Annotated in this window: 75 protein-coding genes, 1 other RNA gene, 2 pseudogenes and 2 riboswitches (1 of these 80 cut by a window edge); of the genes and pseudogenes, 29 read left to right on the forward strand and 49 right to left on the reverse strand. The window is 52.7% G+C overall.

The window, feature by feature from the left end; genetic code table 11:
• A protein-coding gene (gene coq7, locus AC4IE8_RS02420; RefSeq protein WP_068989609.1) for a 2-polyprenyl-3-methyl-6-methoxy-1,4-benzoquinone monooxygenase crosses the window boundary here: on the forward strand, positions 1-197 show its final stretch. 448 nt of this gene lie to the left of the window's left edge; only the last 197 of its 645 coding nucleotides appear in the window; its start codon lies off the left edge, out of view; the stop codon is at positions 195-197.
• A 70-nt stretch (positions 198-267) separates the two neighbouring features.
• Here coq7 and AC4IE8_RS02425 read toward each other — a convergent pair whose 3' ends face one another.
• Together AC4IE8_RS02425 and AC4IE8_RS02430 are read right to left on the reverse strand one after the other, a co-directional pair.
• A complete protein-coding gene (locus AC4IE8_RS02425; protein ID WP_155523021.1) occupies positions 268-423 on the reverse strand; it encodes a hypothetical protein in 156 nt (51 codons plus the stop codon).
• Positions 424-553: 130 nt separating this feature from the next.
• The gene (locus tag AC4IE8_RS02430; RefSeq protein WP_490790228.1) at positions 554-1,027 is read right to left on the reverse strand and encodes an ankyrin repeat domain-containing protein; all 474 of its coding nucleotides are present in this window, start codon (positions 1,025-1,027) and stop codon (positions 554-556) included.
• Positions 1,028-1,299: 272 nt separating this feature from the next.
• Between AC4IE8_RS02430 and apaG the strand changes: the two genes are divergently transcribed.
• Positions 1,300-1,683 (forward strand): Co2+/Mg2+ efflux protein ApaG, encoded by a 384-nt coding sequence (apaG, locus tag AC4IE8_RS02435; RefSeq protein ID WP_068989604.1) that lies wholly within the window; start codon positions 1,300-1,302, stop codon positions 1,681-1,683.
• A 126-nt stretch (positions 1,684-1,809) separates the two neighbouring features.
• Positions 1,810-2,631 carry a symmetrical bis(5'-nucleosyl)-tetraphosphatase gene (locus tag AC4IE8_RS02440; protein WP_490790229.1) on the forward strand — a complete coding sequence of 274 codons (822 nt, stop codon included), beginning with the start codon at positions 1,810-1,812 and terminating at the stop codon, positions 2,629-2,631.
• A gap of 44 nt (positions 2,632-2,675) precedes the next feature.
• Here the strand turns inward: AC4IE8_RS02440 and folA are convergent, their stop codons facing one another.
• Genes folA through lgt form a run of 3 tightly spaced genes read right to left on the reverse strand, consistent with a single transcriptional unit; the run spans position 2,676 to position 4,897 of the window.
• A complete protein-coding gene (gene folA / locus AC4IE8_RS02445) occupies positions 2,676-3,182 on the reverse strand; it encodes a type 3 dihydrofolate reductase (RefSeq protein ID WP_490790230.1) in 507 nt (168 codons plus the stop codon).
• A 22-nt stretch (positions 3,183-3,204) separates the two neighbouring features.
• Complete coding sequence (locus tag AC4IE8_RS02450; RefSeq protein ID WP_490790231.1) at positions 3,205-3,999, reverse strand: thymidylate synthase; 795 nt, start codon at positions 3,997-3,999, stop codon at positions 3,205-3,207.
• 58 nt (positions 4,000-4,057) lie between these two features.
• Entirely contained in the window at positions 4,058-4,897 is an 840-nt protein-coding gene (gene lgt / locus AC4IE8_RS02455) for a prolipoprotein diacylglyceryl transferase (RefSeq protein ID WP_490790232.1), read from the reverse strand.
• 240 nt (positions 4,898-5,137) lie between these two features.
• Here lgt and AC4IE8_RS02460 point away from each other — a divergent pair, with 240 nt between their 5' ends.
• Positions 5,138-5,512, forward strand: a complete 375-nt coding sequence (locus tag AC4IE8_RS02460) for a helix-turn-helix domain-containing protein (protein WP_068989591.1) — start codon at positions 5,138-5,140, stop codon at positions 5,510-5,512.
• 148 nt (positions 5,513-5,660) lie between these two features.
• Here AC4IE8_RS02460 and AC4IE8_RS02465 read toward each other — a convergent pair whose 3' ends face one another.
• The 13 genes from AC4IE8_RS02465 to AC4IE8_RS02525 form a co-directional block, all read right to left on the reverse strand.
• Positions 5,661-6,305, reverse strand: coding sequence for a hypothetical protein (locus tag AC4IE8_RS02465; protein ID WP_068989589.1), 645 nt, complete (start codon positions 6,303-6,305; stop codon positions 5,661-5,663).
• 71 nt (positions 6,306-6,376) lie between these two features.
• Positions 6,377-6,847 (reverse strand): molybdopterin synthase catalytic subunit MoaE, encoded by a 471-nt coding sequence (gene moaE / locus AC4IE8_RS02470; protein WP_068989588.1) that lies wholly within the window; start codon positions 6,845-6,847, stop codon positions 6,377-6,379.
• A 3-nt stretch (positions 6,848-6,850) separates the two neighbouring features.
• Positions 6,851-7,102, reverse strand: a complete 252-nt coding sequence (gene moaD, locus AC4IE8_RS02475; RefSeq protein ID WP_068989585.1) for a molybdopterin converting factor subunit 1 — start codon at positions 7,100-7,102, stop codon at positions 6,851-6,853.
• 165 nt (positions 7,103-7,267) lie between these two features.
• A complete protein-coding gene (locus tag AC4IE8_RS02480; protein WP_490790233.1) occupies positions 7,268-8,506 on the reverse strand; it encodes a molybdopterin molybdotransferase MoeA in 1,239 nt (412 codons plus the stop codon).
• Positions 8,507-8,572: 66 nt separating this feature from the next.
• A complete protein-coding gene (locus AC4IE8_RS02485) occupies positions 8,573-9,505 on the reverse strand; it encodes a carbohydrate kinase family protein (protein ID WP_490790234.1) in 933 nt (310 codons plus the stop codon).
• Positions 9,506-9,669: 164 nt separating this feature from the next.
• Positions 9,670-11,118, reverse strand: coding sequence for an aminomethyl-transferring glycine dehydrogenase subunit GcvPB (gcvPB, locus tag AC4IE8_RS02490; RefSeq protein WP_068989573.1), 1,449 nt, complete (start codon positions 11,116-11,118; stop codon positions 9,670-9,672).
• A gap of 18 nt (positions 11,119-11,136) precedes the next feature.
• Positions 11,137-12,519, reverse strand: coding sequence for an aminomethyl-transferring glycine dehydrogenase subunit GcvPA (gene gcvPA, locus AC4IE8_RS02495; protein WP_068989570.1), 1,383 nt, complete (start codon positions 12,517-12,519; stop codon positions 11,137-11,139).
• Positions 12,520-12,557: 38 nt separating this feature from the next.
• A complete protein-coding gene (gene gcvH, locus AC4IE8_RS02500; RefSeq protein ID WP_490790235.1) occupies positions 12,558-12,950 on the reverse strand; it encodes a glycine cleavage system protein GcvH in 393 nt (130 codons plus the stop codon).
• 32 nt (positions 12,951-12,982) lie between these two features.
• Positions 12,983-14,071: a glycine cleavage system aminomethyltransferase GcvT gene (gene gcvT / locus AC4IE8_RS02505; protein ID WP_490790236.1), complete on the reverse strand. Its 1,089-nt coding sequence runs from the start codon at positions 14,069-14,071 to the stop codon at positions 12,983-12,985.
• Between the two features lie 218 nt (positions 14,072-14,289).
• Positions 14,290-14,407: riboswitch (glycine riboswitch) on the reverse strand.
• 21 nt (positions 14,408-14,428) lie between these two features.
• Positions 14,429-14,518, reverse strand: a riboswitch (glycine riboswitch).
• Positions 14,519-14,609: 91 nt separating this feature from the next.
• Positions 14,610-15,821, reverse strand: coding sequence for a UbiH/UbiF/VisC/COQ6 family ubiquinone biosynthesis hydroxylase (locus AC4IE8_RS02510; RefSeq protein WP_068989562.1), 1,212 nt, complete (start codon positions 15,819-15,821; stop codon positions 14,610-14,612).
• Complete coding sequence (ubiH, locus tag AC4IE8_RS02515) at positions 15,818-17,038, reverse strand: 2-octaprenyl-6-methoxyphenyl hydroxylase (RefSeq protein WP_490790237.1); 1,221 nt, start codon at positions 17,036-17,038, stop codon at positions 15,818-15,820. The genes AC4IE8_RS02510 and ubiH overlap by 4 nt, the downstream gene beginning before the upstream one ends.
• Positions 17,035-18,345, reverse strand: a complete 1,311-nt coding sequence (pepP, locus tag AC4IE8_RS02520) for a Xaa-Pro aminopeptidase (protein ID WP_490790238.1) — start codon at positions 18,343-18,345, stop codon at positions 17,035-17,037. Before pepP ends, ubiH begins: the two co-directional genes overlap by 4 nt.
• Positions 18,332-18,898 (reverse strand): UPF0149 family protein, encoded by a 567-nt coding sequence (locus AC4IE8_RS02525; protein ID WP_068989553.1) that lies wholly within the window; start codon positions 18,896-18,898, stop codon positions 18,332-18,334. Before AC4IE8_RS02525 ends, pepP begins: the two co-directional genes overlap by 14 nt.
• A gap of 594 nt (positions 18,899-19,492) precedes the next feature.
• Here AC4IE8_RS02525 and AC4IE8_RS02530 point away from each other — a divergent pair.
• From AC4IE8_RS02530 to AC4IE8_RS02550, 5 genes are all read left to right on the forward strand, one after another.
• Positions 19,493-19,726, forward strand: a complete 234-nt coding sequence (locus tag AC4IE8_RS02530; protein WP_068991590.1) for a TIGR02449 family protein — start codon at positions 19,493-19,495, stop codon at positions 19,724-19,726.
• Positions 19,723-20,037 carry a cell division protein ZapA gene (locus tag AC4IE8_RS02535; protein WP_068989550.1) on the forward strand — a complete coding sequence of 105 codons (315 nt, stop codon included), beginning with the start codon at positions 19,723-19,725 and terminating at the stop codon, positions 20,035-20,037. The genes AC4IE8_RS02530 and AC4IE8_RS02535 overlap by 4 nt, the downstream gene beginning before the upstream one ends.
• A gap of 289 nt (positions 20,038-20,326) precedes the next feature.
• Positions 20,327-20,511, forward strand: a non-coding RNA gene (ssrS, locus tag AC4IE8_RS02540) — 6S RNA.
• A gap of 204 nt (positions 20,512-20,715) precedes the next feature.
• Entirely contained in the window at positions 20,716-21,396 is a 681-nt protein-coding gene (locus AC4IE8_RS02545) for a 5-formyltetrahydrofolate cyclo-ligase (protein ID WP_490790239.1), read from the forward strand.
• A gap of 770 nt (positions 21,397-22,166) precedes the next feature.
• Positions 22,167-22,625 carry a hypothetical protein gene (locus tag AC4IE8_RS02550; protein WP_083225999.1) on the forward strand — a complete coding sequence of 153 codons (459 nt, stop codon included), beginning with the start codon at positions 22,167-22,169 and terminating at the stop codon, positions 22,623-22,625.
• A gap of 62 nt (positions 22,626-22,687) precedes the next feature.
• Here the strand turns inward: AC4IE8_RS02550 and ilvA are convergent, their stop codons facing one another.
• The gene (gene ilvA, locus AC4IE8_RS02555) at positions 22,688-24,214 is read right to left on the reverse strand and encodes a threonine ammonia-lyase, biosynthetic (protein WP_068989543.1); all 1,527 of its coding nucleotides are present in this window, start codon (positions 24,212-24,214) and stop codon (positions 22,688-22,690) included.
• A 234-nt stretch (positions 24,215-24,448) separates the two neighbouring features.
• On the opposite strand from ilvA, the gene rpiA reads away from it, so the two are divergent.
• On the forward strand, positions 24,449-25,108 hold the full coding sequence (rpiA, locus tag AC4IE8_RS02560; protein WP_068989540.1) for a ribose-5-phosphate isomerase RpiA: 660 nt from the start codon (positions 24,449-24,451) through the stop codon (positions 25,106-25,108).
• 281 nt (positions 25,109-25,389) lie between these two features.
• Here the strand turns inward: rpiA and AC4IE8_RS02565 are convergent, their stop codons facing one another.
• The 4 genes from AC4IE8_RS02565 to AC4IE8_RS02580 form a co-directional block, all read right to left on the reverse strand.
• A complete protein-coding gene (locus AC4IE8_RS02565; protein ID WP_068989537.1) occupies positions 25,390-26,406 on the reverse strand; it encodes a porin in 1,017 nt (338 codons plus the stop codon).
• 497 nt (positions 26,407-26,903) lie between these two features.
• Positions 26,904-27,884, reverse strand: coding sequence for an aminoglycoside phosphotransferase family protein (locus AC4IE8_RS02570; RefSeq protein ID WP_490790240.1), 981 nt, complete (start codon positions 27,882-27,884; stop codon positions 26,904-26,906).
• Positions 27,885-28,491: 607 nt separating this feature from the next.
• Positions 28,492-31,635, reverse strand: coding sequence for an efflux RND transporter permease subunit (locus AC4IE8_RS02575; RefSeq protein WP_490790241.1), 3,144 nt, complete (start codon positions 31,633-31,635; stop codon positions 28,492-28,494).
• On the reverse strand, positions 31,628-32,809 hold the full coding sequence (locus tag AC4IE8_RS02580) for an efflux RND transporter periplasmic adaptor subunit (protein ID WP_490790242.1): 1,182 nt from the start codon (positions 32,807-32,809) through the stop codon (positions 31,628-31,630). The genes AC4IE8_RS02575 and AC4IE8_RS02580 overlap by 8 nt, the downstream gene beginning before the upstream one ends.
• 329 nt (positions 32,810-33,138) lie before the next feature.
• Here AC4IE8_RS02580 and AC4IE8_RS02585 point away from each other — a divergent pair, with 329 nt between their 5' ends.
• The 3 genes from AC4IE8_RS02585 to pdxA are packed head-to-tail and all read left to right on the forward strand — an operon-like array spanning position 33,139 to position 37,738.
• Positions 33,139-35,430, forward strand: a complete 2,292-nt coding sequence (locus tag AC4IE8_RS02585; RefSeq protein WP_083225998.1) for an LPS assembly protein LptD — start codon at positions 33,139-33,141, stop codon at positions 35,428-35,430.
• A 2-nt stretch (positions 35,431-35,432) separates the two neighbouring features.
• Positions 35,433-36,743 carry a peptidylprolyl isomerase gene (locus AC4IE8_RS02590; RefSeq protein ID WP_490790243.1) on the forward strand — a complete coding sequence of 437 codons (1,311 nt, stop codon included), beginning with the start codon at positions 35,433-35,435 and terminating at the stop codon, positions 36,741-36,743.
• Positions 36,740-37,738, forward strand: coding sequence for a 4-hydroxythreonine-4-phosphate dehydrogenase PdxA (gene pdxA / locus AC4IE8_RS02595; RefSeq protein WP_071891775.1), 999 nt, complete (start codon positions 36,740-36,742; stop codon positions 37,736-37,738). The genes AC4IE8_RS02590 and pdxA overlap by 4 nt, the downstream gene beginning before the upstream one ends.
• A 32-nt stretch (positions 37,739-37,770) precedes the next feature.
• Here the strand turns inward: pdxA and pmbA are convergent, their stop codons facing one another.
• From pmbA to rlmH, 7 genes are all read right to left on the reverse strand, one after another.
• A complete protein-coding gene (gene pmbA, locus AC4IE8_RS02600) occupies positions 37,771-39,096 on the reverse strand; it encodes a metalloprotease PmbA (RefSeq protein WP_490790268.1) in 1,326 nt (441 codons plus the stop codon).
• A 5-nt stretch (positions 39,097-39,101) separates the two neighbouring features.
• A complete protein-coding gene (gene tldD, locus AC4IE8_RS02605) occupies positions 39,102-40,544 on the reverse strand; it encodes a metalloprotease TldD (RefSeq protein ID WP_068989519.1) in 1,443 nt (480 codons plus the stop codon).
• A gap of 193 nt (positions 40,545-40,737) precedes the next feature.
• Complete coding sequence (locus tag AC4IE8_RS02610; protein ID WP_490790244.1) at positions 40,738-41,562, reverse strand: carbon-nitrogen hydrolase family protein; 825 nt, start codon at positions 41,560-41,562, stop codon at positions 40,738-40,740.
• A gap of 204 nt (positions 41,563-41,766) precedes the next feature.
• Positions 41,767-45,648, reverse strand: coding sequence for a YhdP family protein (locus AC4IE8_RS02615; RefSeq protein WP_490790245.1), 3,882 nt, complete (start codon positions 45,646-45,648; stop codon positions 41,767-41,769).
• Between the two features lie 21 nt (positions 45,649-45,669).
• The gene (rng, locus tag AC4IE8_RS02620) at positions 45,670-47,124 is read right to left on the reverse strand and encodes a ribonuclease G (RefSeq protein ID WP_068989512.1); all 1,455 of its coding nucleotides are present in this window, start codon (positions 47,122-47,124) and stop codon (positions 45,670-45,672) included.
• 319 nt (positions 47,125-47,443) lie between these two features.
• On the reverse strand, positions 47,444-48,064 hold the full coding sequence (locus tag AC4IE8_RS02625; protein ID WP_068991580.1) for a Maf family protein: 621 nt from the start codon (positions 48,062-48,064) through the stop codon (positions 47,444-47,446).
• Between the two features lie 4 nt (positions 48,065-48,068).
• Complete coding sequence (gene rlmH, locus AC4IE8_RS02630) at positions 48,069-48,542, reverse strand: 23S rRNA (pseudouridine(1915)-N(3))-methyltransferase RlmH (protein WP_068989509.1); 474 nt, start codon at positions 48,540-48,542, stop codon at positions 48,069-48,071.
• 138 nt (positions 48,543-48,680) lie between these two features.
• Between rlmH and rhlB the strand changes: the two genes are divergently transcribed.
• From rhlB to AC4IE8_RS02650, 4 genes are all read left to right on the forward strand, one after another.
• A complete protein-coding gene (gene rhlB / locus AC4IE8_RS02635) occupies positions 48,681-50,030 on the forward strand; it encodes an ATP-dependent RNA helicase RhlB (RefSeq protein ID WP_068991577.1) in 1,350 nt (449 codons plus the stop codon).
• Positions 50,031-50,047: 17 nt separating this feature from the next.
• Positions 50,048-50,410, forward strand: coding sequence for a YkgJ family cysteine cluster protein (locus AC4IE8_RS02640; RefSeq protein WP_068989508.1), 363 nt, complete (start codon positions 50,048-50,050; stop codon positions 50,408-50,410).
• A gap of 166 nt (positions 50,411-50,576) precedes the next feature.
• On the forward strand, positions 50,577-51,428 hold the full coding sequence (locus AC4IE8_RS02645) for an ion transporter (RefSeq protein WP_068989501.1): 852 nt from the start codon (positions 50,577-50,579) through the stop codon (positions 51,426-51,428).
• 719 nt (positions 51,429-52,147) lie between these two features.
• Positions 52,148-53,014: a methylated-DNA--[protein]-cysteine S-methyltransferase gene (locus AC4IE8_RS02650; protein WP_490790246.1), complete on the forward strand. Its 867-nt coding sequence runs from the start codon at positions 52,148-52,150 to the stop codon at positions 53,012-53,014.
• Positions 53,015-53,190: 176 nt separating this feature from the next.
• Here AC4IE8_RS02650 and yrfG read toward each other — a convergent pair whose 3' ends face one another.
• The gene (yrfG, locus tag AC4IE8_RS02655) at positions 53,191-53,859 is read right to left on the reverse strand and encodes a GMP/IMP nucleotidase (RefSeq protein ID WP_068989498.1); all 669 of its coding nucleotides are present in this window, start codon (positions 53,857-53,859) and stop codon (positions 53,191-53,193) included.
• 177 nt (positions 53,860-54,036) lie between these two features.
• On the opposite strand from yrfG, the gene nudE reads away from it, so the two are divergent.
• Positions 54,037-54,855: an ADP compounds hydrolase NudE gene (nudE, locus tag AC4IE8_RS02660; protein WP_490790247.1), complete on the forward strand. Its 819-nt coding sequence runs from the start codon at positions 54,037-54,039 to the stop codon at positions 54,853-54,855.
• Positions 54,852-55,646 (forward strand): 3'(2'),5'-bisphosphate nucleotidase CysQ, encoded by a 795-nt coding sequence (cysQ, locus tag AC4IE8_RS02665; RefSeq protein WP_068989494.1) that lies wholly within the window; start codon positions 54,852-54,854, stop codon positions 55,644-55,646. Before nudE ends, cysQ begins: the two co-directional genes overlap by 4 nt.
• A gap of 73 nt (positions 55,647-55,719) precedes the next feature.
• Here cysQ and AC4IE8_RS02670 read toward each other — a convergent pair whose 3' ends face one another.
• Positions 55,720-56,271, reverse strand: a complete 552-nt coding sequence (locus AC4IE8_RS02670; protein WP_068989491.1) for a hypothetical protein — start codon at positions 56,269-56,271, stop codon at positions 55,720-55,722.
• Between the two features lie 369 nt (positions 56,272-56,640).
• On the opposite strand from AC4IE8_RS02670, the gene AC4IE8_RS02675 reads away from it, so the two are divergent.
• The gene (locus AC4IE8_RS02675; RefSeq protein WP_068989488.1) at positions 56,641-57,675 is read left to right on the forward strand and encodes a thioredoxin family protein; all 1,035 of its coding nucleotides are present in this window, start codon (positions 56,641-56,643) and stop codon (positions 57,673-57,675) included.
• A 321-nt stretch (positions 57,676-57,996) separates the two neighbouring features.
• Entirely contained in the window at positions 57,997-59,154 is a 1,158-nt protein-coding gene (locus AC4IE8_RS02680) for a GGDEF domain-containing protein (RefSeq protein WP_068989485.1), read from the forward strand.
• A 284-nt stretch (positions 59,155-59,438) separates the two neighbouring features.
• On the opposite strand, the pseudogene AC4IE8_RS02685 reads toward AC4IE8_RS02680, so the two are convergent.
• Positions 59,439-59,678: pseudogene (locus AC4IE8_RS02685) on the reverse strand (CDGSH iron-sulfur domain-containing protein); the annotation flags it as partial.
• A gap of 329 nt (positions 59,679-60,007) precedes the next feature.
• Between AC4IE8_RS02685 and bioA the strand changes: the two are divergent.
• On the forward strand, positions 60,008-61,297 hold the full coding sequence (bioA, locus tag AC4IE8_RS02690) for an adenosylmethionine--8-amino-7-oxononanoate transaminase (protein WP_068989480.1): 1,290 nt from the start codon (positions 60,008-60,010) through the stop codon (positions 61,295-61,297).
• 430 nt (positions 61,298-61,727) lie between these two features.
• On the opposite strand, the gene AC4IE8_RS02695 is transcribed toward bioA, so the two are convergent.
• Positions 61,728-62,774 carry an FAD:protein FMN transferase gene (locus tag AC4IE8_RS02695; RefSeq protein ID WP_490790248.1) on the reverse strand — a complete coding sequence of 349 codons (1,047 nt, stop codon included), beginning with the start codon at positions 62,772-62,774 and terminating at the stop codon, positions 61,728-61,730.
• A gap of 301 nt (positions 62,775-63,075) precedes the next feature.
• Here AC4IE8_RS02695 and AC4IE8_RS02700 point away from each other — a divergent pair, with 301 nt between their 5' ends.
• From AC4IE8_RS02700 to AC4IE8_RS02710, 3 genes are all read left to right on the forward strand, one after another.
• Entirely contained in the window at positions 63,076-64,329 is a 1,254-nt protein-coding gene (locus tag AC4IE8_RS02700; protein WP_068989475.1) for a helix-turn-helix domain-containing protein, read from the forward strand.
• A gap of 125 nt (positions 64,330-64,454) precedes the next feature.
• Entirely contained in the window at positions 64,455-65,606 is a 1,152-nt protein-coding gene (locus AC4IE8_RS02705; protein ID WP_068989471.1) for a serine hydrolase domain-containing protein, read from the forward strand.
• Positions 65,607-65,929: 323 nt separating this feature from the next.
• The gene (locus AC4IE8_RS02710; RefSeq protein WP_068989468.1) at positions 65,930-67,753 is read left to right on the forward strand and encodes a hypothetical protein; all 1,824 of its coding nucleotides are present in this window, start codon (positions 65,930-65,932) and stop codon (positions 67,751-67,753) included.
• A gap of 74 nt (positions 67,754-67,827) precedes the next feature.
• Here AC4IE8_RS02710 and AC4IE8_RS02715 read toward each other — a convergent pair whose 3' ends face one another.
• The 3 genes from AC4IE8_RS02715 to AC4IE8_RS02725 all read right to left on the reverse strand — a co-directional run bounded on the left by AC4IE8_RS02715 (position 67,828) and on the right by AC4IE8_RS02725 (position 71,198).
• Positions 67,828-68,868 (reverse strand): anthranilate phosphoribosyltransferase, encoded by a 1,041-nt coding sequence (locus AC4IE8_RS02715; RefSeq protein ID WP_490790249.1) that lies wholly within the window; start codon positions 68,866-68,868, stop codon positions 67,828-67,830.
• A 90-nt stretch (positions 68,869-68,958) separates the two neighbouring features.
• Positions 68,959-70,200 carry a hypothetical protein gene (locus AC4IE8_RS02720; protein WP_490790250.1) on the reverse strand — a complete coding sequence of 414 codons (1,242 nt, stop codon included), beginning with the start codon at positions 70,198-70,200 and terminating at the stop codon, positions 68,959-68,961.
• Positions 70,201-70,277: 77 nt separating this feature from the next.
• Positions 70,278-71,198 (reverse strand): LysR substrate-binding domain-containing protein, encoded by a 921-nt coding sequence (locus tag AC4IE8_RS02725; protein ID WP_068991570.1) that lies wholly within the window; start codon positions 71,196-71,198, stop codon positions 70,278-70,280.
• 158 nt (positions 71,199-71,356) lie between these two features.
• On the opposite strand from AC4IE8_RS02725, the gene AC4IE8_RS02730 reads away from it, so the two are divergent.
• The 3 genes from AC4IE8_RS02730 (at position 71,357) to AC4IE8_RS02740 (ending at position 76,622) form a co-directional block, all read left to right on the forward strand.
• A complete protein-coding gene (locus AC4IE8_RS02730) occupies positions 71,357-72,208 on the forward strand; it encodes a sirohydrochlorin chelatase (RefSeq protein ID WP_490790251.1) in 852 nt (283 codons plus the stop codon).
• Between the two features lie 136 nt (positions 72,209-72,344).
• Positions 72,345-73,244 carry an adenylate/guanylate cyclase domain-containing protein gene (locus AC4IE8_RS02735; protein WP_068989457.1) on the forward strand — a complete coding sequence of 300 codons (900 nt, stop codon included), beginning with the start codon at positions 72,345-72,347 and terminating at the stop codon, positions 73,242-73,244.
• Between the two features lie 15 nt (positions 73,245-73,259).
• Entirely contained in the window at positions 73,260-76,622 is a 3,363-nt protein-coding gene (locus AC4IE8_RS02740; protein ID WP_490790252.1) for a mechanosensitive ion channel domain-containing protein, read from the forward strand.
• Between the two features lie 75 nt (positions 76,623-76,697).
• Here AC4IE8_RS02740 and AC4IE8_RS02745 read toward each other — a convergent pair whose 3' ends face one another.
• The 6 genes from AC4IE8_RS02745 to AC4IE8_RS02770 form a co-directional block, all read right to left on the reverse strand.
• On the reverse strand, positions 76,698-79,505 hold the full coding sequence (locus tag AC4IE8_RS02745; protein WP_490790253.1) for a bifunctional diguanylate cyclase/phosphodiesterase: 2,808 nt from the start codon (positions 79,503-79,505) through the stop codon (positions 76,698-76,700).
• A complete protein-coding gene (locus tag AC4IE8_RS02750) occupies positions 79,505-80,479 on the reverse strand; it encodes an ABC transporter substrate-binding protein (protein ID WP_490790254.1) in 975 nt (324 codons plus the stop codon). Before AC4IE8_RS02750 ends, AC4IE8_RS02745 begins: the two co-directional genes overlap by 1 nt.
• A 616-nt stretch (positions 80,480-81,095) precedes the next feature.
• Positions 81,096-82,052 carry a patatin-like phospholipase RssA gene (gene rssA / locus AC4IE8_RS02755; RefSeq protein WP_490790255.1) on the reverse strand — a complete coding sequence of 319 codons (957 nt, stop codon included), beginning with the start codon at positions 82,050-82,052 and terminating at the stop codon, positions 81,096-81,098.
• Between the two features lie 55 nt (positions 82,053-82,107).
• A complete protein-coding gene (locus AC4IE8_RS02760) occupies positions 82,108-82,803 on the reverse strand; it encodes an HAD family hydrolase (protein WP_068989449.1) in 696 nt (231 codons plus the stop codon).
• Positions 82,804-83,068: 265 nt separating this feature from the next.
• Complete coding sequence (locus AC4IE8_RS02765) at positions 83,069-83,947, reverse strand: general secretion pathway protein GspB (protein ID WP_490790256.1); 879 nt, start codon at positions 83,945-83,947, stop codon at positions 83,069-83,071.
• A gap of 1 nt (position 83,948) precedes the next feature.
• On the reverse strand, positions 83,949-85,823 hold the full coding sequence (locus AC4IE8_RS02770) for an ExeA family protein (protein ID WP_490790257.1): 1,875 nt from the start codon (positions 85,821-85,823) through the stop codon (positions 83,949-83,951).
• Between the two features lie 596 nt (positions 85,824-86,419).
• Between AC4IE8_RS02770 and AC4IE8_RS02775 the strand changes: the two genes are divergently transcribed.
• Positions 86,420-86,620: a hypothetical protein gene (locus AC4IE8_RS02775; protein WP_068989438.1), complete on the forward strand. Its 201-nt coding sequence runs from the start codon at positions 86,420-86,422 to the stop codon at positions 86,618-86,620.
• 199 nt (positions 86,621-86,819) lie between these two features.
• Here the strand turns inward: AC4IE8_RS02775 and AC4IE8_RS02780 are convergent, their stop codons facing one another.
• The 6 genes and pseudogenes from AC4IE8_RS02780 to AC4IE8_RS02805 all read right to left on the reverse strand — a co-directional run bounded on the left by AC4IE8_RS02780 (position 86,820) and on the right by AC4IE8_RS02805 (position 100,906).
• On the reverse strand, positions 86,820-89,237 hold the full coding sequence (locus tag AC4IE8_RS02780) for a putative bifunctional diguanylate cyclase/phosphodiesterase (protein WP_490790258.1): 2,418 nt from the start codon (positions 89,235-89,237) through the stop codon (positions 86,820-86,822).
• 23 nt (positions 89,238-89,260) lie between these two features.
• The gene (locus tag AC4IE8_RS02785) at positions 89,261-92,167 is read right to left on the reverse strand and encodes a CheR family methyltransferase (RefSeq protein ID WP_490790259.1); all 2,907 of its coding nucleotides are present in this window, start codon (positions 92,165-92,167) and stop codon (positions 89,261-89,263) included.
• A 7-nt stretch (positions 92,168-92,174) separates the two neighbouring features.
• Positions 92,175-93,083, reverse strand: coding sequence for a MerR family transcriptional regulator (locus AC4IE8_RS02790; RefSeq protein ID WP_490790260.1), 909 nt, complete (start codon positions 93,081-93,083; stop codon positions 92,175-92,177).
• A gap of 252 nt (positions 93,084-93,335) precedes the next feature.
• The gene (locus AC4IE8_RS02795) at positions 93,336-97,076 is read right to left on the reverse strand and encodes a translocation/assembly module TamB domain-containing protein (protein ID WP_490790261.1); all 3,741 of its coding nucleotides are present in this window, start codon (positions 97,074-97,076) and stop codon (positions 93,336-93,338) included.
• Entirely contained in the window at positions 97,073-98,800 is a 1,728-nt protein-coding gene (locus AC4IE8_RS02800; RefSeq protein ID WP_490790262.1) for an autotransporter assembly complex protein TamA, read from the reverse strand. Before AC4IE8_RS02800 ends, AC4IE8_RS02795 begins: the two co-directional genes overlap by 4 nt.
• 450 nt (positions 98,801-99,250) lie before the next feature.
• Positions 99,251-100,906: pseudogene (locus AC4IE8_RS02805) on the reverse strand (putative bifunctional diguanylate cyclase/phosphodiesterase).
• Between the last annotated feature and the right edge of the window lie 146 nt (positions 100,907-101,052).

A 101,052-nucleotide genomic window follows, 5' to 3' on the forward strand; every position in this document is an offset into this window, starting at 1 on the left:
CCCATCTGGATGAGCATATCAATCGCGTCCCACAACAGGACAAGCGAACCCATGCCGTATTACAGCAGATGAAAACGGATGAAGCCGAACATGCCGCGCTGGCCCTCAAGGCGGGCGGAGCTGAGCTTCCTCAACCGATTAAAACGGCGATGAATCTGACCTCTAAACTGATGACGAAGTCAGTATTTTACCTATAACCCGAACCCCTGGGTTCAGGCGTGAATCAAACCAGGCAAGTTAGCAGACAGATATCCACAGACTTCAGGATTATCCGGCCTCAGCCTGGGATACTTCGCTGTGTACCACCTCATGCCGATCAATAGCCCCAACCTGAACAGCCAACGTCAAACCAAAGCCTATCATGACCAACACCACCACCACGGCAAAGAAGTCTGGTTTATGATGAAGATGTTGCCTTTTCATATCTCTTACAAGTCCAATCAATGACTTATTAACAAGTATTCACGTGCATTACGTTGTTTACTTAGACACGCATCACGTTGTTGCAGCGAAAACATCGCAAAAACTCAGGTTTTGTGAGAAGCACCTCGCACTACTTCTTCTCTTCCTTGCCACCACCCTCTGTCGCGCCCATCTCAGTCAATAGTGTGGAGACCTCCGTATGACGTCCCCGATTTGACAGGGTCAGCGGTGTGTTCCCGGCTTGATCGGCCACATTGACATCAGCACCACGCTGTATCAACAACCGCACTACCTCAAGATGACCAAAGGATGCCGCTTCCATCAGTGGTGTAAGACCGGCGCCATCGGCCAGGTTTGCATCAGCACCGGCAGCCAACAGGGCGCGTACGGTCTGCAGATTGCCATTGAACGCCGCAATATGCAGAACTGAGCGACCGGTTGGGTTTTTCGTGTTGACGTCAACCCCCTGTGACAACAGATCATTGACCCGCTCCACTTCGCCCGAGGTTGCGGCAGCAAGCAGCGCCTGACTCTCAGGTGCAAGCTCGACAGCACTGCCAAGCGGGATAACAAAGCAAAGTAGGAGCAATAGACCAACTCTCATCTAGCCGGATTCCTGTAGTGTTTCCTGATCAGCGTATCGGCAACGGAATTTATTTCTTGATAGAATTCTCAAGCATCTCCTAAGCAAGACAATTTCTAACTCATTGAGCTGTCTGAACCTATTCCGTACGATGTGGCCAAATAGCGTACAGGGTGGATGACCAATAACCCTCCTTCCGCTATTGCACTACCCACTGTGCCCCAGTACCCTTTAATCAATGAGAACTGTTGAAACAGACAGCAGAGCAATATAAACGATCAGGTTTGATAAAGATGGAAAAGGAAACGAAGCACCATATCGAAGTTGAGGTTGAGACTCGATACATCGAGTCCCAATCTCTGCCCAAAGAGCAGCGATATGTCTTTTCCTACACCGTAACCATCCGCAATGACGGAGAATCTTCCGCCCGGCTCATGAATCGTCACTGGATCATTACCGACGCCAACGGCAAAACCCAGGAAGTCCGTGGCGAGGGGGTTGTTGGTGAGCAGCCACAGCTCAATCCGGGAGAGACCTTCCGCTACACCAGTGGCACCGTACTGGACACTCCGGTCGGCAGCATGCAGGGCAGTTACGATATGATCGACGCTCAGGGGAACCATTTTGACGCTCTGATCCCGGCCTTTTCTCTGGCCCGCCCCGGCAGTCTTCACTAATCCAATCGTCAGCGGAAAAAACATAGACTGGATTCATCCAATGTCAGTCAACAGGTAGCTTCACACAGCATTGAGCATCCAACAGACAACCGCCAGAGACTAATCCAGACAGTATCAAGAACAACTATGGCTATCTATGCAATCGGCGATGTACAAGGCTGCTATGATGAACTTCAACAGTTGTTGGAGCTGATACGCTTTGATCCAGCCAAAGACAAACTTTGGTTTGCCGGAGACCTGGTAAACCGGGGACCAAAATCACTTCAGGTGCTGCGTTTCATCCGATCCCTGGGTAACCGGGCCGTCTGCGTATTGGGCAATCACGACCTGCACCTGTTGGCCATTTCCCAGGGTAATCGCACCTATCAGAAACAGGGCAACCTGATGGACATTCTCGAAGCCCCGGACAGTCAGGAACTGATCGATTGGTTACGTCATCGCCCAATCATGGTCCACCACGCCAAGCGGAATGTGAGTATGGTGCACGCCGGCCTGCCACCCCAATGGGATCTCATGACGGCGCTGAGCTGCGCCCGGGAACTGGAAAAGACCCTTCGCGGTTCGGGATTTCACGACTTTTGTCAGCAGATGTATGGCGATAAACCGGATAAATGGCGGGAGAACCTCAGCGGCATAGAGAGATTACGCTTCATCACCAACAGCTTCACCCGGCTTCGCTACTGCACCCGGGATGGCCGATTGTCGTTACGGGACAAAGGCGCACCGGAACAGCATCTGAATGCCTCCATCCCCTGGTATGCGGTACCCGGAAGGAAAAGCCGGCACGACAAGATTCTGTTCGGTCACTGGTCGACACTGGGGTATCGGCAGATCGACAATGTCTGGTCACTGGATAGTGGATGTTTCTGGGGTGGTCAGCTCACCGCATTGAAGCTTAGGAAACGCAAGCCACCGAAACCCTACCAACTGAGGTGCCCAGCCAGATAAACCAGCAATTACGGCTCCATCACCGAGCCACACACAAGCCGAACTCAATTGTCCACTCCGGAAGCACGCCGGATCAGGTTAACAAAAGTGTAGTCATAGGCATTCTTTTCATCCGCGGAATGATCTTGACGGTCCACTTCCTGCCACTCCTGCCAATCGATTTCAGGAAATCGCACATCCCCTTCAACATCGGCGTCTACCAGGGTCAGATAGAGGCGATCCGCTCTGGGCAGCATCGCAGCATAAAAATGGCTGCCACCAACAATCATGATCTCCGGCTCCCCTTCCACGGCCGCCAAAGCCTCCTCTACCGAGTGCACCACCTCAGCGCCAGGGGCTAGATAGGCCTGATTGCGGGTCACCACGATATGTCTTCTGCCGGGCAGCAGTCCAGGCAGGGACTCCCAGGTATGACGCCCCATCAGGATCGGTTTTCCCAGAGTCAGAGACTTGAAGTGCTGCAGATCGGCAGGCAGATGCCAGGGCAGGCGGTTATCGCGACCGATCACACCATTCTTTGCCATTGCGGTGATTAGCGAGATTATCGACACATCGACACCTTATTTATAGGGTTCAAACCGCGACCGGCGCCTTGATATGGGGATCGGGATCGTAATCGGTCAATTCAAAATCCTCGAAGCGAAACCCAAAGATATCCTTCACCACCGGATTGATCGACATGCCGGGCAGTGCTTTCGGTTCCCGGGAGAGCTGCAGCTCCACCTGGTCCAGGTGATTAAGATAGAGATGGGCGTCGCCAAATGTATGTACAAACTCACCCGGCTTGAGGCCGGTAACCTGAGCCACCATCATGGTCAGCAAGGCATATGAGGCGATATTGAACGGCACCCCGAGAAATACATCCGCACTGCGTTGATAGAGCTGACAGGAGAGTCGGCCTTCGGCCACATAGAACTGGAACAGGCAGTGACAGGGAGGCAGAGCCATCGCATCGACCTGGGCCGGATTCCAGGCTGAGACGATCAGACGCCTTGAGTCCGGGTTAGCATGGATCTGTTCCACCAGCTGAGCGATCTGGTCCACATGGCCGCCACCCGGGGTTGGCCATGAGCGCCACTGATAACCATAGACAGGACCTAGATTGCCCTCCTCATCCGCCCACTCATCCCAGATACTGACCCCATTCTCCTTCAGATAGCGGATATTGGTATCGCCTTGCAGAAACCACAGCAACTCATGGATGATCGATCTCAGATGCAGCTTTTTGGTGGTCAGCAGAGGGAATCCCTGTGAGAGATCGAAACGCATCTGATAACCAAATACACTGCGGGTACCCGTGCCGGTTCGATCCTCCTTGGTAACCCCGAAATCCCGCACATGGCGCATAAGATCAAGATACTGTTGCATGCTGTTGCCTATAAATCTGGTTTTGAACCCGGCACCATAATAGGTTATGTAACGGGCATCAAGCAGGCATTGTCTCTCTTCGGTAGGCGAGAAAGAGCAACAACACACCAAACAGAATCATCGGTACACTCAACAGCTGCCCCATGGTGAGCCAGTCAAAAGCCAGGTATCCGATGTGTAGATCGGGCAGGCGAACAAACTCGATGGCGATGCGAAATATCCCGTAACAGATCAGAAACAGTCCGGAAACTGCCATTCTCGGCCTGGCCTTGGCAGAGAAGAGCCACAGGATGGTAAACAGAAGTACACCTTCAAGCAGGAACTCGTAGAGCTGATTGGGATGCACCGGAGGTGATAGGACCGTGTCCGGTGGCAGGCCCAGGCGCGCGCAGAGGTTGTCGGACTCGATACAGGGTACCTGCATACCCCAGGGCAAGGAGGTGATCCCCCCCCAAAGTTCCGCGTTGATGAAGTTGCCCAGACGACCGGCCCCCAGACCAATGGTGACCAGAGGCGCGATAAAGTCGGTTGCCTCAAAAAAGGTTCGGCCCTCTTTGTGAGCAAAATACCACATCGCCAGCAACACACCGATCAAACCACCGTGGAAGGCCATTCCGCCCTCCCAAACCATAAAAATGATCAGCGGATTGGCCAGAAAGCTCTCCAGGTCATAAAACAACAGATAACCGATTCGGCCACCACCGACCACCCCGAGCACAATGTAGAAGACGATATCGTCCACCTGCTTGGCATTCCAGACGATACCGGGCTTACCAACACGGATACGCCCAAGCCACCAACCGCCGAAGAAGCCAATCATATACATCACACCGTACCAATAGATGTCGATTGACCCCAGGGTCATGATTACTGGATCTATGTCGGGGTAAGTCAGCATGGGTGGGCATATTATCACAGGAATCCCATTCTCCAATGTGACATTTTTTTGGATATCTGCGATTTTCTGACACACAGCCCATGTTAGGATACTGTGAACTTAGTCACATTATTCCCATGTACTGGAATTAATTTCACAGGCGTTGTGACGGACAAATTAGGAGTGTCAAGTTTTCGTTCGATGCGCCGCTACCAGATACAAGACGATGCAACAACCTTTAGGCATCCAACGGGAAGGACAATGAGCTACGTACACGCACAGAAATTTGAAACCTATATACCGCGGGAAATGGATACTCTAGGCTCTAGACTACGCAGAAAAAGACGGGAAAGAGGCTGGACGCAAGAGGAACTGGCTCTACGCGCCGGCACCAATCAAGCCGTCATTCAAAAGATTGAAAACGGAAAAAGCCTGCGCCCGAGAAAAATTGATGAAATCGCTCAGGTTTTGGATGTCAATCCAGCCTGGCTGATGTTCGGGGAGAGCACTTCCTCCGTGATGGATGACGAATCCATTGAAGTGGCCAAAGCCTGGCACAATCTGCCGGAACCGATTCGCAGCAGAATCAAACGCAACATCTTCGAGCAGGTTCTGCTTCACTCGAACAAGAAGTAGCTCAGCTTCCTGATCTCCAGCTGGGATGAGTGCGGTACATCCCGGCTTTTTCATTCCCCCCTTTTCAGACAGAAATCAGACTCGGCAGATAACCGGGTAAATTTCCCCTCGCCTGCCGGAATCTGTTGAAACTGACTAATCCGGCGGCTCAAAAACGGTAAGAGAAACCGAAAGAGAAGACCGGGTAGTAGCGGTAATCCTCGATATCATCCTCAAATCGCTGCTCTTCCAATCTAACATCGTTTGGATCAACCAGCTCAGCCAGGGCGCCTGTCGGTACCAGGTCGACGCTACCGGCTCCCTGATAGAGGACCCCCAGATCCACATTGAACCCCCAACCCTGCTGCTTATAGGCACCGGTATCCCAGCCTACACCCAGGTAGGGTGCATAGGACCTGAAACCCACAACCGCATCCAAACCTACCCCAGGATAGACGGTATCGCCGATCGTCAGGTTTTCAGCACCGGCAGAACCGCTGATTTCGTTGTTGTTGCGAAAAACACCGGCGGTGAAGCGAAAAGAGGATTTGGATTTGAACGGGTGCCAATCGGCAACCAGAGAGAGGCTCCGCCACTGCAGATCGAGATCGTATTCAACCCCATCCACCTTGGCATCAAAACCGAAGTCGTATCGATTGAAACCCAGCCGAGCTTTGAACTGTTCAGTCAGGCCATAGCCCGCTTCAATGCCGAAGCCCAATGAACCCAGCCTGGCGCCCACCACGGTATCGTAGGCGAAGGCTGATTGGGGCAGCAAGAGCAATCCAGTCAACAACCATTGGGTTCTGTACATTGAGCTTCTCCAGCTCTTCAATCCTGAATCAAACTGATGCCATTGTTAGGGCCCGGCCACTCTACTCCCGGCTATCGATCATTGGCCTCCTGGGACCATTGACGGATGGCCTCGTCATCACTGTCGCGGGCATCAACCCATCGTTCGCCATTTTCGGTTGCCTCTTTTTTCCAGAATGGCGCCTGCGTCTTCAAATAATCGATGATGAACTCACAAGCCTGAAACGCCTCTTTACGGTGGGCTGAAGCCACAGCAACCAAGACGATGGGGTCGGTTGGCTTTAACTCACCAACCCGGTGCACAACCCGGCAGCCTTGTAGCTGCCAACGTTCAAAGGCAAGTTTCACGATCTGCTCCAGGGCGTTCTCCGTCATACCGGGGTAGTGTTCAAGAAACATCGTGTCGACCCGGTCACCCTCGTTGAGATCTCGCATCAAACCGATAAAAGAGACGACCGCACCAATGGCAGGATCCTCTCCCCGCAACAGGTCCACTTCATGGTTTGGATCGAACGGTTCGGAATCCACCCGGATGGTAACCATGCATCAGCCTCCGGTTACCGGTGGAAACAAGGCAACCTCATCACCCGCCTGCAGAGGCGTCTGTGGATTGGCCATCTCCTGGTTCACCGCCATCATGATCCGTTGGTCCTCCGACAACAGTCTCGACCAGGCACCACCCCGTTGGCGTAATCGGCTGAGCAGATCGTCAACGCAGCGGAGATCATCCGATTCCATCTGTTCCGAATCGACACCCAGCTCTTCTCTGAATCTTGCAAACAAACGTAGTTGAACCATGCGGAAATCCTCACGCAGACCGAAGTCTCTGAAATAGGTTTGATATTGTCGGGAATCATCCGGCCCGCCCTCATCCCTATCGTCTCAGGGCCGATTACCAGGAATCCTGAGCGACCCTAATGGCAAGCATATCAGATGTAAACTCTAAAGGGTTTAGAGTCGAAATCAGCTGATCAATTCACTGTAAGGAATAAAGTCCACAAAATCACCAGGCTTTATTGCCGTCAATGGGGGTAACACAGCCAATCCATTCGCCCAGGCGACTGAGGTTAAGACACCGGAGGATCGATTGGAATACAACCTGACCACTTCACGTCCCTGCTCATCGATCTCCAGCTGGCCACGGGCATACTCCTGACGCTTGTCGGTTGCCGCCTTTTCGAAACCCGCCACAACCTTGCGGGAGATCGGCTGAATGCCTGTGGTCAGACCCTGCATCTTTTTTATGAATGGCCTGCCGAAGATCGTGAAGGTGACGAACAGGGAAACGGGATTTCCTGGAGAGCCGAGAAACGGAGTACCTTTGATATGTCCAAAAGCCACAGGTTTTCCCGGACGGCTGGCTATTTTCCATAAGTCCAATGAACCCAGGCTCTCCACGGCAGGCTTCACATGATCCTCTTCCCCCACTGACACCCCACCCGAGGCCAGTACCAGGTCAGCCTCTTCGGCCCCCTGTCGCAGAGCATCGCAAGTCGCCTCAAAGGTATCCTCGACTATACCCATTTCAAGGGTTTCACAACCCAGTTGTTGTAACAGCCCGGTCAGAGTGAATTGATTGGAGTTGTAGATCTGACCAGAGCCGAGTGGATTACCCGGCATCACCAGTTCGTCCCCACTGGAAAACAGCGCCACCTTCAATTTGCGGTATACCGACAACTCAGCCACCCCCACGGATGCCGCCAGTCCAAGATGTTGTGGTGCGAGCCGCAACCCCGGTTTCAGAATCACCTCTCCCTGCAGGATATCCTCACCAGCGCTTCTAATATTCGCTCCAGCGGCCGGCTTTTCCTTGATGGTCAAACGATCCCCGTCTGCCTCGCAAACCTCCTGGATCACGACCACATCCGCACCGGGTGGCACTGGGGCGCCGGTAAAGATACGGGCTGCAGTTCCGGGAGTGAGGGGCTTACCCACTGAGCCTGCGGCAATCCGCTGATCGATGGTCAGATACTCTTTGTCAGCGGACAGGTCCGCGGAATTGACAGCATAACCATCCATCGCACTGTTATCCCAGGGAGGCACATCGACCTGACTTTTAACCGGCTCGGCCAACACTCTGCCCAGCGCCTGGTTGAGTGGCACCGACTCTTTCTCAGTAACAGATTTTGCCTGCGACAGCAGCAACGCCAATGCCTCACCCACAGGTTTCAATGATGGTTGATGGCGATCACAATCACTCATCTCTTACCTCTCCTAGGAATCTGTTAACCCGAACCCAGTGGGTTCAGTAGGGATTGAACCAAGAGTTCAAAACCGATAATCAAACGCTTTTTCAAATCGATGAGCAAAGGACTCGGTAGAGACGATATGGTTTTGTGTCCCGGCCTGCTCAACCTTGATCGCCCCCATCAAAGAGGCAATTCGACCGGTGGTCTGCCAGTCCATGTCGTTCATCAGGCCATAGATCAGCCCCGCCCGGTAAGCATCACCACATCCAGTAGGATCAACCACTGCTTTCACCGGCGCATTGGGAATCTGAAATGATGCGTCCCGGGCAATGATCTCTGATCCCTCAGCTCCCCGGGTGACAATGACAGCTTCCACCATCTCAGCCAACTGCTTCAGACTCTTGCCGGTTCTCTCCTGCATCAGCATCGCTTCATAGTCGTTGAACGCCATCCAGGTAGCCTGCTCAGCAAACTTCAGCAGACTATCGCCATCGAACATCGGCATGCCTTGACCAGGGTCAAAAATGAAAGGCACGCCGGATTCGGCAAACTGTTCGGCATGGTCCAACATGCCCTGCCTGCCGTCTGGTGAGACCATACCCAACGTACAATCATCAATTTTTGAGACATTGATCTCGTGAGCCTGGTTCATTGCACCAGGGTGGAAGGCGGTGATCTGATTATCGTCTTTGTCGGTGGTGATATAAGCTTGAGCGGTATAGCTGCCGGGAACCACTTGAATATGATCCCGGCTGACACCACACTCATCCATCCATTTCGCATAGGGTTCGAAATCGTCACCGACCGTGCCAACCGGTTTACCCTGCCCGCCGAGCATTTTCAGATTGTAAGCAATGTTCCCGGCGCATCCACCAAACTCCCGTCGCATATCCGGAACCAGGAAGGAGACATTCAGAATATGTACTTGCTCCGGAAGGATGTGGTGTTTGAAATGATCATGAAAGACCATAATGGTATCGAATGCGAATGAACCGCAGATCAAAGCCGACATAGCTGCCTCTTATCCTTAAACTGTTACAAAGGTGGGTATTGTACAGCGATCCAAAGCTGAAGGTGTCAACACAATGTCATCGTGACGAGAGCAACGCCACAGATAACATTGGTGAAAGATTCACGCTGATTGGCGTCCATTCGCGGCGCCACAATCCTGCACAATCAATCCCCAGCTTTATAAGCCAGATCCAGCTCCCGAGCCGCGCGCACATCATCCAGGCGTTTGACGGGCATGGTATGGGGTGCCTGCTTCACCAGGTCCGGCTGATTCTCAGCTTCCTGCTTGATGGTGCGCATGATGTCGACAAACTGATCCAGCTCCTCTTTGGCCTCGGATTCCGTTGGCTCCACCAGTAGACACTCCGGTACCAGCAGCGGGAAGTAGGTGGTGGGAGCGTGCACACCATAATCGAGCATGCGTTTGGCGAAATCCATGGTATTCACATCCAGCTCCTTGGCCTGCTTCTTCAGGGTCAGGATAAATTCATGACTGGCCCGCCTCTCCGGATAGGCGGCATCGAAACCGGCCTCCATCAAACGCTTCAGCAGATAGTTGGCATTCAGTGTGGAAAACTCGGATACCCGATGCATACCTTCACGACCCAGTAGACGCGCGTAGACATAGGCACGCAACAACACACCCGCATTACCGGCAAAGGCGGACAGTCGACCAATGGTATTCGGTCGATCCTTTTCGCTCAGCCAACGGTAGTCCTGACCATCATAGTCAACCATGGGTACAGGCAGATAGGGCTCCAGGCGCTCACTGACACCCACCGGACCCGCGCCCGGGCCACCACCACCATGAGGTGTTGAAAAGGTCTTATGCAGATTCATATGAATCACATCAAACCCCATGTCACCCGGGCGAACCTTACCGAGGATCGCGTTCAGATTGGCGCCATCATAATAGAGCAGCCCACCGGCCTCATGCACCATGCTGGCAATCTGTTTGATGCGTCGTTCGAAGACGCCAACCGTAGAGGGGTTGGTCAGCATGATACCGGCTGTTTGCGGGCCCAATGCCGCTTGCAGCGCCTCCACATCGATATCCCCATCCGCTCCGGTGGGAATTTCCCGGGCTTTGTAACCGCACATCACCGCTGACGCGGGGTTGGTGCCATGGGCCGCATCTGGTACCAGAATCTCTGTACGTTGATCATCCCCCCGGGCATCGTGATAGGCCCGAATCATCGCCACGCCGGCAAACTCACCCTGGGCACCCGCCGCTGGTGAGAGCGAGACCGCATGCATACCGGTAACGTTTTTCAGGATCTCCTGCAGCTCATAGAGACAGGCCATGAAACCCTGGCTGTGGGTATCCGGAGCCAGCGGATGCCGAGACTGTAGCCCAGGCAGACTCGCCAGGGTATTGCATGCCCTGGGGTTATACTTCATGGTGCAGGAACCCAATGGATAGAAGTGTGTATCGATTGAGAAATTCTTCTGCGACAGACGGGTAAAGTGTCTGACCGCCTGCATCTCTGAAACCTCTGGCAGATTGGGCCGACTGGTACGCACCATCTCAGCAGGAATCCCTGTCAGCTCAGGTTTTTCCAATGGAGCCTGTGCAGTGGCTCGTCTACCTTTTCGCGAATGATCGTAAATCATAACTCACCAATCCGGTTACTACTGAGAAGGCGTCTGGGCTTGTGATTGAATCACCCGCTCCAGCTTACCCCGATAGTTTTCAATATCATCATCACTGCGCAATTCAGTCGCACAGACCAATACGGCATCACCCAGCTCCGGGTAGTCATCCTGCAGATTGAATCCACCGAGCACGTCATCAGCTGCCAGCAGGCCCAGTGCATTCGCCGTTTCGATCGGCAATTTCATCACCTGCTCATGGAAGACCGCCCCGCTGAAGAGCGGCTCCACCCCAGGCAGACTGGTTAGTGCCTGAGAGAGTTTCTGAGTATTGGCATGGGAAGTGGCGGCAACCCGCTGCAAGCCTTCAGCCCCCATAATGGACATATGGATGGTGGCCGCCGTGACCATCAGCCCCTGATTGGTGCAGATGTTTGAAGTCGCCTTCGAGCGACGGATGTGTTGCTCACGGGCCTGCAAGGTCAAGGCGTAACCCGGCTTGCCATCCATATCCACCGTCTTGCCGATAATCCGCCCAGGCATCTGTCGCACCAGCTTGTCGGTGCAGCAGAGGAAACCGAAATAGGGGCCGCCTGAGGCTAGTGGAGCCCCCAAGGGCTGACCTTCACCACAACAGATATCGGCACCCTGCCCACCCCATTCACCAGCCGGCTTGAGCAGTGACATGGCCAATGGATTGACAACAGCGATCGCCAGCATGCCATTTCGATGAGCCCAGTCGGTCAACTCATCGGCCGCTTCCAGGACACCGAAAAAGTTGGGCTGGGGTATCACCAGTGCGGCGAAATCCTCGCCGGCGTGCTTCTCCAGCTCCGCCATATCGACCTGACCGGTCGACTTGTCATAAGCCACTTCAACCAGTTCGATCTTCTGATTGCGGACAATGCTGTGGGCCACCCGACGATAGTGCGGATGCAGATTGCCTGGTAACAGAATCCGTTTCGATTTGGATTTACGATTACCTCTTACCGCCATCAATATGGCCTCGGCCAAGGCTGAGGCACCATCATAGAGAGACGCATTGGAGACATCCATTGCGGTCAGTCCGGTCATCATTGACTGAAACTCATACAACAGCTGCAAAGTACCCTGACTGGCCTCCGCCTGATAGGGGGTATAGGCCGTGTAGAACTCACCCCTGGTGGTCAACTCCCACACCGCGGCCGGGATATGGTGATCATAGGCTCCCGCGCCAATGAAACAGAGTGGCTGGCCATCGGTATTGGCACGACTCTGCATCAAACTAGCCACTTCCATCTCAGGTAATCCCGGGGGAATCTCCTGTAACTCTCCGCAGCGAAGCTCAGTTGGAATTTCATCAAACAGGTCATCGATACTGTCGACCCCGATGGTCGCAAGCATCTCCTGAATATCATCTTCTGTGTGTGGGATAAATGGCATATCCGCCTCATCAATCGCTTGTATTAAAACCCGGCGTCCTACTCTTCCTCAGCCACCAGGGCATCATAGCCCTCAGCATCCAACAGGCCGTTCAGCTCAGACATATCGGATGCTTTGACTTTAAACATCCAGCCATCACCGAAGGCATCTTCGTTAATTGTCTCGGGCGCGCCATCCAGAAGATCGTTAATCGCGATCACTTCACCGCTTACCGGACTGTAGACATCCGAGGCCGCTTTGACCGATTCTACAACCGCGCAATCGCCCCCGGCATCAAGTGACTGACCGACTTCCGGTAGGTCGACAAACACCAGATCACCCAGCAGCTCCTGCGCATGATCTGTAATTCCGATGGTCAGACTGCCGTCACCTTCATCTTTAATCCATTCGTGGGATTTCGCATAACGACGGTCGGTAGGTGCATTACTCATGTGACTATCCTTTAGAATATATTGATCGATTGTTACAGCGCCAGGACAGCTTTACCCTGACGTGCGAAAGGTGGTTTCACCACCTGTGCCGGAACCCGTTTGCCGCGAATCTCAACATCACAGCGCTCTCCAACATCAGGCGATACACGAGCAAAAGCGATGGATCGCTCCAGGGTGGGTGAAAAGCCACCTGAGGTAATCTCACCAATCTCCTGCTCTCCGCTAAACAGTTTCAAATGGTTACGCAGCACCCCTCGCCCGGTCAAGACCAGACCGATGAATTTCTTTTTCTGTGGATCCTTGCGCTGAGCTTCCAACGGTTCGCGACCGATGAATTGCCGCTCCTCTGGCTCCCAGGCCACGGTCCAGGCGAGTCCTGCCTCCAGTGGGGAGATTGTTTCATCCATGTCGGTACCATAGAGATTCATACCCGCCTCAAGGCGCAGGGTATCCCTGGCACCCAGACCACAAGGGGCGACTCCCGCATCACTCAGTGCCTGCCAGAAGTCTGCAGCCCGATCGCCAGGCACCATGATTTCGAAGCCATCCTCACCGGTATAACCTGTACTGGCGACAAACCAGTCTCCATCGGCCAGCGCATTGAACGGCTTCAACTCACCAGCCTGCTGTAATTTTTCCGAGAGTAGCGGCAGGGTCTTTGATTTGGCATTCGGCCCCTGTACCGCAATCATCGCCAGGTCACGCCGTGGGGTGAGCTTCAGTTCAAATCCGGCAGACTGCTTCTCCATCCAAGCCAGATCTTTCTCAGTGGTGCCCGCATTCACCACCATGCGGTACCACTCGTCACCCAGATAGTAGACGATCAGGTCATCCACAACACCACCCTGTTCATTGAGCATACAGGAGTAGAGCGCTTTGCCCTGATTCTTCAAGCGGTCGATATCGTTGGCCAGCAGATGGCGCAGATAGGATTTGACCCCAGGTCCCTGCAGATCGACCACGGTCATATGTGAAACATCGAACATACCCGCATCCTGACGCACCTGATGGTGTTCCTGAAGCTGGGAACCATAATGTAGAGGCATATCCCAGCCACCAAAGGGAACCAGCTTGGCTCCCATCTGTTGATGCTTGGGATAGAGGACGGTCTGTTTGTTCATTAACCTTCTCCCGGTTTAAACCTGAATCCGTGAGTTCATGACGGTACATAGCGCAAGCTATTGCTTCCCCAGCGGCTCAAAAAATGCCCACTTAACCTATGGGTGAAGCTAAGATTTTTTGATTCCACTGGGAAACCAATATCTTACACTCTGCACTCGCCATGAACCCACGGGTTCAGGTTACATACAAAAAAGGGCGGCGCGGATGAGACCATCCGCGCCGCCCCTCTGTCCAAAACCTGAGAGTTTGGCGCATGCATACAAGGTCATTAGGCAACCTGCTGCGCGCCTGCCCCGTCGGTGGGTGTTGTTACACCACTCTCCAGAGTCGACCTAAGCCTAATTGAGTTTACTTGGCTTCTCCCCACGGTCCTTTTGCCTGAGCGATTCCGGGCGGGTTTGCGCCTTCGGCGTCGGCTTTGAGCCGCTCTCTCCCACGGGGGTGGATCGAGAAATGACTATACTCTTCTACCGGGCTGTTGCCAATCCGCAAAAACCTCATAATCTGTCAGCTGAATTGCGGATTCCAGGCTGATGATCAGCGCGCCAGCCTCGGCCTGTCACCGGTCATTCCCATCGCACGTCGCATGATCTGGTGTTTCACAAACCCGGAACGGTCGGCAAGATTCAAACCGAGGTTTCGGATCATGCGCAGCGGTGGCACTTCGTTGCTAAACAACCGCTTAAAGCCATCCATAGCGCCCAGCATAGCGATATTTGCCCCCTTCCTGGCCCGCTCATAGCGACGCAGTGTGGCCATCGATCCGATCGACCTGCCAGCCGCACCCGCCTCGGTCAAAACATCAGCCAGGGTCATGGCATCCATCAGGCCCAGATTAACCCCCTGCCCCGCCAGTGGATGCATGGCATGGGCCGCATCACCGATAAGCGCCAGACCAGGCTGAATATAGGTATCCGCATGTTCGAGTCGCAGCGGAAACAGACCTCTGGGGCCAATCGCCTGAATCGAGCCCAAAACCGCTTCACTGGCCTGGGTCAGCTGCTGACAAAAAGCCGCATCATCCAGCGACATCAATGACTCACCATGGGTCGGACTGGTGGACCAGACAATGGAACAGCGGCCATCTTCAATCGGTAACAGGGCGAGTGGCCCGGAACTCATGAAGCGCTGGCGGGCGGTATTATCGTGAAACCGCTGCGGAGTAATGGTGGCCACAATGGCGTGTTGATCATACTCCCAACCCCGGGTGTCGATTCCGGCCAGATGTCTGATCTCAGAGTCCCGACCATCGGCCGCGACAACCAGCTTGGCGGTCAACCGCTCTCCACTTTGCAAGACAACCTCCGGCGACTCCCCCAACAGCAGATTGCTGACTCTTTCCGGAAAGCGCAATTGAACGTTGGGATAGGATTCCAGGCACTCCCAAAGGGCCAGCTGGGTCACCCGATTTTCCACAATATGCCCCAGATCCATCTCACCGATCTCAGCGGCACTGAAATGTATCCGGCCGTTACCTCCGGCATCCCATACTTCCATCTTGTCATAGGGACTGACCCGCATTTCAACCATCCGAGGCCAGGCCTGCAGGTTTTCAAGAATACGTTGCGAGGCCCGGGTCAATGCGGAAACTCTCAGATCAACCTCTTCCTCGGGCCAGCTTCTAGCAGGTTCCCTGACATCAATGACCGTAACCTCAAAGCCGGCCTCCGCCATGGCACATGCCAAAGCACTACCGACCATCCCGCCACCAACAATCAGCAGGTCGACAGTGGTTGGGGAATTCGTCATAGTGATACTCCTCTGCCCAGTTTTGATAATCGTCCATTCAGGCCCATGAACTGCCTGGCAACCTGATGTTTGAGTCCAGGCATCAGATCGAGGCCTACCAAGCCAAGGTTTCGCATGAGTCGCAGAGGCCCGAACGGGTTTGCAAACAAGCGCGCCAGACTGTCGGTAATTGCAGCCACCCGATTCTGATCCCTCTCTCGCCATTGCCGATACTCATTCAGCAGTTCAAGATCTCCTGGGTCCTGACCATGCTTCGCCGCCTCAACCAGCAGATCCGCCAATCCAGCAGCATCCCGCAATCCAAGATTGAATCCCTGCCCGGTTACCGGATGTATCGCATGAGCCGCATTCCCGATCAAGGCAATGCGCGACCTGACCTGCTCGGCAGCCTGACGCAGTCGCAATGGGTAGGCCACCCGCTTACCCAACCGCTCCAATCTGCCCAGCCGGTAACCAAAGCGATCCTGTAAGCGGTCCAGAAAGACCTGATCACTCAGCCCCATCAACTCCGCTACCTGATGATCTTCAGCCGTCCATACCATAGAGAGACGCTCATCGGTCATCGGCAGCAGGGCTAAGGGACCGGTATCGGTGAAGCGCTCATAGGCGACGGATTGATGGGCGCGATCACAACTGAGATTGGCGATTATTGCCGTCTGCCCGTAGCTTTTCTCTTTCAGAGGAATCGACAGAAAGCGACGGACCAGTGAATCCCCACCGTCGGCAGCGACCAGCAAGCGGGCATTGATGCGTTGCTCACGACCATCCTGCTCGACCCTTGCCTCTACGCCGTTGTCTGAAACAGCAAAACTCTTCAACTGTGCAGGACAGACCAATTGCACATCCTGGCGTTGATCAAGTTCACTCAACAACGCAATTCCCAGCGATCTGGCCGTGACCACATAGCCCAAGGCATCGACCCCTTCCTCGCGGTGATTCAATCGAGTGAAACCGAAGTGCCCCCGATCCGAGATATGAATATCCAGAATCGGTTGAGCAACCGTTTCGATACCTTGCCAGACGCCCATCGCCTGAAGAATCAGGCGACTGCCCCAGGAGAGCGCAATAACCCGGTCATCATAGCTGGGCTGACCGGAGGAACTCAGAGGCCAGGACTCAATCACACCGATGTTATAACCATGTCCACTCAAGGCATGAGCCAGACTGGCCCCGACCATACCTCCGCCAACTATCAGAATATCCTGTTGATCAATCATACTGAGGCCATTAAAGATTCAATCTCTGCAACACGCTTTGGAACATCTTTGGTCAACACTTCACAACCCTCCTTGGTGACAACCACATCATCCTCAATACGGATCCCGATATTCCACCACTTCTTCGCAACCCCCTTACTACCGGTTGGAATATAGAGACCGGGTTCGATGGTTAACGCCATGCCAGGCTCGAACAATCTCCAGGCCCCATCCACCTTGTAATCCCCAACATCATGGACATCCATACCCAGCCAGTGACCGGTACGATGAGGAAAGTAGGGTTTATATTTTTCTTCACGTATCGATTTTGCCAGTGTCCCCTTGATGATTCCCAGCTTGATCAAGCCACGGGTAATTGTCCTGACCGCTGCATCGTGGGGATCATTCCAGTGGTTACCCGGTTTGACCTTTTCGATTGCCGCATCCTGGGCAGCCAATACCAGCTCATAGAGTTGACGCTGCGGCTCTGAAAATCGACCGTTTACCGGATAACTGCGGGTAATGTCTGAGGCATAGTAGTCATACTCACAACCGGCATCGATGAGCAGCATCTGTTTTGACTGAGTCTGGCAGTTGTTGTCGATGTAGTGCAGGGTACAGGCATTGGCGCCCGCACCGACAATCGGTGGATAAGCTTGCGCCCGACCACCTTGATGACTGCACTCCCTGACAAACTCGGCTTCGAGCTGATACTCCCAGACACCCGGCTTACAACTCTGCATGACTCTTTTATGTGCTTTTGCTGAAATACGTGCGGCCTGCCGCATAATTTTCAACTCAGAGCGACTCTTGTAAAGCCTCATCTCATGCAGATAGTGATCAAGCGCAATAATCTCAACCGGCCCTTGGGCACCACTGCGCGATTCACATCGAATCGCATTGATCCATTCAGACAGCCGTTTGTCGAATTTCGGATTGCAGCCCATAACATAGAATATTCGCTCACACTGCTCCAGCATGCGCGGCAAAATATCATCCAGATCACCAATCGGAAATGAGTCATCGGCAGCATACTTTTCACAAGCACCTTCCTGTCCTGCACGCGCCCCATCCCAGAGCTCCTTTACCGGATCCGACTCCCGGTTGAACAGTATATACTCGGCCTGTTTACGACCAGGTATCAAAACCAGAACCGCCTCAGGTTCAGGAAAACCGGTCAGGTAGAAAAAATCGCTATCCGGCCGGTAGGGAAAGTGGACATCCCGGTTACGGATCAGGAGTGGCGCAGTTGGTAAAATCGCAATACTGCCAGGCCCCATCATTCGCATCAGCTCGCGACGACGGCGCTTGAATTCACTCATCTGCATTCGATTCCCCCCGTATCTCGAATAGCTCCTCCCACATCAGCAGCGTGACGACCTTCAAAAATTCCTGTAACTCCACATAGGCCACCTCAGTCGCTTCACCAGACTCGAGCTGCGCGTAATCTAAACGGGTAAAATGCGCTAAGTCCTGAATCGCCTCTTTAGAATCCCCCGACAGCATCTGTTCGGTCACACCGGCCAGACCAAGTCCATACAGATACCCTACACACCATTCGCTCAACGCTTTGGCCCTGATGGAAATGGCTTCATCATCCTCAGGAAGTAAAGGCATGAATGTAAGCTCTTCCTGTGTTATCTGATGCCTGGCAGCGTAGTACAGTTGCCCGATCAATTCCCGGGTTTCCTGGGCCAGCAGATCTCCCTCCGGCCAGGCCTCTATAAAGGCTGCAATCCAATCCACCGACGCCTCGGCAGAACCAGCGCAAATCAATCCACTGATGACACCATGCAGCTCACTTGCCCCCATATCGGCACTCATCGTGCCCAGCAGCTTCTCGAGGCGTTGGTACTCGGGCATTTGATCCGTTGTTAACATTTTATCTCTTAGATGCCTCTCAATTCAGAATCGATTGATCCAAGTATGTCGTTTCCAGCTACAATCCGCCAGCCGAGTTTTTAGCAACCCGGGAACCGCTGAACAACAGAATCCCTACATATTTACTGATGTTGTCGGATCAAATCACCACCAACGACTACTGATCAGCAAAGGCTATAGCGCTGACGACCATGAAAAAGTGATACTCTTGGCAACAAGGACAAAAGCTAAACAGCTTCTCTTGAAGTTGCTAAACATCTAATTTTAAATGATGGACCTATCATGAGTGATGCGGAAGGAGCCTCAAAATCAGCCGGGGACGGGCGAATCGCCAATCACAAACCGCTGCTTCTGAAAGGAACCAGGCCTTATAGCCCATTGTTATTAAGCCATCGGCCACAGTATGACGACTCCGCAATAAGCGCTGAGCGGCTTAACGAGAGCACAGAATCAGGACAGCTTGAGAGATGCCGCACCGATAACCATTAATTTCCGTTAGAATCTGCCGATAGAGGTGCAGTGTTTACAGATTCGAATCATTTCATGCAGTTATAGAGATTGACCCACCACAAACTGCCCACTATATTGATGCCCATGACAGAAAAAGAGACACAAAACCCAACCGAACTGGATCTCCAGGCACTCGAAGTCCGGGTTGAGGAGCTGATTCGCGCCTGCTCCTACCTCAAAGACGAAAACAAGTCCCTCCGCATGAGGCAGGATAACCTTGTTGCTGAAAGAGCGGCATTGATCGAGAAAACCGAGCTGGCAAGAACTCGCGTCGAAGCCATGATAACCCGTCTCAAATCCATGGAAACACCCCAGTGAAAAGCAACACCCTGCCTGTAACCGTCTCAATTCTCGACAAGGAATACCGTATATCCTGTCAACCGGATGAGCGTGAATCACTGTTACAGGCTGCGGCTTTTGTGGATGGCCAAATGCGCGAGATCCGTCAGGCCGGGCGGATCATCGGAACCGAACGCATCGCTGTAATGACCGCTCTGAATATTGCCAACGACTTACTGCTGAGCCAGAAAACCAAGGAAGATGGTTCACAGAACATCACCCGCCGGATCAAAACCCTTCAAGAGAAGATTGAGATCGCCCTCAATTCGACCAATCAGTTGGAGCTTTAAGCATCCATCCACAGGCACCACCGGCCTCCTGCGAGCCTTCACACCCGTAGTGTACCGTGGCTAGGCCGAGCACCTGGTAAACATAGGGATATTGAGGCGCTCCAAAGAATGACTGCAACCTGGATCAAGGTGACACAGATACCCCTAACATTCTGATTTAAAAAGAGAGCCTGCGCTGTTTCCCTGGCCAATCTTAAATTTGGAATTGAATTGCCATCCTTTGTGCATCGCAATGAAGTTGACAGTTTTAGTTGCCGGTTTAACAAAATAGGTTTAGCCTTAAGTTGTGACTCCCCTGTGGTGCACGTTAGCAGCCCGGGTATTTTCTTGAGCCTAATAGCTACCCTGGGAACATAATGCTAATACCGGTGTGCATGTCCGTTTTCATGCGGAAAGCCTGAGGTACTACTGTTGTTCCCACTTGAACCCTCTGGTTCAAGAACAAAGGCACGCGACGGCACAAACGGGGGCGTCACCTCAACAGTTATTAACCCGGTATCCAAATAGTTTACTTTCAGCCGCATTGAGCCTGCCTGCAGCGAGGCATCAAAACGCCGCTGTAGCGCCCCTACAGCAAGTTTTGATAACGAAGTCTGCTGGCAGGCTCGATGCGGCCTATCATAATCATATTCAAAATATTAGGGGCTTCAAGCCTGCCCTTGCTCGGCGTAGTGGCTCTTGACAAGGGAACAACCCTTCTCTGCGAGCCACGCCTTGATCAAGGACAGGCTTGAAGCCCTGAAAGCAAACTATTTGGATACCGGATTAATAATGATGCAGACCGCACAACTCCGCCAACAGATCAAGGCTCAACGCCGCCAACTCAGCCGACAGACATGTAAACAGCACAGTCTGCAACTGCTGGACCATGCAAAAAACTACAAACCTTTCAGACAGAGCAGACGTATTGCCTTCTATCATGCGGTCAGCGGTGAAATTGATCCGAAACCACTGCTTGAAGAAGCACTGAGGAGTGGAAAAACCCCCTACCTGCCAATCCTCAGGCAAGATGCTTCCATTGGTCTCTGGTTTGCACCCTATACGCACCAGGCCAAACTCAAGTTGAACCGGTTCGGTATTCCTGAGCCTGCCGTAGTGCACCGGAAGCTGATCAAACCATGGTCACTCGATATGGTCTTTGTACCACTGGTGGCATTTGACGATCATGGACATCGTATGGGTATGGGAGGTGGCTTCTATGACCGTACATTTGCCTTCAAACTGCAACGGTCACATCTAACGGGTCCAACCATGGTAGGGCTGGCGCATAATCTCCAACACCGACCGCTCATAAACACCAATCCTTGGGATATTCCACTGGATAGCGTAATAACAGAGTCGCACCTTTACCAGTTCTAGAGCCTGTTAACACGAAACCAATGCGCCCTGATGCGTCTGAAAAAGCACCAATCAAGACACAAAGAGAGTAATTTGATTGCTCCAATGCTCCAAATGAGTGACGAACAATGATTCATGGCGCTTCTCCAAGCACACCCCCTCCTATGAGTTATCTAAAAGAGGGGGCTGAGGCAAATGGTGCTTACTTAAGCGTTATTTGGTGGGGCAGGGCTCCACCCTACACCCAGAACTCAACAGTAGGGTGGGGCCCTGCCCCACCAAAGCCCTTTGATATATTGGATGCTATGAGGTCTTGCTTAAGTAAGCGCCATTCGGCGCTGGGTCTGTTATTGCGCCCAGCAAGGCGTATAGGATTCGTGTTAACAGGCCCTAGGATGATCCAGGCAATCAAAGCCATGAGACGCTTTGACGATCATATTCGTTACAGACAGCTATCATCCATACTGATACGTTGTAATCATCGATCCGATTGAAGTATTTTTGACAGCGGAAACTGATTCATTAAATACATATCATAAGATCCATTTCACTCGTACTCAGAGTTCAAAAGCAGACTGAAAGCTTCAATCAAACCAACTTCAATAAATGAGATGATGGTACAAATCTGATCACGATTTTGATCTGAACTCGCTAAAAAACACTTAACTCACCATGATAAGTACCAACAAGTTGAATTAATTAGCAAAAGAATGCGTTATCTTCTGGATTTTTTTTAAAGCTGAATTATACTCAGTTCATCTATTAGGTAGTTCTTCTGGGAGGAAATATATATGGCGAAGAAAAAAGCCGCCAAAAAGAAGGCAACAGCGAAGCGTGCAACCACAACCAAGAAGGTAGCTGTTAAGAAGAGAGCTGCCAAAAAGAAGGTGGCAACTAAGAAGAGAGTTGCTACGAAGAAAAAGGCAACCAAGAAGAAGGTAGCAGCGAAAAAGAGAGCTACCAAGAAGCGGGTTGTTAAGAAGAAGGCAACCAAAAAGAAGGTAGCCAAGAAGAAGGTTACTAAGAAGAAGGCAACCAAGAAAAAGGTCGCCAAGAAGAAGGTTGCTAAGAAGAAGGCAACCAAAAAGAAGGTAGCCAAGAAAAAGGTTGCTAAAAAGAAGGCAGCCAAGAAAAAGGTCGCTAAGAAAAAAGCCACCAAGAAAAAGGCAGCCAAAAAGAAGGCGGCTGCTAAAAAGAGGCCAGCCCGCCCTAGGAAAGTAACCCCTAGAAAGAAAAAGGCTGCTTCTTAAGACTGGCTCAGAAACGACAAACCCCGCATTGCGGGGTTTGTTGTTTACACCCTGCAACCTAGTCAGTCTGTACTGGCACCTGCAAACAATCTGTATGCAGGGTTGTCTGTCTCGTCCCAGTAGACATACTCCAACCTCTTCAATTTACGCAAAAAATCCCCCTTTTCACCTGACGGCACCTGGATCCCCATCAGCACACGCCCATAGGCGGCACCATGATTACGGTAGTGAAACAGACTGATGTTCCACTCCTTACCCAGATGACTTAGAAAGTAGAGTAGCGCCCCAGGCCTCTCCGGAAACTCAAAACGTATCAGGCTCTCATCTTCAATACCCTGCGCATGGCCACCTACCATATATCGTATATGCAGCTTTGCGGTCTCATTGTCGGTCATATCGATAATCGAATAGCCTTTAGCCTGAAAACGCTGAAACAGGGACTCCCGCTCCTTGTCACCACCACTCAGTTCGATGCCGACAAAGATCTGGGCTTTTACCGCATTGCAATAACGATAGTTAAACTCCGTTATGCTGCGTTTACCGATCAACTGACAAAAACGTAGAAAGCTACCGGGCTGCTCAGGAATCTGCACAGCAAACAAAGCCTCCCTACGTTCACCAAATTCAGCTCGCTCCGCAACATGCCTTAAGCGGTCAAAATTGATATTTGCACCACTGTTAATGGCAATCAGATCCTTGCCCTGGCAACCCTCCCGCTTTACATAATGCTTCAAGCCGGCAACAGAGAGGGCACCGGCAGGCTCCGCAGTAGTTCGTGTATCGTCATATATATCTTTGATCGCGGCGCAGATCTCATCGGTATTGACCAGCACAACCTCATCCACAACCTTGCGTGCCAATCGATAGGTCTCTTTACCAACCTGCCTCACAGCAACGCCATCTGCAAAGATTCCTACCTGTTTAAGCTTGACCCTGCGTTTGGCTTTCAATGCCGTATAGAGGGATGGTGCATCCTCAGGCTCTACGCCAATGATCTTCACCTGTGGATAGACATACTTGATATAGGCTCCAATACCAGCAATCAAGCCACCACCTCCGACTGGAATGAAAACAGCTTCTGGCGGTGTCGGATGCTGTCTTAAAATCTCCATTCCAATTGTGCCCTGACCCGCAATCACCTCGGGATCGTCAAATGGATGGATAAAGGTCAAATCCTGCTCCTTGGCCAACTCCTGGGAACGGACAAAGGCCTCATCATAGGAGTCTCCGGCCAGGACAATCTTTGCCCCAAAATTCCTCACAGATTTCACTTTGATCAGCGGTGTTGTCTTCGGCATCACAATCAGCGCCTGGATCTTCAAGCGTTGAGCTGCCAGCGCCACGCCCTGCGCATGATTACCCGCTGACGCGGCAATAACCCCCCGGCTACGCTTCTCTTCACTGAGATTGATCATCTTGTTATAGGCGCCGCGAAGTTTGAAGGAGAATACCGGCTGCATATCCTCCCGTTTCAGATAGATCTGGTTATCCAAACGGGCCGACAACAAGCTGATGTGGCTCAACGGGGTCTCGCGGGCAACATCATAAACGCGCGCGCGGAGAATCTTTTCTATATATGGCAAGGGCATTGGCTGATCCCAATTAACAATCCGATAACAACTGACTTTCTCTACTTCCGTGGGTATTATTACCCACTGCCGGTAAAAACCGAACAAAAAAACCAATCTGTCAGGCTGACTCTATCTCTTTTTGGATACTTTGCACGGCCCATACCGCAAACCGGTATGGTATAAGCGAATAACAGACACCAAAACGACCAGAGACAACTCAGTGTACAGAACTATCGTAGACGGAGGGATCAAATGAATGCAGATGAACTAAAAAAACAGGCCGCAGAAGCTGCCTTGGCGTACGTAACAGGCGGAATCATTGGCGTCGGAACCGGCTCCACAGTCAACCACTTTATCGACTGCCTGGCCACAATCAAAGGCAAAATTGAAGGCACAGTCTCCAGCTCAGAGGCCTCGACAGAACGCCTGAAACAGCACGGCATACCCGTATTGGACCTCAACTCGACTGGCGACCTGGAAGTCTACATCGATGGTGCGGATGAATCAGACCACTACCTCAATCTCATCAAGGGCGGCGGCGGCGCCCTGACCCGGGAAAAGATCATTGCCGGTGCGAGCAAAAAATTTGTCTGTATCGCGGATCAGAGCAAGCTGGTTGATATGCTCGGCACCTTCCCACTGCCGGTCGAGGTCATCCCCATGGCCAGAAGCCATGTTGCCCGACAGCTTGTTAAACTGGGCGGCACACCGGTTTGGCGTGAAGGATTCACCACAGACAACGGTAATGTCATCCTGGATGTTCACAACCTTGAAATCATGAAGCCGAGAGAGATGGAGCAACAGATCAATGCCATCGCCGGCGTTGTGACAACAGGCATATTTGCCTTACGCGGCGCGGATGTGTTGATTCTGGGAACTGAGGATGGGGCTAAAACTGTCGAGCCGAAATAAGCCACAGATCTCGTCTGCCTGCCGATTCAGCTAAGCCAGCCGATTAGAGGAGAACCCATCGGTTATTCCTCTACAGGCATAAACGACAGGCAGATTACTGTGGGACAGAGGCAAGCCGGACAGTGAATTCACTCAGCCAGCCCAGAAAAGGATCACGCCAGAACGGCAACCCACCTTGATCCTTCATCAAACTATCAAATCGAGCCTCTGATAAAACGAAGGCAAAAAAAAAGCGGGGCTCATTGAGCCCCGCTTTTCGATACAACCAGTTCTAACAACTATTAGAAGTTGTGGTTGACCTGGAAGCTGACAACGCTTGATTTGTCGCCGCTGTCATCCATCTCAGAGTTTACGTAGTAAGCAGCAACCTGGGTACGCTTGCTCAGGTTGTAGTCGTAACCGAAACCGAAACCATCGTGGCTGCCGGTACGGAACAGGTTGGCGGTGGAGTCGTCAGAGTCAACTTTGAAGTATTTAGCTTTGACGTTACCAGGGCCGGCTTTCACAGAACCGTTCACCATGATACTGGTGGAATCGTCAACACCGTTCTCGATGGTGTCGTAGATCAGACCAACTTTGAACATGTCGTGGCTGTAACCAAGACCAAGACGTACGTTCTCGTGATCATCACCAGAGGTAGCAGGATGAACAGTGGTCTCAGGGGTAGCTACTTCCAATGCAACAGAAGCGAATACACCGAAGTTAGAGTACATCAGAGCCAGAGAGTAAGCGTCGGTCAGGCCATCAGCCTCTTCGCCTTCAACTGAAGTAGTGTTCTCACCAGGAACCAGAGCAACAGCAGCGGTCAGGCCGCCCATTGCAGGTGAGATGTAAGCCAGGGTACCGTCAGCACGCAGATCGAGCAGATCTTCGGTGTAGCCCAGGTTGTTATCAACAGCGGTGTCACCGAAGTAGTCCAGAGAACCGGTGGAGATTTTCAGAGGGGTGTCGTGACGACCCAGAACAACAGTACCGAAACCGCCAGCCAGGCCGACGAAAGCGTTACGAGCGCCCAGAGCACCGTTACCAGCAAATTCGTTGCCGCCAACGTTGGTAGAGATGTTCACGCCGTATTCAATTTTGTAAACACCGGTCAGACCGTTGCCCAGATCTTCAGAACCCTTAACGCCAAGACGGGAGGTACGGTTGTTGATCTGAATTTCGTCGTCGCCGCCTGCATCAGAGAAATCTACGATGTCGAGAGACTGACGAACTTTACCGTAGATAGTGGCATCAGCCATGGCTGCAGCAGGTGCTACCAGAGCAGCAGCGATTGCCAAAGAAAGTACTTTTTTCATTTGAGTTAACTCCGAAGAATTGATGGGTAGAAAAATTGACTACGATGCAGATATTAGACAACGAAATTCCAAATTGCAAGCCTTTTTTTGCAAAAAAGACACATAAACCAATACTGTTGCAAAATTGATACACACAAAATAAAGCAATTATTAATTAAATATATATCAGTTATTTAACTAATTTATTTAGACAATTTTCTAAATTTTGATTCGATTAAAACCAAGCTAACTACTCAGTTATTGTTGCGCCATTTTTAGCTGCTCATTCATCACAACATTAGAAATACACTACCAACAAAAATACTCTAAATAACAGCAAGATATCTCTATTTGAGAATTTACTTTATGAATAATCCCTATGAATTACCTGATTAAGCTAGGGTATCTGGAGCGGAAAATATTAAGAATAAGTTAATGGAATGGTTGCCGACGTAAAAAACAGACACAACCTTATAAATACAACTAATCTGGCAAGCCTGGCGGCCCATATCATGCGCTTATACGCCAGGCATGACCCGATGACGCAGAAACTCACCCAGATCTTGAGTTGCCTGGTAGCGATCCGCCACCCCGAGGATATAACCCAGTGTCCGAGGGATATCCTGCAGATAGCCGGGTTTGCCATCGCGCTTGTTCAGCCTGGCGAATATACCGCTGGCCTTTAAATGTCGCTGCACCCCCATCAGATCAAACCAGCTCAGAAAGCTCGACTCATCCTGCTCGGCAAGCACACCGGATTGGCAGGCCAACTCAAAGTAGCCCATTGCCCAGGCCTCCACCTGTTCGGTTGGCCATTCGATATAACAATCCTTCAGCATCGAGACCAGATCGTAGGTGACCGGACCGATCACCGCATCCTGGAAGTCGATAACACCGGGGTTGTGGGAATCAACGACCATCAGATTGCGTGAGTGGTAATCCCGGTGCACACAGACCTGGGGCTGTTGCAGTGCATTTTCAGCCAATAGCTGAAACAGCTCATCCAGTAACTGCCGCTCATCTTGACTCAACTGTAGTTTCAGATGAGCTTCCAACAACCAGTCACGAAACAGCGCCATCTCATTGATCAGCAGATTCCGGTCATATTGGGGCAACCCGCGTCGCGGACCATTGGCCTGCAGGGTCACCAGTGCCGCCAGTGCATCACCATAGAGATGATCCACTGTCTGGGGATTCAAACGATCCAGATAGAGCACATCTCCCAGATCCTCAAGCAACAGAAAACCTTGCTCCAGGTTCATGGCATGAATATGAGGCACATTCAATCCGATACGTTCAAATTCATTCGCAATTTGAATGAAAGGCTTTGTATCCTCTTTGTCAGTTGGCGCATCCATTGCGATATAACTGCCATTACTCACACCGATGCGAAAATAGCGTCGAAAGCTGGCATCACCGGAAGCCGGCTCAAAGGAGTAGTCGCCGATCTCCGGAAGTGTGTTCAGCCAATTTTTGAGCTGCGCGATACGTTGTGGCATGAAGACTCCAAATGCTGCTACCTGATAAATCTGATGCGGAGGAATGTACAGAATCGGTAAAGGCTCGTCACCTGCTCTTGTATAACCAAGAGACAATTCACTCCGCAAATGTACACAAATGGTTGCTGAGTGCTGGATAGGCCAGGAGCAAGTTCACGATGGACCTCAAGTGCACATCCAGTCACTCGATTCGAGAGTTCATCAAATTCCATCTTTCGTGACCTTCGTGGTAAAAAATCAAATTATCCTTGAATTCTGATCATCCGACATGATGAGTCAACTGCACGAGCCGCCTATTCATTACCAGGTTAAGTCCGCCGGTCTTTTGCACCACGAAGGACACGAAGAGCACGAAGTACTTTTCTCTCATCTCTTCGTGTGCTTCGTGCTCTTCGTGGTAAATAAATCAGTCATCCTTGAACTTAGGGCCTGTTAACACTAACCCTATAGGCCCTGTTAGGCCTGAAGGGCATATTGGATTAGTGTTAACAGACCCTAGAATCCCTGGCTTGAGAAACCAACTATGGGAGCAACAACTCATTTCCCGGTTCACTCTGCCGCTCCAGTACACCTCAAAGGGCGCATAGAATACGAAGACTCTTATGGGTTAAGGGTTCTCAGCAACATAATCCTGACTTGTTTCACTCTTCTGCCGTTTTGAAACCCGGTTGCGCAGATCATCAGCGATCAGATAGAAACAGGGAAGCGCCAGCAGGATCAGCAGGGTCGCAAAAACCAGACCGAATCCCAGGCTGACCGCCATCGGCGAGAGAAACGCGGTCTGACCGGTTGCAAAAAAGATCAGTGGCGAGATTCCCAGGAAGGTGGTTGCGGTAGTCAGCAGTATGGGTCTTATACGAACCCTTCCCGCCTCCACCATCGCCTCTTTTCTTTCCCAACCTTCACGTCTGAGGCGTTTGGCGAAATCGATCAGAATCAATGAATCATTAACAACAATACCGGTCAACGCAAGAAAACCGATCAAGGATAAAAACTGCAGATTGAAGTCGAACAACCAGTGACCGAAGATGACTCCAATTGCACCGAAGGGTATGGCAAACATCACCACCAATGGGTCGAGCAGTGACTTGAACAGTGCGGCCAGAATAAAAAAGATCACCGCCAGGGCGATAATCCCGGCCCGCTTCATCCCTGCCATCGACTCCTGGGCCTTTTTCTTCTCGCCGAGAAAGATGATGCGTTGCTCCTCTGGCAGACTGGAGAACTCGCTCTTGATCTGCTCGATCACCTGATTCGGCGTGGTGATCTTGGCATCCACTTCAGCGGTCACGGTCGCCAATCGACTCAGGTTGCGCCGATTGATGGTATTGAAACCCCGGGCTTCCTGAATGTCCGCCACATCGCCAAGATAGACCGTGCGCCCATCGTCCAGGGTGAACGGCAGACGTGACAAAGCACCCGCATCATGACGCAACTCGTCATCATAGATCAGACGTACCGGTATGCGCTTATCTTGCCAGCTCACATAGGAGAGCTTGAGTCCGAGAAAACCGGTTCGCACCGCGTCCGCCAATTGGGTTTGAGTCAGCCCCAAGCGGCGCCCCCGCTCGTTCAGTTCATAGCGATACTCAAGCTTGCCCGGGTCCATATCCTGGCGGGCATCCGAAATACCCGGTAGCCGCTCGACAAAACTGCGAATCGATTCTGCACTGCGACTGATCTGAGTAACAGACTCACCCAGAACACCAACCTCCAAATCGGCACCTGCCGGCCCACCCTGGGCACGCAGTATCGACATCCGCTGTATACCCGGGACCTGTTGCAGTGCCTGACGCACCGCATCGATCACCTCGGCAGAGCTGCGATCCCGGCTCCCCTCCCTGGTGAACTTCAGACTGACTACCGGCGAGATCCAGCGTTCGATGAAACCCTTAGGCTTCTGCTTTTTCAGATCCACAATCAGCTGAATGTAGCGACTCCCCATGCGCACTCGATGAAAATCAATGAACATCACACCCACATTGGTCAGCAGGGTCTCCAGTTCATCATCACCAATGGTCTGCATCAACGTCTCTTCCAGCTTATCAGCCAGTCGTGATGCCTCATCGATACTGTAGGTGCTCGGCGCCTCGATGTTGACGAAGAACTGCCCTACATCCACATGGCCGAACAGCAGAAACGGCACCCTGGTGGCCGCAAAGGTAACGGCAATCGCCAACACACCCACACTCAACATGGCAACCGGATAGCGGTAGTCGAGACACTTGCGCAACAGCTGGGTATAGCGCCGGTTAAGTGCCGACCAATCGATCCTGCCTTGTTTACGGGTTTTCGCTTTGCGTAAGAACTCTTTCGCATGGGATGGCAGAACCCCGAACGCCTCCAGCAGTGATCCCATCAGTGATGAAGTGACCACCACCGGGATCACCGATATAAAGGCTCCCATGGTTCCACCGATCGCGAACATCGGCATGAATGCGGCAATGGTTGTCGAGGTGGAGGCAACCACTGGCCAGTAGACCTCACGGGTTCCCTGGGTTGCCGCATAGGTGGGCGATTCACCCGACTCCAGATGGCGATAGACATTCTCACTGACGATGATCGCATCATCCACGATCAATCCCAGTGCAATCAGAAAGGCGAACAGGGAGACCATGTTGATGCTGTAACCCAACATATAGAGGGCGATGACAGCCACCAGAAAAGAGACCGGAATACCCAGTGCGGTGATAAACGCCACACGGAAGTTGAGCATCAGATAGAGCGCCAGCAAGACCAGCGCCAGACCAACGATGCCGGATGATTTCACCGTCTCAAGACGGTTTTTGACGTAAACAGAAAGATCACTGAACAGCCCCAGCCTCACACCGGCCGGCAGAGATTGCTGGCGCTCAGCCACATAGGCCCGAACCAGTTTGGCCACTTCGATGGTACTGGCCTGACTGGTTTTGTTGAGGGTCAGATTAACAGAGGCTTTGCCATTGAAGCGCCCCAGGGTCTGCGCCTCCTCATGACGCAGCTGAACCTGAGCAAGATCTCCTAATCGCAGCTGCCCACCCATTTCGTTGCTACGCAAAACAATCGCAGCCATCCGTTGCGGATCGGGAGGCACTCCCATACCTCGCAAGCGGATATCCCCACCGCTGGACTTCAAGGTGCCGCCGGGAAGATCGCGCAGATTGTTGCGCAGCGCCTTGGAGATCAGATTCAGGGAGACACCCCGGGCAGCCAGCACCTGAGGATCGACCACTACCCAGATCTCCCACTCCCGGTCACCGGCCACTCCGACCGAAGCCGTGCCGGGTATCTGTATCAACTCATCCTTGATCTGCTCGGCCAGCAGATAGAGTTCACCTCGGGATATCTCACCATAGAGACTGACAGAGATGACCGGAAAGCGGGTTTCAAGCCTGGCCAGTTCCGGCTCTTCCGCCTCTGAAGGCAGATCATCCACCTGGTCGAGTGCGGTACGCACTTTGCGCATGAAGTTGTCCACATCAGAACCGCTTTTCAACTCGATCAGAATGTTGGACAGACTCTCATTGCTGGTGGAGCTGATCACATCGATATCGGCCAGGCCATCCAGCTCCTGTTCGATCGGCAGGGTAATCTGTCGCTCGACCTCTTCAGGTGATGCCCCCTCGAAGAGGGTCTTGATACTGACCTTGTCCTGCTCCACCACAGGAAACATCTCCTGAGGCATGGCGTACCAGGAGACCAGCCCGGCCATCAGGATGATGACCAGCAACAGGTTGACGATCAGCGGATTACGAATGGAGAAATCAATCATCCGGCTTGAGATCCTCTATCTGCACCTCATTACCCTCACTCAACACGTCCACATCCCGTGCCACCAGTTGCTGATTCGGCTGCAGGCCATGCTGCACGATCTGCAGCTCCCCATAGCGCAATCCGGGGATAATCTCCTGACGGACCAGTTGATTGTCCCTGATCAGAAACACATAGTGCTTACCCTCTTCGCGCAGCAGTGCTGAAGCGGGTACAACCAAGGCCGCTTTTCTCTCTTTCAATGGCAGTTTGACCTGCCCCAGCTGCCCCGGAATCAGGCCCCTGTTTTCAACCTGAATGCGTAATGGATGGGTATGGGTCTGACTGTCCGGATCATATTGCAGGGCGATCAGCTTTCCACTTACCTGTTGCTCATCGATCTCAACAGCCAATTGTTGTCCCAATTCCAGCGCCGCCACCACGTCACCATTGACTGCGACCCGAAGCTCCAGATTACGAGTATCGATCAGCTCCAGCACCAGGGTATTGGCGCTCACATAGTCTCCGGCCTCCGCCATCACCCGGTTTACCCGACCACTGAAGGGGGCCAGTAGCCGGGTGCGATCAAGATTCCGCTGTGAACGACTGTGTGCTGCACGCTGTCGTTCAATGCGTGCTCTGTTACTCTGCAGGCTGAATGCCAGACGCGCCTCTTCAGCCTGTAGATTGATCAGTTGCTGACGGGAGCTCTCAAGGGTTGAAACCGATGCCAGTGAGCCCTTGCCGAGTTTTTCCAATCGCTCATATTCTCGTTCAGCCAGACGTCGGTTCTCCCTGGCCAGTCCGAGTAGCTTCTGATCACGCTGCAAGGTGGCCTGGGTCTCACTCAGCTGTGAGGCGGCTTCAGTCAAGGCATCCTGGTAGTCCGCATCCTCCAACTGCAGTAACAGACTCTCCGCCTCGACTCTCTGCCCAGGCTCCACATGACGCTGTAGCAATTCGCCGGACACCTCAAATCTCAATGACGCGGTCTGATGGGGACGCAGCACCCCGGTATAGGAGACTTCCGGCAGCACATCACGCTGCACCACACGGGTCACTTCCACCCGGGTAACCACAGGCTCTTTGATCTCCATATTGGCCTCTGGCCGGGTGGCAATCAGAAGCAGCACGGTCAATACGGTGACAATCAGAATCGCCAAGCTCAGCAGAAAACGGCGGGTAACAGTGGTCAAGCTCAATCCTCATGATGCGAAGAATTTGATGTCCGGCAGATTCTATGCGAATTTATCCCGGCCTGCGTGATGATTTATCAATAGCGAACCCGTTGTACGGCACGGTTATCGCAAATAATCAGATTTGCAGTCACCGGCAGGCTTTCACCTGAATCCACTTGATCAGGTTAAATAGCACTTGCGAGTAGTGACGGTTACCCTATTTACCCCTCAGTGCAAACCAAGAGCAGAGTGCAACAGGCCACGTCAGAATCGTCAAACAGTATGAAACACCGCACCAACAAAGGTTCCCCAGTCTGCTGCTGCATCAGGCAGACATCTCCTCAATAATGTCCACCGGCAGATACGATTGCAAAACAGAGAGAGGGCCAGGCAAAGCCGTTAAGATGGCCTGCTGGTTCAGCCTGTCACTGCTCTGGCCTTGTGTTGTCAACACCGCGGACCTCTCCAGACTGGACCAGGGGATCAATTGGACTGGCTGCTCAAGCCAAATACTTCAACATGACGACGCAATACCGCAAAGGCCCGTCCCACAACAGCCGATACAACTGAGTGCCGACCAGATCAGCCACGATCAAAATTCGGCGCAGACAGAATTGAGTGGCGCGGTAAAACTCTGGCGGCTCGATGGCTATGCGGAAGCTGACCGATTAACCTATTTCGAAACACGTCGAGCTGCAGAGCTGTTCGGTCATCTTTTCGTCCATCAGCCAGGACTCCGCTTCAGCGCCGACCAGGGTTATCTGGAACTGGACAACCAGCGTGGCTGGCTTGATCAGGTGGAGTTTCGTCTGACCGCCGCCAATGCCCGGGGCGCGGCAAGCAAAGTCGAACTGCTCAATAAGCAGCAGTCAAACTATCAGGGTGTCACCTACACCACCTGCCCCCCCGGTAATAACGACTGGAGTCTCGCCGCTGCAGACCTGGAGATCGATATGGCGGAAGGCTGGGGCAGCGCCACACATGCCCGGCTAAGGCTCGGCCGTGTGCCGATACTCTACCTGCCCTATTTCACCTTTCCTGTGGATGATCGCAGAAAAACCGGTTTTCTGATCCCCTCGGCAGGCTCTTCCAACCGACGGGGCACAGAGCTCTCCACCCCATACTATTTCAATCTGGCACCCAACTACGATGCCACCCTGACCCCTCGCTGGATGAGTAAACGGGGACTCATGATGGGGGCCGAGTTTCGCTATCTTGGTCGCCGACAACAGGCAGAGATCAGTGGTGAGTATCTACCCAACGACCAGCTTGAGAGTCCGGACCACGGAGAAGAGCGACGCGCTTTACGCTTCTATCATATCAGTCGACCGATCAAGGGCATGACCACCCGCATCGAAACCGATGCGGTGAGTGACAGTGACTATCTGGATGACTTCGGCACCGGCCTGGCGATCACCAGTACCCGTAACCTGGAACGGGTAGGCGAGATCCGTTATCGCCTCGGCAACTGGCATTTGCTCGGCAGAGTGCAGAGTTTTCAGACCATCGATGAGACCCTGAGTCAGAGCAGCCGCCCCTATCGCCGACTGCCACAACTGCATACCAGCTACCGCAGCTATGACAACCCATTTGGTATCAATCTTGGTTTTCGCGGCGAATACACCCACTTCAAACACGACACGCTGACCAACGGTGAACGACTGATTCTACGCCCCAGCATCAGTCTGCCCATGCGCCGCAGCTGGGGCCATCTGACACCCAACCTGAGCCTCAACTACGCTGCGTACGATCTGCAGCTTGACGATCCCGCTGAAGAGAGCAAACCGGACTATTTTGTACCGGCCTTCAGTCTCGACAGCGGGCTGGTGTTCGAACGCGAGACCTCCTGGTTCGGCCGCAATGCCTACCAGACGTTGGAACCCAGGCTCTACTATCTGTATGCCGAACATGATGATCAATCGGACATCCCGGATTTCGACACCGCCGACTTGGACCTGAAATTCTCCAATCTGTTCAAACAGAACCGGTTTACCGGCAGTGACCGGTTCGGTGATGCCAACCAGCTCGCCTTCGGTCTGACCACCCGCTGGTTCCAGGCCGATAACGGTCTGGAACGATTACGCGCCAGTATCGGTCAGATCTACTATGCCGAAGACCGGGAGGTTCAGCTGACCGGTTCAACAGAGGAAGACCCATCGTCAGCGATTGTGGCAGAATTGGCAGCCCGCTTCGGTTCAGCCTGGCAGACCAGCCTGAGCCTGCGCAGAAACCCGCACCTGGAAGAGGATAATATCGACAAGGGCCGCTTCACCCTGCGCTACCGTACGGCAGCCCATCAGCTGTTCAATGTCGATTACAATTTCAAGCGGAATTCGATCGAGGATCTGGATGTTTCGGTCTACTGGCCCTTTGGCCAGCAACTCAGTGTGTTCGGAAAATGGAAGCACTCATACCTTTATGATAGGAATATGAATAGAATAGTAGGTTTCGAGTATGGTGGCCGCTGCTGCTGGAAACTCAGAACCTTTTACCAGCGCTATGTGGCCAATGAGGATAAAGATGAAGAAGAGGAGTCGCGATTTATGCTGCAACTTGAGTTGCGGGGTCTCGGTTCACTGGGTCAGCAGGCTGACCGGGAACTGGAGGAGTCCATCTATGGTTACCAGCCTGAGCGATAGTCATGTCTGAGCGATCCTCATCCATCTCAATGCTTCTGCTGCTCGGCCTGCTGTTCTCCAGCACCATTTCATCGGCGGCGGTGAAAGAGCTCGATTACATCGTGGCGATTGTCAACGACGACATCATTGCGAAAAGCGAACTCGACAATAAAACCCGGGAAATGCTGGCCCAGATGTCGCAAAAGCGGAACAACCTGCCGCCGATGAAGATCATCCAGGAGCAGATCCTGGAACGCATGATCGCCAAACGATTGCAACTGCAGGCTGCCAGCCAACTGGGATTGAGTGTGGATGACGCCACCGTCACCAAGGCAATCGCCAATATTGCCGAAACCAACAACATCACCCTGCTGCAACTTCGCGAAACTCTGGAAATGAACGGCATCAGTTTCCCCCTGTTCCGGGAACAGTTGCGGGAAGATATCCTGATAAACCGCCTGAAACAGAAAGAGGTGATCAACCGGATCGTCATCACCGAACAGGATATCAAGAATTTTCTTGCCCGGGAGATGGGCTCAAGCCGCCAGAGAACCGCCGTACGGCTGTTGCACATACTGATCGCAACACCGGAAGGGGCCTCCCCCCAGGATGTACAGGCAGCAAAAAAACAGGCAGCCGATATCCATCAGCAACTGCTTGAGGGTGGTGATTTCAGTGAACTGGCGATACGCCACTCGGATGGTCGCCAGGCCCTGGAGGGGGGGGACCTGGGCTGGGTTGAGACCTCAAGGATACCCAGCCTGTTCACCAGTGTGGTCGATGAGATGGAGGCGGACACTATCAGTACCCCAATCCGCAATGCCTCTGGCTTCCATATCGTCAAACTGGCCGAAGTGAAAGGTGGCCAGAAAATGATCATCAACCAGACACATGCCCGTCATATTCTGATCAACACCAATGAGATCGTCTCCGATGACGAAGCTCGCCAGCGCTTGGAAACCCTGCGGGCACGCATCATCGATGGGGATGGCTTTGAGACCCTCGCCAGATCACACTCTGACGACAAGGCTTCCGCCATCAAGGGCGGCGACCTGGGCTGGACCAGCCCGGGAGATCTGGTGCCCCAGTTCGAGGAACAGATGAATGCGATGGCGATCGATGAGATCAGCCAGCCCTTTAAAACCCAGTTTGGTTGGCATATCGTACAGCCTCTGGAACGCCGTCAGCACGACAGCACCGAAGAGGTGCTGAAGAACAAGGCACGGCAGGAAATTCAGAAACAGAAATCGGAAGAAGCGATAGAGTTGTGGCTGCGTCGCCTGCGTGACGAAGCTTATGTTGAAGTACTATTGGAAGAGTTGAGTCCCCCTTGAGAACACGTCTTGCACTTACCCCGGGAGAACCAGCCGGGATCGGCCCTGATATCTGCGTAATGCTGGCCCAGCGGCCCTACCCGGAAACTGAAATCGTTGTTGTTGCGGATCCAGTGCTTTTGCAGCAAAGAGCTGAACGTCTGGGCATTCCGCTGGAAATGCACCCCTTTGATGCCAGTCGGCCGCCCACCCCGTTGCCGCCAGGCCATCTACGCTATCTGCCGGTGGCCTTAGACAACGAAGTCAGCTGCGGCAAACTCAATCCGGCGAATGCACCCTACGTGGTCGAGACCCTGAAACTGGCTACCGAAGGCTGTCTTGAAGGCCGCTTCAACGGCATGGTGACCGGACCGGTTCACAAAGGCGTGATCAACGATGCCGGCCTATCGTTTACCGGCCATACCGAATATCTCTCAGGCCTGTGTGACAATGCCCATCCGGTGATGATGCTGGCAACACCGGAACTCCGCGTGGCCCTGGCAACTACTCATCTCCCCTTGCGGGAGGTCAGTGATGCGATCACCAAGGATCGCTTGCGCAAGGTCGCCACGATCCTGCATAACGATCTACAGAGCTGCTTCGGTTTGAAACAGCCCCGTATCATGGTCTGCGGTCTCAATCCGCATGCCGGTGAGCAGGGCCATCTGGGCCGCGAAGAGATCGAGATCATCGAGCCGGTTCTGGCAGAACTCAACAGCCAGGGTATGCAGCTGATCGGCCCGATGCCCGCCGATACCCTGTTCACTCCGGTCCATCTGCAACAGGCCGATGCGGTGCTGGCAATGTTTCACGATCAGGGTCTGCCGGTTCTCAAACACTTGGGGTTTGGCCAGGCTGTGAATATCACCCTTGGACTGCCGATTGTCCGAACCTCGGTGGATCACGGTACTGCCCTGCCTCTGGCAGGTACCGACCAGGCAGACCTGGGCAGCCTGGTCTATGCGGTGAAGGTTGCTGACACCATGGCCCGGAGTCGCCAACAAGCCAATCGCTAGCGTCTTTACTCAGGAATTCAGTCTGCGAATATCTACTCGCCTGCGATCATCATGTTGTCGATGAGCCAGGAGCCGGTCTGTACGCTGCTGCGGGTCTCGATATCACTGCCCACTTCCTGCAGGCCGAGGAACATCTCTTTCATATTGCCGGCGATGGTGATCTCCTCCACCGGAAACTGGATCTCACCGTTTTCAATCCAGAAACCGGTAACACCGCGGGAGTAGTCACCGGTAACCATGTTGACTCCCTGCCCCATCAGTTCAGTCACCAGCAGTCCTCGTTGCATGCTCTTCAGCAGCCCCTCTCTGTCCTGATCACCGCTGCTGATGCGCAGGTTTCTCACCCCACCCCCGTTACCGGTGGTCTGCATACCGAGCTTTCGAGCGGCATAGCTGTCCAGTACATAACTGGATAGCACCCCGTCCCGGATGAAATCCTTGCGACTGGTCGCCACACCTTCACTGTCGTAGGCTGAACTGGCCAGCCCTCCAGGCAACAGTGGATCTTCATGAATATTGATGAAGGCGGGAAACACCGGTTTTTCCAATTGGTCGAGCAGAAAGCTGGCCTTGCGGTAGAGGGAAGAGCCGCGGATCGCACCGACAAAACTGCGCAGCAGACCCACCGCCACGTCGGCCTGGAACAGCACGGGCGCCTGTTGGGTCTTGATCCGGCGGCCATTGAGGCGGGCCACGGTTCTTTTGGCGGCCATCTCACCCACTGACTCAGCACTCTCCAACTGCCCACCCTTGCGCGCCAGGGTATACCAGTAATCCCTCTGCATACTCTCCCCCTGCTTGCCCAGTACCGCACAACTCAGGCTGTGGCGTGAGGAGGGATAACCGCCAATGAATCCATGGGTGTTGCCGTAGACCTGCAGTCCATTGTGCGAGTTCAGAGTGGCTCCCTCCGAATTGAAGATCCGAGCATCGGTCTCCCGGGCCGCTGTCTCACAGCGAATCGCCAGCTCGATCGCCTCCTCCACACTCTGATCCCAGCGATGATAGAGATCGAGATCGGGCAACTCGGTAGCCATCAATGACGAGTCAGCCAAGCCGGCACAATCATCTTCCGAGGTATAGCGGGCAAAGTTGCAGGCTGCCTCCACCGTCTCCTTGATCGCCTGAGGTGACAGATCCGATGTACTGGCAGAACCTTTGCGATGACCAAAATAGACAGTCACGCCCAAACCGTTGTCCCGGGTGTGTTCGATGGTCTCTGTCTCGCCGAGACGAACCGTTACCGAAAGGCCCGCATCACTGCTGACTGCGGCTTCAGCGGCACTGGCGCCCTGTCGCGTAGCCTCTTGCAGCAGCTCTTCCACCGACTGTTGTAGATCAAGCTGCCTGGATTTCATATCGCTCACTGCTCGGTTCCTCCGACGGTCAACTCATCTAACTTCAAAGTCGGCTGACCGACACCCACGGGTACGCTCTGCCCCTCTTTACCGCATACCCCGACCCCCTTGTCCAGCTTCAGGTCATCCCCGACCATGCTGATCCGACTCATCGCTTCCGGACCGTTGCCGATCAGGGTCGCCCCCTTCACCGGACGTGTCACCTTGCCGTTCTCGATCAGGTAGGCCTCACTGGCGGAGAAGACAAACTTTCCAGAGGTGATGTCCACCTGGCCACCACCAAAATTAACCGCATACAAGCCCCGTTCCACAGAAGCGATGATCTCCTCAGGATTGTGTTCGCCTGCCAGCATGTAGGTATTGGTCATGCGTGGCATCGGCAGATGAGCATAGGACTCACGTCGCCCATTGCCGGTTGAGGCGGTATTCATCAGTCGGGCATTGTGCTTATCCTGCATATAGCCCTTCAGAATGCCGTTTTCGATCAACACGGTATTCTGACTCGGTGTGCCTTCATCATCGATATTCAGGGAACCCCGACGCCCGGGCAACGTGCCGTCATCGACAACGGTGCAGCAACTGGAAGCGACCTGCTCACCGATACGCCCACTGAAGGCTGAGGTGCCTTTGCGGTTGAAATCCCCCTCCAGGCCATGACCGACCGCTTCATGCAGCAGTACACCAGGCCAGCCCGGGCCCAGTACAACCGGCATGGTTCCCGCGGGTGCATCGACCGCATCGAGGTTGACTAACGCCTGCCGCACCGCCTCTCTGGCATATTCGAGACCACGGGACTCCTGGATGAAATAACCAAGACTCTCCCGCGCACCTCCACCACTACTACCTTGCTCCCGACGTCCATTGTGCTCAGCGATGACATGTACATTCATGCGGACCAGCGGCCTGACATCCGCACTCAGGGTACCGTCAATGGCTGCCACCAGGATGATGTCCTGCGCCGCGACCAGACTGACGATCACCTGCTTGACTCTTGGATCCTGTTTGCGCGCCTCCCGATCCAAAGCCTGCAGCAGCTCGACCTTCTCTGCTTCGTTCAGGCTGGGTAGCGGATTCAGTGGCGCATAGAGCTGTTTGGCGATCGGGGTTCCGGCGATCTGCACACGCTGACTGCCACCACTTCGGGTTATCGCGCGAGCGGCTCGGGCCGCCTCCTGCAGGGTGGGTAACTGCAGCTCATCCGAGTAGGCAAAGCCGGTCTTCTCACCACTGATCACCCGAATACCGGCACCCTGTTCGATATTGTGCGCCCCCTCCTTGATGATGCCATCCTCCAAAACCCAGGATTCAAGCCGGCTGGATTGAAAATAGAGATCCGCGGCATCCACTCCCTGCCCGGTCAATTCACCCAGCATTCTGTCCAGGTCACTTTCACCAAGCCCCACCGGGGCGAGAATATTTTGTTGTGCTATTTGAATCAGATCTGACATGTTGTTTCCAGCCAGTCGGCTGTTTTTAGGCCTGTTAACAAGATTCCAATCAGCCCTGCCGGGACTCTTTCTTGTCCCGCAAGGCGGAGTGAGCGAGGTGTCGCTCTACAGAAACGAATGATATCGCAGCTGAGCAATAAAATAGCCACAGACACCCGCAGTTTATTGGGGCCTGTTAACACTGATCCAATGCTTAATAGAGCTGCCTGTGATCGATCGTCGGAAAGGTGCGCCTGATGGTCTTCTGGTATTCCGTATCAAGTTCGACACTCACATAGCCGGTACCTCTTGGCACCTGGCTGAGTACTGTTCCCCAGGGATCGACAATCATACTGTGGCCATGGGTCTCACGACCACTGATGTGGTATCCCCCTTGTGCGGCCGCAATCACAAACGCAAGATTTTCGATCGCCCGCGCTCTAACCAGGGTTTTCCAGTGAGCCTTTCCGGTCATCGCGGTGAATGAGGAGGGTACGGCAAACAGTTCCGCGCCCTGATCCAGCAGTTTGCGAAACAGCTCAGGAAAACGCAGATCGTAGCAAACCGCAATTCCCAGCTTGCCAAATGGCGTTTCCAAAACCACCGGCTGGTCACCGGGTTCGATGGTGCTGGACTCCACATAGCGCTCATCGGTTTCAACCAGATGGACATCAAACAGATGGATTTTATCGTAGCGAGCGACCCGACGACCCTGGTCATCCATCACCAGACAGGCAGCCCGGACTTTACCGCCCTGACTGGCGCGTAAGGGGATTGTCCCCCCTACCAACCAGACACCATAGCGCTTTGCCATCTGGCTGAGAAAACCCTGCAACGGTCCATCTTCCGACTCTTCGCAGAGGGTCAGCATATCCCGGTCATGCTCCCCCTTGAAGGCAAAATTCTCAGGCAAAACAACCAGGCCCGCACCGTTTTCACTTGCCTCGCCAATCAGCCGTTCCGCCTCCAGAAGATTGGCGCTGACATGGGGACTTGACGCCATCTGGATGGCAGCAACTTGATTTTTCTTACCACTCATAATTCAATCTAATCTGTTTAAACTCAGCCAATGTCGGACCATTCAAGCAAATAATCCAGACCGGTCGTTTGTTATTTCATCGGATCCCGGCGACAGATTTGCTCACCGAAAATCCTGCCAGAACCAGCAGCATAGCACTATGCAATATCCAACTGCTACCCGGGACAAGCCAACACACTGGGCAAGCACCGGCACCTCTGAAGCCTAATCACCTGGCATTTCCGGCATATGCGTATCACGCTCCTCGTCATCGACCTGCAGTGAAAGCTGATTGAAGGTGGGTTTATCCCAACTGCCGGTCACCTCATAGGTGCGCATGGCGATCCGATCAAAGTGTTTACCGAACAGTTGCTGGGTTACCGCCAGCGCCACACCCACTGTGGGGTTTATCGCCAGTGCACCGACCAGTGGCAGGGTGGCGCTCACATTCGGTGTCACCACAACCTGCTGATCATAGGTTCTGCTGCTCAACCCTGTGCGTCCCCGTATGTCGACCATCGCGGCGGTACTGCGCAATGCCAGATCCGTGGTGTAGGCATCGCCATCATTCAGCACAAAGTTACCCTGGATACTGTCAAACGCCATGCCCTTGGAGAAGAGATCGGAGAAGTCGAGAGCCAGTCGTTTACCGAGTGCGTTCAGACTGAACAGGCCGATCAGACGCCCCACCCCCGGATCCACATTATCGACCGCACCCTTACCCACATCCAGCCAGATACTGCCATACAGATTCTCAGCCCCCATCTCCAGCGGCGAAGTGGGCCAGTAGAGCTCAGCTTTGACTTCGGTAGGCGCCTTTTCAATACCGGTGGTCAAACCCAGGTGATGTTGCAGATCACCCAGACTGGGGGTCTTCATTTGCAGATTCAGGCCGGTGTTATGGCCCTTCGGTGAGACACGCCAATAGCCCTGCCCCGACAGATCGATGGTATGTCCGATCAGGGTCAGGTTGTTGATCGTGATTCCGTTGTTTTCCTTGCTCCAGGTGAGGTTTCCCTTGCCGATCGGCCGATCATTGATAAAAAGCTTGTCTACGGAAAAGTTGATTGCCGGCACATCTCTGGGGTCCAAATCGTTTTGCGGATCTGTCTCCGGCTGCTCACCGGTAATCGCCGAGGCCAACTCATCAAGATCCAATTTGATGAAATCGAATCGCCCAAGGATCGGCTGATTCTGCAGATCGCTCGGCACCTGCATGGTGCCCTGTACCGTGTCCGAGGTCAGATTGACCCGGTAGCCATTGGCAAAGTTCTTATAGGTAAACTGGGTCTGGGGACAGGCGGTACCCAGCGCGGTGAGTTCATCGACCCGCAGGTTCATTTCAATACGCGGCATTGGCGTGTCAGATTGATTGGCCTGCTGATTGACCCAGGCGATCCATTGGTCGGCGTTGAGCCGATCGAGCTGTCCACTGAGGTGAAATCCTTCAACGCCATCCAGGCTGAGAGGCTCCCGCTGAAAGCCGATCGCGGCTACCCAGGGCTTCTCCTGATCATCGTAGAGACGTAGCAGACCATGGGTATCGTCAGCGTAACTCACTCTCAGTTCAGTACTGGAATCACTCAGAAAGTCCACTCCCAACTTGAGTTCCCGGGGTTCCTCTGGAGCCTTGATCAAGGGTGCAGGCAGATCGACTTCCACACCGACCAGCTCAGATGTCAGGCTCATTCTCACCGGCACCCGACTCGGCTGATGGGCAATACTGAACTCCAGATCAGCGCTGCCCCGGCCTTTAAAATATTGCAGATACCAATCAGGAAACTTCTTATGTAGCTTGGCCAGATCCAAAACGCTGTTTGCATTGATGCGGGTCCAGTCCCTGCCCTGATGCCGATAGGGGGCGATATCGAATTGCACCGGTTCATTGAGAAACTGCGCCTGCAACTTTTTCCCGCTGACACCGGAGCTGTCGAACTTCACCTCACCGGTGATCGACTTCAAGTCGACATCCGCCTGCTTGACCCGCAGTGCCGCGCGCTGAAAATCGATCGCTCCTTCAACCGACAACTCACCCCGACCCTCTTCCAGTGGAATCTCCAGATCCACGATCGTGCGGGTTCTACCGCCAACCGACACGGCTTCGACAAATGGCTGAAAATCCTCTTTAAGCGGGGTATCACCCAGGATTGCCATGATGTCTTTGAATGGTCCCATCGCCTCCCCTTTGATCTTCACCGGGGTTGGATTGCGCAGCTCATCGATCTCAACAGAGACATCCCGCAGCCGGCTGTTGAGCATCACCCCCTCCTCAAGCCTGGCTTTCAAACCGTTATTGATGAAGTGAACTTCCGCCACCGCTTCCGAGAGAACCGGCCACTCGGACATATAGTCGAGCAGTAGATCCTCAACCCCGAACCAGACCTCGAACCGACCTTCGTGGGCTTTGAAGGGAAAATCACTCACCGGACCATAGAGCAGGAAGCTGCCCGATTTCACATGCCCGCTGACCATCGATTTGTCCAGCCACTCCACCAAACCTTCGGGCATCACGGTAACCGGCAGATATTCACTTTTACGAGAGCCGTCCGCATCCCAGAAATCGGTTTGAATATCGGCGAACAGATCCTTGCCGCTGATTGGAATCTGCAGCTCGATGCGCGACAGGGTCTCCATATCCGGATTGCTCATCTCAAGATGATCGGTCTGCATGTGCAAACCGCTCTGCAGATCAAAATTCCACAGGAAATCACCCTTTACCCGGTCAGCCTGCAGCGGCCTGCGAAACAGTTGCGGGTAGTCGATGGTGAGATTGTCGCTGTCGATCTTCAACCAGCCGCCCGACTGGTTACCATCGAATGACATCTTCAAACCGGCCGTACCCGGAATACTCTCCCAGGAATTTGAGATGAACTTTTCAACCTCACCCTGCAGCTGCCAGGTCATCTCCTGCCCGGGCAACTGCTGCAGATAGAAATCGAGCCCCGTCAGGTCACCCCGGGGATTCAGTCCCAGCAGAGCATTCTGCAGATCCCTGGCCGGCAGCTCGACAATCGAAATCAGATCGTGGGCCGTATCGAGGGAGAGATAGTCGGCTCGCAGCTCGAATCCGGCACCCTGCTCAGCCGATTTCCACCAGGTGGCTTCAAGACCACCTTCGGGCCACTCCCGCCCTTTCTGAGTCAGCGAGAACTGCTCCAACGCCAACATCCAACCCGCCTCGATCCTCGACCAGTCAAGCGAGGTTACAAGATTCTGAAACGAGAATGATTTATCCTTTTGTCGACCGGTTAGATGCAGATCATGAAGCTCTGACTGCCCACTGACAGTCTGTACCACCCCATCCGCCACATCACCCCATAACTCCAGGTTGGCCCGCCCCTGCTCCACCTGGTATCCACCCGGCAGCCACTCCCCAAGACGGCCACCTAACTGCAGATCCTCGCACTTCAGATAGAACTCACCACTCATCGCCATGGAATCTGCCGATCTCTGACGAAGAGCTGCAATCAGTTCGATCTTCTCCTCTCCCCGATGACCAATCCGCCCAGAGAGTGCGAGCTGATGGCGCAGACCGTTATTCAACAGATCCACTTCCAGCCCACTGAGTCTTAGCGGAGGGCGCCCCTGCAGTGCGCTCTTGATGAGAATCTCCGTATCGACCATGCGTAACCGGTTCTGCTCCAGAAAGATTCCCAACACCGCCGCGGTATCGGATGATTCCCCGGCTCTTTCCATACCCTGTAGTGAGAACGAACCGTCGGCAAACCGCTCCATCTTCAGCTTGGTGCCGACCACTTTGCCACCGCCCAGCTGCAACTGACCGGCCAGCAGGCTCTTCAGCAACTGGACTCTGACGTAGACTTCGGGAGCATACAGCAGCGGTTCTTCGGTCTGCTTGTCCAGTGCACTGACATCCGCAAATTTGAGTACCAGATGGGCGCCTTTGAGTTGCGCCTGTATGGCGCCAATACGGAGTGGCATTTCAGCCTTGTTTTCGAGTACCCGTTCGATCTCCTGACGGTAGGGTTCCAGATCGACTCCCGGCAACAGGAATCGCGCAAGGGTCAATCCCACCGCCAACAGGATCACCAGCCAGGCGATGGTCTGCCAGAACTTCGTGTGAAAATATTTTGCGGCGGCGAGCATGAAAACAGGATTCAGCGGTGGTCAGACCAACACCACATCATAGTGTTCCTGACTGTATAGCTGCTCAGCCTGCAGCTTGATCGGATGGCCGACAAACTGCTCCAGTTCGGCCAGATGGATGGACTCTTCGTCGAGTAGTCGGTCGATCACCTCCTGGGAGGCCAATACCAGCAGGGATTCCACATCAAACTGCCTGGATTCCCGCAGGATTTCACGAAAGATCTCATAGCAGGTGGTCTCTGCCGTCTTCATCGAGCCGCGCCCGCCACAACAGCTGCAGGGTTCACAGAGAACATGCTCCAGGGACTCCCGAATGCGCTTGCGGGTCATCTCCACCAGCCCCAGAGAGGAGACCTCGGTGATGTGGGTGCGCGCATGATCATGGGCAAGACACTTCTCCAGCGCGCGTAAAACCTGTCGCCGATGTTCCGGATCGAGCATGTCGATGAAGTCGATGATAATGATGCCGCCAAGATTACGAATTCTCAGTTGCCGGCAGATCGCCTGGGCGGCCTCCAGGTTGGTCTTGAAGATGGTCTCTTCCAGATTCCTGTGGCCGACAAAAGCACCGGTATTGACATCGATGGTGGTCATCGCCTCAGTCTGATCGATCACCAGATGGCCGCCGGATTTGAGCTGAACTTTACGCTCCAGGGCTTTCTGGATCTCATCCTCCACCCCATACAGATCGAACAGGGGACGCTCACCCGGGTAGTATTCGATGCGGTGTTTGATGTCTGGAATGAACTTTTGCGCAAAACTGATCGATTTCTGGTGGGTCTCCTTGGAGTCGATGCGCACCTTCTCCACATCGGGACCGACCAGATCCCGCAACGATCTCAGGGGCAAGGAGAGGTCCTCATGGATCAGCTCAATGCTTTTTGCCAGTTTGCTTCTCTCCTGGATCGAGCTCCACAGCCGGGCGAGAAACCGCATATCGGATTTCAGCGACGACTCATCCACCCCCTCAGCGGCCGTTCTTGCGATATAACCACCTGAGATTTCGCCTGTTTCCGCGACCTGATTGAGCAATTCACGGAGTCGTTGACGCTCATCCTCTGCCTCGATTCTCTGTGAAATCCCCATATTGCCCAGGGAAGGCATGAACACCAGGTGCCTGGATGGAATGGAGATGTTGGTGGTCAGCCTGGCGCCTTTGGTACCGATCGGATCCTTCAGCACCTGAACAATCACCAGTTCGCCTTCGCGCAACAGCTCATGGATATTGTCGGTCTTCGGCTTGTCGGTTGAGTCTCCGATATCAGAGACGTGCAGGAATGCCGCCCGTTCAAGCCCCACGTCGACAAACGCCGCCTGCATACCGGGCAGAACCCGACAGACCTTGCCTTTGTAGATATTGCCAACCAGCCCCCGTTTTCCGGAACGCTCGATGATGATCTCCTGCACAGCACCGTTCTCAATGACCGCCACACGGGTTTCCGGAGGAGTTACATTAATTAGAATTTCTTCACTCATATCAACTACTTCGTTGTTCTCGTTATTGCTAATCCCTGTAGACAAATGCGCTGCCTCCGAATCTCTTTCATCGGACAATCGGGCATTTTATTAACCTAGAGTCCATGTTGTGTTAGTGGGCTCATCCGATGAGTGAGCCTAAATACATTAATTCATGCAACACATCATTACCTTACGACAGATGTTATCTGTCTCATGTGGAATCTGGGTTTAAGCCCACAACTTAGCAATTTCTCCTCAACCCCGGCACACCGGCGATCTGCAAAGGGGAACAACCCCTTTATCTGAACCAATTCGAGCCTGGTGCGCCCTGTGCGGCCTAAATACTACCTGGGCCTATCAAATTAGTCTTCCCAGCACCAAATTCGATCCCGCCCGATTGCAGTAATTGTGCGGTTTCAAACAACGGCAAGCCCATCACGGCGGAATAACTGCCCTCCAGCCGCGCAATAAATTGTGCGCCAAGCCCTTGAATTGCATAACTTCCTGCCTTATCCAGCGGCTCTCCCGTTTGCCAATAACCGAGCATCTCGGCTTGACTGAGTTTACGAATGGTTACCCGGCTTACCGAGACACTGGTCTGTGGAACCGATCGACACAGGGTCACCGCACTGAACACCTCATGGGTGGTGTCGGAGAGCTGCCCAAGCATCCACAGAGCATGATCCCGGTTTTCCGGTTTCCCCAGGATATGGCCGTTCACAACCACACTGGTATCGGCAGCCAAAACCGGTAATCGAGCGGCTTCACTAAGTTGCCTGAATCCGGCCACAGCCTTCTCCTCAGCCACCCGCCGCACATAATCTGTCGGCTGCTCCTCAGGCAACTGCCCCTCATCGACCTCAATATCGAGCAATTCGAAGCGCACCCCGATCTGTTGCAGCAGCTCGCGACGCCTTGGGGATCTTGACGCCAGGTAGAGGTTGGGCCGGTCACCCATACCGCTATCCGGCACGATGATAGGGGTGGTTGTGCATCAGACTCCAGGCCCGATACAGCTGTTCAGCCACCACCACCCTGACCAGCGGATGGGGCAGGGTTAATGGGGACAGGGACCAACGCCCTTCCGCCTGGTTCAGACACTCCGCCGAGAGCCCTTCCGGCCCACCCACCAGCAGCGCCAGATCCCGGCCATCGCCCATCCAGGACTGCAACTTGCTGGAGAGTTGCTCCGTACTCCAGGCCCGTCCCTGTACATCCAGGGCCACAACCCGACACCCTTTGGGTATCGCTTTCAGCATCTTTTCACCCTCATCCTTCAGGATTCGCTTGATATCGGCCTTTTTACCCCGCTGTCCGGGAGCGATCTCGAGCAGATGGAGATAGCAGTCCCCATTCAGCCGCCGGGCATAGGTCTGATAGCCTTCGACCACCCAGTCAGGCATGCGGTTTCCGACAGAAACAAGATGGATATTCATGCAGGGGGATTGTACGGGATTGTGTCCGTCGATGGGCAAATTTTACATCCGCGCGATCAAGGCCTGATAACAATGAGTCAAGGTGCTGATTCCATGCAGGATCGTAGTTATACCTATTATCCTGTATGCTTCCGCCCCATGAGCAATAAACATCTGACTGAGACCCGTTTTGCCGACTTTGATCTCGATCCCCAGGTTCTGCTGGGTATCCAGGAGGCCGGCTTCGAATACTGCACTCCGATTCAGGCGGAAACCCTGCCGATTGCGCTGACCGGAAAGGATCTGGCCGGACAGGCACAGACCGGTACCGGTAAAACCGCAGCCTTTCTGATCGCTGCCATCGACCACCTGTTACGCAACCCACCATCGGAGCAGCGTCGGGTCAATCAACCCCGCACCCTGATTCTGGCGCCGACCAGAGAGCTGGCGGTACAGATCTACAACGATGCCCAGGCATTGACCCAGCACACTGAGCTGACAACCGCAGCCGTCTACGGCGGCACCGGCTATGAAAAGCAGCGCAAGCAGATCGAACAGGGTGTGGATATCCTGATCGGCACCCCAGGGCGACTGATTGACTATCTCAAACAGCGGGTCTACGACCTGAAAGAGATTCAGGTGATCGTGCTGGACGAAGCCGACCGCATGTTTGATCTCGGCTTTATCAAGGACATCCGCTTTATGTTGCGACGCTGTCCATCACCACAGGACAGGTTGGGCATGCTGTTCTCCGCCACCCTATCCTATCGGGTGCGCGAGCTGGCCTACGAACACATGAACAATCCGCACAGCGTTGAGGTGGAACCGGAGCAGGTGACCGCGGAGAAGATCACCGAAACCTGCTACATGACGGCCAACGAGGAGAAGATCCCGCTGCTGATCGGCCTGCTCAAGCAAATGGAGGACACCCGTACCATTGTCTTCGTCAACACCAAACGGGTGGCCGACAAGGTTTGGGGATTCCTGCAGGGGAACGGCATCGATACAGCGGTGCTCTCCGGCGACGTACCGCAGACAAAGCGCCTCAGCCTTCTGAAGAAGTTTCAGAACGGTGAGCTGCCCGCCCTGGTGGCCACCGATGTGGCGGCCCGTGGCCTGCATATTCCCGATGTCACCCATGTGGTCAATTTCGATCTTCCCGAGGATGCGGAAGACTACGTACACCGCATTGGCAGAACCGCCCGTGCCGGGGCCAGCGGCGAGGCAATCAGCTTTGCCTGTGAGACCTATGCCTTCTCTCTGCCGGACATCGAAACCTATGTAGGCCACTCCATCCCAACCCAGACCGTGGCTACCGACCTGTTGGCCGAGGTGGATCCGAAGAGCCGGGTCTACCCGGAGAAGGGGGCTCGCCAGAGGCATCATCCCAAAGAGGGCCAGAAGAGCCATGGCAAGGGTCATCACCATAAAGCGCACAAACCCAAGGGAGAAGGTAAGCGCAGACGGCGCCGGTCCGGCCCCAAGCCACCCCAGAGCAACAGCGAATAACCCAACAGCGAATAACCATGGACAACAAGTGCGATCGCTGCACCAACTCCAAGTGCTGCACTTACACCACGGAAGCCCTCGGGGTCGCTCCCCGCTCGAAGAGCGATTTTGAACATCTGCTCTGGCAGGTCTCCCATGCCGGGGTGGAAATCTACAAGGACGACGACGGCTGGTTTCTACTGATCGGTGGAAGTTGTGAACACCTACAGCCTGGTGGGGGCTGTGGCATCTACGATCAGCGGCCGCAGATCTGCCGGGACTACGACAACGACTGGTGTGAATTCGATGCCCCTGCGGAGGATGGCTTCGAACTCTATTTCCGCAACTACGCTGAACTACTCACCTACTGCAAAAAACGCTTTAAAACCTGGGGCAATTAAGGCCTTAGACGCCGATCTCACAGGCAATCTGTTGCAGCGGCCCCACTTCCCGGAACTAAGCCGCAATTTCCCGATCCATAGCGTTGACCAAAAACCGCAATAAGGGTTGTTTTCCGATATAATCGGCGGCCTTTTGAGTATCAGCCAATACCGGATTCAACCCGCTATGCCCCCGACAGCTGCACAACTGCAACAACAGTTCATCCAACTTCGCGAAAACAAGATCTTCGAAACCTTCGTTATCCTGGTGATCGTGATATCGGCACTGATGATCGGCGCCAAAACCTACCCGATCCCCGCCTCTGCCGCCCAGGTACTGCGCCTGCTCGACATCGGCATCACCATCTTTTTCCTGGTCGAGATCATCATCCGCATGATTGCCGAGCACAGTCTGAAACGATTCTTCAGCAAGGCCTGGAATGTCTTCGACTTTCTCATCGTCACCGCGAGTCTGATCCCGGTCGATGACAGCGAAGCCGCCCTGCTGGGTCGCCTGCTGCGGATCTTTAGAGTACTGCGACTGGTATCGATCATCCCCGAATTGCGGGTACTGCTGAATGCCTTCGTCACCGCCATTCCCCGCATGGGCTATGTGTCGCTACTGATGTTCATCATCTTCTACATCTACGCCGCCATCGGCAGCATGTTCTTCCATCAGATCAACCCGGAGCTGTGGGGTAACATCACCATTGCCATGCTGACCCTGTTCCGTATCGCCACCTTCGAGGACTGGACCGATGTGATGTACGAGACCATGGATATCTTTCCGCTCAGCTGGTTCTTCTATCTCTCATTCATCTTCATCGTGGCGTTTGTTTTTCTCAATATGATGATCGGAATCGTACTGGAAACCCTGCAGCGGGAGCATGAGGAGTTTTCCCGGGAGAGCGGTGAGGGTGAGGCAGGCGAGGTACACCGAATCGACAGTCGGACCGCCGAGATGGAGCAGCGACTGATCAAGATGGAAAACATGCTGGAGCAACTGACCAGGGATAGAGCCACCACGGATAAGCCCTGACCTAGGGCCGTTTACACTAATCCAATATGCCCTGTTGTACCTGAAAAAACGCCAATCAAGGCGCGAGGAGCGTAGTTTGGTTGTTCCAAATGAGTGTCGAGCAACGCCGAGTGGCGCTTTTGCAGGTGCAACCTTCCGTTTTGATACAAAAAGAGGGAAGCTGGGTCCACGACTGTCCCACAAACTTTCAATCTTCCCAGCAGCAGATCTAAAGCCCCTCTCCCTTGAGGGGAGAGGGGTTGGGGAGAGGGTGTACACGAAGCGTTTAACCTGGCTAGAACCTGAGTCCGTAGGTTCAGGTAAAAGATAAGAACCTCATTGGTCCTTCGTCTTTATCCCGTTGAGCTCATATGAAACTGAGGTGATTATCCTCCCCCTCTCCCCCGGCCCCTCTCCCGCAAGGGGAGAGGGGAGTTAAACTCCCTGCCTTTTTGACATTCGGACGATAACAGTGGCCTCAGGCATCTACTGACCTGTGCCTTTAATGTCTCGATTCTTAATCAGCTATGAAAACCAATAAACGATTAGGCAGTTTACACTATAAAGCACGGAGTTTATGGAACAGCAGTGGGGCTGGGACTGTTGGATTCGTGTTAACAGGCCCTAAGTTATTAAGCTGGCAGAAACTCTGCAGATAGGCTGAAATCCGCAAGAATCGGGTGGTCAGGAGCCGCTTTGATGGGCAGACTGAGGATATTGAACGCATAGAACAGGGTGCCATGACCACAAACAAGCGGCCGGTAGAGCGAAATCACTACACTGTCATCGCTCAGGCGATTGAGTACATCCGCGGCAATCTTCGCCGTCAGCCCAGTCTTGGCGAAATCGCGTCGGCGGTTAATCTGAGCGAATACCACCTGCAGAGGGTGTTCAGTGAGTGGGCGGGCATATCGCCGAAACGGTTTCTGCAATATCTGACCAAAGAGTATGCTCGCAACTCGCTTTTAACCTCGAATGACCTACTCAGCACAAGCCTGCAGAGCGGGCTGTCTGGGCCTGGCAGGCTGCACGACCTGATGGTCACCTGTGAGGCCATGAGTCCAGGCGAAATCAAACAACAGGGTCAGGGCTTGTGCATCAACTATGGATTGGCTCAGTCACCTTTCGGTATCGCTATGATTGCCTGGACGGAAAGGGGCATCGTCGGTTTGAGCTTTCACGACCTGGACCACGCTGAATTGAGTCATGGTCTGCAGCAGACCTGGCCGAAGGCGGAATTGCAGCAAAACGACCTTGAGGCAGGCCATTTGATCAACAGGATCTTCAGTCGCAAGCCCGAATCAGCCCGCTTTCATCTGCTGATGAAGGGCAGTAATTTTCAGATCAAGGTGTGGGAGGCACTGCTCAACATCGGCACTTCCCAGCTCATCTCCTACACCACCATGGCACAGCTGGCCGGATCACCCAAGGCCCATCGGGCTGCCGGCAGCGCGCTTGCTGAGAATCGCATCGCTTTTCTGATCCCCTGTCATCGGGTAATTCGCTCTGATGGAGAGACCGGCATCTATCATTGGGGGGATTCGAGAAAACTGGCGCTGCTGGCCTGGGAGGCCGCGCAGCGCGACAGCGAGTGCAGTGACCTATAATCGTCAACCATTGCAGGAATCTAGACCAGGGCCTGTTAACACGAATCCAATACGCCCTGCTGGGACTGTTTTTATGTCCAGCAAAACAGAATGAGCGCGGTGTAACCCGGCTACATAAGCGAATGATAACGCCATTGGGCGCAAAAACAGACCCAGCCCTTCAGGCACAACAGGCCCTAGATCAGACAGCGCAACCCCTGGGTAATCTCTGAGAAATCCTCGATTGCCGGAAAATCACCACCCGCTCGCAGCGGCTGTTTCGAGTCCGGTTTGAGAATTGCCAGGATCCACTTCAGGCCATACGCCTGGGCCGATTTGAGCACCGCCGGACTGTCATCGACAAACAGGGTACGTTGGGGATCGAAAGGGTGCAGATTCTGCAGACGATTCCAAAACTCCGGATGCTCTTTTGGCAGTCCCAGCTGATGTGATGAGATGACCTGATTGAAAAAACCGGCCAAGCGTGTCTTCTCCATCTTCAAGGCCAGGGTCTTCTGATGGGCATTGGTTACCAGCACCCGCTCCTTACCGGCACACATCAGCTGATCGAGAAAGTCGATCACATGGGGATGGACGGAGATCAGATGATCCACCTCCTCCTTGAGCAGCACAATGTCCAGCTCCAGCTCCCGGCTCCAGTGATCCACGCAATACCAGTCGAGGGTGCCTTCGACGCTTTTGTAGCGCCCCAGTAACTCCTCCGTCGCCTCAGCCAGCGGGATACCCTTGGCCTCCGCATAACGGGAGGGCACATACTCCAGCCAGAAGTGGTTGTCGAAATGGAGATCCAGCAGGGTGCCGTCCATATCCAGTAATACACAATCGATATCATTCCAGGGAATCATAAAAACCGCTCGAATCTATTAATCCTGGTGACTATTGTCTCATGCCGCCCAACTCAACGCACGGGGCCCTATATCCGCATTATGCTGTTGATGCCATAGACTCAACCCTTTAACCTAGTGTACCTCGTCATAGATTCTGTACCATTCAGCGAGTCGGCAAGGGGCTAGCCGCAAGGCATGCCTCGCCGGGAATGGCATGCCCTTTCCAAGCGGCATAACGCCGCGGATGGCCCCTTGCCGGCTCGCCCGCAGGGAGCCACCCCAATACGCCAGCTCTGCGTTATGGCTCTTGCAAAGGGCGCGCCATTCACCGCAAGCCACGCCTTGATCTGGCGTATTGGGGTGGCTCTGAATGGTACAGAATCTATGATGAGGTACACTAGTGTACCTGCGAAATTCCAACTTAAGTGGCCGCCCCTGACCGGTGCAGGCCGTATCGATCCCATACCGGATGATGTAGTGACAAAACCCAAGATTGTTTCACAGCAATTGATCGCGGAAACCCGGCTGTTTCGTGTCGAGCAGCTGGGCCTGGAGTTCAGCAATGGAGAAAAACGGGTCTATGAACGCCTGCTTGGCGGTAAAACAGGCTCGGTTCTGGTGATTCCCATGCTGGATGATGAGACTGTGCTGTTGATCCGTGAATATTCCGCCGGCAGCCAGGACTATCAACTGGCGCTACCCAAGGGTCGCATGGAGCCAGGCGAGGATCCCCTGCAGGCCGCCAATCGGGAGTTGCAGGAGGAGGTGGGCTATGCCGCAAGAGAGCTTGAAATACTCAAGACCTTCACCATTGCACCAGCCTACATCCAGCACCACACCTATGCTATCCTCGCCCGGGATCTCTATCCCCAGCAACTGGTTGGGGATGAACCTGAACCCATCGAGGTAGTCCCCTGGAAACTCTCCGACTGGGACAATCTAATCGCACAACCCGATTTTACGGAGGCGCGCTCGATAGCAGCGCTTTGCCTGGCAAGGAACGTATTGACATGACACTCCCCATACCGATCGATCAACTGTTGAACCTGATCCGTGAAGCCGGAGAGGCCATCCTGGAAATCTACGATACCGAATTCGAAATCGAGACCAAGCAGGACAACTCACCCCTCACCGCGGCTGATCTGGCCGCTCACCAGCTGATCGTGTCGACCCTGGAGCGACTCACTCCGGAGATCCCGGTACTCTCTGAAGAGTCCGCCAAAGTCCCCTTCGCCACCAGAAGCAGCTGGCAACGCTATTGGCTGATCGACCCCCTGGACGGTACCCGTGAATTTGTCAAAAGAAACGGGGAGTTCACCGTCAATATTGCTCTGATCGACGGTCACAGGCCCAGCTTCGGTGCGGTCTACGCCCCAGTCATCAAGACCCTCTATTACGGAATTCCCGGACAGAGTGCCAGCAAACAGATCGGTAACCAGCCACCGCAGAGGATCAGCGTGACAGCCAACTGTCAGAAACCGGCTCGGGTGGCCGGTAGCCGTTCCCACGCCGGGGACTCCCTACAACGCTTTCTCGATAATCTGGGCGAACATGAGCTGGTCAGCATGGGCAGCTCACTCAAGCTCTGCCTGGTCGCCGAAGGCATGGCCGACATCTACCCCCGTTTGGGCCCAACCTCAGAGTGGGATACCGGGGCGGCACAGGCCGTAGTGGAAGCCGCAGGTGGAGAGGTCACCACTTTGCAGGGTGAGACACTCCGCTACAACACCAAGGATTCGCTGCTCAATCCACATTTTCTGGTGTTCGGCGATACCAGCATTGAATGGACTGGATACCTGGGCTGAGCGTCGAGGGATCATGTATTCAGACGGGTTCCCACAAACCCGGGAACCCGTAAATTGACGAACAGAGTGCGTTCTACTGATCGATATCCTTGATCGGAAAGGCCTTGGCGAAGGCCTGCAGCTCAGCCATCGAGGCGGTATCGGAGGAGAGATTGACCATACCCTGGGTCATCTTCAAATTGATCAGGATCTCATTGTTTCTACCCTCGTCCAGCACCAGGCCGGTATAGCGCCCCAGGCGGATCTTTTTACCACCGCCTGCCAGTCCCATCTGGCTGAACATCGCCCCCATGCCACTGACACCGCTGTTGTAACTCACCTTAATGGACTTATTTCCCTTACTGTACTCGGTCTCAATCATCGACATGCCCATGGCTTTCTGCTTTGAAACCTCACCTCGCTGCCAACCGGCCACCTGTTTGGCAAAACGGTCACCCTTTTGCGACTGTTGAATCTGCTCCAGAGATTCCAGGCACCATTTCGCCTCCTCCACAGCACCCGCTATATCTTTATCCTGGTAGAGTTTTGCCGCTTGCTTGCAGTAAGCTGCCGGATCCCCCTCAGCCTTTGCAGACACGGATGCGAAGAGCGCCAAAGTTGCCACGTAAAGTGCAATTTTTTTCATCTTTAATATTCTCCATACCGACCTTCCAGAGCCAGACAGGCTGCAGTAAGGCTACTACCCTAACTTATAAAATGAGACAGCGAGGGATGCCCAATCAATGCTCATCAACGACAACCCCGTCTCTCACGGAACGATAGCCAATTCAGACATCAAATACCAATACCTGTTCAGATTTCCCTTTCAGTCAGCTAGACTGAAGAGATATCAATAAAGAGCATCCAGGGTATGGAATGGCGCCGGGATGGTGGTAATCCGTCAGTGCTCACGAATAAGATGTCCCATCACACCACAATTACCCTAATGGGTTTCGGTTATTTTTGGTGTCGATGGAATTAAAAACGCTCCGGGCTCCAACATGAGCCGAGATCTATGACCAAGCGACGCAGAATACTATTGCTGACCCTATGGGTATACCTGCTATTCATCCCATACCATCAACTCTTCGCCATCGAATCCGAAGATGATGTCTATGCGTTCGACGACTTCCCCTTAGAAGATCTGTTGCAATACCCGGATTGGTTCAAGAAGAGTTTTCTCGATCTGCCGGCGGATCTTGAGGAGGCCATGGAGGATGACAAAAAAGGTATTGTTCTCTACTTTGGCCAAAAACGCTGTGCCTATTGCAAGATGCTGCTGGAGGTCAACTTCGGTCTCAGCGACATCACCACCTACACCCGCCGCCACTTCGATATCATTCCCATCGACATCTGGAGCAGTGAAGAGCTGACCACCTTAAGTGGGGAGACCCTCACGCAAAGGGATTTTGCCGTTCGCGAGAAGACCAATTTCACCCCATCACTGATCTTTTTCAATCAACAGGGGGATGAGGTGCTACGGCTGCGGGGCTACTACCCCCCCTATCAGTTTCGTGCGGCCCTGGAGTATGTTGCCGATCAACACTATCGTAACGAGAGCTTTCCTGACTATCTGGCCAGAGGCGAGGCGAGTACGGCGTTTGAAGCGGGTGACCTCAACGAAGAGGCGTTCTTCATCCCCCCGCCACACAATCTCGACCGCAGCCGGTTCCCGGGGCAACGTCCACTGGTGGTGTTTTTCGAACAGGGTAACTGCCATGCCTGTGATGTACTGCATGGCCAACCGCTGAGGGATCCGGCGATCAACAAGCTGGTCAGATCATTCGATAATGTACAGCTCGATATTCGATCCGACACGCCCATCATCACCCCGGATGGACAAAAGACCAACGCCAGCCAATGGGCCAAGCAGCTTGGACTCTTCTACACCCCTTCCCTGCTGTTCTTCGATGAACAGGGTAATGAGATCATCCGGGTCGATTCTGTGGTGCGTTTCTACCGATTGCGCAATGTGATCAGTTACATCACCAGCCGCGGCTACATCAATCAGCCCGACTATCAACTCTGGCGGGTTGGCAGCGGCATCTGAACAACGCATATGATTGTTAATCCGGCGACCCAATCGTTCACTTTCAACCGCCTTTAGCCTGCCTGCAGCGAGGCATCAAAACGCCGCTGTAGCACGCCTACAGCGAGTTTTGATAACGGAGTTTGCAGACAGGCTCAAGGCGGCCTGTCTTTATATTTCAGATTGTTAGGAACTTCAAGCAGGCCCTTGCTCGGCGTTATGGCTCCTGACAAGGGTCTGCTTGAGGCCCTGAAAGTAAACGATTGGGTCGCCGGGCTAATAGACCTCAAGATCATCTCTGACTGGCCGATACTCCACCCAGGTGGCGATTGCGTAACATAAATGGATCTGAAAGAAGAAAACCGAATCCTACGTCTACGTTTGAAAGAACTGACCCGTAAGGCTGTAGAAAACCAGGAGACCCTGGGGCGCTTCTATGCCCGGGAGCTTGAGCTGCTAAGTGCAGAATCCCTGGGCGAACTATTGAGCGGTATGAGCGAAGGCTTGCTCGCCTCGTTTGAGGTCGACGATATTCAATTACTGATGCTGGATCCTGACCATGAGATTCGACACCTACTGAGTAACAACGGCATTCCCGTCGATGCATTCCCCTACGTCCGCTTCGTGGATGACCTGGGAGTTATCAATCAGCGCTTTCTTCGACTGAAGAGCCCTTGGCTGGGTCCCTTTCTCACTCCGGAATACAACAACCTGTTCGATCAGCCGAGGAATCTTAAAAGTATCGCTATCCTGCCTCTGATCTGCAGCAATCATCTGGTGGGCAGCATCAATCTGGGCAGCCAGGACGCGAACCGGTTTACCCGACAACATGCGACGGACTTTCTCGCCCGCCTGGCTACCATCTGTGGTGTCTGCCTGGAAAACGTCACCAACCGGGAACGACTTCTGATCAGCGGCCTTACCGACCCACTCACTGAACTGCACAACCGCCGCTATCTGGACCGCCGTCTGGAAGAGGAGCTCTCCCGGGCCAGCCGTTATCGCCAGCCGCTGAGCTGTCTGTTTATCGATGCCGACCATTTCAAACGGATCAATGACAACTATGGTCACCCGGCCGGGGACCAGGTGTTGAGAGAGTTGGCAAAACGTATCCGCTCCCAGTTACGCGCCAGTGATGTGGCCACCCGTTACGGTGGTGAGGAGTTCGCCATCCTGCTACCTCAGACCAACCTGTCGGAGGCACTGCTGCTGGCCGAGCGGATTCGCCTTGAGGTCAATTCACATCCGGTCTATCTGGACCAGGGGGTGAACCTGCAGTTGAGTGTCTCCATCGGAGTCAGTGAAACTCTGCCAATGCTGGGAAAGAGCCACCACAAAGAGTTGGGCAACCACCTTTTGGCCTGTGCCGACCAGGCCCTCTACATTGCCAAATCGAATGGCAGAAACCGGATCGAACATGAAATCCCGGAGGGATTGGAAAAGCACTCGGACAAAGGTGCGTTGGATAAGAAAAAAGGGGCCGAGTGTACCTCGTCATAGATTCTGTACCATTCAGCGAGTCGGCAAGGGGCTAGCCGCAAGGCATGCCTCGCCGGGAATGGCATGCCCTTTCCAAGAGGCATAACGACGCGGATGGCCCCTTGCCGGCTCGCCCGTAGGGAGCCACGCATTGATCTGGCGTATTGGGGTGGCTCTGAATGGTACAGAATCTATGACGAGGTACACTAGAGAGAGGTTGTGGCCAAACCGGGCATGACACCCGGCCCTTAGCCCATTCTGCTTATGGGCATCTCCTTTGCCCATCCTTCAGCATGCAACTAATCTTCCACCTGTTTGTGGCTACCGTCGCAATAGGGTGGTGTTTTGGTCTGTTTGCAGCGGCAGAGCCAGGCTTCACCGTTTTTCTCCGCTTTGAAACCGAGTGGCTCGATGCCGGTACCGCGATGCGAGCCGTCACAAAACGGCTGACTGTCAGACCGTCCACAGGCACACCACCAATACTCTTTGCCAGCCACGAGATCCACATCGATTGGCTGTTTGGCCGCTACTACAGGTTTATCCATCGTTTACTCCTCTGTTATTAACCGGAGACGTACAACCAGTGAATCTTGTCACAAGCTGATGGTTGCAGGCCTTATCCCTAGGGGATCAACGGTTTTAGTGTAAGGATTTGTTAACACGAACCCAATGGGGTCCGCGCTGACAGGCCTCGGGAATCTCCATAGTTATCATATCGGACAGCGAAAGAAAATGGCTCATCGGCCCGATGTTACGGTTCAGTAACAATGGGATTTTAATTCGATAAAGCGGCTGCCGATCACATCCGGTGCACTATCCCGAAGGACTGATATCTGTTAATCTCTGCATCCCGAATCAACAGACAGCTTACTTTATGAGTAATAGTGAAGACTGGATAGCCTTTGATAAAGCGCACGTTTGGCACCCGTACAGTGCAATTGGTGCCGATCTACCGGTCTATCCTGTGGTATCCGCAGACGGTGTGCGTATCACACTGGCTGATGGCAGAGAGCTAATCGATGGCATGTCCTCCTGGTGGTGTGCGATCCACGGCTATAACCATCCCCAGATGAATCAGGCGATTACCGAGCAGGCCGAACAGCTGGCCCATGTCATGTTCGGTGGACTGACCCACCAACCCGCCACGGATCTGGCCAGAAAACTGATCGAAATCACACCGGAATCCCTGCAGAGTGTCTTTTTCTCCGACTCAGGCTCCGTCTCGGTAGAGGTCGCCATGAAAATGGCCATCCAGTACTGGCATGACAAGGGAGAGCCGGAAAAACAGCGCTTTCTGACCATCCGCAAGGGGTATCATGGCGACACCTTCGGCGCCATGTCGCTCTGTGATCCAGAAACGGGGATGCACAGTCTGTTTTCTGAAATCCTGCCAAAACAGCACTTTGCCGATGCACCGACCTGCTATTTCGGGCACCCCTGCAAAGGGGATGGGGCAAAAGGATTGACCGATAAGCTGGAGCAACATCATCATGAGATTGCCGCTCTGGTGCTCGAACCGATCGTGCAAGGCACGGGTGGTATGCGATTCTACTCGGTGGAGTATCTTAAAGAGGTACGCCGGTTATGCGATCAGTATGGTGTGCTGCTGATCCTTGACGAGATCGCTACCGGATTTGGTCGTACCGGTAAACTGTTTGCCTGTGAATATGCGGATGTCACACCGGACATCATGTGTGTCGGCAAATCTCTGACCGGTGGTTATATGAGCCTGGCCGCCACCCTTACGACTGAGGAGATCAGCCAGACCATCAGCCGGGGAGAGCCGGGATTGTTTATGCATGGCCCAACCTTCATGGCCAACCCACTGGCGTGCCGTGTGGCGCTGACCAGTATCGACCTGCTATTGAGCTCCCCCTGGCAGGAACGGATCAAAAACATTGAACAACGGCTCCAACAGGGACTCGCCCCATGCCGGGAACTGCCCCAGGTGGAAGAGGTGCGGGTACTCGGTGCGATCGGTGTTGTGGAACTGAAAAAACCGGTGGACATGAAACATATTCAACAATGTTTCGTTGACGCTGGTGTCTGGGTCCGGCCCTTCGGCAAACTGGTCTACCTGATGCCACCCTTCGTTATCGAAGATGAAGATTTGAATAGACTCACCTCCGTGGTGTTTGAGGTTGTTGAGCGTTGCCCTATTTGATTACAGTCCGCTAATGCACGCGAATAGTTGTGTTGATGCGGATTGGCCTGGAGCAGTTTCTTCAAACCGCGCATGGACGCCAATCACTGCCAATAGCCGCAAATAATCAGAGGCTATCACTGCTGTCTCATAGACTGAGATCGATATGATTCTAATGGGTTAGTTTCAGTTGGTTTCTCTCGCTTATCGAGTTTTGTAGCACAAAAAGAGGTTCCTAGGGCCTGTTAACACTAATCATCAGCATGCCGAACAGACAGAGAGAGTAGCTCCCCTCTCCCCTTGCGGGAGAGGGGCTGGGGGAGAGGGGCTTATATGCATCTCCTTGGCTAATTGTGCGTTAACGGATCAGCAGTGACAGGCTATGCCGCTGTATGGGTAGAATCCCAAACACGAATCCAATTTGCGTTTATTTGCCGACTTAGAAAACGAATCAATCGAAAGTCTCAGCCGTAACCACCACCTCATCGACCTGCTGCTGAAAACTGATCCTCGACTGCATCTGTGGAGTCAGGTAGACCTTCCCCTGATCATCAACCAGCATCACTTGTGTTAACCCCATCTTCGCTGCGATTCGCGGCCAATCGACCGGACCCGCCACACTCAGTGCCGTAGCCGCTGCATCGGCCAACCCACCCTGGTTACTGATTACGGTTGCGGAAGCCACATGGGCCACCGGATAGCCGCTGCGTGGATCGATAATATGCGCGTAGCGGACTCCCTCAAACTCCCGGTACCGTTCATAGTTTCCCGAGGTCAGAACACACTCACCATCGGCCACCCCAACCGAGGCGATCACCCCCTCTCCAAGCGGGTGGCGAATGCCGATGACCCAGGGCCGTTCACCATGCCGCCCGGAGACACAGAGATCACCACCCGCATTGACAATCGCGTTGCCAATCCCCATTCGTTTCAGCTCATCGATTGCCAGATTCAAGGCGTAGCCTTTGGCAAATGCACCCAGATCCATGGCGACCATGGGATTCGTGCTACTGACCTGATGCCCCTGAAAACGGACATCCTGCATGTTTGGGTTGCTGTTCAACAAGGCCTCGATATCCGCCTTCTGCGGCGGCGGCCCACCTGGCGGCTGGTCACTGTGAAACCCCCACAGGCCGATTAATTTGCCAATCGCCGGATTGAACAGATGCTCACTGTCGACCGCATATTGCCTGGCTTGATGTAGCAACGCGGCGAGCTCTGCCGATACCTGCAGAGCCTCCCCTTCGGCCAGTGCGCGATTCAGCCGGATCAGCTCCCCCTCTCCCTGCCAGGCATGCCACTCCCGATGCATCTTTTGAAAGGTCTTGTCCAGCTCCCTGACCGCCTCATTGAACAGCTCCGGCTGATCGGTATAGGCCTGGATATCCAGCAGGGTGCCGAACACCAGCAGGGTTTGGCGGTGATCTTGCGGCCCTCTGTCGCAGCCGGGAAGGATTACCATCACGGCCAGCAGCAGCACTCGAACTATCCAAAACATCCAATCAGATCCCATAGTAGACAAACAGCGCTAGTGTACCGCCTTAACCCAAGTGGCGTCTCTTCACGATGGTTGTCCAGACTTACAGGCAGAGACGACTGGCCAGTCATTCGCCACCACAATTCTTTGCAGATAAACCGAGGGAGAGAACCTATGGACAAATTCTGGCTGTGGTTGGCCAATCTTGCCGGCCTATCGGTATTGATTCTGTTACTGGTGTGGATTTTCGACCTGATTTGCTGCTAATTTAGCCTTCCATTGGATTCGTGTTAGGGCCTAAGGTCAGCCACCTCTGAGCATCATGCAACCTGAAATCGACCTCTATTCAGCCATCATGCTGCTTGGTGCCGTACAGGGTATGTTTCTCGCCCTGGCGCTGATCAATGCCAAAAGCGGCCTGCCTGTGGCACACCGCCTGCTGGCGATGTTGACCCTGACTTTCTCCCTCGACCTGTGGATGGCGTTTCTCCATCAGTCCGGGTATATCGCCAACTACCCCAGGTTGTTGGTCATCGATACCAATATCGATTTTCTTTTTGGACCACTCACCTATCTCTACGTCACGGCTTTGACTGCAAGATCGGGGTTTCGCTTTACTCTGCGGCAGTGGCGACACTTCCTACCTTTCCTTCTTGGGTTTGCGATCCTGATACCACTGCTGCTGCTCGATCAGCAGCAACTGCAGAGTTTACTCAACAGTCAGGGGGAGCAGCAGGATAGCGATATCCTCTGGGCCGGGCTTGCCATGATACTGGTGGGCGTACTTTCAATCTTGCAGATGGCACTCTATCTGGGGCTCTCCATCAAGCGGCTGTTGCAACATCAGAAATCGATTGAGGATCAGTTCTCCTTCCTGGAAAGGATTAACCTGGCCTGGTTGAAGAACCTGCTGCTGGCCCTGGTGGCCCTCTATCTCTTCTATCTGGCCGATGTCTTTCTGGCTGATCTGCTCGCTTTCCCCGAAGAGGTCATCGGTATCCACTTTCTGATGATTGTCCTGGTGATCTACAGCATGGGCTACCTGGGATTGCGGCAACCTGCGATTTTTACTCAACAAGATCGGTCGGATCCCAAAACTGACAGGCAATCGCTGGATGCACAAGCCAACCAGACTGGTGCAACCCTGAACGATACGGACCCATCGCAATCTCAACCCAAGTATCAACGCTCAGCCCTGGACAGTGAGACCAGCCAGCTGCTTTTTGAGGAACTGCAAAACCACATGGATGAACAGCGCACGTACCTCGACAGCAAACTCACCCTGCCACAGCTGGCCACGCAACTCAGCATCTCGCCAAACTACCTCTCCCAGGTGATCAATGAACAGGCGGGGTGCAACTTCTTCGATTTCATCAACCGCTACCGGGTCGAAGAGGCCCAGCGCCACCTTACTGCCGAGTCCGCTCAGATGAATATCCTGGGTATCGCTCTGGATGCGGGGTTCAACTCCAAGTCGGCCTTTTATACCGCTTTCAAGCGTCACACAGGACAAACTCCCAGCGAATATCGAAAATCCGCCGGCAAGCAAACCGGAACCAGGCAACTCACTGATTAAAAAGATATTTTAATTCGTCCGGACTTACACGCGCGGACGATAAACCCGCCGTTTCAAGCCACTATTCCCTGCAACAGCAAACGCTGTCCAAGCAAACCAATTGATATCCATCGGGAATAGAACCAATGAAAAGTCTTAAACAATACTGGCCTGTAATCCTTACTTCTGCCCTGTTCGGTATGAGCCTGCTGACCGGCTGTAACTCAAACAACAGTGATGACGCGACAGCCAACGAGCAGTTCCAGGACGCCCTTGAAGAGGCCGTCAGCAAAGGATTGCCGGCGGTCTCTGTGCGTATCGCCGGCAGGAACATCGACTTCTCCGGCAGTGCGGGGATGAGTGACCTGGAAACCATGGAGGAGGCGACCGCCGAACACCGTTTCTATGTGGCCAGTGTGGGTAAAACCTTTGTTGCGGCCACCTTGGTACAGATGGCGTCTGAAGGATTGGTCGGCCTCGATGACAGGATCACCGATTGGTTACCCGATGAGATTACCAACCGTATCCCTTCCAGTGATCAGATGACCATCCGTATGCTGCTCAACCACACCACAGGTTTGTTCGACTTCCAGAACGACAGTGAGGCTTGGGATAACGATTTCTTCTATCTATCCGGCCCAACACGCCACTGGCAGCAGGCGGATGCTCTACCTTTTTTTCTCGATCAGCCACTGCACTTTGAGCCTGGCAGCAACTACAGCTACTCCAACTCAAACTATATTCTGGCCGCGCTGATCATTGAGAGTGCATCCGGCACCACTCTGCAGAGTGAGATCCGTAATCGGATCATAGAACCCCTGGGACTTGAACACACCCTTCAGGGCCATGAGGCGGAAGGTATCCCAGGCCTGGTACACGGCTATGTCGATGACGAAGGGGAGAGCATCGATGTCTACCCCTGGTATAGCCATTTCGGTCTGGCTGACGGCGGCATTCAGACCACGGCGGATGACCTGGCCAAGTTCATTCTGGGCATCCTGCGCACTGATCTTGTATTGGACGACGCCATGCGGACTGAGATGCTGCAACCCTCGATGCTCGGCACACCAGCGTCCAACTATGGATTGGGCATCAAAATCACCCCTATCGCCGGTAGCGACGAGGTAATCTACAGCCACAGCGGCAAAGATCCCGGTTACCAGGCTGAAATGATCTATTTCCAGGAGAAGGATACAGTAATCACACTCTGTGCCAATGGCAGCTTTGATCCCTATGACAGTGTTGCCCAGGAACTGCTTTTAAAGATCTATCAGCTGCTTGAGGAGCTGCAGGATTAGTCGATCCGTTTTTGATCCTGTCAGGTGCGGCCAGGCCGCACCTGCCTGGTCGCACCCTTGCCGAGATCCCACCAAATCCAGAAAAGACGATCCCCAGAAATTCGTGAAACGACCGCTCAGCGGTCCAACATCCAAAACTATTTTCACCGATCTGACGCAAGGGATTACCCTATCAACAATTCAATCGAATCCCCACTGCCTGGGTAGTAGTGGTCCTACCTTCCTGTCTGGAACCATTGAGAAATACTTTAATTCACCACTCTTCGTATGGGTTTGTGTAATCGAGAGCTTTGGATCTGCAACTTATTAACTGAGGATTAGTTATGATTACCCGACATTCTCTGAGTGTGGTCTTCACTGCACTCATGCTCTACCTCCCCCTGTCATTAGCCACCAGCATCACCGAGACAGACTCAACTCAACCCAGAGGATCAGCACCCGGGGTCAATCTTGATGGACAGATACTCGATCCGATCGTTGACGGTTTCAGAAATCCCGCCCGCTTTCCCGGTGTTGAACACAATGACTGGGCGGGCGGCATTATGGCCCAGGCCGCCCGAGATCCGGCCTTCTACGCGGCGCTCAATGTAGCCAACCGGGATTTCATCAATCTACTGGAACATGTGAATCTGGGCGGTGAAATTCCGCCACTTACCAATCTGGGGTATTCAACCGCCCTGGAACTGCTGGACAAAGCGGAGAATGAGCAGGCGGTTGTCGGTGACTTCTGCTTGCGCTGTCACTCACCCGCCGGTTGGCTGGAAGGCTTCTCCGAACCGGCAACCGCCGAAAATCCCCATCTGCGAGGCGACTTCTGGGGAGCAAGCTTTGAGCAATTCTCTCCAACCAGCGCCCAAGCGCCCGACCCACTCCACGGCACGGACTCGGAAGGTCACATGGATGGTATCACCTGTGATTTCTGTCATCGCATGATCGACAACCAGAAGGATGCCAGCGGCGCCAAGGCCGCAGGTAACGGAGGGTACTTTGTAACCCAGCATGAGCCTTTCAGCGCTACAGAGAGTGATCAGCCGCGGGTAATGGATCCCTTCCAGCGAGAGAGCGCCCTGTGCGGCTCCTGCCACGAAGTGACCAATCCGTTTCTGAAGACCCTGACCGATCCGGACGGAGACGGGGTACCGGCCGATATGCCGCACCCCATCGAGCGCACCTACACCGAGTGGTATAACAGCGCCTTCCCCAACAAGGCCAATGGCCGATGCCAGGACTGCCACCGCCCGATGCGTTTCGCCGGCGCGCAGACCTGGATGCTCTCCCATCTTGAACGCCTCTGGGGCCCCATCGATCAGACCTGGAGTGACCTCGGCTATGACGTTTCACCCTCACGCCAGGCGGCACTCGATGCCCGTGTGCTGGACAATCTCGATTTTGTGGATGGTAAAACGGCAAAAATAAGTGTGGTCAATAAATCCAGAAGACTTCGTCCGGGGGAGTCCGGCAGCGTCAAGTTCAAAATCACCAATAAGACCGGCCACAAACTCCCGACCGGCTATGGTGAGGGCCGGCAGATGTGGCTGCACGTCAAGATCTGGACCAAGAAAGGTGTGATTCTGGAAGATGGTAAAGTTGACCCGGCCAGCGGTGAGGTACTGGTCGCCAACCCGGATGACATCTTCGAGATAAAAGCCCTGGCTGAAGGTTTCGGGGATCTGCTCGATGATGATAACAATGGTACGGTCAGCGAACACGAGAAGGAGTTCCACTTCGCTTTGCTGAACAAGGTGGTTAAAGACAACCGAATCCCACCGCAAGGCTTCGACAAGGCCGCCTATATGGCACAGGGTGCCTTCATCATCCCGGAGGATGAGTATGCGGATGGCCAGAACTGGGCCGAGCGGGAGTACAGCTTTAGCGTACCCGCCAATGCCAAAGGGGACATCAAGGTGGAAGCGAAACTGATGTATAAAACTTTCAGCAATCACTATGTGGATTTCCTCGCCCACAAGGACACCGAACCCACGGTCAGCAATGGCGGCCACGCCCGTGATCTACCGACCACCGGCTCCATGACCTCCAATCCCCAGCACTGGGGTGAAGCCCTGCAAGAGATCTATGAGGTCTCCGGAAATGGTCCAGCCATACAGTTCGCGCGAAAGAAGACCACAATCAAACTCATTACCGAATAGTCGCGATTGACGCATAACACACCGTGCCCCGCTCTTGCGGGGCACGGTTTATTGAAGCTTCAATCTGCGGCCGATCAGCAACCTTGTAATTTCTGCACCGTCTCGGCTGCCCTGCCTGAGGTGAGGGTCTGCCTGGCCAGTTCAATTCCATCGGCAATCCGCTCAACCTTGCCGCACAGAGTGAGTCTCACACCACTGTTGTAGATAACCGGGTTAAGCACAGGGCTTGCCTCTCCATGAAACAACGACAGAATCAATCTCGCCGTAGTCTGCGGATCGGCACAGGGCTGATGTTCCTGGCTGGCCAAACCGAAATCTGCCGGATCCAGCGTGTACTCTCTCAATTCGCCCTGATGGTAGTCGGCCACAGCGACCGGCTGCATAGGTAGTTCATCACAACCATCCAATCCCTGAACCGCCATCACCCGTTGTTGTCCCCGCTCACCTGCGGCAGTGGCAAAGCGCTGCAAAAAGCTCTTGTGAGCGGCACCGATGATTGAGTAGCCGGCACCGGCCGGATTGAGCATCACTTCACAGGCATGCAGAAAGGAACGGTAGAAGAGGGTCTGTCGAATCGGCTTAAGGCGCTCAACACCATGCAGGTAACGGCTGGCATGCAGATGGCCAAAACCCTTCTCCTCGATGCTCATGGTGACCTGCTGCGGCTCCTGATAGGCCGGGATACCCATCGCCTCAAGCACAGCGGCAGTGGTAACACCGTTCTTCGGTGGCAGGCCGCTGTTGGAGTGCATCACCACCGGCACTCCAGCGGCAACGGTCAACAGGGCCGCTGCCAGACTCAGATGCAGCGCTTTCTTGCGGCCGTCATAGGGGCCATTACAATTAAGCAGCCGTTCGACCCTGGGGGAGATCAGGGTGGCGCTCTCCTCCATTGCATCCAGGAAGCCTTTCATCTCCTCAACCCTGGCCCCTTTGAAGCGCATGGCGGTGAGAAAGGCCCCAACCTGGGCTGGATGGGCTTCGGCAGAGAGCAGGAAACACAAAGCCGCCTTGGCCTGCTCCCGACTCATATCCCGGGCCCCTTTGGAACCCTTCGCTGTGGCAATCAGGGTTTTACGGAACCGCTCTGCTGCGGGGCTATTGGACTGATACATCGACGACTCCAGTGTTTATCCAATCCGTTATCGATCAGAATGGCCGGTTGATGGATAGGTTGTGTTACGGTCGCTCAACACGATTCCGGATCAAGCAAAGACAAAGGGTACCTGGTCATCCGATTTGTAGACCCGGGCATCGGTGACGCTGGCATCAGCAACCTCCTGGCGGGCCGCCAGCAGGGCCTGCTCGATTCGCCGGTCCGTTATCTGATAGCGGGAGGCCAGCCCGATCTGGTCGATGTTGTCGCAGGGCTCATCGAAAAGGTGCCGGTAGAGGCCGCTCATCATGTTGTAGCGGCTCGACATCAGCATATTGGTTGCCTGTTTGATCTGCTCCTCATAGCCTGCTTGATGCCCCAGCAGACTGGTTGCCAGCATGACTGAGATCGCATGCAGTACGTCGTACTGAACATGGGCGATAAAGACAATCAGATGGTGCTGGGTCAACTCGACCTTTTCACGCCAGGCCCAGCGGATCATGCCGCCGAGCAGCAGACTGAAAAATTCAGGCACGCCCCACTCCATGCCCAATCCGACCGAGGCCAGGGATTCCAGCAGACTGAATGAGGGGTGGCCGGCCAGCAGCCGTTGCGTCAGGACATTATCCGCCACTTCCGGCAGCATCGGCAGATCCTGCTGTTCAAAAGGTATTCCCAATCCCTCAAACAGATTCCGGTACATCACGATATGGGTCGTGGAACCAAGCAGGCTGGCCAGATCCGGGTAGCTCTCGATACTGTGAGTGCCGACCCCATACTCATCCGCCAGCAGCTGTGCCAGGGTAATCTGCACCAGTTCGGAGACCCGCTCGTTCAGACAGCCGTAAGGCAGATCGATGAAACCGGAAAAACGCCCCTGGGCCAGCGCTACGCACTGACGGGTGTTCTTCACCTGATTGAAATAGTTAAGGGCAAAGGAGCTGAGCTGATCCCGATTGAAATCACCCTCGAAGATGCGCACAAAGCATGGGTGACGCCAGACCGGGTGGGACATGACGTGATCATGCAGATCGACAAACAGGGTCTGCATGGCACCAGGCTGAAAGATACTCAGTGAGGATAAGCGGTTGTCAGGATCCTTCTCAGCGATCGTCAACAGCTCTTCAAAGATATGGTGCAGTGAACTCTCCGAGGCATCGAGATCACTGATGATGGTGGTAAAGTCCTCCAACTGACTCTGGCGAAACGCTTCCAGTACCTGTTCCGCATCGAGTGACAGCAGATTGGGCAAGGGGTGCACACCGGGTAACAGAACCGGCCCATCTGACTCACTATTCTTTAACAGATCGGAAAAGAGGGTTCCTGTCGCTGGCTGCGTCGCTTCGTGCATTGTCCTACCGCTTCTACTGATGTGGAGTGGGATTGTAGATGATCTACCCACCGGCTGTCTCAAATTCAATAGTTGGCTTAATCGCTCAGCGCCTTGACTGTATTCGGCAGCTGTTTACGGATCACATCGGCCAGGGCATGCAACGCCTGCTTGCGGGGAAAGGTTTTACGGTAGACAAACTGGACCCGTCGATAGGCATCCTTGAGTGACAACTTCCGAGCGATGATGCCGGAATCGGTTGTCCAGGTACCGCGTACCGCCAGGGCAGGCACCAGGGTACAGCCAAACCCAGCTCCGACCAGCTGCAACAGGGTCTCCAGGCTGGCCGCACGTAGATCGGCCATCTCATCATCCATCTTACCCTCCTTGATACGGCAGACATCCATCACCTGATTGGTGAGACAGTGACCATCCGCCAGCAACAGCAGATCGAGACGACTGAGATCACGACGACTGATATCCTCCTTGTCATAGAGTGCGTGATCCCGCGGGTGAGCCAGCCAGAAGGGCTCTTCGAAAAGCGGCATCACCTCCAGTTCAGGCTCCTTCACCGCCGTGGCCAGAATTGCCACATCGATCTGATGATCGAGCAACCGCTGGGTCAACATATCGGTGATCTCTTCGGAGAGTACCAGGCGCATCTGCGGATAGAGGGACTTTAACGGCATCAGAATCAACGGCACCAGATAGGGACTGACGGTCGGTATGGCACCGACTCTCAAGGCGCCGGCCATCGGGTCCCTTTGCGCCTGGGCCAGCTGTCTGATCACATCCGCCTGTTCCAGGATCAATTTGGCATGCTTGACGATCTCCACGCCAAACGGGGTGATCGACACAGAGCGGTTGGTACGCTCAAAAATGGTTACACCCAACTCCTCTTCCAGTTTTTTGATCTGGCCACTGAGGGTGGGTTGACTGACATAACACTGAGCAGCGGCATGACCGAAATGTTCCGTTTCGGCCACAGCAATAAGATATTTAAGGTCACGCAGGTTCATGCTGATAATTGACACCGGCAATGGAAGATAGATCAATCATACCTCAGCCAAATCGTATGCCACCAATGACAGATCGCAATTCACTTCAATAAATTATGGTTAAGTAACGCACAAATTGTTGTCGAATTGATTCGCCAACAGGATAATGGGGAGACTTGGTGATACCCCGAATTGCTATGAAAACCCCAACCATACTTCTGGCTGACAACGGCTCAAAGCGAGCAGACTCGGTGATCAATCTGCGCCGCCTGGCCAATCAGTTGAGCAACCTCTCCAATCACCAGGTTTTTCCGGTTTCACTGCAGCATGCAGACAACATTCCCACTGAGTCATTGAATGGTGAAGCAGCCGAGATACTGCCGACCTTTTTGCGTGAAAAGCTCAACCAGGGAGAAACCGCATTTATCCTGGTTCCGCTCTTTTTTGGTCGGAGTCGAGCGCTCACCTCCTTTATCCCCCAACAGCTTGAGAAACTGAGAGCCGAGTACGGTCCATTTACTCTGACACTGGCTGAAGAGCTTTACCCTCTACCCCAGGGCGAGCCGAGAGTGGCAAGCATCCTCCATCAACAGCTGCAGATCACAGACCAGGGGAGGCCGCCCCAACTGGTGATACTGGTCGACCACGGCTCTCCGCTTCCCCAGGTCAGTGAGGTGAGAAAGCGGGTCTGTGCGGATCTTCGTCAACAGCTCCCCCCCGAGATCGAACTTCAGCAGGCGGTGATGGAGCGCCGAAGAGGCGATGAATATGATTTCAATGGCCAACTGTTAAGCGAGCAGTTGGAGAAGATTGCCCGCACCAGACCGAATATCACCATCGATCTTGCACTGCTCTTCCTCTCTCCAGGTCGTCATGCCGGCGCTGGTGGTGATATCGAATCGATCTGTCAGCAGCTAACCGGATCTCATCCAGGCATTCAGATACGTATCGCACCACTGGTGGGACAACATCCGGGCCTAGCCGACATTCTGCTCGACCGACTCGACTCAGCACTGGACAATCCGGTTTGATCTTCATATCCTTCGATCAGGTCCGCTGACTCATTTCCTGTTGATGCAGACCGCCAAACAGACTCCGCAGCACCGGTTTGTCACCTGAACGTTCAGCATCTGTGATCAAGTTCCGATAGGGAAACAACATCTGCACATGTCGACCAGCAATACCCAACCATATGCCATCGTATTTGCAGATATTGTCGAGAGTACCCGCATGTATGAGAGCCTTGGTGACACCCTTGCCAAGAAGCTGATCACCGAACTGGAAGAGGCGATTGCTCAGGTCGTCACCGAATGCGGTGGCCATGTGGTGGAGATCATCGGTGATGAGGTAATGAGTCGATATGACAACCCCAGCAGCGCCGTTATCGCCGCCTGCCGCATTCATGAACGGGTAGAGCTCTACGCCGAGCAGTCCGCTATGCCGATGGCCGCACGCATCGGTCTCCATTATGGGCCGGCCATCTTCGAAGCGGGGCGGATGTATGGGGATTCGGTCAATGTGGCCGCCAGGATGGCCGCCATTGCCCAGGCCAAACAGATCATCACCACAGAACAGGTTGTAGACGCCCTGCCCGATGAGTTGCGTCTGATGGCCCGGCAGTTCGACAAGGTCAAAGTCAAAGGCAAAGTTGAACGCATGATCATCTATGACCTGCTATGGCAGAAAGAGGATGTCACTTTCATCCATACCGCGCCAATCACTCAGAGCCTGACAACCAGGACGCTGATTCTCGAGTACAACAATAAAACCTACAAAATGCCACCCACCCAGGGGAGTGTGGGGATAGGCAGGGACCCAAAGAATGAGTTGGTGGTGAACGCCAGCTCCGCCTCCAGGTCGCATGCTGTTCTGGAGTATTACCGGGGCAAATATGTACTCAAAGACATCAGCACCAATGGCACCTACCTGACCACCCAGAACCAACAATCTCTCTATCTGCGACGGGAAACGATCCCCCTGCTCGGGCATGGCAAGATCGGCCTGGGCGAACCGGTTTCCGAGCATAACAAGCATCTGATCAGTTACCGCTTCCAGGAAAGCAAGTAACTCCTAGCCTCGATCGTGAACAGACTCACCCTAACTCTGCTACTGATCACAATCAGCCTCTCCTGTTTTGCACAGACCGCACAAGATCAGGCCGACTCGAAACGGCTGTTGGTAACTGAACAACTTGAACTGATCAAGAGTGAAGCTCTGCAGGATGAGAGCCTGGAAAAAACCACCCAGCAGAGAGTTGTTGAGCTGATCGATCAGGCTGAAAAATGGTTACGCCAGATAAATAAACTTGAAGGGGAAATCTCACAACTCAGCCGAACCATTGAGGAAGCACCAGCAGAGATCAAAAAACTACGCAGCAGCATCGGCCCTTTTGACACTGAGGATGAGAGCCTGCTGAGTTTTATCAAACAGTCCGAACTGGTTGAAATCGAGCAAAGGATAAGCCAGCAAAGCCTAGACCTTAATCAGGCCAGAGAACAACATAAAGAGCAGCTTGCAACCCTTTCCGATCTGCTGGTAGGCAGTCAGCAGATCAATAGCGAAATATCGGAACACAGCGACATACTGAGCAAAATCGACGCGGAGAGCGGAAACTATGATGAGGGTGAAAATAAACACCTGAACCAAGCCAGACAGCTGTTGTTGGACAGTCGCAAGCAGCTCCATGAGACTCAAATCGAACTGCTCAAGCTACGCCTTGCCAACCAGAACCTGTTGACCAACCTGGCTCAGGCAAAGCGGGATGCGACGACAGCCCAGATCGGCAAACTGGAGACCTCACTGCAACAGCTCAACCAGGCGGCCAGCGCCATCAGGGAGGATCAGGCAAAACAGGCGAGACAGCAGGCGGAACAGATCAACCAGCAGTTGAAAAGCCTGCCTGAGCCGATCAAAACGATCGCCCAGAAAAACGCGCAAAACCGTGCTGAATTGGAAGAGCTGGTCTATTGGGACAAGCGGGTCTCGCAAAAACTGCAGGCGACCCAGCGCCAACTGGAGCAGATCAGCGACGACTTCGAACACAGTAAACAGCGGGTCGATGTGGTGGGCGCCAGCCAGGCGATCGGAAAAATGCTCTCCCGTCGACGTCAGGCTCTGCCCTCACTGCAGAGCTACAGTCGCTCATCGGCTGAACGCAAACAGGAGATCAATATCGCCACGGACCGTCAGATCGCCATCGAAGAGCAGCTGCTGGCCCAAAGCAGCCTCACCGAGCATGTCGAACAGGTGACTCAACCATTGGCGGAAGGCCTGTCGGAAGCGAATGCGGATAAACTGCGCAAACAGGTCTTCAGCCTGTTGGGTGCACGCCGGGAAGCACTCAATGAGCTGCAGAAAATCTATGGTCGTTACATTACCCAGCTGACCTCACTCGACCAGGCCGAGCGGCAGCTGCTTGAGGTTTCCGAGAGTTATGTTGACTATATCAACGATCAACTGATCTGGATCTCAAGCGGTGATCTGTTCGATTTTCTCGACCTCAATCAGCTCAAAACCGGATTGACCAGATTGCTATCCCCTCAGGAGTGGCTTCAAACCGGCAGCGAAATCACCCAGGCAGCGAAACAGCGCCCCGGTCTGTCGATGTCCCTGTTAGCCGTTCTGATGGTGATCGTCTGGAAGCAACGCAATGTAACTCTGCAGCTACCCCTACTTGCCAAATCGACCCGCAAAATACGCACTGATTCGATTCGTTTGACCCTGTGGGCCCTGCTCCTCACGCTTGCCAAGATCGGTATTTTGCCAGGCATCATGATCAGCCTGGGAATCCTGCTCAAAACCCTGCCCACAGCCACACCTTTCAGTCTGGTGGTCGCTACCTCACTGGTCACTGTGGGTATCACCCTGACTGCGGCACTACTGCTCTATCAGCTGTGTCTTCCTGATGGCATCGGCATACGTCATCTGCGCTGGAACAGTCAGATCTGCTCAGCCTTGACTAAAGAGTTGCGTTGGCTGATACCGGTTGCCATTCCGCTACGCTTCATCGTTACCCTGAGCGAAGGTGACTACCTCTCTGTCGACACACAAAATATCGGAAGACTAGCCATCATTGCTCTGATGGTGATCACACTGTTTTTTGTCCATCGCCTGTTAAACAAGAAAGGCTTGCTGTTTCAGACCTGGCAAAGAATCAACCCCAACGCCATCCTGGTACAGCTCCAGTTCCTCTGGTTTCCCTTATTGTTATTGATCGGACTGGGTATTGCCATTGCCGGCAGCATTGGCTATTTAAACCTCTCCATACGTCTGTTGAAGCTGCTGGAACTGACCTTCTGGTTCTTTGTCGGCCTGTTTATTCTCAAAGAGCTGTTACTGCGCTATCTGTTTATCGCAGAACGAAGACTGCGCTATGAGAACGCTCTGCAACGACGTGAAGAGTTACGTCAACAAAGAGAGCAGGAGCAACAGCAACTGGAAGATGAAAGCACAGTAATTACCGCTGAGATTCCGGAGATCAATTTTGATACTTTGAGCGAACAAGCCAAACGCCTGGTTCGCTTCGGTTATCTGTTCGGCTCTGTGGTGGGCACCTGGCTGATCTGGTCCGACTTTCTACCTGCTCTGGATTTCCTCACCACCATCCAACTGCCGTTTACCGCCACCCAGGTTGTGGACGGTATTGTCACAGAGGGATCGCTGACTCTGAACGACATCTTCATCGGTATTATTATTCTGGTTTTCACTATCCTTGCAGCAAAGAACCTGCCCGGTATACTCGAAATCACTCTACTGCAGCGACTACCTTTGGAGACCGGCGCCCGTTATGCCCTGACCACTTTGTTGCAATATCTGATTGCAGGTATCGGCTTCATCACCGCATTCAGCACCATCGGCTTTCAATGGTCGAGTATTCAATGGCTGGTCGCCGCACTGGGTGTTGGATTGGGATTTGGTCTACAGGAGATCGTCGCCAACTTTGTCAGCGGTATCATATTATTGTTTGAAAGACCGATTCGGGTAGGTGATGTTGTGACCCTGGATGATACCACCGGAGTGGTCTCTAAAATTCGCATCCGGGCCACCACCATAACCAACTATGACAAGCAGGAGATGTTGATTCCAAATAAAGAGTTCATCACCGGCCGGGTAATCAATTGGACCCTGAGTGACAAAATCAACCGAATTATCATTACTGTGGGCATCGCTTATGGCAGTGACGTAAAGCAGGCCATGAAACTGATGATCGAAGCGGCTGAAGAGAATGAAAACGTGCTCACCGAGCCTAAACCGGTAGCCACATTCGAAGCATTCGGCGATAGCGCACTCAATCTGCTGCTGCGGGTCTATCTTGGCTCGATGGATAATCGTTTGGCCACCATCACTGCGTTGCATGAATCGATCAATCAAAAGTTCAATCAGGCGGAGATCAGCATTCCATTTCCACAGCGGGACATCCATATCCATAATCCGACCGACAAGTAGCCGCTCAGTTTTAATTCGGCGTGATTATTCAACTAGGGCCTGTTAACACGAATCAAAAACGCCCTACTGTGTCGGTTAGCGCTGTTGAAGCACCCTGACCTTGTTGTCATTACCACACAACATGGCTTCAAACTCTCCAGCCGGTAGTGGTTTACTGAAGAAATAACCCTGCGCCATTTCACATCCCTGCTGATGCAGAAAATCGAGCTGCCTCTGTGTTTCAACACCTTCAGCGACCACTCCGAGATTGAGCTGATGCGCCATGGCGATAATCGCAGAGGTAATCGTCACATCATCCGCATTCTCCGGGATATCGCGGATAAATGAACGATCGATTTTCAGGGAATTGAGTGGAAATCGTTTCAAGTAGCTCAAGGATGAGTAGCCGGTGCCAAAATCATCCACCGAGATATTGATACCCATCATCTTGAACTCGTTCAGTGTGGCGATGGTTTCGTTCACATTCCGCATCAGGATACTTTCCGTGATCTCGAACTCAAGATACTTCGGTTCCAGACCGCTGCTGCGCAGAGAATTATCGACGATATGACTGAGATCCCGCTGAATGAACTGCATACTGCTCAGATTGATCGCCACTCTGATGTTTTGGTGTCCTGCATCCTGCCAGGCTTTGTTCTGACGACAAGCCTCATTCAGAACCCATTCACCAAGCTCAATGATCATACCCGTCTCTTCAGCGATGGGAATGAACTCATCGGGTGGAATCATACCCAATTCAGGCTGATGCCAGCGCAGTAACGCTTCAGCAGAGACCAGCTGACCGGTGCGCATATCGATCTGCGGCTGATAGTAGAGCTCCATCTCTTTCGAGACCAACGCCTTACGCAACTTACCCTCGAGCTTTAACCGGGTAGCCGCAAGTGCATTCATCTGTTCGGTATAAAACTGAAAGTTGTTTTTACCCACTGCCTTGGCGTGATACATGGCGGTATCGGCATTTTTCAGCAGCTCTTCCACATCATGTCCATCCCGTGGAAAGATCGCGATGCCGATACTCGGGGTTACATAGACATCATGACCGTTAAGATTGTAGGAGCTGGCAATCACACTCTGAACACGCTTGGCAACGATGGCGGCGTCTTCAGGCTCCTCGATCTCATCCAGTAGCACTGTAAACTCATCGCCTCCCAGCCGTGCGATATTTTTACCCGAGAACTGCCCGGTATGGGAGAAACTGATCGTATCGGATATCCGTACCTGCTCAACCAGACGCTTGGTGATATTCTGCAACAGCATATCGCCGATATCGTGACCGAGAGTATCATTGATTCGCTTGAACTCATCCAGATCAAGATAGAGCACCGCCCCAATCCTACCATGGCGCTTTGCTGTATTGATTGCCTTGCTTACCTGCTCCTTGAAGGCTTGTCGGTTGGGCAGATCGGTCAGCGAATCACAATAAGCCAGATAACGTATCTTCTCATCCCAGCGTTTGCGTTCAGTGATGTCCCGGGCAAAGATACTGAGCATCGGCTGATTACCGGCGGTAGAGCTGGATATCGCCAGTTCCAAAGGAAACTCCTGACCATTTTTTCTCTGGCCGACGGTCTCAAGCCTGAGCCGGCTTGGGAGATTGCTCTGATTCTCAAAAATCGGCTTCAGTTCATGCTCAATCTTCACAAAGGCTTCGGGTGGCAGGATGAGTTGAAAAAGCCTAAAACCCAGAACAAATCGCTCGTCATAACCGAAAACCTCCCTCGCCTGCTGGTTCCAACTGACGATTCGACCACTGCCATCCGCTGTGATTACCGCATCAAAGGCGGTATCGATAACGTTGGTGAATCGGGCGCCCTCGATTGCCAATACCTCTTCCGCCGCCTCTTCCTGCAGTTGGGCATATCGACGATTGCGATATACCGCAATGATCAAGCCCAACACCAACATGGTGATCAGCCATTCAATGAATACTCTCGATCCATGAATCGCATTCAGGCTGATAACCCGACTGACAGACAGGGTGAACTGCAAACCGTGCACTTCCAGTGGCTGAGTAAAGTTGACCAGATGTTGACTTAGCCCCAGTTCCAAATTTTCAGCACCGAACTCTGCCAGCAGTTTGTTCAGGGAACCATCAAGAGCTGGTGCACCGCGAAAGAGTTTTAAGCTTAAATCCTTACCAGGCAGCTCCAGACTTGAGAAGAACTGTTCAAAATCGATTCGTAAAACAGCGAAACCGCTCAACATCTCCCAGCGGTCGCTGGCCGCTTCCGGTGGGTAACGCCCCAGATAAACCGGCTTCAAAATCAGGTAGAGAGGTTTATTGATATAGCGATTCTGCAGTGTCTCGAGCGCAATGGTATCCCCGTCCCGAATCGCCTTTTCTATCAACATCGTAAAAGCCGATTCATTGGCCAGATCATAACCGAGAAGACTTGCGGTTCTTGGCTCCATCGGCTCGATAAAACTGACCGGCAGATGAAATCCCAGATAACGACCGCCATCACCCTCATGAGAAAGCGCATGCCGTTTCAATTTAAAACCGACAAATCCCTCCACCTTCATGCGACGCTCAAAGGCTGCCACATCCTGAGTGGCGACACGTTCGACATGCATCACCGAGTGGATGAACGGATAGGCTATCAACAGTTCCTGGGAAAACAGGGTCTGCTCTGCACTGCTCAGCATATCACTGGCATGGTGCTGACCGACCAGGGCCGTCAGCACTGTCTCCAGATTGGCCACCCGATGGATCACCGCACGCTGAACCTGCCAGGCCTGATTGGCAAACTCCCGTTTAACGGCGGAAATCTCCCGGGTTACGGAATATGTAATCGACAACAGGGAACAAACAGCCACCAATACCCATACGATCAGCCTGCGCTGACCGATGAAGACTTTTTCCCTGATCGTGAATTCCATCATTATTGAATTTTCTTGGCCTTTCTCACCAGTGGATCGGGAAGCTTCAGACCACTCACCATAAGAATCGAGTGATTCACCCAAATCTCCCACTTTCTGTTCGATACGATCGGTATATCTGTTGGCGCGACACCGTCTAAAATGGCAAGTGCCGCCTTAGCTGCCCACTCCCCATGCTCTTCAGGAATTTTGGTAAAACCAAGTACGCTATAGGGCATCATCCAATTATGGGTAGTCAGGCTCAGACTGTGGGTGGTGCGTTTCAGACGATCGACCACCTCGGTCTCATCCCAGTCGTTGATACCTGAATTGCTGCCGATGATCACAAAATCGTATTCCTGAGCCTCTTCGTACGCGGCCAGCCACTCGGCCATGGTTGAAACCAGGCGGCGATCCAGTAACAGACCGATATTCTCGGCCATGCCTTCGAAGCGCGCCGCATTCTTCTTCTCCGTCAGGGTATCAGCCCCCAGGTAGACCGCACGTTCCGCACCAATGCGGATACTTCTGGCCTTGTTGAATAGAACATCGATTGGCGCGACCTCCACCATGCCCGTGGTATTGCTGTAAGGAAATCCATAGGCCTCCACATTCCAATTGATACCGCAAAACACAAACGGAATCTCATGATCCTTGAAATAGGGCTGAATCACATATTTCGCCGCGTTGTCATCGGCGGTAATCACCACATCGGGCTTCCAGGATAGAATCAGATCCCGGGCATCCTTGGCAGCCTGCTGCTTGTATGCCTCATCCTTATGGCGCTTGGTGTCCATATCGATCTGCTTCAATTCACATTGGGTCCCAATACTTTTTCTCAGCCCACGTTCAACCCCGTCCGACCAGGCATAACCCTGATGATAGGACGAGATATAGAGGCACTTACTGCTGGAGAAAGCACCGAATGGAAGAAAAAACAGTAATATAATTAAGGTTATCTGATTTTTTAGTTCTAATCTGAAACGTGCTGGCGACATGAATCCTATCCCTCTGCCAAATCCAAAAGACGTCAAAAAAATATATCGGCGAAAATTTATAAACTTTACAATTAAGTACGAACTCTGGCTGCCCTGAAATCAGCAAGCGCCTTGCATCCGATACTGCCGCCTCCCCACGAGCCACCCCCTAAAAACAAAATAATCCCTTAATAATCAAATGAATAATCATCCATCCCTGATAGAAAAATGGGCGGAATTTGCACTGTTCACCCACTGATCGACCTGCCACCCGGAGCCGAAGCCAGCGCGCCGACTAACCATCCAGCAGAGAAGCTGATAAACGAAAGCCGATGTCGGATTCGAACACAAGAATCACGAATGTGGATACTGCTACTGACAGCCACCGGCCACTCTGAAATGGTCCACGGATGCGGAAACCGACCCGAAAATTGCGTAAACAAGCAGTGTCTCACTAGGACCTGTTAAGACGAATCCAATACATCCTACCGGGCCTGTTTCTGTGCCCAGCAAGGCATCAAGACCCCTTTGTAGCACCCCTACAACCAATTTTGATAACACGGTCTGCAGACAGGCACGCTTTAGCCTGGCTATTAAAATCCAACGGATAGGGGCTTCAATAATACCCTGAATATACCTATCGAGGTGTCGGGGTAAGAAACAGCTGCTCCAAAGCCGGCCGCATCCGTTTTACCTCCCGCAACCCCTCGTTAATGCCCATTTCTGCCTCATCAAACTCCATTAGTCCGAGCTTTGACATACGAGGCGCTAAAATCACATCCGGCGGGTCCCCAGCCATCCGGCTGCGGGTAATTCGATCCTGCATGATGTTGATTGAACTGGCCACCACATCATAGAGCCCAGGTGTTTCCCGCTCCGTTCCGAACAACCGCCCGACCAGGTCCCGCTTGCTACTCTCCAGAGTACTTTTCAGTTGGGTCTTGATCCGATTCAGCAGATCTCCCCCCTCCACTGGCTCAGACTGCTTTTTGCTGTTGTGTGAATCGCGCTTTAGATGCTTACCCAAAATGTCGCCATTGAGATTGACTGCAATCACAATATCCGCCCCCATTGCCCGACACAGGGAGATGGGTACCGGATTGGCCAATCCCCCGTCCACCAGCCAGCGTCCATCTAGGAAAACCGGGGTGAACAATCCGGGTAGACTGATGGATGCCCGCACTGCATCCATCACCGAACCACTGCGAAACCAGACCTCACGTCCGCTTTCAAGCTCAGTCGCCACAATCCCAAGCTGGCGGGGCAACTGTTCAAAATCCACCGCATCGACATACTCTGTTACAAACTCGGTCAGTTTCTCTCCCTGGATGAAACCACCACCATTCAGGCTGGGATCAAGAAAACGAATAATCTCTTTCCAGGTCAGAGAGCGGGTCCAGGCCTCCAGCAGATCAAGCTTGTCCGCGGCATAGGCTGCCCCCACCAACGCACCAATCGAACTGCCACAGACAATTTCAGGCTCTATACCCAGTTCAGCCAATCCTTTGATAATACCGATATGGGACCAGCCACGGGCCGCGCCACTGCCCAGAGCCAAACCGATCTTTACTTGTTTAGCGTCGCTTTCCATCATGTTGCCCTTCCCTCATGATCAATGACAACCGGACTCTGCAGATCACTTGTCGTTTTTAACTCTGATGAGCCTGCAACAGATCCAGAGCATGCAGTATACGCCGTTTCAGATCCAACGGCTGGCGGGATATCAACTCAGCGGGCACCCCGATCTTATCTGTCAGACGTTCATAACTCTCAAACCCATAGGAGACCATGAATGGATGCATTCCGGTCCCGATGGCGGCAACATAGTCCCGCTTTTCATCGCCACAGGCATAGGCCCTGGCCGGATTGATCTTAAAACTTTCCCTGACCGCCTTGAAGGCATTGAGCTTTTGCTCCTTTTGCGGAAGATGCACAACAAAATCGAGACCGCTGACATTCACCCCATTTCTTCGATAGAGCTGTTGCAGGGTTACTTCAGGTTCCAGTGTGATATTGCGGGTAACAACACCCACCCGGATCCCCGCATGATCGATGAGCTGGTTAAGCAGTTCGTCCATGCCTTCATACAGACGGGCTGACTGCCGGTATACCTGGGTCAGAGTATCCAATACGGCAACACGCTTTTCCGTATTGAGTTGCTTTCGCAGGTTCTTCGGCAGCTCTTTGATACCGCCAAGATACTTGAAAATATTCCGCCGTTTCTGGAAGCGGACAAACTCGCCGATCGACATGTCGTGCGCCTCGAATGTCTCTGTAATGGCATCGAAAGCATCAATCGTCGTACCGTCAGCGTCCATGATGACAAGTCTATCATTACAGTACATAGAGGCCCCTCAAGGTTCAGACCGCCGGGAGTTTGGACAAGCGGATCACTCGACAAATAGGGAACCTGGAGTGTTTGGGTCTGCCAACACAGATTCAATTGGCAGTGCCGAGCCTTCTGGATCGTGTTGACAGGCCCCGACAGAAACAGCATGGCGCCCATCAACCGATTGAAACGGATTTCTGTGACGAACAGATGACAAAACAGAGTCAAATAGTCGATCAGAAGCGACTTAACAAATAAACCGATTGGATCAGTTTGGTGGTTTAGTAGTGACGCTCTCGCAACAGCCGCACCAAACCATCGCCGTAATCGACCACCACGCCCTCACGTTCGATCTGCTTCAACAGATAGTCGGTGCCTCTCAACTTATCCCCTTCCCCATAGCGGCGCATGTTGATCAGTACAAAGCGACGCTCTGGCTCTTTATGGTAGACATGGATACTGATCTTCAGTTGTTGCAGCTCATCCCGCAGCCCCTGAGGCAACTCCCAAACCAGCGGGATCGTCTCATCCACCACTTCCTCAGCTTCATCGGCAACAGCAGTCTGCTGAGAAGCGATCGATTGAGGAACGGATTTGACCTGAGGAATCACCGGCTCAGGGGCTACTACCGGAGGCCTTTTGAGTGGTTCCGGCCGTTGAGCCGGAGAAGGTTCCAGTTTCGCCAATGGAGGTGGTACCTGATTCTCCCTGGAAACGGGAGTCTGCTCAGCTGCGATGGTGTTTGTCTTGTCATGTCTGAACCGCTGTGGAGGCTCTGCCGGTCGACTCAGCTTTGCCTCGGACATCAGTGAGTGCTCACTTGGCATGCCACTGTTCAGCAACTGGGACTCAAGGTCTGGCTTTTTTGGTGTTACCGGCTTGACGACCGGAGGGTTAACCACTTCCGGCATGCCTCCACGGACTGCTTCGGGTGGAGGCAATACCTCCGCCTGTTGTGGCCCGGAAGTCACCATACTCGACTGAGACTTGTAGAACAGAAATCCCAATATCCCACACACCAGGAGTATCACTAGAGCAATAATCCAGACTCTCCAGCTAGCTGGCTCTGAACTCGCCTCATAACCTTTGGGAATCAGCTCCTGCTCACTTGAGGATCTGTTTTGGGAGGCTCTTTCCAATGCATCGAGAATCGATGACATCTCAGCCTCCAGACTTCATCAGAGCGGGTCTCGTCCGGTCGGTCACCATACCCTTTAGCTGAATCAAAGTCTGCTTACCGACAATACCATCGTCCGACAACCCATTTTGCCGTTGAAACCGTACCACCCGCTGGTGCAGTCGCCGATCAAACCTGGGATTCGTCATATTGTAATCACTCTCTATGCCCTCAATCTTATCCAGCATTGAGATTAACCAACTCACATCACTCCCCGATTGACCTAATTGCAGACTGGCCTTGGCTAACGACGGCGGACGCCACAGGATGATGTAACTGCCCGTCCATAACCGATCCATTTCAGCGTAGTCGAATGAGAACTTTCGGCCATTCATATCCAGTGTCACCGACTGATCCCTCATACCGGTCAACACAACATGGTAGCGCTTTCCCTGTGCCATCATCAGCTCCAGAATGGCGGGCCGATTATAGTACTCAAGGGTTTTCCAGGAGCCCCGGCCAAACAGACAGCTCAGACCAACCTCCTCGGCCTTGTCACAGGAGGAGCGCTCCTTTCCCCCGCTGGGATAAACCTCCTGCCAGTAACTGAAAAGGGTGGAAAATGCACTGTTCTCATTACCGATTAGTCCACTCAGCCCACTCGATTCAGCATCGGTTTGCTCAGCATGTTGTTGCACCTTGATATTGTCCTGCTCAGCCATGGCAACCGAGTTAGCAGCTTGATCAGCGGCTTTGAGGGCTTCAGGACTTAACACATCGGGCACCGTTAGCGCTGAACGATCAGGCTCAGCTGCTACAGCTTGCTCGACAAGCGCTCCAGCTGCAGGTTCAGCTGCAGGCTGATTTTTAACCTCACTAATCTGCTGGGGCTGCTGAACCTGTTGCGGCTCTTGAGACGGCCGGGGCTCTCCGGAGTGTTGCAATTGTTCAGGCTGTTGCGACTGCTGCTGCTCAACCATCTGAGGCTCATGTCTGGATTCGGCAAACAATTGAAACAGATCCACCTGAGGCAGCAGTGCAAGCACCAGCAGGGTTGCGCTGACCCCAGCCATCATCCAACCCCATGAGGGGAAGCGGGAGGTCAACCCCTCCTCGCCACGTAATTCTCTGGCTACCTGGGATAACATATTGCGGCTGACCTGACCCTTGCGCTTACCGTATGCGGCCAACATTCCACGACTGCAGAGGATATTGATCAGGCGGGGGATCCCCCCACTCAGCTTATAAACCCGTCGAATCGCTCCTTCAGTGAACAGCGGTCGTTCCAAACCGGCCACTTTCAATCGATGCAGTATGTAGGCTCTGGTTTCACTACGTGATAGGGGTGTCAGGTGATAGCGTGCCGTTACCCGCTGAGCAAGCTGCCTCAACTCCGGACGATTCAGCAGGCCTCTTAATTCAGGCTGACCAACCAGTATGATCTGTAACAATTTTTCGGATGAGGTCTCCAGATTGGTCAGCAACCTGATCTGCTCCAGGGATTCAAAACTCAGATTCTGGGCCTCATCGATGATCACAACCGTACGTCGGCCCTGGGCATGACTCTCCAGCAGATAGGCATTCAGGAAGTCGACGATCTCCTTGATGCTGCTGCAACCCAGTGGATAGAGCACTCTCAGTTCGTCACAGATGGTGGCTACCAGCTCCAGAGGACTCAAACGGGGATTGAAGACAAACGCCACATCCACAGCCCTTGGCAATTGGGCCAGCAGTTTTCTGCACAGCAGCGTCTTGCCGGTACCCACTTCGCCGGTCAGCTGAACAAACCCACCCCCCTGAGTTACACCATACAGCAGATGAGCAAAGCCGTTACGGTGGCGTTCACTCAGAAAGAGGTATTTAGGATCCGGGGTAATAGCGAATGGATCTTCAGCAATTCCAAAATAATCCTGAAACATAACAGTAGCTTAGAGCCTAGTGTAGTAGATTAACAATCAATGGATTCCTTGGATGGCAGTTGTATAGACACACCTTACTACACAGCTGCGCACAGGACAGCTCAATTTGTAGAATCAGCACTGGCCGGATCGATCTGCCAGCGGGGATTGATCAAATCGACCAATTTAAAAAAATGCCACAGTGTCGGTCTACCGCTACATTTATTTTTTCTAAACCCCATAAAGGTTCTTCTATTCAAATCAGATCAGACCAAAAAATGTGACATCGTACACACTTTCAATCTATTTCGACCAAAATGTGCAATTTTTAACAGCAATCAATTTAAAAAAGTCCGATTTTATTTGTCACAAAAGTAAACAATAATCGCAATTTGCCGATTATTCTATTGAGCCCTAAAGGTTGCTACTCAGTACTGATTAACCACCTTTAAACTCAATTGCATGAAGGGAAGCCTGAGGCACTGAACTGTTGCATTAGGCTGAATTTGTTAACTTGTGTCGCATTTACGTCAAACAACCTGAATATTAAGTTGTAATTTATTGTTATTATGCTAATTTTTAAGTTGTAAGTACGCAACACTACAGAGATCGCCGATATGACTGGACTCTACAAATCTAAAATCTGCCAGGAGTGCCCTCACCTGGTAGTCAGCGGAACCGCATGTGATTGGCAGCCCCATGAATGCCCCATCCAGAAAGAGAAGATGCAGCGTCAGAAAAAGACCAAAGCTAAGGCCTTTTTATTGACCAACCTGTTGATTGCGGATGATTTCGACGCCGTTCGAAGCTGTAATTGAGGCAAAGGGCCATAAATCCAACACTGAACCCAGCTCATCATCGCCCCTCTACCGGGTCAGATAGGCTGGTGACATCTAATAAGAGATTGCGAACTCAGGGGCACCCCTGGGTTTCTGGAACCGGATAGAGCAGGCAGACACCCACAAGGGGGAACTCATGCCTGCTATCTGTCAACACCCACCTCAACCGGCCTTCCAGTCACATCCCTCTCTCTTTTAGTTCCAATCCGGCAGACTCCCTGCAAAATAGCAACATCTGACTTCCGCTCAAGGGCTTGGAGTAGTGGAAACCCTGAATCATATCGCACCCCTCCTGTTGCAATATTTTGAGTTGTTCGTGACTTTCAACACCTTCAGCCACTGTTTTGATATCAAGACTTCTGGCCAATCTGATTATCGAAACACAGACCTTCCTGTGCTTCTTATTGTGATGGATATCCTGGACAAACTCGCGGTCGATTTTAATTGCAGAAACAGGCATCCAGTTTAGGTAGGCTAATGAAGAGTAACCGGTGCCAAAGTCGTCTATGGCCATATGAAACCCGTGATTGGCCAAACTTTTCAACAGCTTCATTGTACTATCAGCCTTTTCCATTAACATCGACTCCGTCACCTCCAACTCAATGTTGCATGCTGGCACCTCATAATCATTACAAATCTCCAGCAGTGAAGAGAGAAAATCATTTGAGCGCAATTGAGAAGCAGATATATTGACCGCCATCTTAATCTCAGGGTTGATCTGTAAAAGTTCTTTTGTTTTTGAAACGGCCTGCTGCAAAACCCATTTCCCGATACTATTGATCAAGCCGGACTTCTCTGCTACCGGTATAAACTCTGCTGGACTGACCTCACCCAATACGCGGGATTTCCAGCGCAACAAACATTCGCAACCGACCACGCTCTCCTTGCTCAGCATCAATTGTGGCTGAAAAACCAAACTTAATTCCTGAGCATCGATGGCATATCTCAGCTCATTATCGATTTTTATTTTTTTAATCGCCTTCAATTCCAACCTGCGATTAAAAAAACAGACTGAATTCCTTCCATCCTCTTTTGCTTTGTACATTGCCATATCGGCATGCCGCAGAAGGCTTTCATAAGCACCTCCATCGTCTGGACTTATGGCAACGCCGAACGAAGCAGAGATAGTTACTTCAGTGTCGAGAATCTTATACGGTTGATTCAACTGTGAAACCAAAGCATGTAATCTTGCTTCTATATCATTTGGGTCAATGTCTGGCATGAACAGTACAAACTCATCTCCACCCAAGCGACTTAATGTGTCCTTTTCCCTGATCAAGCGTTTCATTCGGATAGCCACTTCCTGCAGCAACTTATCACCAACAGAGTGGCCCATTGTGTCGTTGACCTTTTTAAAGTGGTCTAGATCAAAATATACCAGCGCTGAAGTTGCACCACTCCTCATATCGGCTTGGACGGCCTTAGTCACCCGATCCGCAAGTAGATAGCGATTGGCCAGCCCAGTCAGCACATCATAAAAGGCAAGATTCTCTATTTCGTCTTCTGTCTGTTTCTTTTGTGTTATATCGGTAAAGACAGCAATATAGTGGATATTATCGTTAATTTCATCGACAATTTTACTGATACTGAGCCACTCAGGATATATTTCACCAGATTTCCTACGATTCCAGATCTCACCTTCCCAGTGGTTGTTTTGGTTAATACTGTCCCACATTCGTTTGTAGAAATGATGATCGTGTCGATGCGAAGCAAGTAGGCTTGGATCATTACCCAGAGCCTCTGACTCTGTATATCCGGTAATGCGTACAAAGGCATCGTTTACAGAAATGATCTTATTCTGATCATTTGTCATAACAATAGCATCTCGACTCAGACGAAAGGCATTCAATGCCAACGTCAACTGCTCCTCCTGTACCCTTTGACGCGTTACGTCCGCAATCAACTCACCAGTTCCTGAAGGAACAGAACTGTTTTTACCTATAATTGGAAAACGCGATATGACATATCGAGAATCATGATCCCTGTTTGTTGAGAGCTCCACCTCATCACTGGAAGATAAGCCCGAGATCAGAACTTTGGCTGATTTAGCCTCCTCCTTGACTGCCATATCATATGGCATCCAGGACTCTCTGCGTCTACCAACAACATCTTCGTAATGTTTATTATTTACTTTTAAAAAATAATTATTGGCAAAAGTACAAATCCCATCTCTGTTGTAAGTAACAACCGAAGCGTCAAGATTATTCAAAATTGCCAGCAAGCTATTTTTATTGACACCATCCTCCATATCAAATTTATGTATCTGCACTGTAACAAGCACTAGGTCTGATGCCAGAATCGTATCAAAAGTTGCAGTCAAATGGAGATCAAGATGATGCATCACACCCAGTTCATCTTTATAACTCACATCCTCCACGCAGACTGGAGCATCTCTTTTCAGCCCAACTAGTGTTTTTTTAACTCGCACCGTCTCATTTACACTAAAAAGTCTTAGTAAAAAATGACCCTCCATCATCTCAGGACTTCTAAAGCCAAATAGAGCAGACGCTTTTTTGTTGGCCAACTTGATTACATTAAATTTATCGACAACAAGCGCCGCATCGGGTTGATTATCGAAAAGGCTTTTATATTGCATGGCTTTAATTCAACTGCGCAGAATTACTCTTCATACCAAATGGTGATATTGACATGACTCACAACACAGCCATAATCTTCTGCAGAAACAGGCGCAACATTCATCACGAACCATCTCTTTTCATTTGGCGAATGACAAGGATATTCAAAACTAAATACTTCTTTTGTACCCTCCAGCACTTGCTTCACACCGCCATACACTTTTCTCGCATCACTACCGGCAGGAGCATTTGACCCATAACAGGTTTCCAGATAGTTAACACCCACCCCTGTGGTTTCCAAATTGGTATCACCATTGGCTTTAGCAAATCTTACCCAGGCCTTGTTGACCAACATAATCGTGCCATCATGACTGAGTACTGCAATATGCTCAGGTAGGGCATCGATTATTGCCTGCAACCTTTCTCGATCTCGATATGCGGTAACATCGATAAACGTTGCCACCGCACCCTGGCCATCGTTTGAAATATGATAAGGTAACAATCTAACCAGATAGGTTGTTTTATTACTTGTCATTACCTCCTTCTGTATCAAACGGCCTGTTGCCATAGTCGTTTTAAAGTCTTCCATCAGCCCACTGTAAATCAGGATGTTGTTGATTTCGTCAAGAGGGCGCCCAAGATCAGTCTCCCTGACCTTAAAGATCCCAACCGCATCTGGACTGTACCTTGTCAGATTCAAGTGTTGATCAACAAAAACTGTCGGCACCCCGACCGCTTTAGTCATACTGTCCAAATCAGCATTTACCCTGTTCAGTATCTGGACTTTTTCCTGATACTCTGCATTTACCGTATTCAACTCTTCGTTGACAGACTGCAACTCCTCATTGGAACTTTGTAACTCCTCATTAGAAGCCATCAACTCCTCATTTGTCGCTTGCAACTCTTCATTTGATGTTTCAAGTTCTTCGATAGTCGCCTGCAGACTTTCACGAGTAGCCGCTAACTCACTCTCCAATACCTCGATTCTTTCAACAGTTTCTGCATCAATATCGATAGATTTTGGCTTAACTTCACTATCACCTACGCGCTTTTCAATAAAACTGAGCAACAACAGCGTTTCCAGACCATCCCTTACAATCGGAGAGACCAGAATTCTAATCGTTTTCTCTTTTTCCCCCGTTGAAACACGTATTGCATCAGATGCGATCTTCTCTTTTTCCTTTGCCGCTTTGAAAATCAAAGCCGATGCTACCGGTACTACGGTTTCCGGCAACAAGCGATTTAATTCAAGGCTTGCAACACCCTCCTTGGCCTGCATAAATGGAGTTACATCACCAAACAGGTGTACAACTTCATTCTGACTATTCACAAGCATTGTGGGTGGTACATATTCCCGTACCAACCCCTTAACTGCCGTATCAATAATACTGCTATTTGAGATTGCACTTGACGAACTCACCGCATCCTTTTTGTTAGACCTTGCAACATATCGCTTAAACGGTTCGCTTAGAGAATCGAATCGCATAGGAGGAGGATTAGCTGATTTTTGATAAAGCTTATGTTTTGTATCTATTGCCAACAGACCAATATCCGCACTGGCTACCGACTCACTTGAACCAAGCAACATGTAACCTTCGGGTTTTATCGCAAATTGTAATCGTTGAAGTGCTTTGTTTTGTGCCTCTTGGGTAAAATAGATCAAGGTATTTCTACAGGTCACTAAATCCATCTGTGTAAACGGCGGATCAGATAACAGATTGTGCTTAGCAAATACTATGGTTTGTCTAAGTTCTGGCTTAACGTTATAAGAGTGACCAGTTTGGGTAAAAAACCTTTCAAGTCGCTCCGAAGTGATTTCAGTTCCGGTCGCTTCAGAATAGTTACCTGAAGCAGCAGTATCAATGCTTTCCTGACTCACATCCGTAGCAAAGATCTTTAAGTTTGGCCAGCGCCTAAATTTTTCAAACGCCTCCAGAAATAACATAGCGATTGAATAGGCTTCTTCACCTGTAGAAACGCCCGATATCCAGACTCTAATACTCGAACCTGTAGAAGCATTCTCTACAATTCTTTCTATAACCCTGCTTTCAAGTACCTTGAATGTTTCCGGATCTCTGAAAAAGTTTGTAACCGGAATCAACAGCTCCCTTTTCAAAGTAAAAACTTCCTGGCGCTCTTCCTTGAGTAAACTGTAATATCGATCGATCTTACTAAGATGCCTAACCTGCATTCTACGCTCTATCCGACGGAGAATGGTCGCTATTTTATAATCATGGAAGTCGATACCTACTGTCTGCAGCAAAATTTGCAGTATGCCTTCATAGGCATCGTCATCCGAAATCGACACATCCTCCTCTACTGGCCCAGACAACAATGGTCCTGGAGGCATATTTCTGATGTGAGACATCAAACGTTCAGGTAGATCCTCGGCACGCATAATCGCATCCACCAATCCCGTACCGATAATACTGGCAGGCATACCATCAAATTTTGCACTGTTCGTCTCTTGCGCCATCAAGAAACCACCAGAAGCGTTAATCGCTATCGCACCCCTTGAGCCATCAGAACCTGTACCGGATAGCACGACGCCTATTACTCGTGAACTGAATGACTCAGAAAGGGAAGTAAAAAAGATATCAATAGGCAATGTCAGTACATGGGCCGCCTTAGGCTCAAGTTTAAATCGGTCCTTTTCCAACCGCATTAGTTTTCCTGCCGGTATTAGAAAAACCTTATCTGCCTCAAGTTGCATATCATGCTTTACCATCACCACTTTCATCGATGTATATCTGCCCAACAGATCTATCATCATGCTTTTATGATCTGGAGATAGATGCTGTACAACTACAAATGCTGCACCGCTATCACTTGGACAGTGGGTAAAGAATCTCTCCAAAGCCTCCAAACCACCTGCCGACGCACCGATACCAACAACAAAGCCGTTAAACTTTTTCGTTGCAGGCTCTATATTGTTGTCAATATCATTCATATGTTTTTCACTTGTCACTGGGTCTTAAGTAATTAGGTAGAGATGTGTAAAGATCTGCTGCTTCACTAACCGTTGCGCAGTATCGAACTCCAGTCGGTAGGGTCTTCATCAGATTAATACCCTGACCTCCAACCCAAAGCGCCACCTGGTCAGGCAATGAATCCCTGAGCTCTGTCAAATATTGGTGAGTGATTCTGGGTTTGCAGTAGAGACTGACACTGATGCATACGATCTCTATTGAATAGGCATGGACGGCTTTACAAACCTCCTGGAACGACAACCCACCACCTATGTTGAGACAACGACCACCAATGGAGGCAAGAACAATCTCCAATAAGCTAAGACCCAGGGTATGTAACTCACCATAGGGCGTGGTAAGGAGGATGTTTTTACCTCTCTGAGTCACCCGCTTTTTCAGTGAGGCTTCAATCAGCGCCAACTCAAGCAGGCTCGAAATACAATGCTCTTGATAGGGACTGATCTCTCCCCGATACCAGCGCTCCCCAACTTCCACCATCATTGGCGCCAATACCTGCTCAACACATTCGATCAAATCCCCTTTGTTGAGCAATTTTCTCAATTCACTTTTGCAAAGCTCCAGATCGTGGGCCTTAAGCGCTTCCAGGGCGACTCCATAAGCTTTTACACCAGCCAAATTCCCATCAGCTAACAGCTGCACAGGCAGAATGTTATTTTTCAGATTGGTAATCGCCTTACGAATCGGAATGCCAGTATCCACCTGCTCTTTAATTGAAATCAGGTTGCTTAGATGGCGCTGAGAATAGTAGCGACGACCACTATTCGACCGCTCAGGGTCAGGATAGCCATAGCGACTCTCCCATTTGCGCAAAGTCGCCTCCTTAACACCGGTCAGGCTCGATATCAGTCCGATACTGTAGATTTTTGATTTAGACATACCCATTGTCCCAAAATCTTTGTCCAACTTAATATTGGACAAAAAATACCGTGGAAAAACAATAGGCAAAGACTGATGCAGGTCAAATGACCGCCATTTATTCAAATAACGTTCAATTAATTATGGGGAGAATAATTTTTGAGGCGACTCAGCAGGGTGCCATATCGCAGCAGTGTAAAAAAATTACAACGCGCAGGATCGGGGCAATTCTTAGTTTCGGCACTAAAAACTAACGCATTGATATTATAGGAATTATTTTTCAAAAGTGTAGAAAAAATCACCCGCCTGGGTACGGCCTGTCTCAGCTTCCAACTGCCAGCGATCGGTCAGGTCATAACGCATTCGCAACTTGCTCTCCGCACTGGAAAGCTCGTTGATGTACTGCACATAGAGCCTGGGCGAAAGGTAGGTACCGGCAACGAAGGAGGCCTCCTCCAGGCTGCTGCCGGTGTCTAACCTGAACTCCTCCAACCCGAAGCGCCGCCCCAATTCAGAGGCGAGATCGCTGGCGCCACTCGCTTTCAATGCCGCAGCCAGGCCTACCTGACCGGAGGATTCACCCGGGGGCCTGCCGGTCAATATGTAACTCAACACATCACTCTCAGACATCACCGGCGTGGAGAACAGATCGAGCTTGGGACTCTTCAGGGTACCGCTGACCCGCAATCCGGCAACCACATCATCCACTTCCCGCACCGCCCGCACATTGATCCCCGGATTATCCACCGGGCTATCGGCAAACAGGGCATAGCCCCGCTCTATTTTCAGGTCCTGTCCATAGGCCTTGTATACACCCTCCTCAATACCGAGACGCCCACGGCCGATCACCGGGCGACCTGGTTCATCGATGATCAAAAGATCACCTTTGAAGTTGCCCCTCAGGCCAAATCCATCAAAACTGACCCGCTTACCCAAAGCGAGTCTCACTTCAGCACGAAATGGGGCCTCTCGCTGAACCGGTTCATCCGCTTGTTCAGACTGTTTCAGCACCATATCCGAACTGACCGAAACCGCACCTTTGGGTAACTCCCGCGGACGCAACCGGGCATAAGGCACCTTGATCAAACCCCGCACTTCCGTACCGTCGGCCTGATGCTTGAATTGTAGTTCGGGTGAGATCAGCACTTCGGCTTCCGGGATATCCACCGCCCGCCAGGATTTGCCGGTTATTTTATATTCGGAGGGGAAGCCATCAGCCACACTCAACCTGGTGGTGCCATTGATCGCCAGCTGTCCATCCCCTGAGTTGACCTTACCGGTCACTTTCAGCCGATCCCATTCAACCGCCTCGATCAGCAGCTCAAGATCCCTCAGCTCAGTTCCCAGTTCAGCGACATCCACAGCCCCACCGCTAAGCCTTGCCTCACCCTGCAGTCTGGGTTCAGCAACCACCCCTTGAATATCGAAATTGATGTCAAAGTTACCACGACTGTTCTGCAGCTGTGGCAACAGGCTGGAGACCATGGCCAGATTCTCGATACCACCTTTCAACTGACCGGAAATGGGCTGCTTCTGCAGATCAAACTCCGGCAACTTCAACCCAGGCAATCTGAGCTTACCATTGATTCCGCCAAGCTCCTTTAAAGGCATCTCCAGCTCAGCCGCTCCGCCTTTGGCATCGAGCCTGGCCGTTAAACGACTGCCGGAGAAATCGACCTCGTGCAGCTGATCCTGATAATCGAAACCAAGTCCTGCCTGGGCCAGTTTCAGATCGACCCGGCCCTCAATCTCACCGGCGTTGTTGGCATTAAGTTCCGCTTCAAACCCTAACAATCCCTTCAGTTTCGTACCGCCAGGGGCCCAGGCCTCCAGCCTTTGCAGATTGAATTTTTCAAGTTGCAGTTGAGATTGCCAATCCGCACTCGGGTGTTTTGCAAACTCACCACACAGCCGACTCTCACCAGCAACCAGACAAAAAGGTTCCAGATACTGCTCCCTCTCCCCGAGTTGGAAATCCGCTGCCTGTTCGAGCTGCCATTCGCCAAGCTCCTTTGACTTCGTACGGAGCTGCTGCAATCGCCCCTTCCAGCGTCCTGCAGAATCCAGACCGGCATCGATCATCAGTGCCAGCTGTGGCGCCTCCTGCCCGCTCAGAGCCACCTTCAACTGATGCGTCTCAACCTGGCCGTCAAGATCAACCGTCAAGGCATCCCACTCTCTGCCAGCCAGAGCAAGTCCACTGGTATCAAGCTGAAGTTTGACTGGTTGGGATTGCCCCATGCCGAAGACCAACTCCCCGGCAAGCCGCTGCAGGGCATAACTCTGATAAGCGATGTCCTGCCCGGACAGCTGGGCCGATATTTGTGGCGACTGGAGAGTACCCTGCAACTTCCCCTGACCATTCAGTTCACCGGAAAGACCTGGCCAGAATCCTCCCAGATCCGGGGCGGCCATCGACCAGTCAAGCCCCAGTTGATCACCGACACTACCGGATGCCGTGATCTGATTCGGACCACTCTGCAGATTTAAATCCTTGATGATCGCCTGCTTCTGAGCAAAGGTTATCTCCCCTTCACCCAGCACCGGGTAGTCACGCAAACGGCCCTTGAGAGCATCGAGCTGCAGCACTCCCTGAGGCTGCTGATTGTGCAGCTTGCCCTGACTACTCAGGCGAAAGCCCAGCTTCCCCGGAAATGCCGGATGCAAAATGCCCGGATTGAAATCCTCAGCGACAAGTTCCATCCGCCAATTCAGTACATCTGACCAGTCGAAAGAGCCTTTACCATTGATCAGGCCATCCTCCTGACGCAAGCTCATCTGCGCCAGCGTGATGGCTTGCAGAGTGCCGTGGCCATCCGCATGGATCTCAGCTGCTGGTAGATCAGGCAGATCGAAGGCCATATTCAACTCGTAGACATACCGATCGAGGCTGCCTTTGAGTTCGAGCTCTCCCTGCTCACTGGCCACACTCACCGCCTCACCAGTCAGTGGCCAGGTCAGCTGTTGCCAGTGTAGGCTTGCGGCCAGCACGCCATCGTCAAGCCGATAGTGGCCCCGGGCATCAAGCTGCAGGTCATTGGGATTGGTCAGCTTCAGTTTGGCTATTTCAACTCTGTTACCCCGGTAGCTGGCTGACAGCTCACTGGACAGCTTACCGAGCCCAGGTTCATCAAGTTGGATATCCCCGTTCAGCGACAGCTGTTGCAGATCCCCCTGAGCATCGACCCTGCCACCCAGCGTGGCAGGAAAATCGGCAACGAATTCAGCCAGATCGATCTGATCAACAGCCAGCACGGCCTGCCAGTTGATGTCACCGAACAGATCATGCAGATCGATATGAAGATTACTGGCAATCGGTGGTTGCAGTTTTTGTTGCAGCTGGAGACTTTCCGCATCGCCATTGATCTCACCAGCTCCAGCGATCACAGCGCCTTCAGGCAGGCTGTAGCGCCACTCCAGCGTTAGCGACAGGGGCAGGCTTCGATCAAGCCCGACCTGGCCATCAACCAGCAGCTCAGCCGAGAACCCCTTGAAATCAAGATCACTGATCAACAGATGTTGATCTTCGGTAGTCGCCCTGAACTTTAGGTGATCAACTACCAGGGGCTCACCATCCGAGCTGGTTGTGAGCTGGAAGCGACTACTGGAAAAGCGCTCAATTGTGATCTCCAGGGGTAGCATCACACCCTGATAGGGGGTACTGCCCTGATCAGAGGATTCACCTTGTGGAAGGCTGAGGGCCGAATCGCTGAACAGCAGCTCTGTGATCTCAAGGCGCCCTTTCAACAGTGACCATGGGCGCCAATCGAACTTGAAAATCTCGTTACAGAACTTCAGCCCATCCTGCTGCTGATAGCACAACCCTTCGATCAACAAGGGTCCGGCGAGTCGCCCCTCGATGGACTCGACACTCAGTTTTCCAGGCAGATAGGGTTGGGCCTGGTCAATCAGGCGCCTGGCGCCATCCTGACTCATGCCAATGTAGAGAATCAGTGACAGGCAGAGCAGCAGCAGGCCACCGATCAACAAGGCAATCGCTCTAAAGAGGGTCACAATTCAGGCCCTACCACAACATGCAGACGCCAGTGCTGCTCGTCCTCAACCCGGCCGGAAGCAACATCGAAACGAACCGGCCCAACCGGAGATTGCCAGCGCACACCCAAACCAACCCCATAAGCCGTTTCCGAATCATAATCCTGATCATAGGCGTTACCCGCATCGACAAACAGAGCACCACTCCATTTACCGCTGATGTGGCGATCGATCTCAAGACTGCCCACAGCAAGATAGCGCCCGCCGATCACATCGCCTTCGCTATCTTCAGGCCCCAGATCCTGATACCCAAACCCCCGCACCGTGTTATCACCACCGGCAAAGAAGCGCTTGCTTGGTGGTAACTCATCCGAGAAGTCTGGCGCCCAGGTTGCCCCCAACTCCACCCGACTCAGCAGGCGCCACGCCCCATCACCCAGAGCACGGATATCCTTGCCACTGGCATAGAGTTGGAAATAGCTGGTAGACGACATCACGGCATCTGAAGCACCCTCGATACGAAAATTCAGACGTTTGCCCCTTTTAATCCGCTGTTTCCCGTCACTCTTGATGCGTAGCCAATCCACACTCGGTACCAACAGTCTTGATTTACCCTCCCGATTGCCGACTTTAAAGTCCTCACGGGTATACTCCAGCCCCAGGCTGCGTCGCCAGCCTCGATCCAGGCTCACTGAGTGGGTGAGATTAATTAACGCCCGGTCCCCCTGATTGGTGTCGGAGTTGAAATGCTCATAGGAAGCACCCAGACGCAGATAGTCTTCGGTGGGCCGCTCAAGGGGGATGACATACTCAGTGCTTAGACTGCTGATCGGCTCCGATATCTGAAACTCGGTACGCATTCTGTGGCCCCGGCGGCCTATGCGGCGGTTCTTCCAGTCCAGGGTCAACCTCGGCCCGGTGTCAGTGGAGTAGCCCAGACCGATCCGGTAGCGGTTCTTTTTGTTGGGCTTGAGATTGATATCCACCGGCACCCGATCCCCCTCCACCTGATCCCGACGACTGATCACTTCGACTCGTTTGAAATATTCGCTGTCGGTCAATTGCCCCTGCAGATTGAGCAGCGCCTCCTGACTGAACGGGTCACCTGTATTGAAAGGCACATAGCGGCCCAGGAAGTCAGCATCCATGACATCCTGATTGAATCGAACCTCACCGAAACGTAACCGCATACCGGTATCCAGATGTAGATTTATGCTAGCCGTATCACTTGCCGTATCCACCACAATTCTGTGTTGCAGATATTTTGCGTCCAGATAGCCCTGCTCGATGGTATCGGACAGTAAAGACTGCTTAGCCCTGTCATAAAGACTTTGATCCAGCACATCGCCGGTTTTCAGAGGAAAAACCTTGCTCACCCGAGGATCCTTACTGCCTTCACCGGAAACCCGGAAATCAACCTCGTCTATTTTCACCGCCGGGCCTGACTCGACGGTATAAGTCACTTGAAACCTCTGTTCCTGCTGCGCCAGTTTGCTGATGATGCTGGGCTTAAAAAAACCGAATGGTTTCAACGCTTCCCGTATCTCACTCTCCGCCTTCCCATGCAGCAGACGGAGCCTGGCCTCAGTCAACGAGGAGCGGGACCTTTCCTGTTCGATAGAGAGGTATACCAGCACATTGTCCCGCACCTGTGACTCCAATCCCTTAACACTAACCGCAACTTCCAGACCATAGAGGTTTACTGGGATCGCCAGCAAGACCAGTATAAAAATTGAGTTTCGCATAAGGATTGCAGAAGCTGAGCGGAAAAGTTTTAAAACTAACCTTTGAGTAAATAAGAGCGCACTTGAAAAGCCTGGACCCAGTTTGATCACTTGAGAGCAACAGGCACCTGGATTGACACTGTCGGCCAGAGCAACCACAGCATATCAAATATCCATCTGTGACTTGAGCCATTCTATCCCGAGCCGACAAATATTCACAAAGCTCCGGCTCACCCACCAATCGATGAGTTCACTCTTTGCCATACTGGGCCTGTCGACATCGAGGGCAAGTTTGATGCCAGGAGAGTAGACGGTTTATTTGCCGGAATAGCAGTATGATGCTAATACCGAGCAAGAGTTCCAGGAAGCACTTCTCCCTGCGTGCAAACAGCCAGGCTTGATCAGTCCAAGAAAGATCAAACCTGGCTCAATGGCGGTAACTGACGAAGGCCTAGTGGCATCAGAAGCGGACTAACCGCGTAACGGATCAGACAGATCCGAAGCAGAGGAGTTACTGGCGCTAGCTTTTTCCTTGATCAATAGTTTACTGGTATCTGCAGCGGATAGCGGCCGCCCAAAATAGAAACCCTGGGCATCATTACAGCCCTCAGCCACCAGAAAGCTTCTCTGCTCCTCGTTCTCCACACCTTCTGCCAGCACATTCAGATTCAGGTTCTTGGCCATTGCAATGATCGCACGAGTTATTGCCACATCATCACCATCTCCAGGCACATCATGTATAAACGAACGATCAATTTTCAGCCGCGTCAATGGAAACCGCTTCAGATACGCCAGCGATGAGTAACCTGTCCCAAAATCATCCACCGCCAGGTCCGCACCAAGATCTCGCAACTGCTGCAGTATGGAAACTGATGCCTCAGGGTCTTTCATCAGGAAGCCTTCAGTCACCTCAAACTCAAGCCACTCAGCCCGGCACCCTGTCTCTTCCAGTATGGTTTTGATGGTCGGTATAAGTTCAGCACTGCTTATCTGTTTTACCGAGAGATTGACCGCCAACCTCTTTGGCGCTATGTCCTGCTCATTCCAACTTGCCATCTACTTACAGGCAATTCGTAACACCTGCTCACCCAATGAAATGATCAGGCCGGTATCCTCAGCCAATGGGATAAATCTCGAAGGTGAAACCATACCCATATCGGGATGCATCCAACGTACCAAGGCTTCCACACCGATCAGGTCACCACCGGCTGTAGCATATTGAGGTTGGTAGTAGACGACCAATTGATCCTCGACCAATGCCCGTCGCAAACTTGATTCGAGAAATATTCTCTCAAAGGCCTGCTCGGTCATGTCAGCGGTATAGTACTGGAATGTATTCTTACCCTCGTCCTTGGCCTTATACATCGCCGCATCCGCATTGCGCAGCAGGGTGTCTGCGGTTCGGCCATCCTGAGGATAGACGCTGATGCCGATACTCGCGGTAAGAAAGAACTGATGATTATCCATTTCAAACGGCAGCTCCAGAGAGTGGATAATCTGCTGTGCCACAATTGCCGCGTGCTGTGGTTTGTTCAGGCCCTCGGATATGAAAGTGAATTCATCGCCTCCCAACCGAGCCAACAGATCCTCTTCCCGCACACTGTCTGAAAAACGCTTGGCAACCTCTTTCAAGACCATATCGCCAACTGCATGGCCAAGACTGTCGTTGATCTCTTTGAATCGATCCAGATCGACAAACAGCACCGCCAGCTGAGTGTTGCTACGTTTGGCTTTACTGATCGCCTGTTGTAAGCGCATCAGAAACAGTGCTCTGTTGGGCAGATTGGTCAGTGAATCATGGTGGGCGAGATGTTGCAGGTTGTCCTTTTGCTGTTTAACCTCATCCAAGAGCTCAAGATGCTCAGTGATATCCCTGGCCACTTCGATAACGCCACGTAGAGTGCCATCACTGTTCAGCAAAGGAGAGGCGATCACCTCCACCCGCTTCAAACTACTACTGTTTGATGAAAAGGGCCGGGACAAGATTGCACTGGCCTGACGCCCGTTTTCAAGTACCCGGTGAACAGGACAATTCTGAGCATCAGATCCATCTGCTGGGTATGAAACAAATGGCAGATCAAAGTAGTACTTTGGTTGTTCACGCTCAAAACCAAATCCCTTCAGCACCCGCTTGACACTCTTGTTCAATCGGGTAAGGGCGGGTATCTAACCCGCCCTCCCCACACCACCTAGCATGCGGGTCCGCACTAGGCGGTTCATCAAGCGTAGTGAAACTTAATCCATAGCTCTCGCACTGAGACAAGCCCTTGTTT

This window comes from Candidatus Thiodiazotropha sp. AKAK2, from assembly GCF_058244685.1.

Excerpts from the sequence above, each read along its gene's own strand:
- AC4IE8_RS02485 (WP_490790234.1), bottom strand. The coding sequence starts at position 9,505 with ATGTCGGCTTTGATCTGCGGTTCATTCGCATTCGATACCATTATGGTC.
- AC4IE8_RS02735 (WP_068989457.1), top strand. The coding sequence starts at position 72,345 with ATGTCGACCAGCAATACCCAACCATATGCCATCGTATTTGCAGATATT.
- ilvA (WP_068989543.1), bottom strand. The coding sequence starts at position 24,214 with ATGCCCTTGCCATATATAGAAAAGATTCTCCGCGCGCGCGTTTATGAT.
- AC4IE8_RS02465 (WP_068989589.1), bottom strand. The coding sequence starts at position 6,305 with ATGTACAGAACCCAATGGTTGTTGACTGGATTGCTCTTGCTGCCCCAA.
- AC4IE8_RS02790 (WP_490790260.1), bottom strand. The coding sequence starts at position 93,083 with ATGTCTAAATCAAAAATCTACAGTATCGGACTGATATCGAGCCTGACC.
- AC4IE8_RS02450 (WP_490790231.1), bottom strand. The coding sequence starts at position 3,999 with ATGCAACAGTATCTTGATCTTATGCGCCATGTGCGGGATTTCGGGGTT.
- AC4IE8_RS02800 (WP_490790262.1), bottom strand. The coding sequence starts at position 98,800 with ATGCGAAACTCAATTTTTATACTGGTCTTGCTGGCGATCCCAGTAAAC.
- moaE (WP_068989588.1), bottom strand. The coding sequence starts at position 6,847 with ATGGTTACCATCCGGGTGGATTCCGAACCGTTCGATCCAAACCATGAA.
- gcvPA (WP_068989570.1), bottom strand. The coding sequence starts at position 12,519 with ATGCCATTTATCCCACACACAGAAGATGATATTCAGGAGATGCTTGCG.
- AC4IE8_RS02460 (WP_068989591.1), top strand. The coding sequence starts at position 5,138 with ATGAGCTACGTACACGCACAGAAATTTGAAACCTATATACCGCGGGAA.
- gcvH (WP_490790235.1), bottom strand. The coding sequence starts at position 12,950 with ATGAGTAATGCACCTACCGACCGTCGTTATGCGAAATCCCACGAATGG.
- AC4IE8_RS02680 (WP_068989485.1), top strand. The coding sequence starts at position 57,997 with ATGGATCTGAAAGAAGAAAACCGAATCCTACGTCTACGTTTGAAAGAA.
- yrfG (WP_068989498.1), bottom strand. The coding sequence starts at position 53,859 with ATGATTCCCTGGAATGATATCGATTGTGTATTACTGGATATGGACGGC.
- rhlB (WP_068991577.1), top strand. The coding sequence starts at position 48,681 with ATGAGCAATAAACATCTGACTGAGACCCGTTTTGCCGACTTTGATCTC.
- AC4IE8_RS02430 (WP_490790228.1), bottom strand. The coding sequence starts at position 1,027 with ATGAGAGTTGGTCTATTGCTCCTACTTTGCTTTGTTATCCCGCTTGGC.
- rng (WP_068989512.1), bottom strand. The coding sequence starts at position 47,124 with ATGAGTGAAGAAATTCTAATTAATGTAACTCCTCCGGAAACCCGTGTG.
- tldD (WP_068989519.1), bottom strand. The coding sequence starts at position 40,544 with ATGTCAGATCTGATTCAAATAGCACAACAAAATATTCTCGCCCCGGTG.
- rssA (WP_490790255.1), bottom strand. The coding sequence starts at position 82,052 with ATGATGGAAAGCGACGCTAAACAAGTAAAGATCGGTTTGGCTCTGGGC.
- nudE (WP_490790247.1), top strand. The coding sequence starts at position 54,037 with ATGCCTCGCCGGGAATGGCATGCCCTTTCCAAGCGGCATAACGCCGCG.
- cysQ (WP_068989494.1), top strand. The coding sequence starts at position 54,852 with ATGACACTCCCCATACCGATCGATCAACTGTTGAACCTGATCCGTGAA.
- AC4IE8_RS02770 (WP_490790257.1), bottom strand. The coding sequence starts at position 85,823 with ATGTTTCAGGATTATTTTGGAATTGCTGAAGATCCATTCGCTATTACC.
- AC4IE8_RS02440 (WP_490790229.1), top strand. The coding sequence starts at position 1,810 with ATGGCTATCTATGCAATCGGCGATGTACAAGGCTGCTATGATGAACTT.
- bioA (WP_068989480.1), top strand. The coding sequence starts at position 60,008 with ATGAGTAATAGTGAAGACTGGATAGCCTTTGATAAAGCGCACGTTTGG.
- AC4IE8_RS02780 (WP_490790258.1), bottom strand. The coding sequence starts at position 89,237 with ATGCAATATAAAAGCCTTTTCGATAATCAACCCGATGCGGCGCTTGTT.
- AC4IE8_RS02585 (WP_083225998.1), top strand. The coding sequence starts at position 33,139 with ATGTCCACCGGCAGATACGATTGCAAAACAGAGAGAGGGCCAGGCAAA.
- rpiA (WP_068989540.1), top strand. The coding sequence starts at position 24,449 with ATGAATGCAGATGAACTAAAAAAACAGGCCGCAGAAGCTGCCTTGGCG.
- ubiH (WP_490790237.1), bottom strand. The coding sequence starts at position 17,038 with ATGATTGATCAACAGGATATTCTGATAGTTGGCGGAGGTATGGTCGGG.
- apaG (WP_068989604.1), top strand. The coding sequence starts at position 1,300 with ATGGAAAAGGAAACGAAGCACCATATCGAAGTTGAGGTTGAGACTCGA.
- AC4IE8_RS02775 (WP_068989438.1), top strand. The coding sequence starts at position 86,420 with ATGACTGGACTCTACAAATCTAAAATCTGCCAGGAGTGCCCTCACCTG.
- AC4IE8_RS02510 (WP_068989562.1), bottom strand. The coding sequence starts at position 15,821 with ATGACGAATTCCCCAACCACTGTCGACCTGCTGATTGTTGGTGGCGGG.
- AC4IE8_RS02670 (WP_068989491.1), bottom strand. The coding sequence starts at position 56,271 with ATGAAAAAAATTGCACTTTACGTGGCAACTTTGGCGCTCTTCGCATCC.
- AC4IE8_RS02650 (WP_490790246.1), top strand. The coding sequence starts at position 52,148 with ATGACCACAAACAAGCGGCCGGTAGAGCGAAATCACTACACTGTCATC.
- AC4IE8_RS02700 (WP_068989475.1), top strand. The coding sequence starts at position 63,076 with ATGCAACCTGAAATCGACCTCTATTCAGCCATCATGCTGCTTGGTGCC.
- AC4IE8_RS02590 (WP_490790243.1), top strand. The coding sequence starts at position 35,433 with ATGTCTGAGCGATCCTCATCCATCTCAATGCTTCTGCTGCTCGGCCTG.
- AC4IE8_RS02645 (WP_068989501.1), top strand. The coding sequence starts at position 50,577 with ATGCCCCCGACAGCTGCACAACTGCAACAACAGTTCATCCAACTTCGC.
- gcvT (WP_490790236.1), bottom strand. The coding sequence starts at position 14,071 with ATGAACAAACAGACCGTCCTCTATCCCAAGCATCAACAGATGGGAGCC.
- AC4IE8_RS02565 (WP_068989537.1), bottom strand. The coding sequence starts at position 26,406 with ATGAAAAAAGTACTTTCTTTGGCAATCGCTGCTGCTCTGGTAGCACCT.
- AC4IE8_RS02675 (WP_068989488.1), top strand. The coding sequence starts at position 56,641 with ATGACCAAGCGACGCAGAATACTATTGCTGACCCTATGGGTATACCTG.
- AC4IE8_RS02765 (WP_490790256.1), bottom strand. The coding sequence starts at position 83,947 with ATGTCATCGATTCTCGATGCATTGGAAAGAGCCTCCCAAAACAGATCC.
- AC4IE8_RS02785 (WP_490790259.1), bottom strand. The coding sequence starts at position 92,167 with ATGAATGATATTGACAACAATATAGAGCCTGCAACGAAAAAGTTTAAC.
- AC4IE8_RS02525 (WP_068989553.1), bottom strand. The coding sequence starts at position 18,898 with ATGTTAACAACGGATCAAATGCCCGAGTACCAACGCCTCGAGAAGCTG.
- AC4IE8_RS02610 (WP_490790244.1), bottom strand. The coding sequence starts at position 41,562 with ATGAGTGGTAAGAAAAATCAAGTTGCTGCCATCCAGATGGCGTCAAGT.
- AC4IE8_RS02530 (WP_068991590.1), top strand. The coding sequence starts at position 19,493 with ATGACAGAAAAAGAGACACAAAACCCAACCGAACTGGATCTCCAGGCA.
- AC4IE8_RS02750 (WP_490790254.1), bottom strand. The coding sequence starts at position 80,479 with ATGTCGCCAGCACGTTTCAGATTAGAACTAAAAAATCAGATAACCTTA.
- AC4IE8_RS02575 (WP_490790241.1), bottom strand. The coding sequence starts at position 31,635 with ATGATTGATTTCTCCATTCGTAATCCGCTGATCGTCAACCTGTTGCTG.
- AC4IE8_RS02625 (WP_068991580.1), bottom strand. The coding sequence starts at position 48,064 with ATGGGTGACCGGCCCAACCTCTACCTGGCGTCAAGATCCCCAAGGCGT.
- moaD (WP_068989585.1), bottom strand. The coding sequence starts at position 7,102 with ATGGTTCAACTACGTTTGTTTGCAAGATTCAGAGAAGAGCTGGGTGTC.
- AC4IE8_RS02550 (WP_083225999.1), top strand. The coding sequence starts at position 22,167 with ATGGCGAAGAAAAAAGCCGCCAAAAAGAAGGCAACAGCGAAGCGTGCA.
- AC4IE8_RS02745 (WP_490790253.1), bottom strand. The coding sequence starts at position 79,505 with ATGATGGAATTCACGATCAGGGAAAAAGTCTTCATCGGTCAGCGCAGG.
- lgt (WP_490790232.1), bottom strand. The coding sequence starts at position 4,897 with ATGCTGACTTACCCCGACATAGATCCAGTAATCATGACCCTGGGGTCA.
- AC4IE8_RS02480 (WP_490790233.1), bottom strand. The coding sequence starts at position 8,506 with ATGAGTGATTGTGATCGCCATCAACCATCATTGAAACCTGTGGGTGAG.
- rlmH (WP_068989509.1), bottom strand. The coding sequence starts at position 48,542 with ATGAATATCCATCTTGTTTCTGTCGGAAACCGCATGCCTGACTGGGTG.
- AC4IE8_RS02570 (WP_490790240.1), bottom strand. The coding sequence starts at position 27,884 with ATGCCACAACGTATCGCGCAGCTCAAAAATTGGCTGAACACACTTCCG.
- AC4IE8_RS02705 (WP_068989471.1), top strand. The coding sequence starts at position 64,455 with ATGAAAAGTCTTAAACAATACTGGCCTGTAATCCTTACTTCTGCCCTG.
- AC4IE8_RS02425 (WP_155523021.1), bottom strand. The coding sequence starts at position 423 with ATGAAAAGGCAACATCTTCATCATAAACCAGACTTCTTTGCCGTGGTG.
- AC4IE8_RS02760 (WP_068989449.1), bottom strand. The coding sequence starts at position 82,803 with ATGTACTGTAATGATAGACTTGTCATCATGGACGCTGACGGTACGACG.
- AC4IE8_RS02715 (WP_490790249.1), bottom strand. The coding sequence starts at position 68,868 with ATGTATCAGTCCAATAGCCCCGCAGCAGAGCGGTTCCGTAAAACCCTG.
- gcvPB (WP_068989573.1), bottom strand. The coding sequence starts at position 11,118 with ATGATTTACGATCATTCGCGAAAAGGTAGACGAGCCACTGCACAGGCT.
- AC4IE8_RS02725 (WP_068991570.1), bottom strand. The coding sequence starts at position 71,198 with ATGAACCTGCGTGACCTTAAATATCTTATTGCTGTGGCCGAAACGGAA.
- AC4IE8_RS02615 (WP_490790245.1), bottom strand. The coding sequence starts at position 45,648 with ATGCTCGCCGCCGCAAAATATTTTCACACGAAGTTCTGGCAGACCATC.
- pmbA (WP_490790268.1), bottom strand. The coding sequence starts at position 39,096 with ATGAAATCCAGGCAGCTTGATCTACAACAGTCGGTGGAAGAGCTGCTG.
- AC4IE8_RS02720 (WP_490790250.1), bottom strand. The coding sequence starts at position 70,200 with ATGCACGAAGCGACGCAGCCAGCGACAGGAACCCTCTTTTCCGATCTG.
- AC4IE8_RS02695 (WP_490790248.1), bottom strand. The coding sequence starts at position 62,774 with ATGTTTTGGATAGTTCGAGTGCTGCTGCTGGCCGTGATGGTAATCCTT.
- AC4IE8_RS02710 (WP_068989468.1), top strand. The coding sequence starts at position 65,930 with ATGATTACCCGACATTCTCTGAGTGTGGTCTTCACTGCACTCATGCTC.
- pepP (WP_490790238.1), bottom strand. The coding sequence starts at position 18,345 with ATGCAGATGAGTGAATTCAAGCGCCGTCGTCGCGAGCTGATGCGAATG.
- AC4IE8_RS02640 (WP_068989508.1), top strand. The coding sequence starts at position 50,048 with ATGGACAACAAGTGCGATCGCTGCACCAACTCCAAGTGCTGCACTTAC.